Below are 113,813 nucleotides of genomic sequence, written 5' to 3'. Positions count from 1 at the left end.
CCCCGCGCGGATACCCTCGCCCATATTGGCCGGGTTGCCGAAGCTCCAGTCTTTGTCCGCACCGGCGAGATCACGGACCCGGTCGAGTACCGGCAGGTGCTGTCTGCGCCACTGCATGTCGTGGTCGAAGCCGCCGGCGGCCAGGATCACGCCGCGACGCGCGCCGATGCGCTGCGCGCGGCCGTCGCGCTCGATCACGGCGCCCGTCACGGCGCCGTCGACGTCGGTGATCAGCTCGGTCATGGGCGCGCTCAGCCACAGCGGGACGTTTTGCTGTTTGAGGGCCAGTCGCATGCGCGCGGCCAGCGACTGACCGATAGCGGCCATCCGGTCCCCGAACACCCGCGCGCGGACCATCCGCCAGATCAGCTTGACGAGCACGGCCTTACCCCGCCAGTTCTGTCGCACCTGGTAGAACAACCGAAGGTCCTTGGGCGCGAACCAGATTCCCTTGGGCGCCAGAGCCAGCGGTTGCAGCAGGTTCTGCTCTTCGTCGCCGAGCTTGCGCAGATCGATGGCCGGCACGTTGATGGTGCTGCCCAACTCGGAGCCGCCGGGCAGTTCGGGATAGTAGTCGGCGTAGCCCGGTTTCCAGACGAACTCGAACCAGGGGCTGAGCTTCTCCAGGAACTCCATCATCTCCGGTGCGGAGCGGACGTACTGGGTCAGCCGCTCGTCGCTGACCAGGCCGCCGGTGATCCGGCGCAGGTATTCCACGACACCGTCGGGGTCAGGGGTATAGCCCTGTTGGCGTTGCGACGGTGCCCCGGGCACCCAGATCCCCCCGCCCGACAGCGCGGTGGAGCCGCCGAACTGCGGTGACTTCTCCACGACCAGCGTGTCGAGGCCGAACGCGTCGGCGGCCAGCGCCGCGGTCATACCGCCACCGCCGGACCCGACGACGAGCACATCGACGGTGTGATCGAACGCCTCAGACATCGAGCACCGCCGTCCTGACCGCGAACCCGGCGATCAGATCGGGTGCGGCGCGGTAGAACCGGTGCCCGGTGCGGTAGGGCCCGTGGGCGGCCAGGGCCCCGAAGGCCGCTACCCACGTGCGGATCTCGTGCGCGGAGTGGCCGGCCTCCTTTTCGATCCAGTCGTTGGGCCAGGCGTCGACCTCGGTGAGCCGGTTGGCGTCGATCAACTCGAGAAACGCGGCGTCCCAGTCGGGGTTGAGCGGTTGCAACGGACTGTCCCCGTGGGCGAACGCGCGGGCTGCCTCCATCACCGCCACCTGCCGGGCCCGGCGCTGCTCAGGCGTCATCGGCGCACCGTAGACGATGCGTTCCAGCGCGGCCGCGGGCGCGCTCGCCAGCGTCGGAACCGGCGGGTCATGGGAAAGGCCACCGGATCCCACGATCAGCACCCGCTTACCCAGCCTCGCGAGGTGGGTGCCCACCGCGGCGCCCAGCGCGCGCACCCGACGCAGCGGCCCCAGCGGGGTGGCGACCGAGTTGATGAAGATGGGTATCACCGGCCGCGCGGTGGCGTCGCCGAACAGTTTCTGCAGCGGCTGCACGGTGCCGTGGTCGACGTCCATGCTCGCCGAGATCGCCACGTCGATCCCGGACTCCAGAACCGCTCGGGCGCAGTCGGTCGCGAGGTCAGCGGGCACGTCGAGCGGGCCGGCGTAGGTGCCGTAGTCGCCGACCCCCTGCGCGGCGGTGCCGATACAGAACGGCGGCATGGTCCGGTAGAAGAACCCGTTGTAGTGGTCGGGTGAGAAGACGACGACCAGTTGCGGGTCGTAGTCGGCGACGAACTGACGCGCACCCGCCAGCGCGGTGTCGATCTCGTCAAGGAGATCCTGCGACGGTCCCGGTAGATTCAGCAGCGGGCTGTGCGACATACAGCACAGTGCCAGTGTTGTCATGAGAACCTGAACCTCCTCCCGGTGTCAGGCAGAGGACATCGAAGAGTGATTCGCTGGTCTCGGCCGCGCGTTGGGCGATGCAGGCGGCGGCGATGCAACGGTCGGGACGCAGGAAGAGTACCGAGTCGGTGTAGGTGTCGAACCACCCCTTGAGCGCGCCGGTCTTGTCGCCGACCACCACCACGTCGGCGTCGTCGTGTCCCGGCCAGTGCAGTTGGGTCATCGGCCGCGCCTCGATGAACCTGGCGCCCAGCGCTTTCCAACGGTCGAATGCGTTGGCGCCCAGTACTGCCCGCAAATTGTTGCTCCAGCACAGCACCGCGAAGCCGGTACCGAGCACCTCGTCGAGCAGCACGTTTTGTCGATCGCGGGTGTCGACGCGCGGCTGGATGAACAGCGTGCCCGTCGGGGAGTTCTCCGATCGGTGTTCGGCGTGGAACACCGCCCCGTGCTGATAGCGCGGCATCGGCTTGAACCGCATTTCGAGCACGTAGCGTTTCAGCGTCGGCACCACCGATGCGGCATGGATGACCCGGTCGCGCAGGCCGGCCACCCGCCGGTTGGTGGGTGAGATCACCCGGCCCACCATGGTGGACAGATCGATCATCGCCCTGGCGTGCTTGCGGCGCTCGACGTCGTACGTGTCGAGCAGGGCGTCGCCGGCCTGGCCGGTCACCACCGCGGCCAGCTTCCACCCGAGGTTGGCGGAGTCGCGGATACCGCTGTTGTAGCCCTGCCCCTGCCACACCGGCATGAGGTGCGCTGCGTCGCCGGCCAGCAGCAGCCGCCCCTTGCGGAACGACGATGCGATTCGCGAATGGTGGGTGTACACCCGGTGCCGGATGATGTCGACCTGGTCGGGATGCGGAACCCGTTGTGCCAGCATCCGTCTGACGAATGCGGGGTCGTCGGCCTGCTCGTCGGTCTCGTCGGGGTGGATCATGAACTCGAAGCGGCGGATGCCGTGGGCGATGGAAATCGAGACATAGGGCCGCACCGGGTCCGCGCCCACCTCGCTGTTCGGATGGCCGAGTGGGTCGTTGGCAACGTCGACGACCAACCAGCGCGTCGAGGACGTGGTGCCGTCGAACGACACGCCCATCAGCCGGCGCGTCGCGCTGCGGCCGCCGTCGCAGCCGACCACATAACGGGCGTGCACGGCGTCCTGCCCACCGGCGAACTTCACCGTGACCCCGTCGTCGCCTTCCACACAGGTCTGCATCTGATACCCGAACCGCACATCGACGTGATCGAAACGCTCGAGTCCGCCGAACAATTCGGCATCGACCATGGGTTGCACGAAGCCGTTGCGCTTGGGCCACCCGAAACGCGCATCGGGCGGGGCCATTTCGGCGAGGAGTCGCCGCTTGGCATCGAAGAACCGCAGGATCTGGTTCGGCACCGTGTGCGGCAGGACGCGTTCGACGAGCCCGATCGACTGGAAGGTGCGCAGCGCCTCATCGTCGAGGCCGACCCCGCGCGGATAGTCGATGAGCGTGTCGCGTTCCTCCGCGACCACTGTTCGCACCCCGTGCAGCCCGAGGATGTTCGCGAGGGTCAGCCCGGACGGGCCTGCGCCGACGATGAGGACATCCACGTGTTCGGTCATCCGTGTCGCCCCAGAAGGAAGTCGAGGTGCAGGCGGTTGAAGGTCTTGGGGTCTTCGTACTGGGGCCAGTGTCCGCAACCGGGCATCAGCTCGAACCGTGCGCCGGGGATCATCGAGGCGATGCGCCGCCCCTCGGCGACGTCGGCTGTCGGATCATCACTGGTCCACACCACCATCGTCGGTGCGGTGATCGATCCGTACTCGGCAGCGCCGAGCAGGTTGCGCGCACGGATCTGTGGATCCTGCAGCGCCATAATGTCTTTCATCGCAGCAACGAAGCCGGGTTGCCGGTACACGCGCTGCCTGCTCGCGACGATGTCGTCGTAGCCCTTGGACTTGTCGGCCATCAACCATTTGATGCGCGCCTGCACGGTCTCCCAGGTCGGATTCTCCGCCGCGGCCATCGACAAGGTGATGATGCGCTTCATCACCTCGGGATCGGCTTGCGAACCGCCTGCGGTGTTGAGCACCAACTTGTCGATGCGCCCGGGGTGGTCGACCGCGGCCCTGGCCGCCACCCAGCCGCCCAGCGATTCACCGCTGAGGTGGGCACGCTCCACGCCGATCGCATCCAGGACCGCGATCAGATGCTGCACGTAGTGATGCACCTCCAGCGGATACCCGGGCTTGTCGGTGTATCCGTGCCCGAGCATGTCGATCGACCACGTCGAGAAGTGTTCGGCGTGCGCTTCGAGGTTGCGGACGTAGGCCTCGGCATGTCCGCCGGAGCCGTGCAGGAACACCACGACGGGGTTGCCGGGGTCGCCTGCGTGCAGATAACGGGTGCACACTCCCCCGGCATCGAGGTAGCCCTGCGAGAACGGGACGCCCTGAAGATCACTCCAGATGCTCTCGAACTCCGACACGCTGGTGCCTCTCTCGATGGGAAAACCGAATCCTCGGAATTTGTAAGCACTTTGCTCATTTATCGCACACCTACGTGCACTATAGTCAGAGCATCACTCTCAGGAGTGGTGATGTCAAGGGACACCCAGGAGGGGACCGCGATGGCGTCGGGTGAGGGTTCAAAAGGCGGCGGACGCCGCAAGGCGGAGCCCGGTTCCGGCGTGCCCAACGGTGCGCCCGGCTCACAGACGTTGGCCCGCGGGCTGGCCGCGCTGCAGTTGGTCGCGACGGCACGGGCGGGACTCACCGCGCAGGAGGTCGCCGACAGCATCGGGGTGCACCGCACGATCGCGTATCGGCTGCTGTCCACGCTGTCGCAGTTTCGGCTGGTGGCCAAGGGCGAGGACGGGCGTTATCGCGCGGCGGCCGCCCTCGCGGTGCTCGGGGCGTCCTTCGACAACAACGTGCGCCAACTCAGCCTGCCGACACTTCGCGCGCTGGCCGACGAACTCGGCAGCACCGTGTCGTTGCTCGTCGCCGAGGGCGATCAGCAGGTCGCGATCGCGGTGATCGTGCCGACCAACGTCTTCTACCAAATGTCCTTCCATGAGGGCAGCCGCTATCCGCTCGAGCGCGGGGCAGCGGGGATTGCGCTCCTTGCCAGCATGCCGCCGCGGCCAGGAGAACGCGACCTCGTTCCGTTGGCCCGCAAGCAGGGTTGGGTGATCACCCACGGTGAGGTGGAGCCGAACACCTACGGTCTGGCCGTTCCAGTGCGACGAGAGCCGCCGTCGCCGCCCACGTGCATCAACCTCATCTCTCATCGCGAAGATGTCGTGATCGGCGGCAAAGACGCGGTTGTCAAGGCGGCCAACGAATTATCCGCGATCCTCAGTTGAGAACCGCGGCAGCCGAAAGGAGCTACCGGTGACGGATTGGGACCATGACGTCGACGTGGTCGTTCTCGGCAGTGGCGGGGCGGGACTGACCTCGGCGCTCACTGCTGCGGTGAACGGCGCCTCGGTGGAGGTCTACGAAAAGGCGGCCACGGTCGGTGGCACCACGGCGGTTTCCGGTGGAATCCTGTGGATTCCCGCACATTCGCGCTCCGCCGACGGTGAGCTGAGCGTCGACGACGCGATGGCCTACCTGCGCGCGCAGTCGTTGGGGTTCATGGACGACGAACTGGTCGAGACGTTCGTGCGCACTGGCCCGGAAATGCTGGAGTTCGTCGAGGCCAACAGCGACCTGCGCTTCGAGATCGCCGAAGGCTTCCCGGATTACAAACCGGAGCTGCCCGGCGGTCGGCCCGGCGGCGGAAGGTCCCTGAACGCCAAACCGTTCGACTTGTCCCGCCTCGGAGAGTGGCGTGAGCGCATCACGTCGTTTCCCGCCGACTTCAGCAACGTCGGTATCGACGCCGAGACCAGGGCGCGCATCCATGCATCGCTCGATGACGACTCCGGCGACTACTGCGTGGCCGGAACCGCGTTGATCGCCGGGCTGCTGAGCGGACTGCTCGACCGCGGCGTGGTACCCCGGACCAATGCCAGGGCGGTCGAGCTCATCGCCGACCCGCTCGGCATCACCGGTGTGCGAATCACCCAGGACGGCAGAGACTTCAACGTGCGCGCCCGCCGCGGCGTCGTACTGGGCACCGGCGGATTCGAATGGGATCCGAAACTGGTCGAGGCATATCTGCGCGGCCCGATGCGCGGAGCGGTGTCCCCACCGAACAACACCGGCGACGGGCTGCGCATGGCGATGGCGCACGGGGCGGATCTGGCCAACATGGGCGAGGCCTGGTGGGTGCCGATCGTGCAGTTGCCCGGCGACACCTACGCCGGCCATCCGCGCAGCAGAAGCGTCCGGCTGGAGCGCACCCGGCCGCGCAGCATCATCGTCAACCAGGCGGGCAGAAGGTTTCTCAACGAAGCAGGCGAGTACAACTCGATGGCAGGGCCGTTTCACTACCTCGACCCGCGGCACGGTTACGCGAACGATCCCGCCTGGATCGTGTTCGACTCGCAGCATCTCAAGCGGTATGGGTTCCTCGGCGTCGAACCCGGCGGGCAGGCCCCGGACTGGTTCTCACCGTCGGCCGACCTCGCGGAGCTCGAAGCCAAGACCGGCATCGACGCCGACGGGCTGGCACGCACGCTTTCGGCGTGGAACGACGCCGTCGCTCACGAGAGCGATCCCGACTTCGGCCGTGGGTCAAGTGCTTACGACGGATACTGGGGTGACGACAAGGCGGCGACGACAGCAGGCAAGACGCTGGGTCCGCTCGACACGGCGCCCTATTACGCGGTACCGGTGTCGATCGGCGCGATGGGCACCAAGGGCGGTCCGCGTACCGACCGCGATGGCCGGGTGCTGCATGTCAGCGGCGCGGCCATCCCGGGGCTGTTCGCCGCGGGCAACGCGATGGCCGGTGCGACAGGCAAGGCGTACGGCGGTGCGGGCGGGACGATCGGCCCGGCAATGGTATTCGGTTACCGCGCGGGGCTTGCGGTTTCGACGCGCGCCCAGCCGGCGAAGTAACCACCCGTCAGGTTGGCTCACCGATGCCGTCGCCGAACAACCGCTCGGCGGCGGTGTAGGCGTCGTCGCTGCCGTCGGCGACCGATTGCGCAAGCCGGTCCAGGTCCGGATGGTTACGCAACAACGTCTGCGCCAGCGACAAGATCTGCGAGCGGGCCCGCGCGGTGCGCCGCTGATGACTGTCGGCACGGTGATGGGCTTCGATGGCCTCGACCAGATCGGTGATGCCCCCACCTTGCGTGGCAACGATTTTCAGAATAGGCACGCTGGTCTCGCCGCGGAGGTCTCGCACGGTTTGATCGGCGCCCTCGCGGTCCGCCTTGTTGATGACCACGATGTCGGCGACCTCCAACAGGCCGGCCTTCGCCGCCTGCACGGCGTCGCCGCCACCGGGATTGAGGATGACGACCGTCGGATCCGCCACAGCCGCGATCTCGATCTCTGACTGTCCGACACCCACTGTTTCCAACACGATCAGGTCGTAGGACAGCGCGGCGAGCAGCCGGATGGCCGCGGGGACGGCGGCGGCCAACCCGCCGAGGTGTCCGCGTGCCGCCACCGACCGGATGAGCACATCGGAGTCGTTGATATGAGCGGCCATTCGGATCCGGTCGCCCAGCAGGGCGCCGCCGCTGTACGGTGACGACGGATCGACGGCCAGCACCGCGACCCGCATGCCGCGCTCCCGGTACGCGCCGACGAGCACACCGACCGTCGTCGACTTGCCTGCACCCGGCGGACCGGTCACGCCGACGATGCGCGGCGCGGCGACCACGCCGAGCGCCTCGAGAACCTCTTTGCGGCGGGGGCTTTCGACCAGACTCAACAGGCGTCCGGCGGCCCGGGGAGATCCGCTGCGCGCCGAGGCAATGAGTTCGTCGATGGTCATCGCTTCGGCAGTCTACGGCGTCGGGACCTCGATCACCGTGGCCGATCCCATCCCGCCGCCCGCGCACATCGCGGCGACCCCGATACCGCCGCCGCGCCTGCGCAACTCATGCACGAGCGTGACGAGCATCCGCGCACCGGTGGCGGCCACCGGATGACCCAGTGAGCAACCGCTGCCGCTGACGTTGACGCGGTCGGGGTCGATGTCGAGCAACTTCATCGTGGCCACGCACATCGACGCGAACGCCTCGTTGATCTCGAAGACATCGACGTCGGCAAGGGAAAGCCGGGCCCGGGCAAGCGCTTTCGGAATCGCCTCCACCGGCGCGAGCCCGGTCGACGCCGGGTCGACGCCGACCGATGCCCACGACCGCACGGTGGCCAGAGCCGGCAGGCCGAGGCGATCGCTGGCGATCGCGAGCACCGCGGCACCGTCGTTGGCGCCGCAGGCGTTGCCCGCGGTGATGGAGAACCCCTCGATCTCGGGGTGCAGCGGTTTGAGCGCAGCCAGCTTCTCCAGGCTGGTGTCGCGGCGTGGATGTTCGTCGGTGTCGAACAGGCCGTGCGCAGTCTCGATGGGCACGATCTCGTGCTTGAACCGGCCTTCGTCGATCGCCGCAATCGCCTTGCGGTGCGAGCCCAGCGCCCATTCGTCCATCTCGGCGCGGCTGACACCCGCCTTGACCGCGGCGTTCCAGCCCACGGTGATCGACATGTCCATGTTCGGGGCGTCCGGCCGGTTCGGATGCGTGGGCGGAAACCAGTCGACCCAGTCCTCTCCGGCCCGGCGCGTGAACCTCGGCGATGTGGATGCGGAGTTGACGCCGCCGGCGATGACGAGTTGGTCCATGCCCGCGCGGATGCTGGCCGCCGCACCCTGCACAGCGGCCTGACCCGCCGCGCAGTGCCGGTTGACCGCGAGCCCGGGTGCCTCGGTCAGCCCCGCGGTGATCGCCGCGTGCCGGGCCACGACGCCGCCGCCGTAGAGCCCCTCGCCGAGCACCACGTCGTCGACTGGATGTGCGCCCAGCTCGCCAACCGCGGCGCCCACCACGTGCTCGGCCAGCTGGTAGGCGTCGGTGTCGCGCAGCGTGCCTTTCACCGCGGTGCCGATGGGGGTGCGCAGCGCAGAAACGATCACGGCTTCAGGCATCAAGTGTCTCCGTTTCGAGCGAGTATGAGAATGTTATTCTCTCAGTTCGAGAGTGCCAGTTGCAAGAAGGGGAACCATATGCAAATTGCAGGTAGCGCGGCGATGGTGGTCGGCGGCGCGGGTGGCCTCGGTGAGGCAACGGTTCGGCGCCTACACGGTGCGGGGGCCAAGGTCGTGGTCGCCGACCTCGCCGACGACAAGGGCAAGGCACTGGAGAAGGAACTCGGCGTGCGGTATGTGCCCACCGACGCCACCTCAGAGGACTCGGTGCTCGCCGCGATCGCCGAAGCGGAGTCGCTGGGGCCGCTGCGCATCTCGGTGGACACCCACGGCGGTCCCGCCGGCGGTGGCCGGCTGGTCGGCAAAGACGGTTCCCCGCTGGGGCTCGACGCCTTCGAAACCACCATCAAGTACTACCTGACCGCGGTGTTCAACATCATGCGGTTGAGCGCGGCGGCGATCGCCAGGACCGAACCGCTCGAGGAGGGTGCCCGCGGCGTCATCGTGAACACCGCCTCAATCGCCGGTTATGAAGGGCAGATCGGCCAGCTACCGTATGCCGCGGCCAAGGGCGGCGTCATCGGCATGACGTTGAACGCGGCCCGCGACCTGTCGCCGCTCGGTATCCGCGTCGTGACCATCGCGCCCGGAACCATCAACACGCCCGCCTACGGCCAGGCGGCCGACCAGCTGGAGCAGTACTGGGGTCCGCAGGTGCCGTTCCCCAAGCGGATGGGCCGGTCGACGGAGTACGCGCAGCTTGCGCAGAGCATCGTCGAAAACGACTACCTCAACGGCGAGATCATTCGCCTCGATGGAGCGTTGCGATTCCCACCGAAATGATCCGGCAATGACCCTGGCCGACAAGGTCGCGTTCGTCGCCGGCGCCAGCCGCGGCATCGGCGCGACGGTGGCCACTGCGCTCGCCCGGCAAGGGGCCGCCGTCGCCGTTGCCGCGCGCACCGAGCAAGAAGGCAAGGTTCCTGGCACGATTCATGCGGTCGCCGAACGGATCACGGCGGCGGGCGGATGCGCGTTGCCGGTGCAGTGCGACGTCACCAGCGAGGAGTCGGTCGAGAATGCCGTGGCGGCAACGGTTTCAGAGTTCGGCGGGATCGACGTGCTGGTCGCCAATGCCGGTGTGCTGTGGTTGGGGCCGATCGAGTCGACGCCGCTCAAGCAGTGGCAGTTGTGCCTCAACGTCAACCTGACCGGTGTCTTTCTGGTGACGAAGGCCGTCATCCCGCACGTGCGCGCCCGCGGCGGTGGTTCGCTGATCGCGATCACCACCACCGGCGTCGACATGATCGAGCACGGGTCCAACGCCTACTGGGTGTCCAAGGCCGCCGTGGAGCGGTTATATCGGGGATTGGCAACCGATCTGGCGCCGGACAACATCGCGGTGAACTGCCTGTCCCCGTCGCGGGTGGTGCTGACCGAGGGGTGGCAGGCCGGCGGCGGCGGGATGCAGGTACCGCCCGAGATGGTCGAACCGCCCGAAGCGATGGCCAACGCCGCGGTGCGACTGGCCCAGCAGGACGCCACCGGCATCACCGGCACCGTCCAGCGCTCCGAAGCCCTCACCTTCTGACCGCCGCGAGCGTGCGTGTCTGAGGCGGACACGCCGCGGAATGACGCGATTTCGCGCACGCTCACTGCGCAGGAGTTGCGGAGCAACCCTAAGTGCGCCACGAAACGCGTTGTTATCGAGCGTGCGCAAACTCGGCAGAAACTTCGGCGGGTCGGCCGCAGACACGCACGCTCGCGAAGAAAAGCGGCTAGTTGTTCTTCGCGATCAGCCCGTCGACGATCTTGTTGAAGTCGGTCGTGCCGAACGACACGTATTCGGCGAGGTTGGCGTAATCCAGCGACGCGAGCACCGACTTCTCCAGTTGCAGGTTCATCAGGCGCTTGGTGGCCTCCACGGCTTGGCGCGGAAGCTCGATCAGCTTCTTGGCGCACGCGATGGCCTCGGCCAGCGGATCCTCGACCACGTGATTGGCCATACCGAGTTCGACGGCACGCTGGGCGTTGATCCGCACACCGGTGAGCGCGAACTCCTTGGCCTGCAGCAGGCTGATCTGCGAACCCCATACGAGCGGACCGCCGTCGGCGGCGACGAGCCCGATCGAGACGTGCGGGTCGGCGAAGAACGCGCCGTCGGCGATGTAGACGACGTCGGACAGCGCCGCGAGGCTGCAGCCCAGCCCGACCGCAGGACCGTTGACCGCGGCGACCACCGGCATGCGGCAGCGCACCATGCCGATCACGATGTCGCGACCGTGTTTGATCGTCTTCTGGCGCAAGGCTTCGTCGTTGCGCAGCTCGTCGAGGTAGTTGAAGTCACCACCAGCCGAGAAGGCTCTGCCTGCGCCGGTGATCACCGCCGCGCGCGCGTCGGCATCCTCGTTGAGCGCCTCCCAGAGCCGCGCGAGCCCGACGTGTAGGGCGTCGTTGACCGCGTTCAAGTCGTCGGGCCGGTTCAGCGTGATGATGCGCAATGCACCGTCGGCTTGAACATCGATTTCGTCTGGCATGTCGTACATCAGGACCCCAATCCGAGAATGCGTTGCGCGATGATGTTCTTCTGAATCTGTGAGGTACCGCCCATGACGCTTTGCGCCCGGCTGTACATGTACGCACCGAACAGCTCCTGGTCGTCGGTGCCGACCGTCGCCAGCGCGGCGTGGCCGACGGACTGCTCGACCCAGGTCATCAGCAGCTTGTCGAGGGACCCCTGGGGTCCGTGGGTGATGCCGTCGAGCTGTTCCGACAACCGCCTGCGCACGTGCAACCGCAGCATCTCGGTCTGCACCCAGGCCCAGGACAGCTCTTCGGGCGTCGCGCCGTCGACTCGGGAGGCCAACTGGCGGACCAGCTTTCCGTACCGCGCCGAGAAGCCCAGCGTCGACGGCTCGCGCTCGTGGCTGACCACGGTCATCGCCAGTTTCCAGCCGTCCCCGGGCTCGCCCACCATCTGGTCGGCGGGCACCCGGGCGCCGTCGAAACCGACCTGACCGAATTCCTTGGTGACGCCGCTGATCATCTTCAGCGGCCGCTGCTCGATGCCCGGCTGATGCATGGAGACGATGAACGCCGAGATTCCCTTGTGCTTCGGGACGTCTCTGTCGGTGCGGGCCAGGACGAGACACCAGTCGGCGACGTCGGAGTAGCTGGTCCAGATCTTGTGCCCGGAGATCACGTACTCGTCGCCGTCGCGCAAGGCGGTGGTGGTCAGCGACGCCAGATCCGATCCCGCGCCGGGCTCCGAAAAGCCTTGGCACCACCGCTCGGTGCCGTTGATCATGCCCGGCAGAAACCGTTGCCGCAGGTCCTCGTTGCCGTGGTGGGACAGCCCCACGACGAGGTATCCCAGGCTGGGCCGCGCGGGTGCGCCGGCCTTGGCGATCTCCTCGTCGACGATGACGTCGTACACCGGCGGAAGGTCCTGTCCGCCGTACTTCTTCGGCCACGACGTCCCGAAAAAGCCGGCCCGATACAACGCCTGATGCCAGGCGCCCTGGGCGGCCCAGTACTCGTCCCCCGACGTCGGGAACCTGCCCTTCTGCTCGGTCAGCCAGTCGCGCAACCGGACGCGGAACGCGGCTTCCTCCGGTGAATCACGAAAGTCCAATGGACAGCTCCTCCAGCTTGACAGGCCACGTCTCGGTGGCGACCAGCACCCGCCGCAGGTACACGTGGGCAAGACATTCCCAGGTGTTGCCGATGCCTCCGTGCACCTGGATCGACGTCTCGCATACGGTCAGCGCCGCACGCGCACAGTAGATCTTGGCGACCCGGGCGGCCTCGACCGCCTCGGCGGCGGGCAACTCGTCGACGGCCCACGCCGCATGACGCAGCACGCTGATCGACCCCTCGATGAGCGCCAGCGCTTCGGCCAACAGGTGACCGACCGCCTGATAGGACCCGATCGTCGCACCGTACTGTTCGCGTACCTTGGCGTACTCGACAGCCAGGTTCTGCGTGCCGCGGGCCGCACCGACCAGATCCGCACACGTGACGGTGAGCGCCAACGCGCGCCAGCGGATGGCGTTCTCGTCGTCGAGGTCCGCCAGCTGCGCGGGTGACTCGACCACCCCGGCAAGCGCTTTCGTCAGGTCGACGGTACTGGCCTGCGCGCCCGCAGCCGACCATTCCCTGCCGAGGCGGCGGCTGAGGTCATCGGCCAGCACACGTCCGATGAACGGCACGTCGACCAGCCCGCGGGCGAACTCCTCGGCGACGACGGCCACCTCGACGCCGGACGCGCCGTCCGAGCGCAGCGTGCGAAAGCCGGTGGCATCCACCGCCTTTTCCAGCCGCGCACGCCGGCTGTTGTCGTCGAGGTCGGCGACCGAACCGGGACCGAGGTCGTCGGCCAGTTTGGCTGCGGCCTCGCGCAGCTGTTGCTGTTCACTTGTCAGACGGACGTCCACAGACGCTCCTTGAGCACTCGACGCAATACCTTTCCGGATGGCAACCGCGGGATCTCCGAGACGAACTCCACCCGGCTCGGCCGCTTGTACGACGCAAGAGAATTGGTGACCAACGCGATCAACTCGTCGGCGTTGACCGTGCCGCACGTTTTGACGGCCGCGATCACGGCCTCGCCGTTGGCGTGGTCGGGCACCCCGAACACCGCGCAGTCCTCGACGGCGGGGTGTCCATGTAAGACGCCCTCGATCTCGGCGGGGGCGATCTGAAAACCACGCACCTTGATCATCTCCTTGGCCCGGTCGGTGATGCGCAGCCAGCCGGCGTCGTCGAGATAGCCGACGTCGCCGGTCCGGTACCAGCCGTCCGAGAATGCCTGCGCCGTAGCCGAATCCGGAAGGTAGCCGGCCATCACCGAATCCGACCGGGCCTGGATCTCCCCGACCTCACCGGTCGCCAACAGCGCGCCGTCCTCCAGCGAGACGATGCGCACCTCGACCCCGGGTACCGGCCGCCCGACGGTGTCGAGCCGCGCACCTTCCAGCGAATTACCCGAGATGACCGGCAACTCGCTGGTTCCGTAGGCGGTTACCCAATTCACCCCGGCCTTGTCCGCGACGGCTTCGGCGACACTTGCGGTGACCGGGGTAGCGCACCACATGATGTAGCGCAGCGACGACAGATCGTAGGAGTCCAGGCGCGGATGGGCGGCCAGCGCCAGCGCGATCGGCGCGACAGCCATCTCGACGGTGATGCGATCGGATTCGATGTGCGCCAACATCGCATCGATGTCGAACCGGCGGTGCAGCCGGATCCACGCCCCGGTGTCCAGGGCCATCACGATGTTCAGCAGGCCCAAGATGTGCGACGGCGGCGTCATGATCTGCATCCGGTCGGCCGCCGACAGCCCGAGGGCGTCGCGCCAGTGCCGCACGGCGACGGCGAAACCGCCGTGGGTATGCCGCACCGCCTTGGGCATGCCGGTGGTGCCGGAGCTGAACACGAACAGCGCGTCGGATTCTGGCGCGGGTGACACAAGCGCACGTCGCTGCGGGGTGAGCGGCTCGTCGAGGTGCAACATCGGCATCAACTCGCCGAGCACCGGATGGTCGCCCACCGCGTGCGTCGGCGCCGTCAACGCCAGCGCGTGTTCGACCTCCCCGCGCCGCCATGCCGGACTGAGCAGGACCGCGGCCGCACCCAGTCCCCAGATGGCCCGCAGTGCGATGACGAACTCGGGCCGGTTGGACGACATCAGCGCGACGCGCTGCCCGGCCGCTACCCCGCGACGTTCCAGGGCCCCCGCCATTGCGGCAGCGAGATCATCGAGTTCAGGCAGGGTGTACTCGCGGTCCTCGAAAACGAGCGCGGTCGGCTCACTCACACCCTGTCCTCACTGGCCGCTGCCGAGTTCTACGATGCACTGAGAATAGCGTATCATTAAACGAGAATGATATTCTCTTTCTGTTAGAACCCATATGCCAGGAGAGGTTCGATGACGGCAGATCCGATGCCTGATCCGTCCGCCGACGGCGGCGCGGCACAGGTGACGATCGTCCTCGACCACAAAAAGGTCTCGGTCCCCCGGATGCCGAACGAGACGCTGCTGGAGAGCGCGCGCCGCGCCGGTCTGTCTCCGCCATTCTCGTGTGAAGCCGGCAACTGTGGCACATGTATGGGCAAGCTCATCGCAGGCCGCGCCACCATGCGCGTCAACGACGCCCTGGAGCCCGATGAGGTCGAAGAGGGATACATCCTGACCTGCCAAGCCGTTCCGGACACCGAGTCGGTAAGCGTCAGCTACGACGAGTGAGCCGCGGGCCGAACGGCACCACCGTGCTCGTCGACCCCTGGGGCCGGGCGGTAATCTGGTTCGTACCCATCGATGCGAATCGGGCTGCGCACCAACCGGAAATCACCCGCGGTGACCACCACCTCCGGTGTGGCCTCCAGCGCTTCGGGCAGCGTCCGGACCGCCGAAACCGGAATGCCCAGCGGACGTAGTCGCGCCTCCCAGCCCGTCGCGGTGTCGGTGGCCAGCGCGGCCGACACGACCGCCAGCACCTCGTCGCGTTTGGCTGCCCGCTCCGCCATCGTCGGGAAGCCGTCGATCCCTGCCTCCGCGCAGAAGGACCGCCAGAACGCGTCGTGGGTGATGAACAGCGCCAGGTAGCCGTCAGCTGTCAAGAACAGCTGCGCTGGAACGTAATACGAATGCGCACCCATCGGATAGCGCAGCGGCGGTGCGCCGTCGTTGAGATACGCTGACGCGCGGTAGTTCAACTGCGACAACATCACATCGCGCAGCGACACATCCACCTGACCGCCGCGCCCCGAGACGATCTGGGCCAACAGGCCCAACGCCGCGGTCAGACCGGTGGAATTGTCCGCCGACGAATAGCCGGGCAGCGTGGGTGGACCGGCCGGGTCACCGGTCATCATCGCCACCCCGGTCGCCGCCTGGATGACGTAGTCGAACGCCGGGTCGTCGCCGCCGTCCAGGCCGAAACCCGTCAGCGCCACACACACGATCCGCTCGTTGAACTGCCGCAGCGAGGCGTAGGTCAAGCCCAGCTTCTTGATCGCCGACGGCTTCATATTCACCAGCAGCGCATGTGAGCTCGCGACCAGCTCACCCAACCGCTGCCGCCCGGTCTCTGACCGCAGATCCAGCACGACGCTCTTCTTGTTGCGGTTCAGGCTGGCGAAGTAGCTGTCGGAGACCTGACGCGAGATCTCGCCACCGGGCGGCTCGATCTTGATCACCTCGGCGCCGAGATCGGCCAGTAGCATCGTCGCGTACGGACCGGCCAGCATGACGCCGACTTCCAGGATGCGGATACCGGCGAGCGGCGCCGCAGCGCTCATCGCTGCCCTCGGCTCTTCGCGCAAGCGCTCATCGCTGCCCTCGGCTCTTCGCGCAAGCGCTCATCGCTGCCCTCGGCTCTTCGCGCAAGCGCTCATCGCACAGCCTTGGCCAGTTCCGCGATCACCTCGCGCGTCCGGTATTTCGACGCGATCAGCTCGTCGCGGTTGTCCCCGATCGGCAACAACCGCACCGACAGGTCCGTGACTCCGGCGTCGGCGAACTTCTTGAAGCGCGCAAGGATGGCGTCTTCGTCGCCGGCAGCGCACAGGTCGCCGACGTCGCGCGCATCGCCGCGGTCCAACAGCCGCTGGTAGTTCGGTGACGTCTCCGCCTCGGCCAGAATCCGGTTCGCTCGATCCTTCGCCGCGTCGATCTCCGAATTCGCACACAGGCACACCGGAATTCCGGCGACGATGCGCGGCGCCGGACGACCCGCCTCCGCGGCCGCCTTGTTGATCTTCGGCGCGATGTGCTCACCGATGGCCTTCTCGTCGGCCATCCACAACACGGTCCCGTCGGCGCGCTCACCGGCGATCTGCAGCATCACCGGCCCGAGCGCGGCCACCAGCACCGGCATCGGCGACTCGGCGCCGAGCACGGTCGGGTTGTGCACGGTGAACGTGTCGTTGTCCACGTCGACGTCACCGGGCCCGGCCAGCGCGGCGTTGAGCACCTCGAGATAGTCGCGGGTGTAGGCGGCGGGCCGCTCGTAAGGGATGCCGAGCATGTCGCGCACGATCCAGTGGTGCGACGGCCCCACACCCAGCGCCAACCGGCCGCCGATCCCGGCGTGCACGGACAGCGCCTGGCGCGCCAGCGCGATCGGGTGCTGCGCCTGCAGCGGGACGACGGCCGTGCCCAACTCGATGCGCGAGGTGCGTCCGCCCATCAAGGTCACCATGGTCAGGCAGTCGAAGTCGTTGGGCACCTGGGGCATCCACGCGGTGTCCAGTCCGGCGGCCTCGGCCCACTCGATGTCGTCGAGCAACTTCTTGACCTTGCGCGCCATATCGCCGCGCTCGGCCCCGATCATCACACCGAGCCGCATCTAACCCTCTCCCCGTGACGTAGTAAATGATCCCCGGCGAGCAGGGCCCGCGGTCATTCGCTTACTCGTTCCGAGGTCAGTTTGCGCACCTCGTCGACGAGCGTGTCCAGCGCCGTCCCGGTGGGAAACACCGCAGCCGCACCGGCTTCGAGCAACTTGGGCACGTCACCCTGCGGAATGGTGCCGCCCACCACGACCGCGATGTCGCCTGCGTCGGCCGCCCGCAACGCATCGACGGTGCGCGCGGTCAGCGCCACGTGTGCGCCCGACAGGATCGAAAGGCCCACCAGTGCAACGTCTTCCTGCAGCGCGATCGAGACGATGTCCTCGATGCGCTGCCGGATCCCGGTGTAGATCACCTCGAAGCCGGCGTCACGCAGGGTGCGTGCGACGATCTTGGCGCCGCGGTCATGGCCGTCCAGACCGGGCTTGGCGACCAGGACGCGGACCGGGCTGTCCTGCGCGGAGGCCATCAGAACACCACCGGCTGCTGGAATTCGCCCCACACCGACTTGAGCGTGGACACCATTTCACCGACCGTGCAGTACGCGTTGGCACAGTCGATCAGCTTGTGCATGAGGTTGTCCTCGCCTTCCGCCGATGCCGCAAGCGCCGCTAGGGCTTCCTTCACGGCCCCGTCACTGCGTTCTGCCTTCACCTTGGCGAGCCGCTTGAGCTGCAGGTCGCGCCCTTCGGCGTCGAGTTCGTAGGTGGCGATCTCGGGTGGCGGCTCCTCGGCGACGAACTTGTTGACGCCGATAACGGGCCGGACACCCGATTCGACTTCCTGGTGGATCTTGAACGCCTCGTCGGCGATCAGACCCTGCAGGTAACCGTCCTCGATGCAGCGCACCATGCCGCCGTGCTGCTCGAGATCGCTCATGATCTCGATGATCTTCTCCTCGGTGGCGTCGGTGAGAGCCTCAACGAAGTACGAGCCGCCCAGCGGATCGGCCACCTTGGTCACCCCGGTCTCGTAGGCCAGGATCTGCTGGGTGCGCAGCGCCAGCGTCGCCGACTCCTCGCTGGGCAGCGCGAACGGCTCATCCCACGCCGCGGTGAACATCGACTGCACACCGCCCAGCACCGAGGCCATCGCCTCGTAGGCGACCCGGACCAGGTTGTTCTGCGCCTGCGGCGCGTATAGCGAGGCCCCACCCGACACGCAGCCGAAGCGGAACATCGACGCCTTGTCCGTGGTGGCGCCGTACCGCTCGCGCACAATGGTCGCCCAGCGTCGCCGTCCCGCGCGGTACTTGGCGATCTCCTCGAAGAAGTCGCCGTGGGTGTAGAAGAAGAACGAGATCTGGGCGGCGAACTTGTCGATCGTCATCCGGCCGCGCTCGACGACGGTGTCGCAGTACGTGACCCCGTCGGCCAGGGTGAACGCCATTTCCTGAACGGCGTTGGCGCCCGCGTCGCGGAAGTGCGCACCGGCCACCGAGATCGCGTTGAACCGGGGCACCTCGGCAGCGCAGAACTCGATCGTGTCGGCGATCAGCCGCAACGAGGGTTCCGGCGGCCAGATCCACGTGCCGCGCGATGCATACTCCTTGAGAATGTCGTTCTGGATGGTGCCGGTGAGCTTCTCGCGCGGCACACCCTTCTTCTCGGCGGCGGCGACATAGAACGCCAGCAGGATCGCGGCCGTGCCGTTGATCGTGAAGCTCGTGGAGATCTGGTCCAGCGGTATGCCGTCGAACAGGATCTCCGCGTCGGCCAGCGTGTCGACGGCGACGCCGACGCGACCGACCTCCTCGCCGTACTCCGGGTCATCGGAGTCATAGCCGCACTGCGTCGGCAGGTCCAGCGCCACCGAGAGCCCGGTTCCGCCCTGATCGAGCAGATAGCGGTAGCGGCGGTTGGACTCCTCGGCCGTCCCGAACCCCGAGTACTGCCGGAACGTCCACGTCTTGCCGCGGTAACCGCTCGCGAAGTTGCCGCGGGTGAACGGATAGGTGCCCGGCGCAGGCGGGTCCGCCGCCCGGTCGCCGGGTCCGTAAACGGGTTCGAGCGGGATCCCGGACGGGGTCTGTACTGGCTCGCTCATCATTGGATAACGTACTTGCAAAAAATGAGAATGCCAATACCGCAGGACGCAAACACGCACCGAACAAGGCAGATGCGCGGCGGGTGGGGACCTGCGAAGACCCCGTACACAGCGATTATGGCACTTGCGTAAAATGAGAACGTCACTACCGCTCCGATAACCTGTCCTCGTAGCATCGGGGCGGCCATCCCGAGGAGGTCCATGTCCACCTTCACCGACCGCACGCTGGTCGTATCCGGCGGCAGCCGCGGCATCGGGCTGGCCATCGCACTCGCCGCGGCCCGACGCGGGGCGAACGTGGTGTTGCTGGCCAAGACCGCCGAACCGCATCCCAAACTTCCGGGCACCGTGCACACCGCTGTCGCCGAGGTGGAGGCCGCGGGCGGCAAGGGCTCCGGGCGGGGCGGCGGGAAGGCTATCGCGGTGGTCGGTGACGTGCGCAAGGAAGAGGACGTTCAGCGCGCGGTCGACACCGCGGTCGAACGGTTCGGCGGCATCGACATCGTCGTCAACAACGCCAGCGCCATCGCCACCGAACCGACCGACCGACTCAGCGCCAAGAAGTTCGACCTGATGATGGACATCAACATCCGGGGCACGTTCCTGCTCACCAAGGCGGCGCTGCCGTACCTGACCAAATCGCCCAACGCCCACGTGGTGACGCTGGCGCCGCCGTTGAACATGAACCCGCACTGGCTTGGCGCACATCCCTCCTACACGCTGTCCAAGTACGGTATGACGCTGTTGTCGCTGGGCTGGGCCGCCGAGTACGACTCCGTCGGTTTCGCCTGCCTGTGGCCCGAGACGTATATCGCCACGGCGGCGGTGTCCAACCTGGCCGACGGCGCAGAGCTGGCTTCCCGGTCGCGCGATCCGCAGATCATGGGCGATGCGGCCGTCGAGATCCTGTCGCGGCCGCCTGCCGACGTCAACGGCCAGTGCTACGTCGATTCCGCTGTGCTCGCCGAGGCCGGCGTCACCGATCTGTCGCGCTACGGCGGCGGGGACGATCCCATCCTTGATATCTTCATCGACAAATGAGCATCTCCTTACTGCTCGAGATGGCGTCCTCGAGCGATCCCGATCGGACGGCAGTGGTGTCCGATGAACTGCGCCTGACCACAACCGAACTGAGCGAGCTCGCCGACGGGGGTGCAGGCGCGATCGCAGCATCCGGCGCGTCCCACGTCGCCTACGTCGGTACCGGCGGTCTCATGTTGCCGCTGTTGTTGTTCGCCTCCGCCAGGGCAGGCGTTGCATTCACACCGCTGAACTACCGCCTCAGCAGCGACGGGCTGCGCGAGTTGATCGACCGGTTACCCGCGCCGCTGGTGGTCGCCGACAGCGAATACCACGACGCCATCGCCGGAGCGGGTAAGCAGGTGATCGACGCCGCGGAGTTCGTCACCGCCGCCCGTGCCGCCGAACCGGCCGCGGAGTTTCCCGATCCCGACGACGTCGGCGTCGTGCTGTTCACCTCGGGGACCACGTCACGGCCCAAAGCCGTTGAGCTGACGCACAATAACCTGACCAGCTACGTCACCGGCACCGTCGAGTTCGCGTCGGCGGAACCCGATGACGCCGCGCTGATCTGCGTGCCGCCTTACCATATCGCCGGGGTGGGTGCTGCACTGTCGAACCTGTATGCGGGCCGAAAGATGGTCTACCTGCGTCAGTTCGACCCGCGGGAGTGGGTGCGGTTGGTACGTGACGAGGGAGTCACAACGGCGACGGTGGTGCCGACGATGCTCGACCGTATCGTCACGGCGCTCGAGACCGATCCGGCCGACCTTCCCACGCTGCGCAACCTGGCCTACGGCGGTTCCAAGGTGGCGCTTCCGTTGGTGCGTAAGGCACTGGACCTGCTTCCCAACGTCGGGTTCGTCAACGCATACGGTCTCACGGAAACCAGCTCGACCATCGCCGTGCTCTCCCCCGACGACCACCGCGCCGCTCTGGCAGCAGCCGACGCCGCCGTAGCGCGCCGGCTCGGCTCGGTCGGCCAACCCGTGCCGGGCATAGAGGTGCAGATCCGCGGCGAGGACGGCGACGTGCTCGGGCCCGGCGAGACGGGCGAGTTGTTCGTCCGCGGAGACCAGGTGTCGGGCCGCTACGCCGAGATCGGCTCGGTGCTCGACGCCGACGGCTGGTTCCCCACCAAGGACATCGCCATGCTCGACGAAGGCGGCTACCTGTTCATCGGCGGCCGGTCCGACGACACCATCATCCGGGGCGGGGAGAACATCTCCCCGGCCGAGATCGAAGACGTCCTCGTCGAACATCCGCTGGTGCACGAATGCGCCGTGGTGGGGCCCGAAGACCCCGAGTGGGGCCAGATCATCGTGGCGGTGGTCGTACCCGTCGTCGCTTCCGACGGACGGGCGAACCCGGACCCCGATGAGCTGCGCGAGTTCGTTCGACGACAACTGCGCGGGTCTCGCACACCGGACCGGGTCGTCTTCCGAGACGAGCTGCCCACCAACGCGACGGGCAAGGTGCTGCGTCGCGAACTGGTCGATGAACTCTCGCGAACAAGCGCGAATAGCTAAGGAGCCGAACATGATCAAGAACGGCACACGTTTGCAGAGCCAGGTCTGCGACACCCAGGTGATCGTGGTGCGCAGCGCCGACAGCCTCGACGACCTCCGCGCCGGTGGCGTCCCGATGGTGGCCCTGGACGCCGAGAAGTCATCCGACGCCGCCCTTGACCCCGCATTCGCGGATGGCAATGCGATGGGCAAGCGCTACGTCGACGACAACGGCGCCGAGGTGCTCGTCACCAAGGCGGGCAAGGGCACGCTGAGCGTGGGTACCACGCCGTTGTCTCTCAAGGAAGCCAAACCGCTCCCCGCGAGCGACTGATACCTTCCAGGTTGTGAGGCCACGCCGCCTGCTCGCCCGGTATGCGGCGGGCCTTGCGTCGGCCTATCTCCTGACGGTCGCCGAGGTCATCGCGATCGTCCTGGCGCTCAGCGGTGGCAGCGCCGCGACGACCGAAAACATCATCACCGCCGCAGTACTCATCTGCATCGGCGCGGCCACCACCGGTGTGGGAGCCGTGCTCATCGTCGCACCGTCCCTGCGCTGGCTGCGCGCGGGCCGCCGACCCACCGAAGCCGAACGGCAAACGGCTCTCAAGACATTGCGCCGCCAGTCGGCGATCACCGTGGCGCCATGGGTGCTCACCGCCGCTGTGCTGATTCCGCTGAACCTCGATGCGGGCAACGAGGTCCAGGTGGTCATCGCCTCGGCCATCCTGTTCGGCGCCGTCGCAACGCTGTGCACCGGGTTCCTGTTCACGCTACGCACGCTTCGCCCGATATTGGCCAGCGTGTCACCGGATTCCACGTCGCGGGGGCTGACAGCCCCAGGTGTGCGGGCCCGGCTGATGCTCATGTGGACGGTCTGCACGGCGCTGCCCGGCCTGGCTATCGCGCTGCTGCTGATACTGCAGTCCCGTAACTGGATCATCACAGAGAACACCGCGATCGAACTGGCGCTGTTGGTGCTGGCGCTCGTCGCGGTCGTGCTCGGTCTGCGGGCGATGATCCTGGTCTCGATGTCGATCTCAGATCCGGTCGGAGAGGTCGTCGACGCGATGGCCGAAGTCGAGCGCGGACGAATCGACCATGCGGTCGACGTCTATGAATGGTCGGAGATCGGCCGACTGCAGCGGGGGTTCAACAGCATGGTCGCCGGGCTACGCGAACGTGACCGGTTGCGGGATCTGTTCGGCCGCCACGTGGGCGAGGAAGTGGCACGCCGCGCCGTCGACGACAGCGAATCCCTTTCGGGCGACGAGCGTGAAGTCACCGTGCTGTTCGTCGATCTGGTGGAGTCGACACGACTGGCAGCGACTCGCGAACCCCACGAGGTCGCCGAGGTGCTCAACGAATTCTTCCGGATCGTCGTCGACGAGGTCGACGCGCACCAGGGGTTGATCAACAAGTTTCAGGGTGATGCGGCGCTGGCCGTCTTCGGCGCACCGCTGCGCATCGACGATCCCCCGACGGCCGGCTTGGCCACCGCGCGTTCCCTGCGAGCGCAACTGCGGCGCCTCCCCGTCGACTTCGGCATCGGCGTATCGGCAGGCTCGGTATTCGCGGGCAACATCGGCGCGGAAAACCGCTACGAGTACACGGTTGTCGGCGACGCGGTCAACGAGGCGGCCCGCTTGGCCGACCTCGCCAAGGACTACCGGAGTCGGGTGTTGAGTTCGGGGGCGGCGATCGAACGGGCAAGCCAGGAGGAGCAAAGCCGCTGGGCCACCCAATGTTCGGAAGTGCTACTGCGCGGCCGCGCCGCTCCGACACAACTATGGGCGCCGGATAGCGACGATGTCTCGGACTGATTCCGTTTCCACGACCTCCTCGATGCGGGTGGCCGCCGCGAGCTTCATCGGGACGACGGTGGAGTTCTACGACTTCCTCATCTACGGCACGGCCGCCGCGCTGGTGTTTCCGAAGCTGTTCTTTCCCGACGCCGCGCCCGCGATGGGCCTGCTGTTGTCGTTCGCGACGTTCGGCGTGGGCTTCGTCGCCCGTCCGCTCGGCGGAATCGTGTTCGGCCACTTCGGGGACCGGGTGGGCCGCAAGAAGATGCTGGTGTACTCGCTGCTGTTGATGGGCGCCGCGACGGTGTTGATGGGCCTGCTGCCGACCTATGCCCAGATCGGTGCGGCCGCGCCGATCCTGTTGACGCTGTTGCGACTTGTGCAGGGCTTCGCCGTCGGGGGCGAATGGGGCGGCGCTACCCTGATGGCCGTCGAGCACGCCAGCCCCGACCGCAAGGGTCTCTACGGTGCCTTCCCCCAGATGGGCGCACCGGCGGGCACCGCGACCGCCACCCTGGCGTTCTTCGCGGTGTCGGGTCTGCCCGACGCGCAGTTTCTCGCGTGGGGTTGGCGCATCCCGTTCCTGGCCAGCGCCGTACTGATCGCCATCGGTCTGGTGATCCGGCTTTCGGTGACGGAGAGCCCCGACTTCGATGTCCTTCGGCAACGGTCGCAGGTGTTGCCGATGCCGATCGTGCAGGCATTCCGCAAACACGGCAAACAGATTCTCCTGGTCGCGGGCGCCTACCTGTCCCAAGGGGTGTTCGCCTACATCTGCGTGGCCTACCTGGTGTCCTATGCGACGACGGTGGCCGGGATCGACCGAACGGCAGCGCTTTTCGGCGTTTCGGCAGCCGCCCTCGTCGCCATCGCGACGTATCCGATGTTCGGCGGGCTGTCCGACAGGCTCGGCCGCAAGCCGGTCTTCGTTGCCGGCGTGGTCGCGATGGGGCTGTCGATCTGGCCGGCGTTTGCGTTGATCAACACCGGCAAGCCTGCACTGTTTCTGGTCGCGCTGCTGTTGGTGTTCGGGTTCGCGATGGCCCCCGCCGCCGGAGTCACCGGATCGTTGTTCAGCCTCGCGTTCGACGCCGACGTGCGCTACAGCGGGGTTTCCATCGGCTACACGCTGTCCCAGGTGGTGGGCTCGGCTTTCGCGCCGACGGTTGCCACCGCGCTGTACGCGGCGACGCACACCAGCGACTCGATCGTCGCCTACCTGGTGGTGGTGTCGGTGATCTCCGCGGTGTCGGCGTGCTTTCTGCCCGGCGGGTGGTCGCGCGACTCACGCGACTCACACAACGGCGTCGAACTCGATGTATAGGGCGGTGGGTCCGCTCATGCCGAGCAGCGGCTTCCACGGCGCCTGCCCGACGCGCCGCACGTTCGGGATCCGTCGGGCGAGGATGGTCAGCGCCTCGGCGAGCTCACGGCGGGCCAGGTTGGCGCCGAGGCAGTAGTGCGCTCCTCCGCCGAACGTCAGAATGGCGGGCGGGTCCGTGCGGGTGATGTCGAAGCGGGTCGGGTTCCCGTAGATCGTCGGGTCACGGTTGGCGGCGTAGGTGTTGACGATGATGAAGGTGCCTGCGGGAAAGGTGTATTCGCCGATTGTGACGTCGTCGATTGCGCTGCGCACGGTGCTGCACATCGACGGGGAGTGGCGCATGGTCTCCTCGACGGCGGGCATCGCCAGTTCCGGGCGGTCCTGAAGCAACTCCCATTGATCGGGATGGTCGCAGAGCACCTGCATCGACGCGGAAAGCTGGCTTCGGGTGGTGTCGGTGCCTGCCACCAGGATGCTGAACGCCAGCATGCGCAGTTCGCCCTGATTGAGCCGGTCACCGTCGTGCTCGGCGCGGATGAGCTCGGACAGCAGGTCGTCGGTGAGCCGATTGCGCCGGTGCCCGATCATCTCGTCGATGTAGTCGTCGAACTCGCCCCACGCCGCCAAGATCACCGGCGCTTCTTCGACGAGGTCGCAATCGAAGCTGACGATCTTGAAGATGTCCTCGGCCCACCGCGAAAACTGCTGCCAATCCTCCCGTGGCGCACCGAGTAACGCGCAGATCACCGGAATCGGGTAGGGCCTGGCGATGTCAGCGACGAACTCGCACCCGCCCTTGCCCGCGACCCGGTCGATGAGCTCGTTGACCACGGCGTGGATGGTGGGTTCCATGCGCGCGGTCCCTCGCGGTGTGAAGGCCTTCGACACCAACCCGCGCAGTCGCCGGTGTTCCTCGCCGTCCATGTTCAAGATGCTGCGGGTCACCCTGTCCCACAGCGGCCCCGAGGTGATCCCGTGCGCGGACAGGTGGATGCCCTGCGGTATCCCGAACCGCGGGTCGCGAAGCACCGTCCTGGCCATCTCATACGAGATCACCTCGGGTCCAATGGGTCCCAAGGCGATCGGCGCAATCTGCTGGGCGGCTCGGAACTGCGGATAGATCTGTTGCGGCGTGGCGGTGAGGTCATAGTCCAGCGACGGAAGCCCGGCCTCGAAGACACTGGGTTTCGCGGCCCGGACCGGCATGGCTTCTCCTCCGTGCTGTGCTACGTGGCTGCACCGAGCCGCAACGGCAGTTGCGGCAGCGTGCAGGTGGCCGACGGCCACGTGATCTCGGGGGTATACCCGGGCGCCAGCTCGAAATCCGGTATCCGGCGCAGCCATTCGCTGACGACGATCTTCAGCTCCATCCGGGCCAGATGCGAACCGAGGCAGCGGTGCGGTCCCCCACCGAACCCCCAGTGCTTGTGCACCTTGCCGTCCAGGACGAGATCGTCGCCGGAGGTGGCGTCGCTGCCGTCGCGGTTGATCGCGCCCAGACACAACCGGACCTCGGCGCCGGCGGGCAGCGTCACGCCGGCGACGGTCACCGGTCGGGCCGTACGTCGGCCCATTGTCGGTGCCGGCGGCTCCAGCCGGATCATCTCCTCGACGAAGCCGTCGATATCGCTGGGCTTTTCGCGAAGTTGTGCACGCAGTTCGGGCCGTCGAGCCAGCTCGAGGATGGTGAAGCCGATGGCCGAGGTGACCGTGTCGAGCCCGGCGAGAACGAAAACCAGGGAAAGCCCGGTCGCCTCCTCATCGGTCAACGGCTCATCGCTGTGCAGCAGCTGAGACAGGATGCCGTCCTGTGGTTCGCGCCGTTGCCGGTGCACGGCCTCGGTGAGGTAGGAGAACAACTCCGCGGCCGGCGTCAGGTCGACACTGGTCGGGTCCTTGGCCAGGCTGACCGCGATGATCGCGTCCTTCCAGGCGATCAGCCGCTCCCGGTCCGCGAGCGGCAGGCCGAACAGGGTGCGGAACACCTGGGAGGGGTAGGGGGTGGCGAGGTCGGCCATGATCTCGCACTCGGCTCGGTGCGCGATGTCGTCGATGATGTCGATGGCCTGCGCCTGCAACGACGGTAGGACGGCACTCAGTTTCTGTGGGCTGAAGAACGGATGCAGGATGCGACGGTAGCGCGTGTGTTCGGGCGGGTCGAACGCCAGCGGCACCATCGGCACCGGGCTGATCATGTCGTCATAGCTGGTTTGGGACGAAAAGGTCTCGTAATCACGTAGCGCGGCAAGGATATCCTCGCGGCGGGTGAAGTAGTACGAGTCGTCGCCGTACAGAACCGGTCCGAGGTTACGAAGTTTCGCCCAGCCCGCACCGCGGTCGTGGGCCATCGGCAGATCTTCGTAGCGGACTGGCGGCGGCAGGTTGGCGGAGATGTCGGTCATGTCACGTCCGTTGCTAGGAGGGTGATTGGCAGGTTGAACACAGAGAGGTCGATTTCATCGAGATAGGAGCCTTCGCCGGCGAAGCTTTGGCGAAACCGGGTGACCGCACCGTACCGGTCGGTCACCGCTTCGGCCGCTGCGGCGTCGGGCACCCGCAGCACCACCGTATACACGCCGTCGCCGTTTGCGGCCAGAAAGTCGTTGACCGACAACGCCACCGACGCGATGGACCCCGGGATGGGGCTGATCAGCTCGAGTCCGCCGTCCCAGTCCAGTTGCACGGTCACGCCCAACTCGGTCAGCTCAGCTGCGTTGAAGCTGAAGCCGAGCTCGGTGAACATCCGGGCGACGTTGGCTTGCCGTTCGGGAGCGACGGCGAAGACTACGTGGTGCAGCCGCGAACCGCCCTCGCTCATCAGCGCACCAGACCTCGCGGTCGAACCAGGCCGAGGTCGTGATGGGTGAGCCAGCCCGGCGGGGCATCGCAGACGTCGGGGATCGTGTTGATGGCGCCCATCGCGGTCCAGTCGTAGCCCGGATGGACCATGGTGCCGTCCGGCCCGTCTACACCCTGGAGGGTCAGTTCGGTCGGCGGGTCGCCTTCGATCACGATGCGGTAGCGGGTTTTGCCCCAGTCCCACGGCGGATCCAGCTTGTCGGGGCCCGCGGTCAGATAGATGGCGTGGTAGACGATCAGCGGCTTGCCGTCGGCCCAAGCTGTCCACTCGTGGTGCTGGGCGGCCACGGTGCCGCGCGGGATGGCACCCAGTTCGTGCGGTATGTCATCGGTCGAAACAGCCGCGCGCAGATCGGCTTTCACCTCGTCGATGTGCACCCCGACGCCGTCGGCGACCATGTGCATGGATTGGGCGAAAAAAGACACGCCGAGGCCCAGAATGGTTGGTTCGGAAAGGAACTTGTCGCGGTCCTTGCCGAAGCCCATCCAGTCGATGTGGTCCAGGGGTGCGTCGGTGAGGACGTTGACGACTTCGTAGACCTGGATCCTGTCGATCCGGCTGACGACGCGGGCGAGGGTGAGCGGCAAGATGTCGCCCGCATACCCGGGGTGGATGCCACCTGCGGAAAACGACGTCCCGCCGTCCTGGCACGCGGCGCGGACCTTGTCCCCCGGCTCACGGAAATCGTCTGTGGGATAGAACAAGCCGCTCGTCGTGACGACGTTCTTTCCGGAGCGCAGGAGTCGGCACACGGTGTCGACGTCCATGATCACCGGTGTGTAGAACACGCAGTCGGCGTCCATAGCGATCATCGACTCGACGTCGTCGGTGGCGATCACCCCGGTCGGCGGGATGCCCGCGATCTCCCCGGCGTCCTTGCCGACCTTGTCCTTGTCGTGCACAAGGACTCCGACCAGATCGAAGACCGGGCACTGGGCGAAATGCCGCACCCCGACCTGGCCGACGTCGCCTGTCATCCACTGGATGACCCGGTAGGTTTTCTCAGACATTGAGGACTCCCCGCGGAAGTAGCAGTGGCAGATCGTTATACGTAGCGATGCCTGCAGGCGCCGCCACCACGGCCGGGATCGCCGTGATCGCGGGCATCGCGACGATCGACAATCCCAGCATGATGTAGTCGTCCAACGTTTCGCCGACGAAGTCGGCGGGCGGCAGGAAGCTCAGCGTGGTCCTGATCGTCGGGGTGCCGCGGACCTCGACGGTGTAGCCCATGTCCAGTTCCCAGTCCGGATCCAGTGTCTGGCCCTTGCGCCAGCGGCCGCGGATCTCGATGACCTCTTTGCCGGCCACGATTCCCTTCCAGCCGACGTCGACGCCGGCGACACAACCCCTGGCGATCGTCCAGTCGCCGGGCAGGTGTAGGTCCTCGGTGGTCTGGGCATACGCGACGTCGCAGCGCACGTCGTCGAGTTCGACACCGAGTGCGTCGGCGACCAGGCGGACACCGTCACCGAAGATGGCCGAACCCTTCTCGGTGATGGCAGGCAGGTCGGGCTGGTCGATGGGATAGCCGAAGCCCATCGGCTTTTCGGTGGCGGGCGAGTTGTAGATCGTGGTGTCGATGGCCTCGGTGACGCTCACCTTCTCCACGCGCTCCGACAGGCCGGCCGACACGATCGCGAAGAGCTGGATGAAGCCGGGGTTGACCCCGCTGCCGAAGACGGTCGATCCGCCCATTCGGCACGCGTCGAGAATGCGGTCGCGGCCCTCACCGAGGAAATGGCCGGTGATGAACTCCGAGGTGGACACGATGTTGATGCCCGCGCTCAAGATTCTGACCATCTCGTCGACGTCGGCGAACATCGGGTTATACACCACACAGTCGGGCTGGAGTGCCAGCAGCGCATCGACGTCGTCGGTGGCGGCCACGCCCAAAGCCTCGATGCCGCACAGTTCTCCGGCATCGCGGCCGACCTTGTCCTTCGACCACGCGTAGCAGCCGACGAGCTCCAACTGCGGGTTGAGCGCGACCGCACGCACGGATCTTTTGCCGACGTTGCCCGTCGTCCACTGCACGACACGGTAGGTCATGCCACGGACCGCTGCGCTGGTGCGAAAACCACGGGCACCGAACGGTACCCTCGGGTGACGGAACTTCCGTGAAAGTGCGGCTCGCGGTTCGCGTCCAGGCGCAGGTCGGACATCCGCGCCAACACCTGTTCGAGGCCGACCTGCATTTCGAGGCGGGCGAGGTTTGATCCGAGGCAGCGGTGAACGCCGGCGCCGAACCCGAGATGCCGGTTCTCTCGGCGGTCGAGGACGCACCGGTCCGCATCCGGGAACACCTGTTCGTCGCGGTTGGCCGACGCGTAGTTGACGATGACCGATTCACCGGGGCAGAACGTCTGCCCGTTCAGTTCGACCTCGTTGGCGACCGTGCGCGGAATGCCGTGGATCGACCCGCCGAAGCGGATGAACTCCTCGACCGCGCGGCCCAGGATCTCCGGTTCGGCGATGAGGCGGTCGCGCTCCTCGGGATGGGTTGCCAGGTAGTGAAACGCGAATGACATAGCGCTGGCGGTGGTTTCGAGCCCGGCCTGCACCAGCAGCATGGCGTTGGCGACCACGTCGCCGAACGGCAGCCGCTCCCCGTCGATCTCGGCCGTCAGCAGCACGTCGATCATGTCGTCGCGCGGCGGCTGGGTGGCGCGTTCGCTCACCCCGTCGTGCAGGTGTTGATACAGCCCGCCCCAGGCGGCCATCCGGGTTTCCTCGGTGTCCCCGTTGAGCGCGGCGTCGGTGAGCTCGACGCACAGCGGCACGTCTTCGATGGGCATGCCGAGGACATACTTGAAGAAGACGATTCCCGGCTGGCGCCACGCCACATCGGCGAGGTCACCGCTTCCCGCTTCGATGAAACCGTCGATCAGCCGGTCGGTCTCCTCGCGGATCTGCGGACGCAGCGCCTTCATCCGCGCGGGTGAGAAGTACGGGTTGAGCACCTTGCGGAACTTCTGCTGGCGCGGGGGATCCAGGGTGATGACCAGATCGCCCGCCAGTTGCTCGCTTGCCTCCGGTGTCGGGTTGCTGGAGAAGTGCTGCCAGTCCTGCAGGATCCGGTAGCACTCCTCGTAGCGCACCGCGACCCAGGCCCCGCCCGGGGTCGCGCTGAGAAACGGCGTATCGGTGTGGGCGAACGGCGACGTCCGCCGCATCACCGCGTAGACGTCGTAGAGGAAGCCGTTGTCGTTGAAATCCGCGTGGCGCAAGTCCCAGTTGCGCGCGTGCTGCTCGGGCGGCTTTGAACTCACTGAGCCGAATCTTCTTGCTGCTGAGCGGCCTTGCGCGCTTCGCTTTCCTCGTGGATGCGCACCAGCTCGCGGAACCCGATCCGCTCGTACTTAGGCACGGGCTGGATCCCCCACTCGTCGCGGGCGGTGTCCTTGCCCTCGGCACCTTCCGGAGGACCAAGCACCGGATACGGAACCTTGCACTCGAGGGTGTCGTCGGAGTAGCGGACCTTGAGCAGGCCGCTGCAGATCTCGGTGAGGCTCAGCGTCGGATAGCCGTACCACACCGCCATGAACGGCAACGTGAAAGCCCCCTCGATGACGAGGGCGATCAGGCAGACGAGCACCGCGCGCTTGATGTACTTGTGCATCCGCGCGTAATACGGCGTCGTGCCGGGGGGCAGATCTTCGGCGGGGTCCTTTTCGTCGGTGGCCGACGAATCCGATGGTGACGTCATGAGGTACTCCTTAGCCTGTTCAGTCGGAGAAGATTTCGCGGTTGACCGTGTGTAGGTACGGGATCGCCAGGAACGGCGTTATGTAGAAGATGTCGTAGAGCCACCACCCGATGACCGGGAACAGGACCCCGGCGTAACGGACGTCGGCGTACATCGTCATGTTGAACACGTATGCGCACCAGATCACCACGCCCATCCAGCAGGTGATGATCATCCACTGGTGGCCCCACCGCTTCATCTGCAAAAAGCCGATCGCCGCCGCGCACCGCATGGCGAACACGGTGAGGATCAGCCCTGCGACATAGGCCTTTTCGCCGGGCACCGCAGACCCACCGACCCAGGGCTCGTTGTAGTGCCAGAAGTAGGCGGCGTCGAACATGTGGCCCCAGCCGATCATCAACACCCGGTTGATCAACGTGTGGTTGGCGACCAGGTCCAGCGCCCAGCCCAGGCTGTTGAGCATGCCGTCGATCAACACCAGGTATCCGATGAGGGTCACGATCATCGGCCGGACCGACAGGCCGGCGCGGGCAGCCTGACGTTGCAGCCAGACGCCGCGCATGAAGATCGGGAACCCGATCAGGCCCGGTGCCCACATGCCCATCAGCGCGGCACCCGCGATCATCCACTTGTCGGCTCGACGTTGAGCGAGCCGGGATTCTTCGTGGTGATCCTCGAGGCTGACGGTGGCCGTAGCGCTCACAGCGACCACCATCCGCGTTCGAACGACATGTAGAGCTGGATGAGGAACATCGCCAGCAGATAGCCGTAGATGACGATCTGCAGAATGATGAGCGCCTTCTTGCGCTGCTTCTCCTTGGGATCCATGGGGATTCCTTCCTAGTGCGGGGTGCTCGAGTTGTCTGCACCGGCCAGACTGGCCACCGCCACCTCGCGCAGGCCGTCGGTGACCGCGCCATCACTGGACAACGGCGCGAGAATGCAGGCCTCGGCGGCATCCAGTTCGGTCGCGCCCGCGGCGATCAGGTGTGCGGCGGTGACCAGGACACGGGTCGAGGGCGGTTCGAAATGAAACGCCTCGTCGGCGGTGCGGATGGCGGTGGCGCACGCGACCAGCCGGCTCGCGGCCGGCAGCGGTATGCCCGTTTCGGCGACGATGACCTCGGCCTCGCGGTCGGGCGGGAGATATCTCATCGGCAGGGTGACGAACCGCTGCCGAAACGACGGCTTGAGTTCCTTGAGCGAGCTTCGGTAGGCGGGGTTGTACGAGCACACCAGCATGAACGTCTCCGGCGCTTGGACGACTTCGTCGGCCCGGTCGAGGTAGAGCGTGCGTCGGTGGTCGGTCAGCGAGTGCAGCACGGCAAGTGAGTCGTGGCGCGCTTCGACCACCTCGTCGAGGTAGCAGATCGCGCCGGCCTTGACCGCGCGGGTCAGCGGTCCGTCGGTCCACACCACGTCACCTCCGGTGACCATGAACCGGCCGACGAGATCCGAACTCGTCAGATCGTCGTGGCAGCTGATCGTGACGACCGGTCGGCGCAGCAGCACGCCCATGTGCTCGACCAACCGCGTCTTACCGCACCCGGTCGGCCCGGTGAGCATGACCGGCAGTCGCCGGTGGTACGCCTGCTCGAACAACTCGATTTCGTTGCCGTTCGAGTAGTAGGTGTCGGTGGTCATCGGCGGTTCGGGCTCCCTCAGATTGGGTGTCGGTCAGGCGGCGACGAGTTCGCGGTGGACGTGGGCAAGCACCCCGGGCAGGTCCTCCACGCGCCGGATGCGTTGGGACCGGCGGGGTCCGAAGACCTCCGGGAGCGGGTCGACGCGGGTCGGCCCGACGCCGACGTAGTACATCGAGACGCCCGCGTCGTTGGCTTCCTCGACCGCGTGCGCGGCATCGGCCCACGCGTAGCGTCCTTCGTAGCCCTCGTCGGAGATCAGCCCGTCGCCGATCACGATCAGCAGGCGACGTTCGGACGGCTGCGCCAGCAGCCGGCTGGTCAAGTGTCGCAACGGTGCTCCGAGCCTGGTGTAGCCACCGGTCGACAGGCCGAGCCGACTGGGCGGAACGAAGCGCCGATCCTCGAAGTCCTTCAGGCAGTTGACCTCGACGCGGTGCCGGGTGTTCCCGGTGAACACGAAGATGCCGTGTCGTTCCCGCGCCAGCGTCATCGCCCTCGACAGTGCGTCAGCGCAGGCCAATTCGAGCTTGAAGACCTTTCCGCCGTGCACGCCCAGCGAGGAACTGCCGTCCAGAAGCAGGGCGGTCGTGACGTCGCGGCTGGCGGGCAGCAGTTCGCGGAAGATGCGCGGTTCGATCGCCTCGCCGGTGGTGAGGTCGATGTAGTGGTTCACATACTGCTCGACGTCGAGGTCGGAGCCGTCCTCGAGGCGGCTCTTCATCGCGCGGTGGGTGTGCTCCTCGAACCACTTGCGCAGGTCGGCCGAAACCACCCCGGGTTGGCGGTTGCGGCTGGTGTGAGCGCGTTCGAGAACCGCGACGTGATCGCGCATGAAACTCTTTGTCCAGGCGTTCCATTCCGGATAGGGAATGCCGGGCCGGTGCTCCGGGGTGAGATCGAGGTCGTTGTCCTGGGGGCGGCTGGGTGGCGGCAGGTTGGGGTTGCGGACTCCCCCGTCGCCGCCGACGGGAACGGAGTACGGCCGCGGCAGCCGCTTCTGCGTCGTGGTCCACGGCATCCGGCCGAAGCTGCGCCGTAGCTTGTCCGACAGGCCCTGCGGCACCGTGTACGCCAGCGGCAGCCTGCCCACCACACCCGGGACGTCGCCGACCGGCTGGCCGTTGCGCGACAACGAGATCGCGCGTTCGAGCATCGCGTCGGCCGTCATGTCGTCGGGTAGCATCTCGAGATCGGGCAGCAATCGCCGCGCTTCTACCACCAGGCCGGGCCAGTTGGCCGCGACCCAGCCCAATGCGACGGCGGCTTCCACCAGCGTGAGCGCGCGAAGTTCGCGCGCGGTGAGTTCGTTGAGCCGGTAGTGGGCAAGCCGCTCCTTGGACGGTGAACACTGCAGCGCGACACCGCACGTCAGCGTCCTGCGGGTCCAGTCACGCGCCAGGGACGGATACGGCACCAGCACGTGATCCAATCCCGGGTTCAGGCTGAACTGGCGATGCTCACCGGTCACCAGGCGCACCCCCTCGCGGCGTTGGCCGCTCAGCGCGACAGCGGTGACGGCGCAACTGCGCTCGACGACCAGCGCATGCGCGTCGGACAGCTCGCTCATCGCTGCCCTAGAACGTGCCCAGGCTGGAGAACATCCAGTACCAGAACCAGATGACGAGCGCCGCCCCGCCCCACGCCGCGACGTAGCGCAATATCTCCCAGATCCATGCCCACACTTCGAACTCCTCGGTTGTTGTGGTGGTGTCTGCGCGAACCTGTCATCGCACTTCCAAGCCGCGCACGGCGGTCGAGACCAACTTGGCCAGCATCGTCTTGCGGGTGAGCGGGTTGTCCGTCGTGGTGAGCACTCCGTAGATGCCGAGCAGAAAGAATGTCGCGCTGTAGAAGGCGTCGACCTCCCGATGGACTTCACCGTCGCGCAGGGCACGCTCGAGTTCACCGACCAGCAAGACGATGACCGGATGGTCGGTCCATTCGTCCTTGTGTGGTCTGGACGCAGAGAAGTGCTGTGCCAGTATCTCTTTGAAAAGCACCGGGCCGAAACGGTGTTCCAGCTCGGTCACGAGTTCGACCACGGCGGTCAACGTGGTCACCAGGTCGTGCCGGTGCTGGAGGAACTCGGCGAAGTCTGTCGCGATCCGCGACTCCTCGCGGCTCTCCAGTTCCAGCAGCACATGCTCCTTGCTGGGGAAGTGGAAGAAGAAGGTGCCGTGTGCGACGCCTGCCGTCGCAGCGATCGCGTTAACGTCGGCGCCGGCCATACCCGACTTCTTGAACTCGGCGATTGCCGCGCCGAGGATTCGTTCACGCGTCTGCAGCCGTCGTGCTTCGCGCATCGACACCTTCACCGGTGATGTCATGGTCCGCTCTTTGTAGCGCAGCTACTGACTGAAGTCAATGAGTTGAGTCAGTTATGCCTTAGTCGGAGAAGATCTCCCTGTTCACCGAGTGCAAGTACGGAATCGCCAGGAACGGCGTGATGTAGAAGATGTCGTAGATCCACCAACCGACCACCGGGAGTATTACTCCGGCGTAGCGGACGTCGGCGTACATCGTCATGTTGAACACGTACACGCACCAGATCACCACACCCATCCAGCAGGTGATGATCATCCACTGGTGGCCCCACCGCTTCATCTGCAGAAAGCCGATCGCCGCGGCGATCCGCATGCAGAACACGGTGAGGATCAGCCCCACTTCGAGCGCCTTCTCCCCCGGTCCGGCCGCGCCGCCGAGCCACAACTCGTTGTAGTGCCAGAAATAGCCCGCGTCGAACATTGCACCCCAGCCGTTCAACAAGACTCGGGCCAGCAGTGTGTGGTGGGCGACCAGGTCCAAGGCCCAGCCGAACACGTTTATCGCGGCGTCGACGATGACGCAGTATCCCAGCAGCGTTACCAGCATCGGCCGGACGGACAGGCCGCCGCGTTGCGCCTTGCGCAGCAGCCACACGCCCCGCAGGAACAGCGGCAGCCCGAAGATGCCGAGCGCCGCGGTGCCGATGAGCACGCTACCCGAGATCAGCCACTTGTCGGCCTGGCGTTGCGCCTGCCGCGACAATTCCATGTGTTCGTCTAAGCCACTTGTGGTCGCGATCGTCGCAGGACGATTCACGGGCACCTCCTGAAGAACGGGTGCTACGAGCTTGTCAGTATGGCTGACTCAAGTCAACAAATTAGCGTGCTTCGATACCACGCAGTGTCCTGGCGACGTAGTCGTCGAGCATGGCGCTCTGAGTGGGCCACTTATGGGTGGTCGTCAACAATGCGTATAGACCGAGAAGGAAGAACACCGCGCTGTTCATGGGATCGACGTCGGGCGCTACCCGACCAGCTTTCTGGGCACGTTCGATCTCCCGCGCCACCCTGACGATGACCGGGTGTTCCTGGCTCTCGTCGGCAGGCCTGCTCTGCGAGAAGTGCAGGGCCAGAAAGTCCTTGAACAGGATCGCCCCGAGACGGCGCTCCAGCCCCAGCACCAGGCGAACGGCCTCTTTGAGGATCGCAGGCAGGCTGCGTTTGGACTCCGCGAACCGGCCGAGTTGCCTGGCGATGCGCTCTTCTTCACGGCGCTCCAACTCGAGCAACACGTGCTGTTTGGTCGGGAAATGGAAAAAGAACGTGCCGTGGGCGACGCCCGCCGCGGTGACGATGGCACCCACGTCCGCGTCGGCCATCCCGCCCCGCTTGAACTCGGCAATGGCCGCACCCATCAGGCGCTCTCGCGTCTGTAACCGCTTGGCCTCACGTGCTGAAGGCCTGTCCACCACCGCCATACGTTGACGATAGCAACACTTTTCTTGGCTTGACATCTGTGATTGACTGCAGTCAATTTCACGGAGGAGTCCGGATGGCTTTGGAACAGTTCAACCTCGACGGACAGGTGGCGATCGTCACCGGCGCGGGCAAGGGTGTCGGACAAGGTATTGCCAGGGTGCTGGCCGAAGCGGGCGCGACGGTGGTCGGCACGGCGCGCACCGAGTCCGACATCGTCGCGACGATCAAAGACATCGAGGATTCTGGCGGTAAAGGACTCGCCCTGGTGGCCGACGCGATCAGCCGTCCAGATGGCGAACGTGTGGTGAACACGGCGATGAATGAGTTCGGGCGCATCGACATCCTCATCAACAATGTGGGTGGTTCGACGTTCGGCTCGTTTCTCGACATCACCGACGAGGACTTCCGGCACACCTTCGACTGGTGTGTCACGTCAGCGTTCATCATGAGTCAACTCGCCGCCCGTCACATGATCGAGGCCGGACACGGCAACATTGTCAACATCTCCTCGGGATCAGCACGTTTCGGCATCCGCGCGCTTACCGCGTACTGCGTCGCGAAGGGTGGGCTCGAAGCGCTCACCCGGGCGATGGCCCAGGAGTTGGCGCCGAAGATCCGCGTCAATGCCATCGCACTCGGCTCATTCGCAACCGAGGGACTGCAAAGCGGCCTCGATATGATGCCGGGGGCACTGGACACGATGCTCTCGCTCACTCCGCTGCATCGGCTCGGCGACGTCGAGGATCTCGGTCGGCTCTGCGTCTACCTATCGACCAAGGACTGCTATGCGACCAACGCCGTCTTCCACGTCGACGGCGGAATAGACTCGAACAACCTGCCGCTGCCCATCCCCGACTACTGATCGAGGCTTGAAATGCGCAGAGTAGTCCAGTTTTCCACCGGCAACGTCGGGCAGCACTCGTTGCCCGCGCTCATCGGGCGCCCCGACCTGGAGCTCGTCGGGTTACACGCCGCCAGCCCCGACAAGATCGGCAAGGACGCAGCCGACCTGTGCGGGCTCACCGAACCGACCGGGGTCATTGCGACCGATGACATCGACGCGCTCATCGCGCTGAAACCCGATTGCGTGGTCTACACCGCGCTGGGTGAGACGCGGCCGATGGAGGTGATCGAGGAGATGGCGAAGTTCCTCGCCGCGGGCATCAACGTCGTCGGCACGTCGATGGTGTGGTTGGTGACACCGAATCAGGCCGACGACTGGCTTCGGACTCCGCTGGAGGCGGCCTGCGAGGCGGGCAATTCGTCGCTGTACGTCAACGGCATCGATCCCGGCTACTCCGGGGACACGGCGGCGCTCGCCGCCTTGAGTTTGGTCACCCGCGCGGAATCGGTCACCGTGGCGGAGGTCTTCGACTACGGCAACTACGACGATTACGAATACACGGGAACGGCAATGGGTTTCGGTGCCGCCCCCGACGATGAGCGGCCGCTGGCGTTTCAGCCCGGCGTTGTGGCGTCGATCTTCGGCGGGCTGGTGCGCAACCTCGCCCACCACCTCGGCGTCGAACTCGACGAGGTCCGCGACCGCTACGAGCCGTGGTACACCGATAAACGCATCGAATGCAAGATGATGACCGTCGAACCCGGCCGGTTGGCCGGGGTTCGCTTCGCCGCAGAAGGGGTGCGCGGCGAAGTCCCCGTCATCACGGTGGAGCACACCACCCGGCTCACCCCCGCTGCCGCACCGGACTGGGAGTACCCGCCCGTCGGCCACTCCGGCGTGCACAAGGTGATCGTCGAAGGCGAACCGCGCATCGAGGTAAGCACCCTGCTGTCACACCCGACGCTCGACGTCACCGAAGCCGGATGTGTCTCCACCGCCGCCCGTGCCGTCAACGTGATCGACTGGGTGTGCCGCGCCCCCAAGGGAATCATCGCCGTCGAGGACATTCCGCCCGCCGAGATGGTTCGGGGGCTGATGTGGTGAGCCCAGGCACCCGACGGATATGAACAGTCTCGTTCCGCCCACTGTGCGTCAGGCGCGGTGGCTGATCCTCGGCGGGATATTCGCCATCGTGCTCGGCGTGGTGCGCGGCTACACGTTCTTCGCGCACGGTGGCCTGATATTCCTCATGCTCGGTGTGGTTTTCCTCGGCATCGGTGTCGCCTCGGTTGTCGCCTCGGTGCAGCGACTGCGGCTCGGCGACCCGCCGCGTGGCGACACCGCGCGACGTTGATCAGTTGTCAGCGCCACGCGCAGGCATGGTTTCACGCCTTGGCGAGCTGCTTCTGCTCGTAGAGCCGTGCCCATTCCTTGCGCGGACGGATCGACACGTCGACGTCAGTTGCCTTGGCGCGCAAGGCACCAACCGTCGCCTCGGAGCGCGGCGTCAGCTTGAACGGATCCCAGCTGAAGAACCGGCACGAGTTCTCCCAGGTGATCTTGTTGATGTCGGAGTCCGATGCCTCCACGGCGTTGAGTTCGGCCAGCACCTGCTCGGGCGCATCGGGCCAGAAGCAGTCCGAATGCGGGTAGTCGCACTCCCACGCGATGATGTCGATGCCGATCTCGTGGCGCAGCTTCAGCGAGGTCTTGTCGGTCACGTAGCAGGCCAGCGAGTGCTCGCGGAAGACGTCGGACGGCAGCTTGTCGCCGAAGTCGCGGCGCAGCCACTTCTGGTTGGTGTAGTGGCGGTCGCTGCGGTCGAGGTAGAACGGGATCCAGCCGATACCGCCTTCGGAGAACGCGAATTTCAGGTCCGGGTAGTTGCGCATCGCCGGGCCCCACAGCAGGTCCTGGGCACACATCGCAGAGATCTGGGTCGCCAGGATGATCAGGTTGTCGATCGGGGCGTTCGGCGCCATGCTGATCGCGCCGAAGCCGGTGCCGATGTGCAGACACATCACTACGTTCTCCTCCGAGAGCGTGCGGAACACCGGGCCCCAGTAGTCGTCGTCGTGGTAGCTCGGCAGGCCCTCCAGATGCGGCAGTTCCGGCATGGTGACCGCGCGGCACCCCTTGGCGGCCACCCGGCGGATCTCGTTGCACATGCCCTCGGGCGTCCACGTCGGCAGGATCGCGATCGGGATGAACCGGTCCGGGTACGAACCGGCCCACTCGTCGATGTGCCAGTCGTTGTAGGCCGACACCATGACCAGGGTGACGTCTTCGCGCGTCATGTTGAGGTGGCGCGCGGAGAAGCCAGTGAAGGTCGGAAAGCACATCGAGGCCAGGATGCCGTTGCGGTTCATGTCCCGGACCCGCTCGTGTACGTCGTACACCCCGGGGCGCATCTCGGCGAACCCCGCCGGGTCCCGGCCCCACTCCTCGGCCGGCCACGACACCACGGCGTTCAGCCCGCTCACGCCCTGTGGGCGGCCCTGGTACATCCACTGGTCGACGCCCTTGTCGTCGGTCACGACGATCGGCGCCTCGGCCTTGTACTTCGCAGGCACGTGACGCAGGAACATGTCGGGAGGCTCCACGACGTGGTCGTCAATGCTCACCAAGATCAGGTCGTCAGGTCGCATACCTTCGCTCATAACCCCAGTAGTACCGTCTTTTGGCGTGACCGTCTCTGCGCGATCGGACAGAGTCTTGGCCGAATCGGCCAACGACACGGTGGACCCTGCCCGCCGGGTGATCGATCTGCGCCGCGGCGGCCGGGCCCTGGGCGGCAGCTACCTCTACCACGGCGACGCGCTCATCACGGGTTGGCACTCGCACGACGTGCACCAGATCGAGTACGCGGTCGGTGGCGTCGTCGAGGTGGAGACCGACTCGGCGCACTACTTGCTGCCACCGCAGCAGGCGGCGTGGATCCCCGTCGGACTGGACCACCAGGCGACGATGAACCCGGACGTGCGAACCGTCGCGGTGATGTTCGACCCGCTGTTGATTCCCGACGGCGGCGACCGCGCCCGAATCATCGCGGTTTCGCCCCTGATCCGCGAGATGATGCTCTATGCGCTGCGCTGGCCGATAGATCGCCCGCACGGCGACGACATATCGGACGGCTTCTTTCGCACCCTGGCCAACTTGGTCAGCGAAGCGCTCGATCACGAGGCGCCGCTGAGCCTGCCGACTTCCGAGCACCCGATCGTCGCAGCCGCCATGGCCTACACCAAGGAGCACCTCGACGCCGCCTCCGTCGAAGACGTCAGCCGTGCCGTGGCCGTATCTGAGCGCACACTGCGGCGATTGTTCCAAGACACGCTCGGAATGCCTTGGCGAACATACCTTTTACACGCGCGGATGCTGCGCGCCATGGCGCTCCTGGCGGCACCGGGACAGTCCGTGCAGGCGACGTCGTCGGCGGTCGGCTTCGACAGCCTGAGCTCGTTCACCCGTGCGTTCGCCCAGTTCTGCGGTGAGACACCGACGACATACCGCAAAAGAGTTGGTAGCGAACGTCTTTAGTCGCGGATCTGCCCGTCGCGCAACAGCCCGTCGACGGCGTTCTGCCAACGCTGCAGCTGGGTGGGCGTGGTGAACGGCTCAGGCAGGTGCCGCTCGATGTGCGCGCGCAGGATGAAGGTGCCCAGCGCCAGTACGAGCGGGTTCAGCATCGCCCACGTCGGATCGAGACCGGGGCGGGTCAGCCCCAACTCGGTGCGCTGTTGCCACCGGGCGGCACCCAAGGCCGCCAGCGCGTCGAACAGCTTGCGGCCCAGCGCGCTGCCGTCGGTCAGGGCTCGTCCGGCGTAATCGACGACGTCGGGGTGCTCGACGACCAACTGGGTCACCCGCTGCCCGATGTCGGAGATCGAATCACCCGGCGGTTCGGTGACCGGTTCCGACAGGGTGGCGTTCACCACGGTCATCACGTAGTCGTCGACGGCCTGGATCAGACGGGCCTTCGTCGTGAAGTGGTGCTGCACCAAACCGAGGGACACCCCGGCGGCCGCGGCCACCGTGCGCAATGACGTCATCGCGGTCCCCGTGGTGGCGAAGCTGCGCAGTGCGGCGTTCCGGATCTTCTCAACGCTCGTCAGTGCGCTCGGGCCGGCTGTCACTGTCACCGTGACAGCGTAGCAATACAGCTGTATCGTCGGTTCCGATACATGTGTATTGTCGGCTTGGCGGCCGTCTGAGCCAGCGACATCGGAAGGCCAACTGGATGCAGAACCGCGAAAGGGTCGGCCCGCTACCTCTTGGAGTGGTCTCGTTGCCGGGCAGCGCGCCAGCCGGTGGGAAGACCACCGAGGACATCCCGTTGGGCCTCTGTATCCGCGATCCGGATCGATGGACGATCACCGCCGACGAGGGAGCCAAGGCCGTCTGCCGTGCGTGCCCGCGGCGCTGGCGGTGCGCACAGCAGGCGTGTGAGACGCCGGCCGCCGAAGGGATATGGGCCGGCATCCTGATTCCGGAGTCGGGGCGCGCCCGGCGGTTCGCGCTGAGGCAACTGCGCTCGCTCGCCGAACTCAACGGCTATCCGGTGCGCCATCGCCGGGACGCGGTCGAACACTCTGCCTGACGTCCATCAACACGTTTAGAAATTTCCTGTTAGGTCAATTCCTCGGCAACTGAGTTGGATCGCCGATGGGAGTACCGATGCGCGGGCGCACCTCCGCACCTTTTGTCGACACGAAGTCCGAGGCGTGGACGGAGGCCGTCGCCACGACCGGGCTATTCCTCAACATCGCGGGCGTGATCGCGCTCGCGGTGGCGTTCGCCAGCTGGACGGTCGGGGACGGAATGCTGGCCCTGGTGTTCGGGGTGATCGCCGCGGTGAGCACCACCAGCAGCATCGTCTGCTTCGTCAGGCAGTCCGCCCCCGAACCAGACGGCGTGTCACAGACCACCTAGGGGGCGCAGCAAACTGTCGGCTGCGCCACAAGAGTGCGGGCGGGGGGACTCGAACCCCCATGTCCGAAGACAATGGAACCTAAATCCATCGCGTATCCCAATTCCGCCACGCCCGCAGGGCGGTGCCGATCGTACCTCTGCGCTCTCCGAATCTGTCGGCAGTGCCGAATAGGTTGGCGCTATCCACTGGCGATAGGGGCATCGTGCGGTCAGCCCAACAGTTCGAAGCTGCCAAGCGCTTGATGGCGGCAGGCCTAAACGATTGCGCGGTCGCGCGCCAACTCGACATACCGCGTTCGACAGTTCGAGAATGGCGGTGCTACCCGCAGGCGGCAATCGTCGACCGTTGCCGCGAGGCGATCAACATGTTCATGTCGGGTCAACGCGCCGCAGTTCGCGACTTACCCAAGAACTGCGTCGAAGTCTCGCTGTACTCGAAACACTGGCCATGCCTACTCCCCCAGCACGGTCCAGGAAAAAAGCACCACTCCACGAACCGATCCGAAGACATCATGGCGCTGTTCACCGTCGCGCTCGACAAGCTCGACATCCCCTGGACCCGGTCAAGCAAGTACATCGTGTCCATTTATCGCAAGGCGGCTACCGCGCGGCTCGACGAGTTCGTCGGTCCGAAGGCAGTCGCGGTACCGTTGAATGGTGTCCACTACACGGCGTAGCAGACCGGCGCTCATCGCGTTGGTCATCGTCGGCGCCGCCGGCTGCCTGGGCCTGGCGTGGTGGCAGTGGACCCGCTTCGAGTCCACCTCCGGTGATTTCCAGAACCTCGGCTACGCACTGCAGTGGCCGATGTTCGCCGGGTTCCTCGTCTACGCCTACTACAAGTTTGTCCGCTACGAAGAGGCACCGCCCGAGCCCGCCAGCCCGGAAACCGTCACCGAGATCCCCGCCGGGCTGCTGCCCGAACGACGCAAGCCGGCGCCTGCCTCCGACAGCGACCCCGTGTTGCGTGAGTACAACGCCTACCTCGCCGAGCTCGCAGAGAAAGACAAGGAATAGCCGACCCCATGACCGATACGCCTGCGCCCACCACACCGATCGACGCCATCCGCAAGGCGCTTCTGGGCTACCGCATCATGGCCTGGACGACCGGCGTCTGGCTGATCGCGCTGTGCTACGAGATGGTGATGAAGTACGTCTACCAGGTCGAGGGCCTGAACTGGATCGCCGTCGTCCACGGCTGGGTGTACTTCGTCTATCTGCTCTTCACCGCCAACCTCGCGGTGAAGGTGCGCTGGCCGATCGGTAAGACCGTCGGCGTGCTGCTGGCCGGCACCATCCCGCTCGTCGGCATCATCGTCGAGCAGGTGCAGACCCGCGAGATCAAGGACCGCTTCGAGTTGTAGCCGGCAACCGTTGGACTACAGCGGGGTCGACTCCACCGACCGCTGCGGGGATCAGCACGGCAAGCAGCGCGGCGAGCGCGGCCATGGCGGCGGCGATCACCAGCGCGACCCGCAGCGCACCTAGCGACGGATAGGCGTGGCCCGCGACTGAGACCGTCATCCCCGCAAGGACGGCACCTACAACGGCGCTCGAGATGGAGGTCCCCAGCGACCGCGCCAGCGCGTTGATGCCGTTGGCCGCAGCGGTTTCCGAAATCGGCACCGCGGCGTTGATCAGCGCGGGCATCGACGCGAACGCGAACCCCACCCCGATGCTGACCAGCACGTTGAACAACGACACCTGCCATGCGCTGCCGATCAGCACCAAGCCGGCCAGATACGACCCGGACACGATCAGGCTGCCGGCGATCAGCGTGAACTTCGGCCCGCGCACCGCGGCCACCCGAGACGCGATCGGCGCCGAGACCATCATCGCCAGCCCGCCCGGCGCCAGCCACAGACCGGCCTGCAACATGCTCTGCCCCAACCCGTAACCCGTTGCCGGCGGTAGTTCGAGAACCTGCGGCCCGATCAACGACATCGCAAACAGCGCGAAACCCACCGCGATCGACGCCATGTTGGTGCTCAGCACGGGGCGTCTCAACGTGGTGCGCAGGTCGACGATCGGGGCGGCGGTGCGGAACTGCCAGATCCCGAACAGGCCGAAGACCGCGATCGACGCGACGAACATCGCCACCGTCGTCGCGCTCGTCCAGCCCCAGTCCCCGCCTTTGGAGATGCCGAGCAGCAGGGTCACGAGCCCCACGCCGAGTCCGAGCGCGCCGAGCGGGTCGAACCGGTCGCTCGACGTCGGCGGTATCCGCGGAACCAGCGCCGCGAACAACACACCGGACGCAACGCCCAGCGCCGCGGCGAACCAGAACAAGGCGTGCCAGTCGAAGCGGTCGGCAATGATTGCCGACAGCGGAAGGCCCAGCGCCCCGCCAACGCCCAGCGACGAGCTCATCAGCCCCATCGCGGTTCCCACCCGGTGTGGGGGCACTGATGCGCGCAGCACGCTGATGCCCAGCGGGATGATCGGTATGCCGAAACCCTGCAGTGCGCGGCCGACGATCACCGGAAGCAACGTGCTCGTCGTCGCCGCGATCAATGAACCGATCGTCAGGATGACGGCGCAGATCAACAGGATCGGCTTGGGGCCGTACATGTCGCCGAGCCTGCCGAACACCGGGGTCGCCACCGCCGCGGTGAGCAGCGTCGCGGTGATCACCCACGACGCATTCGCGGCGTTGGTGTGCAGCAGCGCCGGCAGTTCGGGGATCAGCGGGATCACCAGCGTCTGCATCAGCGAGACGCTGATACCGGCCGCGGCCAGGACCGCGACGACGATCGCCGGGTGTCGGGTGCGCGGGCCGTCGACGTCCGAGGAAGCAAAGCGGCTGCGCACCACGGGGATGCTACCGATTAGATCGGCTATACAAAATTTGCGTAGTCAGCCCGGGTCAGGCGCCTCAGGCCTCATCCGGGCCGCGAATGTACATTTTGATCCGCGCACCGCGGCGTGTTGCGGATGAAACCGCACGCTCGCACGTCCGTCCCGACCCTCAGCCGGCCAGTTCACGCAATGCCGGCAGCAGCGCGCTCAGCGCCCGCCCGCGGTGCGACGCGGCATCCTTCTCGGCGGCGCTCAGCTCGGCGGCGGTCCTCGTCGATCCGGCAGGCAAAAACACCGGGTCGTAGCCGAAGCCGCCGTCGCCGCGCGGTTCGCGTCCGATGCGGCCGGGCCACGTGCCGCGCACGACGGTTTCTTTTTGGCCGCCGCCCGCGTCAAACACCAACGCGCACGCCGACACGAACGCCGCACCCCGCCGCTCGTCGGGCACGTCGTGCAGCTGCGCCAGCAGCAGCGCGGTGTTGGCTCGGTCCTTTTCGGCGGCATCGCCGGCCGCGCCCGACCACCGCGCCGACAACACTCCCGGCATGCCGTTGAGCGCGTCGACTTCCAGCCCGGAGTCATCGGCGACCGTCGCCAGCCCGGTGGCCCGAAACGCGTCGCGGGCCTTGGCCAAGGCGTTGCCTTCGAACGTGGCGGCGGTCTCGGGGGCTTCGTCGAACGGGGCCACGTCGTCCAGGGATAGCAGCGTCAGCCCGGACACGCCCGCAGCGTCGAGCACCCGGTGCAATTCGGCCAGCTTCTTGCGGTTGCGGCTGGCGACCAGCAGCGAGGTCAGCTTCCGAACGCCTTCTTCGGCGGGTCTTTGGGCTCCGGCAGCACACCGGGATACGGCAATTCCAGTGCCTGGCGCTGGATGTCGAAGATCTGCTCGCAGGCGGCCATCGCGGCGTCGAGCATCTTGTCCAGCGTCGAGCGCGGGAACGTCGCGCCCTCCCCGGTGCCCTGGATCTCCACGAGCGTTCCGGTGTCGGTGGCGACGACGTTCATGTCGACCTCGGCGCGGGAGTCCTCGGTGTAGGGCAGGTCGACGCGGATGCGCCCGTCGACGACGCCGACGCTGACCGCCGCGATCGCACACGACAGCGGCCGGGGGTCAGACAGCTTGCCGGCCGCGGACAGGTACGTCACCGCGTCGGCCAACGCGACGTAGGCCCCGGTGATCGCCGCGGTGCGGGTGCCCCCGTCGGCCTGCAGGACGTCGCAGTCGATCGCGATGGTGTTCTCCCCCAGCGCGGCGAGGTCGATGCACGCGCGCAGCGACCGGCCGACCAGCCGGCTGATCTCCTGGGTGCGTCCGCCGACGCGGCCCTTGACCGATTCGCGGTCCGAGCGCTCGTGGGTGGCGGCGGGAAGCATGGCGTATTCGGCGGTGAGCCAGCCCTGCCCGCTGCCTTTGCGCCAGCGCGGCACGCCCTCGGTGACGCTGGCGGTGCACATGACGCGGGTCTCGCCGAACTCCACCAGCACCGACCCGGCCGGATGTGAGGTGAAGCCGCGGGTGAGGCGCACGGGCCGCAGTTCGTCGTCGAGCCGACCGTCTTCTCGTGTGGACACGGGCCAACCCTATCGGCTCACGTGCGGGGGACGTCGAACGTCTCTCCGCACACGACCGCGTGCACCGGGCCGTGGAACTCCGCCTTGGCCTCGCTGATGACGTCCTCGCGCGCCGTCCACGGCGGAATGTGCGTCAACAACAGCTCGCCGACACCGGCCTCGGCGGCCGCCCGCCCGGCCTCGGTGCCGGACAAATGCAGCCTGGGCGGCCGGTCCGGTGAATGCGTCCAGGACGCCTCACACAGGAACACGTCGGCGCCGCGGGCCAGGTCGATGAGTTCGTCGCAGTAGCCGGTGTCACCGCTGTAGACGAACGTCGCGCCGGAGTCGTTGGTGAAGCGCATCCCGTAGGACTCGGTCGGATGGCAAACAAGTTTGGGCACCACGGTCAACGAGCCGATGCTGACCTCCTGCTCGTGCACCCAGTGCCGGACCTCGAAAACGTCGGAGAAGTCGTCGATCTCGCCGCCTTCGGGTGAGGACGCCGCGCCCAGCCGGGCCCACGTGTTCGCCGGCCCGTACAAGACGCCACGCTCCTGCGCCGGCGACGGGTGGTAGCGCCGCCAGACGAACAGTCCGGGAAGGTCCAGGCAGTGGTCGGCGTGCAGATGCGAGAGCAGCACATGCACATCGTTGGGGTCGGCGTAGCGCTGCAGCGCGCCCAGCACACCGCCGCCGAAATCGACGACCAGCGGCGGGGTGTCCGGAGCTGAAACCAGATAGCCAGAGGCTGGCGAATCAGGCCCGACGACACTGCCGGAGCAACCGAGTACGGTGATTCGCACAGCCACTAGCTTGCCATGCCCGGCAGCAGTGTGATGAAAACATCGCCCGTTTGTGCTTGATTCTTGCGCTAAATCACTTTCCCACGCCGACGTGACGTTGAACAGGTCGAACACCGTCCAGCGCCGGGCCAAGGAACCGGGCCGCGAGCGCGGTGAACGCGTCGGGATCACCGGTCGCCTCGAAGACCCGCTGCGCACCGCGCGCCGCCGGATCATCGGGGTGCGGGCGCAGCAAATCGAGTTCGGTGAGCACCCGCAGCAGGTCCTTGGCGGTCTCCTCCGCGCTGGACACCAGCGACACCTGCTCGCCCATCGCCAGCTGGATCAGACCCGACAGCATCGGGTAGTGGGTGCAGCCGAGCACCAGGGTGTCCACCTCGGCTCGTTGCAGCGGTTCCAGATAGCCTTCGGCCAGCCCGAGCACCTGGCGCCCGCTGGTCACTCCGCGCTCGACGAAGTCGACGAACCGCGGGCAGGCCACCGCGATCACCTCGGTGTCGCGCGCGGCCCCGAACGCGTCCTGATAGGCCCCCGACGCGATGGTCGCCTCGGTGCCGATGACACCGATGCGGCCGTTTCGGGTGGCGGCCACCGCGCGCCGCACCGCGGGCAGGATCACTTCGACGACGGGCACCGGCGCGTAGCGTTCCCTGGCGTCGCGCAGGCACGCCGACGACGCGGTGTTGCACGCGATCACCAATGCCTTCACGCCGCGCGCGACCAGATCGTCGCCGATCGCCAGGGCGTGCGCGCGGATCTCCGGGATGGTCAGCGGCCCGTACGGTCCGTTGCCGGTGTCACCGACATAGATGATGTCCTCGTCGGGTAGTTGGTCAATGATCGCCCGGGCCACCGTCAGCCCGCCGACCCCCGAATCGAAGATCCCGACGGGCAGGTTCGCGGCACGCGAGGATTCGGTCACGACGTCAGGTACGGCGGCGGGACCGGTCGCCGCAACGCCCGCGCCTTACGTTCGGGCCCGGACAGCAGGTAGGCGGCGATGACGCCGGCGACCGCCCCGCTCAGGTGGCCCTGCCACGAGACACCGGGGGTGCCGGGCAGCACGCCGAACAGGATGCTGCCGTACACGAGCAGCACCACGACGCCGACCACGATCTCCCAGATCTTGCGGGTGAAGAAGCCGAACACAATCAGGAATGCCAGCCAGCCGAAGATCAGCCCGGACGCGCCGATGTGGTTGGTCTCGCAGCGCACCCCGACGTACGGGCAGTGCACGCCGACGTTGCCGATCAGCCAGGTGCCGAAGCCGCCGAGAATCCACACGATCGCGGTGGCGAAGATGAACCGCGACATCCCAGCCAGCGTCATCAGGAAACCGAGCACGAGCGCGGGAATGGTGTTGGCGATCAGGTGATCCCAGTCCGAATGCAGCAGCGGCGCGAACAGGATGCCCCCCAGCCCGTCGCTTTCCAGCGGGCGGATGCCGTTGTTGTCCAGGCGATGTCCGGTCGCCACGTCGTAGGCCTCGATGACGTACAGCAGCACGACGAAGCTGATGATCGTCAGGCCGCCGACCATCCAGGCGGGCCGCTTCTTCGACGGCGCGGGTCCCGGCGTGCCGGGGTATCCACCCGTGCCCGTCATGCCCATAGCTGTCCTTCCAGCGCGTCCTCGGCCTCATCAAGGCTACCGGCGTACGCACCGGTGGACAGATACTTCCAACCGGCATCGGCGACCACGAACGCGATGTCGGCGCGCTCGCCAGCCTTGACCGCCTTGGCCCCCATACCCAGCGCAGCGTGTAGCACCGCGCCGGTCGAGATGCCGGCGAAGATCCCCTCGACCTGGACCAGTTCGCGGGTGCGCTTGACGGCGTCATAGGAGCCGACGGAGAAGCGGGTGGTCAGCACGTCGGGGTCGTAGAGCTCGGGGACGAACCCCTCGTCGATGTTGCGTAGCGCGTACACCCCTTCGCCGTAACGGGGTTCGGCGGCCACGATCTGCACGCCGGGCACCTGCTCGCGCAGATACCGGCCGGTGCCCATCAGCGTGCCCGTGGTGCCCAGCCCCGCGACGAAGTGGGTGATCTCGGGCAGGTCGGCGAGCAGTTCAGGCCCGGTGCCTTCGTAATGCGACAACGTGTTGGACTCGTTGCCGTATTGGTAGAGCATCACCCACGACGGGTTCTGTTGCGCAAGCTCTTTCGCGTGCGCCACCGCGGTGTTGGATCCGCCTTCGGCCGGCGAGGAGATGATCCGCGCGCCGTAGAGTTCGAGCAGCTGACGTCTTTCGATCGACGTGTTCTCGGGCATCACGCAGATCATCTGGTAGCCCTTGAGCAGCGCGGCCATCGCCAAGGAGATGCCGGTGTTGCCGCTCGTCGGCTCCAGGATCGTCGCGCCGGGCGCCAACTGGCCGCGGCGTTCGGCGTCTTCGATCATCCGCAGCGCGGGGCGGTCCTTGATCGACCCGGTCGGATTGCGGTCCTCTAGCTTGGCCCACAGCCGCACGTGCGGTTCGCCGTCGGGCTCGTCGTCCCAGCGAGGCGACAACCGGCGCAGGCCCACCAGCGGGGTGTTGCCGAGCGCCTCGAGCAGTGACTCGTACCGGGCCAAGATCAGCCACCCGCGACGGCGGGCAGGATGGTCACCGCGTCGCCGTCGGAGATCGAGGTGTCCAGCCCGCCTGAGAAGCGCACGTCTTCGTCGTTGACGTAGATGTTGACGAAGCGGTGCAGCTTGCCCGGATCGTTGGAGTCGACCAGGCGGTCGGAGATCCCGGCGTAGTTCGCCTCCAGGTCGTTGATCACCGCAGCCAGGGTGTCACCGGATGCGGTCACACGCTTTTCCCCACCCGTATGGGGCCGCAGGATGGTCGGGATCGAAACGGTGACGGTCATGGTTGCTCCTCATACTGCTCGACGATCTTGACGGGTTCTTCGGTGACGGCGCCGTCGACGATGCGGTAACTGCGCAGCTCGTGCTCGTCGGGGTCGCGGGTCGACACCAGCACGTAGTGGGCGTCCGGCTCGAACGCCAGCGAGACGTCGGTTCGGCTGGGATAGGCCTCGGTCGCGGTGTGCGAGTGGTAGATGACGATGGGGGCCTCGTCGGCCTCTTCCATCGCCCGCCACACCTTCAGCTGCTCCATCGAATCGAAGCGGTAGAACGTCGGTGATCGTTCGGCGTTGACCATGGCGATGAACCGCTCGGGACGATCGGCGCCTTCCGGCCCGGCGATGATCCCGCAGGCCTCGTCGGGGTGGTCGGCGCGCGCGTGCGCGACCATGGCCTCGACCAGATCAGCCCGAATCACCAGCACTGTCGTTCCCTCTCCGCGGTCCCTGTTTGTGGGCGGGTCACCCGAATGCTCCGGGCAACATGTCCCGGTACGTCGGTATTCCGGCGACCGACTCGGCCGCCAGCACCCCCACCAGCACCGCTCGGGCCAGGCAGTCCGCGGCGGCCGCCCCGATCGCGGTGATCAGCGGCGTCTCCGGTGACATCGATGCCGGGGTGGTGGGGTCCAGCGGTACCTCGACGGCACCGGTGGCCAGCGCAAACACCGTATCCCCATCCAGCGGGGTGTGACACGGCCGGATGGTGCGGGCCAGGCCGTCGTGCGCGGCGACAGCGACGCGCCGGCACCCCGCCTTGCTCAGCACCGCGTCGGTGGCGACGACGGCGATCGTGGTGTTGAGCGGGCTGAACTCCTGGTGGCGGCCGGCGTACGCCGCGATCTGGTCGGCCGGCGGCGCCACCAGCCCCAGTTCGTCGATCTGGTCGGCCAGCCACGGCAGCCCGGTCGCCGGGTCCACGACGTCCCCGGCGGAGTTGACGATCACCACCACGCCGACGGTCACACCCGACGCCAGCGTCGTCGACGCGGTACCGACGCCGCCCTTGAGGACGCCGGCCCGCGCTCCGGTGCCCGCGCCGACGGTGCCGAGGGCCACGTCGGTGCCGGCGCTCTGGGCCGCGGTGTAGCCGAACTCCGGCGTCGGCCGGCACGCCCAGCCGCCGACGGGCAGGTCGAAGACCACCGCGGCTGGCACGATCGGCACCACCCCGCCCTCCAGCGCCACCCCGCGGCCCTGTTCCTCAAGGAACCGCATCACGCCGTCGGCGGCGGCCAGGCCGAACGCGCTGCCGCCCGAGAGCACCACGGCGTCGACGTGGCGCACCGAGTTGATCGGGTCAAGCAGGTCCGTCTCGCGGGTGCCGGGTGCGCCGCCGCGCCCGTCGACGGCGCCGACGGTGCCCGGCGGCGCCAGCACGACCGTGGTGCCGCTCGCCCACCCCGACCCCAGCGTGGCGTCGGCGTCGACGCGGTGGTGTTGTCCGACAAGGATGCCGGCGACGTCGGTGATCGAACCCGTCACTGCTCTCTCTTTTCGCGATCGGCGCTCATCAACGCGATTTCCCCATGAGTCCGAGGACCAGGTACTCCTGCAGCACGGTCAGCCACTGGTACACGTCGAGGTGCCCCGCCAACGGATGGTCGGGGGCCAACTCGTCGGGCCCGCCCGAGGCGACACCGAGCATGCTGCCCAGCGCCAACCGCATGTCGTTGACGGCGGCAGCCCAGCAGTGCGCATCATCCTCGCGCAGTTCGAGTTTGCCGCCCGCCTCCGGAAGGGTTTCCAAAAGCTGCTGCGCGGCTTGGATTTTCGCGTCGATGATCTCGGGCTCGTGCAGGCTGCGCAAGGCGCGGTTGAGCGACTCGGCCGTGCCCGAGCCGGCCGGATGGTCGGTCTGGGACCGGTAGAAGTCGGGCAGCAGGCGCTTCATCGTTTCGTCCTGCGGCGGCGTCGAGTTCCCGGTGCGCATACCGGTGATCTGTTCGAGTTCGTCTGCGGGAGCAGAGGATTGACGCTCATCGAGCATGCCGATCATGGACGTGGCAAGGCTGCGCAGCAGCGCGGCCTCGTGCTGAGCCAACGCCGAGCGAAATCGCGGGCCGTCGGGAGTGTCGACCCGCTTCCATTTACGCACTGTTCTGTCAGCGGTCCTGCTGCATGGTCGCCCACAAGCCGGCGGCATGGAGCTTGGACACGTCGACCTCCATCGACTCACGGCTGCCTGCCGACACCACGGCCTTACCTTCGTTGTGCACCTGCAGCATGAGTTTGGTCGCGTGCGGCTCGCTGTAGCCGAACAACTTCTGGAAGACGTACGTCACGTAGGTCATCAGGTTGACCGGGTCGTCCCACACGATGGTCACCCACGGGACGTCGGTCGCCTCGTGCGTGGCGACGTCACGCTCCTCACGGGTTCCCGGTCGGGCCTTGGCCGGCGTAACCATGTGCTCAAGGATAGCCGGGGCATACGGACGGCTTTGACCTACTACGGTTGCGGTGTGACTGGGGCGTCCCTGGCGTTGCTCACCGACAAATACGAGTTGACGATGCTTGCTGCCGCCCTGCGTGACGGCACCGCGCACCGCCGCACCACCTTCGAGATGTTCGCCCGGCGCCTGCCCGACGGGCGCCGGTACGGCGTGGTCGCCGGAACGGCGCGGTTCGTTGATGCGTTGGCGCAGTTCACGTTCGACGACGAGGCCCTCTCGGCGCTGTCCGGGTTCTGCGATGACCAGACGCTGGCCTACCTGGCCGACTACCGATTCGGCGGCGACGTCGACGGGTACGGCGAGGGCGAACTGTACTTCCCGGGCTCACCGGTGTTGTCCGTGCACGGCACGTTCGGCGAATGCGTGGTGTTGGAAACCCTGGCGCTGTCGATCTTCAACCACGACAGCGCTATCGCGTCGGCCGCGGCGCGGATGGTGTCCGCGGCCGAGGGACGCTCGCTGATCGAGATGGGCTCGCGGCGCACCCACGAGCGAGCCGCGGTGGCCGCCGCGCGGGCGGCCTACCTCGCCGGGTTCACCGCCTCGTCCAACCTCGAGGCCCAACGCGTCTACGGCGTGCCCGCCGTCGGCACCAGCGCCCACGCGTTCACGCTGCTGTACGCCACCGACCGCGGGCCGGACGAGAAGGCGGCGTTTCACGCGCAGGTGCAGGCGCTCGGCGTGGACACCACGCTGCTGGTCGACACCTACGACATCACCACCGGGGTGGCCAACGCCGTCGAGGTGGCCGGGCCCGAACTCGGCGCGGTACGCATCGACTCCGGCGACCTCGGTGTGCTGGCGCGCCAGGTCCGCGACCAGTTGGACCGGCTGGGCGCGCGACGAACCCGCATCGTGGTCTCCGGCGACCTCGACGAGTTCGGCATCGCCTCGCTGCGCGCCGAACCCGTCGACAGCTTCGGTGTCGGTACTTCGCTGGTCACCGGCTCGGGCGCGCCCACAGCCGGCATGGTGTACAAGCTCGTCGAGGTGGACGGGATGCCGGTGGAGAAGCGCAGCAGCCGCAAGGAATCCCACGGCGGCCGTAAACAGGCGACGCGGCTCGCCAAGACCACCGGCACGATGGTCGAAGAGGTCGTGCATCTGTATGGACAGCCGCCCGCGGCCCCGCGGGGGCTGGCCGAGCGACCGCTCACCGAGACGTTGGTGCGCGACGGCCAACCAGTCGGCGACCTCGGGCTGGACACCGCGCGCGGACGGGTCCGTGCCGGCCTGAAAAGCTTGCCGTGGCACGGTCTGGCACTCTCCCGCGGCGAACCGGCGATCCCGACGCGCATGGTCGCGCGCGCAACATAGGAGGAACCACGACTTCGGAGGGTAGGAGCGAAGCGACGGGGGACCAGAGGCGGGTCACCGACCTGCTCGCCACGGCGGTCGCCTCGTTGGGCGGTAGCGAGCGCAGCGGTCAGATCGAGATGGCCCAGGCGGTGGCGCGTGCCTTCGAGACCGGTGAGCACCTCGCGGTGCAGGCCGGGACGGGCACCGGCAAATCGCTGGCCTATCTGGTGCCTGCGATCGCCCGTGCCCTCGAAATCGACGAACCGGTCGTGGTGTCGACGGCGACCATCGCGTTGCAACGCCAGCTCGTGGACCGCGACCTGCCCCGGCTGGCCGGGTCGCTGGCAGCCGCGTTGCCCCGCGCCCCGGAGTTCGCGCTGCTGAAGGGCCGCGGAAATTATCTGTGCCTGAACAAGATTCACAACGGGTCCGCCGCGGCTGAACCGGAAGACCGGCCGCAGGAGGAACTGTTCGAGCCGTTGGCGGCCAGCGCGCTCGGCCGCGACGTGCAGCGGCTGATCGCGTGGTCGTCAGAGACCGACACCGGTGATCGGGACGAGCTGACCCCGGGCGTGCCGGACCGGTCGTGGTCGCAGGTCAGCGTCTCGGCGCGGGAATGCATCGGGGTGTCGCGGTGCCCGTTCGGCACCGACTGCTTTTCCGAACGGGCCCGTGAGAAGGCCGGGCGCGCCGATGTCGTCGTCACCAACCACGCGCTGCTGGCCATCGACGCGATCTCCGATGCGGCCGTGCTGCCCGAACACCGTCTACTGGTTGTCGACGAGGCCCACGAACTGGTCGACCGGGTGACGTCGGTGGCCACCGGGGAGTTGTCGGCGACGTCGCTGGGGGTGGCGCACCGGCGGGCCGCGCGCCTCGTCGACCCCGAACTTGCGCAACGGCTGGAGGCGGCGACCGCGACGATCTCGTCGGCCATCCATGACGCCACCCCCGGCCGTATCGACGTGCTCGACGACGAGATGGCGACGTATCTGACCGCGCTGCGCGACGCCGTGCACCGGGTGCGGTCGGCGATCGACACGAGCCCCAGCGACCCGAAGGCGGCGTCGGCGCGTGCGGAGGCGGTCACGGCGTTGACCGACGTCGGCGACACCGCGTCACGCATCTTGGACTCGTTCGTCCCGGCCATTGCCGATCGCACCGACGTGGTGTGGTTGGACCACGAGGACAACCGCGGCAACGTTCGCGCCGTGTTGCGGGTGGCGCCGCTGTCGGTGGCAGGGTTGTTGCGCGTCAGGCTTTTCGAGCACGCGACGACGGTTCTCACGTCGGCGACGCTGACCATCGGCGGCACGTTCGACGCGATGGCGTCGGCATGGGGTTTGGCCGGTGAGGAGACCAAGTGGCGGGGCATCGACGTCGGGTCACCGTTCGAGCACGCGAAGTCGGGCATCCTCTACGTCGCCGCGCATCTGCCGCCGCCTGGGCACCGCGGCAGCCGGGCCGGAGCCGCGGAGTCGGCGACATTCACCAACGCCGAACAACTCGACGAGATCGCTGCGCTGGTGACCGCGGCGGGTGGTCGCACGCTGGGCCTGTTCTCGTCGATGCGGGCGGCGAAGGCGGCCGCCGAGATCATGCGGGAGCGCCTCGACACCCCGGTGCTGTGCCAGGGTGAGGACACCACGTCGGCGCTGGTCAAGCGGTTCGCCGAGGATCCCGGGACGTCGCTGTTCGGCACGTTGTCGCTGTGGCAGGGCGTCGACGTGCCCGGTCCGTCGCTGTCGCTGGTGCTCATCGACCGCATCCCGTTTCCGCGTCCCGACGACCCGTTGCTCACCGCGCGCCAACGTGCGGTGGCGGCCCGCGGCGGCAACGGGTTCATGGCCGTCGCCGCCAGCCACGCAGCGCTGCTGCTGGCCCAGGGTGCGGGCCGGTTGCTGCGCACCGTGGAGGACCGCGGCGTCGTCGCGGTGCTCGACTCGCGGATGGCCACCGCCCGCTACAGCGGCTATCTGCGCGCGTCGCTGCCACCGTTCTGGGCGACGACCGATTCCACCCGGGTTTATCAGGCGCTTCAGCGGCTGCGCGGCGACTGATCCCGTAGCGCCGAGATGGACGTTTTGGCGAAACTCACCCGCACTTTTACGCCCAAATGTCTCTTTGGGCGTATTAGGTATATCTGCATGAGGCGACGACACCTGGTGGGCGCCGTGCTCGCGGTGTCGTCCGCGGTGCTGCTCGCCGCGGCGTGCTCGACGACATTGCAGGGCACGCCCGTTTCGGTGTTCGCCGACCCGTTCCGCGTCGCCGGGATGCCTGCCACCGACGGGCCGACCGGCCTGCGGCCCGACCCCCCCGAGCCGACCCGCAAGGTCAAGGGCACCGACGGCGGCGACATCGACGAGCTGGCCCGCCAGGCCGTCAGCGACATCGAGGAGTTCTGGAACGGTGTCTACAGCGAATCGTTCGGCGGCGAGTTCCGTCGGGCGAAGGCGCTGATCTCCTGGGACGCCAACGGATTCGACAGCATCGTGTTCTGTGGCGGCGACACCTACGGCCTGGTCAACGCCGCGTTCTGCCACGACGACCGGACCATCGGGTGGGACCGCGGCGAGCTGCTGCCCGGTCTGCAGCGCAAATACGGCGACATGGGCGTCACGATGGTGCTCGCCCACGAGTACGGCCACGCCGTGCAGCGTCAGGCCAAGATGGCCGGCGACGCCACCCCGACGTTGGTCGCCGAGCAGCAAGCCGACTGTCTTGCCGGGGCGTACATGCGGTGGGTGGCCGAAGACAACTCGCCGCGCTTTTCGCTGTCCACCGGCGATGGCCTCAACAACGTGCTGGCGGCGGTGATCGCGTTTCGCGACCCGCTGATGAGCGAGGCCGATCCCGCCGCCGGGTCCGACGAGCACGGTTCGGCGTTCGAACGGCTTTCGGCGTTCCAGTTCGGTTTCACCGACGGCGCGAGTGCATGCGCGTCGATCGACATGCGCGAGATCGGTCAGCGCCGCGGCGATCTGCCCGTGCTGCTCGATGAGGACGAAACCGGCGAGTGGGAGGTCAGCGAAACGTCGGTGCGCACGATCATCGCCGCGATGGATCTCCTGTTCGAGCCGGCCAACCCGCCGGTGTTGAGCTTCGCGGGTGCCGACTGCCCCGGCACCCGCCCGAGCCCACCCGTGTCGTTCTGCCCGAGCACCAACACGATCGCCGTCGACCTCGACGGGCTGACCCGGATGGGCACCCAGGACACCACCGGCGGCGACGAGTTGGCCACCGGAGACAACTCCGCCTACTCGGTGCTGGTGTCGCGCTACATGCAGGCCGTCCAGCACGAGCACGGCGGCGTCGCGCTCGACAACGCCGAAGCGGCGCTGCGCACCGCCTGCCTGACCGGGGTGGCCACCACGAAGCTGTCCAAGTCGGTGACCACACCCGACGGGAACACCGTCGCGCTCACCGCAGGCGACGTCGACGAGGCGGTGTCGGGCATCCTCACCAACGGCCTGGTCGCCAGCGACGTCAACGGCGAGTCGGTGCCCTCGGGGTTCTCGCGGATCGACGCGTTCCGTGTCGGGGTGCTCGGCGATCAGGACCGGTGCTTCAAACGCTTCTCCTGACGCTGGCTTGCCCGCGAAATAGCATTCCAGGTCGCAAAATCACGCCGGTGACGACCCGGAATGCTATTTCGCTGGGAGCGGAGCGGGAAGCGGAGCTAGATGTTCTTGGTCACGCCGTACCAAGCGACGATCGCCTCCGAGACTTCGGTGGAACGGGTCAAAAACGCATACGAGCGGATGAACGACTCGCCGACACAGCCGTCGATCTTGACCCGGAAGTCGCTGACCATCACCCACGGCTCGGCGCCGGTGAACTCCTTCTTCGTCACCGGCACCACGTTGATCAGACCGGGTTTGAGCCCGACGGTGATACCACCGCCGAGGTTGCCGCCGAGGCCGGGCAACACCCCGAGCTCCACCGGTCCGGCGGCGTCGATTCCCAGAATCCCGAGCGACGGGTTGATGCCCGCGGTGCCGGTCAGCGAGACGCCGTTGGACGTGCTCATATCGATGCCGCAACCGATCTCGTAGCCGACCTCGAGCGTGCCGGTGGGCGCTGTGCCGTCGTCGGGACCGCTCAGCTTGCCGGTGTAGGTCCCGCCGACCACGTACTCGCGCGAGGACAGCGCGGTGGTGAGCGGAGGAATCGGGGCCTGGGTCTCATCCTTGGCGCCCAGTTCCAGCCGCCAACCGTCGGGGGCCTCCTTGACGACCGGCGGCGTGGACGCGACCGCACCGTCGTCCGGCGGCGGTAACGCGTCAGGAGGCACCGCACCTTCAGGCGGCGGTGCACCCTCCGGTGGGGGTGGGCCCGGAACCACGTCGACGACGGGTTCCACCGCCGGTTGGGCCGACGCCGGCACGCTCGCCAGGCCACCGATCAGCCCGCCGACCGCCAACACGGTGATGCCGCGCCGCAGCACATATCCAACCGTCACTGCTGAAGTCCTTCGCCACGCGTCGCGGTAAATGACGCACTGGAGGGCAACCTACCCGGGCCATCGCGGCCGCCGTACAGGTGTCCAGATATTTGTGTGGTGGTCGTGCGCCGGCACGTCAGGTCGGCATCCGCAGCACGAACCCCGCCTCAAGGGCGACCCACAGCGCACCGTCCGCGCCGATCGCCATTCCGTGTGGCTCGCTGCCCGGCGGGAGGTCGATGGTGATGATCTCGCCGTCGCCGCTGACCCTGGCGATCTGGTGCGAACCCCACAGGGTCACCCATACCCCGTCGTCGGGGTCGGCCACCACCGCGTGCGGTTTACCGGGCAGGTCGATCTCCTGGATCGCGTCACGTACGGGGATGCGGCCCAACTTCTCGGCGCGGATCTCGGTGAACCACACCGCGTCATCGTGGGTTGCCGCGATGCCCACCGGACCTGCTGCAGCAGTAGGCAGTTCGCGTACGGTCAGGCCGTCAGACGGTGACAACCGACCGATCGCATTGGCCTGGTTGAGGGTGAACCACAACGCGTTGTCGGGCCCGGTCGTGATCATCGACGGTGCGCCGCCGACCGGATGCCAGTCGGTCACCTCCCCGTCGACCGAAATCCGGCCGACCTCACCGGATGTCATCGCGGTGAACCACAACGCACCGTCGGCGCCGGCGGTGATGCCGTACGGGCCCCGGTCGTCGCCGACGTGAAAGGCGCTCAACTCCCCCGCTGTGGTGATCCGGCCGATGTGGTCATCTCCGATGCGAGTGAACCACAGCGCGCCGTCGGGGCCGGCGGTGATGATCGACGGACGGCTCTGCGGGGCAACGGGGAACACCGTGACGGCGCCCGTCGTGCTCACCCGCGCGATCGCGCCGGCTGCCACCAGCGTCACCCACAGTGCGTCGTCGGCGCCGAGGGCCAGCGCATAGGGCCCGCCGTCGACCGGGACCTTCAGCGCGCGCGTCACGCGGAGGTGACGAGGCCGAGCTCGTTGTCGCCGGCCAGCAGCGGGTGGTGCGGCAGCACCCGCACCGTGTACCCGACCGGCCCGGCGACCGGCAGCGGCGTGGTGGTCGAGAACGTCACGTTGCCACCGTCGGCGGTGCCCGTGTGCTGCATCGGGACCGTCACCGGATCCACCAGCGTGTCGCTCGCGTCGACGCGGCCCAGCACGGCCTGCACGGTCACCTCCTCGGGTCGCAGGTCGGCGAGCTGCACCTTCGCGGTCAAGGTGAGCTCAGAGCCGAGCAGCGGGGTGTCCGGCAGCCCGGAGCTGTCGACGTCGGTGATCTGAACCTTCGGCCAGGCCTCCTCGGCGCGCCCGCGGTAGGCCGCCAGGTCGCGGGCCGCGCCGAACGGTTCACCGTCGGCTCCGGGTTGCACTGTCTTGCGCACGGACTGCGCCGCGGGCGCGTAGTACTTCTCGGTGTAGTCGCGAACCATGCGCGACGCCAGCACTTTTGGCCCGAGCGCGATCAGCGTGTGCCGCACCATCTCGACCCAACGGGCGGGTACGCCGTGCTCGTCGCGGTCGTAGAACTTCGGCGCGACGGCCTGTTCGAGCAGATCGTAGAGGGCGGCCGCCTCGAGGTCATCGCGTCGACCCTCGTCGGCCAGCCCGTTGGCAGTCGGTATCTCCCAACCGTTTTCGCCGTCGTACCACTCGTCCCACCAGCCGTCGCGGATCGACAGGTTCAGCCCGCCGTTGAGCGCGCTCTTCATCCCCGACGTTCCGCACGCCTCCAGCGGCCGCAGCGGATTGTTCAGCCACACATCGCATCCCCAGTACAGCTGGCGGGCCATCGACATGTCGTAGTCGGGCAGAAACGCGATACGGTGCCGCACCTCGGGCCGGTCGGCGAACTTCACCACCTGTTGAATCAGCGCCTTGCCACCGTCGTCGGCGGGATGGGACTTACCCGCCACGATCAGCTGGATCGGCCGCTGCTCGTCGAGCAACAGCCGCTCCAGACGTTCAGGGTCGCGCAGCATCAGCGTCAGCCGCTTGTACGTCGGTACCCGCCTGGCGAATCCGATGGTCAGCGCGTTGGGGTCGAACGCTGTTGCGATCCAACCCAATTCAGCATCGGCGGCGCCGCGCTCGGTCCACGACCGGCGCAGCCGCGCGCGCACGTCTTCGACCAGCTGTCTGCGCAGCTGTGAGCGGATCCACCAGATGTGCCCGGCGTCGACCTGGTGCAGCCGCTGCCACACCTCGGGCTCCCACACCGCGGGCTCCCCACGCGAGTTGGCACCGATCATTTCGCGACCCAGTTCCAGCCACTCCCGCGCCGCCCACGTCGGTGCGTGCACACCGTTGGTGATCGAGCCGATCGGCACCTCGCTGGGGTCGAACCCCGCCCACAACTCGTTGAACATGTGGCGGCTGACCTTGCCGTGCAACAGCGATACGCCGTTGGCCCGCTGCGCCAATCGCAGACCCATGTGCGCCATGTTGAACTTCGACGGATCGTCTTCCGCGCCGAACGCGATGATGCGGTCCAGCGGAACCCCGGGCAGAAGTCGCGAGGCGGCATCCGGCGACCCGTCCGGCCGCGGCTCGTCGGCGCCGCCGAAATAACGCCGGACCATCTCCACCGGGAACCGGTCGATGCCCGCGGGCACCGGCGTGTGGGTGGTGAACACCGTGGAGGACCGCACCACCGTCACCGCGGTGTCGAAGTCCAGCCCGGCGTCGATGAGCTCGCGGATGCGCTCGACACCGAGGAACCCGGCGTGTCCCTCGTTCATGTGGAACACCTCCGGGGCGGCCCGGCCCTCCAGTTCGATGAACGCCCGGATTGCGCGCACGCCGCCGATGCCGGCCAGGATCTCCTGTTTGATCCGGTGTTCCTGGTCGCCGCCGTAGAGCCGGTCGGTCACCCCGCGCAGGCCGTGGGCATTTTCGGGAATATCGGAATCCAACAGCAGCAACGGAATTCGGCCCACCTGGGCGACCCAGACCCGGGCGCGCAGCTGGTTGCCCTCGGGTATCGCCAGGTCGACGAGTACGGGACGGCCGCTGCCGTCGGTGAGCTGTCGAAGCGGAAGGCCCTGCGGATCCAGCGACGGGTAGCTCTCGTGCTGCCAGCCGTCGGCGGTCAGCGACTGGCGGAAGTACCCCGAGCGGTACAACAGGCCGACCGCGATCAGCGGCAGGCCCAGGTCGGAGGCGGACTTGAGGTGGTCGCCGGCCAGGATGCCCAGGCCGCCGGAGTAGTTGGGCAGCACCTCGGCGACGCCGAACTCCATCGAAAAGTAGGCGATCCCGTTGGGCAGTTCGGCGCCGCGTTCGATCTGTTGCTGATACCACAGCGGGCGGGTCAAATATTCGTCGAGATCGGCCACGAGCGCGTCGAGGCGACCCAGAAACGATTCGTCGACGGCCAATTCGTCGAGGCGCTTCGGGCTGACCTGGCCCAGCAGCGCCACCGGGTCGCAACCGACCTGCCGCCACAGCTCCTCGTCGATGGCGGCGAACAGATCCTGCGTGGGCTTGTCCCACGTCCAGCGCAGGTTGATCGACAGCCGTTCGAGCGCGGCCATCCGATCGGGAAGGTGGGCGCGCACGGTGAACCGTCTCAGGGCTTTCACGCGAGTCAACCTTACTGATCTTTCCCGCTGGTGCAGTCTTCGAACCCCGATCGCTTCGGCGCGGGGGGTTGGGCCGCGCATTACGGTGGGTATAGGGCGGCCAGGAAGTTCTCGAGGCTCTGCACGACGACGACCAGACCTGGCGGTGCCGAGGACGCAACGTCCACGAATGTAAGGAGTGGTAGGGGTGACCGGTCGGATCGCAATCGACGACGTCGCACCTGTCATTTCCGGTGGTCGCTACCCGGCCAAGGCCGTGGTCGGCGAAATCGTGCCGGTGACGGCGACGGTGTGGCGCGAGGGCCACGACGCCGTCGCTGCCACGCTGGTCGTGCGCTACCACGGCACGGCCTATCCCAAGCTCGTCAGCGACCCGCCCGGCCTGGAACGGACCGCCGAACCCGTGCCCATCGAGGAAGTCGTCACCCCGGCCTCGCGCATCAAACCGCAGCTGCTGCCCATGTCGACTGGTCCGACCCCGGATGTGTTCCACGGGCAGTTCACCCCCGACGCGGTCGGCCTGTGGACGTTCCGGGTCGACGGCTGGGGTGATCCCATCGCGACGTGGCACAAGAACGTCACCGCCAAGCTGGATGCCGGCCAGAGCGAGGCCGAGCTGTCCAACGACCTGTTGGTCGGTGCCGGATTGCTAGAGCGCGCCGCCGCCGGAGTGCCGAGGCAGTCGCGTTTCCCGCTGATCGACGCGGCCGCCCGGCTGCGCGAACCGGGTGATCCGTTCACCCGCGCGGGCGCGGCGCTGTCCCCGGAGGTGACCGAGCTGCTGGCGCGTTATCCGCTGCGCGAACTGGTGACCCGCGGCAGCCGGTACGGCGTGTGGGTCGACCGCCCGCTGGCGAGGTTCAGCGCCTGGTATGAGATGTTTCCGCGGTCGACGGGCGGGTGGGACGCCAGCGGCAACCCCGTGCACGGCACGTTCGCCACGGCGACCAAGGCGCTGGCGCGCATCGCGCGGATGGGTTTTGACGTGGTGTACCTGCCGCCGATCCATCCGATCGGCAAGGTGCACCGCAAGGGCCCCAACAACAGCGTGACCGCAGCACCCAACGACGTCGGCTCCCCGTGGGCGATCGGCAGCGACGAGGGCGGGCACGACGCGGTCCATCCGAAGCTGGGCACCATCGAGGATTTTGACGATTTCGTCGCCGCCGCCCGCGATGAGGGCATGGAGGTAGCGCTGGATCTGGCCTTGCAGACCGCACCCGATCACCCTTGGGCGCGTGAGCATCCCGAGTGGTTCACCGTGTTGCCCGACGGCACCATCGCCTACGCGGAGAACCCGCCGAAGAAGTACCAGGACATCTACCCGCTCAATTTCGACAACGATCCCGCCGGGCTGTACCAGGAAGTTCTACGCGTGGTGCGGTTCTGGATCTCCCACGGCGTCAAGGTGTTCCGGGTCGACAACCCGCACACCAAACCGCCGGACTTCTGGGCCTGGCTGATCGGCGAGGTGAAGAACAGCGATCCCGACGTGCTGTTTTTGTCCGAGGCGTTCACCCGTCCGGCCCGGTTGTACGGGCTGGCCAAACTCGGTTTCACCCAGTCCTACACGTACTTCACCTGGCGCACCGCGAAGTGGGAGCTGATCGAGTTCGGCCGGCAGATCGCGGAACATGCCGACTATGCGCGGCCCAACCTGTTCGTCAACACCCCCGACATCCTGCATGAGAGCCTGCAACACGGCGGGCCCGGCATGTTCGCGATCCGGGCGGTGCTGGCGTCGACGATGAGCCCCTCGTGGGGGGTGTACTCGGGCTACGAACTGTTCGAACACCGGCCCGTGCGCGAAGGCAGCGAGGAGTACCTGCACTCCGAGAAGTACGAGTTGCGTCCGCGCGACTTCGACGCCGCCTTGGCCGACGAGGTGTCGTTGGAGCCGTTTTTGACCCAGCTCAACGAGATTCGGCGGGTCCACCCGGCATTACATCAGCTGCGCACCATCAGGTTCCATCATCCCGACAACGACGCGCTGCTCGCGTACAGCAAGTTCGATCCGGCGACCGGCGACCAGGTGCTCGTGGTGGTGACGCTCAACCCGTTCGGCCCCGAAGAGGCCACCTTGTGGCTCGACATGGCCGCTTTGGGCATGGAACCGCACGACCGGTTCTGGGTGCGCGACGAGATCACCGGCGAGGAATACCAATGGGGCCAAGCCAATTACGTCCGTATCGATCCGGCCAGGGCCGTGGCGCACGTGCTGAACATGCCGCAGGTCGCGCCGGAGCATCGACTGAACCTGCTGCGTAGGGAGTGAACACAATGACGCAGACCAATCCGCGGACCAGCCCGCATTTGCGGCCGCACACCGCCGACCTCAACCGGCTGCTGGCCGGTGAACACCATGATCCGCATTCGGTTCTGGGCGCCCACGAGTACGGCGACCACACCGTCATCCGGGCCTACCGGCCGCACGCGCTGGAGGTGGCCGCGCTGATCGGGGGTGAACGATATGCGTTCACCCATATCGAGGCCGGGCTGTTCGCGGTCGCGTTGCCGTTCACCGACCTGGTCGACTACCGCCTCGAGGTGAGCTATGCCGGCGGCGACGGCAAGGTTCACCGGCACGTCGTCGCCGACGCGTACCGGTTCCTGCCCACCCTCGGCGAAATCGACCTGCACCTGTTCGCCGAGGGCCGCCACGAGCGGCTCTGGGAGGTGCTGGGTGCGCACCCGCGCCGATTCACCACGGCCGACGGTGCGGTCGACGGCGTCTCCTTTGCGGTGTGGGCACCGAACGCCAAGGGCGTCAGCCTGATCGGCGATTTCAACCACTGGGACGGCACCGAAGCCCAACTGCGGGTGCTGGGCTCCACCGGGGTGTGGGAGCTGTTCTGGCCAGGTTTCGAGGTCGGCGGCCTGTACAAGTTCCGGATACACGGCGCCGACGGTTCGATCAGCGACCGTGCCGATCCGATGGCGTTCGCCACCGAGGTGCCGCCCCAGACGGCGTCGAAGGTGACGCACAGCGAGTATCGGTGGGCCGACGACGAGTGGATGACCCGGCGGGCCGAGCAGAACCCGGTCTTCGAGCCGATGAGCACCTACGAAGTGCACCTCATGTCGTGGCGGCCGGGGCTGACATACCGCGAACTGGCCGACCAACTCACCGAATACGTGGTGTCCCAGGGCTTCACGCATGTCGAGCTGATGCCGGTGGCCGAACATCCGTTCGGTGGTTCGTGGGGCTACCAGGTGACCTCGTACTATGCGCCGACGTCACGGCTCGGCACACCCGACGAGTTCCGCCACCTCGTCGACACCCTCCACCAGGCCGGCATCGGAGTGATCATGGACTGGGTGCCCGCCCACTTCCCCAAGGACGCGTGGGCGCTGGGCCGGTTCGACGGTACTGCGCTCTACGAGCACTCCGATCCGCGGCGCGGCGAGCAACTCGACTGGGGCACATATGTGTTCGACTTCGGCCGCGCCGAAGTGCGCAACTTCCTGGTCGCCAACGCGCTGTACTGGTGCCACGAGTTCCACATCGACGGCCTGCGCGTCGACGCGGTCGCATCCATGCTGTACCTGGATTACTCACGCCCCGAAGGCGGCTGGACGCCCAACATCTACGGCGGCCGGGAGAACCTCGAAGCGGTGCAGTTCCTGCAGGAGATGAACGCGACCCTGCACAAGTCCGCCCCCGGCATCGTGACCGTCGCGGAAGAGTCGACATCGTGGCCGGGCGTCACCCGGGCGACAAACCTTGGCGGTCTTGGCTTCTCGATGAAGTGGAACATGGGCTGGATGAACGACACCCTGGAGTTCATCAAGCGTGACCCGATCCACCGCAGCTATCACCACCACGAGATCACGTTCTCGATGCTGTATGCGTTCAGCGAGAACTACGTGCTGCCGATCAGCCACGACGAGGTGGTGCACGGCAAGGGCACGCTGTGGGGCCGGATGCCAGGCAACGATCACGTCAAGGCGGCGGGGCTGCGCGGCCTGCTGGCCTACCAGTGGGCGCATCCGGGCAAACAACTGTTGTTCATGGGCCAGGATTTCGGTCAGCGCGCCGAGTGGTCGGAAGAACGCGGGGTCGACTGGTATCAGCTCGACGAGAACAGCTACTCGACCGGTATTCAGCGCATGGTGCAGGACATGAACGCCATCTACGCCAGCAGGCGGGCGCTGTGGTCGCGCGACACCAGCCCGGAGGGCTACTCCTGGATCGACGCCAACGACTCGGCCAACAACGTGCTGAGCTTCCTGCGCTACGGCGACGACGGCTCCGTGATGGCCTGCGTCTTCAACTTCTCCGGCGCCGAGCACACCCGCTACCGGCTGGGCCTGCCGCACACCGGCACGTGGCGCGAGGTGCTCAACACCGACGCTGACATCTACAACGGCGCGGGTATCGGCAACTACGGTGCGGTCGAGGCGACCGACGAGCCGTGGCACGGCCGGCCCGCCTCGGCGGTCATGGTGCTACCGCCGCTGGCCGCCCTGTGGTTCGAGCCCGCCTGACTTTTCGCCCCTGTGGCCGGCCGAGTGTGCAGTCAGATCGTAGTTTCGGCCGGATCCGGGCGAATTGTCGATCTGGTCGCACACTAGACCCGCTAACTCAGTACAGCGCGTTGGCGAGCTTGCGCCGGCCCGCGATCACCTCGGGATCGGCGGGGTCGAAGAGCTCGAACAGCTCGACGAGGCGCGTGCGCACCTTGGCGCGGTCGTCGCCGGCCGTCCGCTGGACCAAACCGACCAGCCGGTCGAAGGCCGCGCCGACGTTCTGTTGCAGGATCTCGACGTCGGCGGCCGCGAAGGCCAACTCGATATCGTCCGGTTGGGCGTCGGCGGCGACGACCGCGCCGGGTGCGCGCGCCGTCGCACGCTGAAGGAAGCCGATCTGGCGCACCGCGCCCTTGGCCTCGGCGTGCCCGGGGTTGGCGTCCAGGATCGCCTGATAGGCCTTGCCCGCCGCGTCGAAGTCGCCCGCGTCCAAGTGGGCCCGTGCCTGCGCGAGCTCCGGGTCGACCTGCTCGGGTTGGTCGGGATCACCGTCGCCGGGCAGCTTGCCGGCGACCGCGTTCAGCAGCGAATCGATCCACTGGCGTAGCTGCTCGGGTGGCTGCACGCCCTGGAAACTCGACAGGGGTTGGCCGGCGCCCAGCGCCACCACCGTGGGGATGGCCTGCACACCGAACATCTGCGCCACGCGCGGTACGACGTCGACGTTGACCGTGGCCAGCGACCACGTACCGCCGTCGGCGGCCGCGAGACTGGCCAGCGCATCACCGAGTTGGATGCTGGCGTCGCTGCGTGGCGACCACAGCAGTACGACGACGGGTACCTGGCTGGACCGAACCAGCACTTCGGCTTCGAGGTTGGCCTCGGTGATCTCCACACCACCGGACGGGGCTGCCGCACCGCCGTCGCCAGCCGACGCCCGCTGCTTGAGCGCCGACAGGTCAACCGCACCGGCCATCGAGGCCGCAACTGAAGGTCGGGGACGAGTCACGCTACAAGTCTGTCACGTCGATTCGGGTGCGGTCAGGCCCGGTTGCGCAACCGGCCCGATGGGCGCGCCGACGCTGATTCGGCCGGTGCGATCGGCCCATATGAGGAAGATCACACTGCACATCGGCCCGATGCTGGACAGCAGCGCCAGCAACCAGGTCCCGTACGTCCACTTGAACGTCAGCCCGGCCAGTACGCCGACCGCGACGAACGCCACGAAGATGGCCCCGTGCGCCGGCCCGAAGACCTTCACCCCGATCTCCGTCCGGGGCGTGCCGAGATACTTGAAGTACATCCCGACCAGCAGTCCGGCCCAGCTCACCGCCTCGAGCAGGGCGACGAACCGGAACCATCGAGCGACGGATCGAGGGTCGAAGGCGCGCGTCATGGCCGCCATTGTGCCGGAAACCCGCAGGAAATACTACGCAGCGTCGTAGGCGGCTATCCGGCGCGCAGAACCAGCGCGTCGCCCTGCCCGCCGGCGCCGCACAGTGCGGCCACGGCGTAACCGGAACCGCGTCGCGCCAGCTCGAGAGCCGCGTGCAGGGTGATCCGCGCCCCCGACATACCGATCGGATGCCCGATCGCGATCGCGCCGCCGTTGACGTTAACCTTGTCCAGGTCCACGCCGAGTTCCTTGGCCGAGGCCAGCGACACCGCGGAGAACGCCTCGTTGATCTCGATGACGTCGAGTTGATCGACGGAAATGCCCTCGCGGGCGATCGCCTTCTTGATCGCGTTCGCCGGCTGCGACTGCAGCGTGGAATCGGGGCCCGCGACCACACCGTGGGCGCCGATCTCGACCAGCCAGGTGAGGCCCATCTCGACGGCCTTGTCCTTGTTCATCACCACGACCGCTGCGGCGCCGTCGGAGATCTGCGACGCGGACCCGGCGGTGATGGTGCCGTCCTTGCGGAACGCGGGCTTCAGACCCGCCAACGACTCGGCCGTGGTGTTGGCCCGGATGCCCTCGTCCTCGGCGAACTCGATCGGGTCACCCTTGCGCTGCGGAATCTGTACGGGCACCACCTCGTCGGCGTAGACACCGTCTTTCCATGCCGCAGCGGCCTTTTGGTGTGAGCGCGCAGCGAACTCGTCCTGCTCGGCACGAGTGAACTGGTCGACGTCGTTGCGCTGCTCGGTAAGCGCGCCCATCGGTTGGTCGGTGAACACGTCGTGCAGGCCGTCGTAGGCCATGTGGTCCAACGCCGTGACGTCGCCGTACTTGTAGCCCGCGCGGCTGTTCATCAGCAGGTGCGGCGCCTGCGTCATCGACTCCTGTCCCCCGGCGACCACCACGTCGAACTCCCCGGCCCGGATCAGCTGATCGGCCAATGCGATCGCATCGATCCCGGACAGGCACATCTTGTTGATGGTCAGCGAGGGCACATCCCAGCCGATGCCCCCGGCGATCGCGGCCTGCCGGGCCGGCATCTGCCCGGCACCCGCGGTGAGCACCTGGCCCATGATCACGTATTCGACCGCGGAGGCCGGAATCTTGGCCTTCTCCAGCGCACCGGCGATCGCAATACCGCCGAGGTCGCTGCCGGAAAAGTCCTTCAGCGAACCCATGAGCTTGCCTACCGGAGTGCGCGCCCCAGCAACAATCACCGACGTAGTCATTTGAATCCTCTCGGCACGGGGTACACACATATGTGGCCCATGACACATTCCGCAATCATCTGTCTCAAGGTTACCGTTACGTTATGACCACCGAACAGGTTGATGCCCGTCCGGCCCTCGCGAGTGCGCTGGTGACCGCCATCGACCATGTCGGGATCGCGGTGCCCGATCTGGACGCCGCCATCAAGTGGTACCACGACCACCTGGGAATGATCGTTCTGCACGAGGAGATCAACGAGGACCAGGGCGTGCGCGAAGCCATGCTGTCCGTGCGGGGCGCCCCCGTCGGCAGCGCACAGATCCAGCTGATGGCTCCGCTCGACGAGACCTCGACCATCGCGAAGTTCCTCGACAAGCGCGGCCCCGGGCTGCAGCAGATGGCATATCGGGTCAGCGACCTCGACGCACTTTCCGAGCGGCTGCGCGCCGACGGTGTGCGGCTGATCTATGACGCGCCCCGACGCGGGACCGCGAATTCCCGGATCAACTTCATCCATCCCAAGGATGCCGGCGGGGTGCTCGTCGAGCTGGTCGAGCCCGCCGGGGACGACTAAGACCACTTGCGCGTCGGGCCGCGCGTATCCCGGTGCGTCCAGCACGGCGTATGCCAATGCCTGCGGTCATCGACGGCCTGCTCGCCACCGTCAGCCGGAAAAACCACCAAATGTGCTGTGCCGACGTGGATTTCATGGTCACACCCCGGACAACGGTAGATCTTCGTGGCACGTGAGCCGGGGACCGGGCGAACTTCGTATTCATAGCCGTCCGGGCCCACCTCGATGCGGCGCGGTGACGGCACAGGCGGTGCCGGTCGCCGTCGTGCAGGCCTGCCGCGCCGAGGCATCAGAATAGCCGGAACTCGTCGCTGTCCATGCCGCGCATCTGATCGTAATCCAAGGTCACACAACGGATCCCGCGGTCGGTTGCCAACGTGCGCGCCTGCGGCTTGATCTGTTGGGCGGCGAACACGCCTGCTACCGGCGCGATCAGAGTGTCGCGGTTGAGCAGTTCCAGGTAACGCGTGAGTTGTTCGACCCCGTCGATCTCACCGCGACGTTTGATCTCCACGGCCACCGATGCGCCGTTCTCGTCCCGACACAACAGGTCGACGGGCCCGATCGCGGTCATGTACTCGCGGCGCACCAGCGTGTAGCCGGCGCCGAGCAGTTCGACGTGTTCGGCCAACAGTTCCTGCAGATGAGCCTCCACACCGTCCTTCACCAGCCCCGGATCCACCCCGAGTTCGTGGCTGGAGTCGTGCTCGATCTCCTCGACCGTGATGCGCAACTGCTCGCCGGCCTTGTTCTCCACCACCCAGACCGGCGCCGGCCCGTCGAGGTGCTCGGTCAGCCGGCAGGGCGGGCTCATCCAGTTCAGCGGTTTGTAGGCACGGTCGTCGGCGTGCACGCTCACCGACCCGTCGGCCTTGATCAGCAGCAGGCGGCGAGCCGAGGGCAGGTGTGCCGTGAGCCGTCCGAGGTAGTCGACGGTGCACTGGGCGATGACGAGACGCACCCGAACCACATTAAGGGGCGGGCCGGGCAATTTAGGCTAGGGCTGGATGAACAACAAGAAGAGCACCTTCGCACGCCGACTGGGGCGTATAGCTGAAGCCCTCACGCGGCAGAGCGGACGGTTACCCGACGGCCCAGAGTACGGGTCCTGGCTGCTCGGCAAGTCTTCGGAGAACCAGGTACGTCGCCGGGTGCGCATCCAGATCATCCTCACGGTCTTCATCCTGCTCACCAACATCCTTGGCATCGGCGTGGGAATCTTGATGGTGGCGGTGGCCATTCCGGTGCCCAGCATCTTCAGCGACGCGCCAGCGTGGCTGACGTGGGCAGTGGCGCCGGCGTACATGGGCCTGGCCCTGATCATCGGCACGTACTGGATCACTGTGCGCATTGTCCGCTCGCTGCGCTGGGCTATCGAAGAGGATTCCCCGACCCGCACCGATCAACGCAACGTCTTCTTCGCGCCCTGGCGAGTGGCCAAGATGCTGCTGCTGCTGTGGGGTGTGGGCACCGTGCTGCTGACGACGTTGTACGGGCTCTACGACACCGCGTTCATCCCGCGTTTTCTGTTCGCCGTCAGTTTCAGCGGCATCGTCGTGGCCACCGCCTGCTACCTGATCACCGAGTTCGCGCTGCGTCCCGTTGCCGCCCAGGCCCTGGAAGCGGGCAAGCCGCCGCGGCGGTTGGCGCACGGGATCATGGGCCGGACGTTGACGGTCTGGCTGCTGGGCTCCGGTGTGCCGGTGCTGGGCATTCTGCTTCTTGCGGTGTTCACCTTGTCACTGCGCAACCTCACCGCCACCCAGTTTGCCGTGGCGACGATGATTTTGTCGATCGTGGCGCTGGTCTTCGGCCTGATCCTGATCTGGTTGCTGTCCTGGCTGACCGCCACGCCCGTGCGGGTGGTGCGTTCGGCGCTGCAGCATGTCGAGCGAGGCGATCTGGACTGCAACCTGGTGGTTTTCGACGGTACCGAGCTCGGTGAATTGCAGCGCGGCTTCAATAGGATGGTCAGTGGGCTGCGCGAGCGGGAACGGCTGCGCGACCTGTTCGGCCGCCACGTCGGGCGCGATGTTGCCGCGGCCGCCGAAAAAGAGCACACCAAGCTCGGCGGCGAGGAACGCCACGTTGCGGTGATCTTCGTCGACATCATCGGTTCCACACATTTGGTCACACGGCTGCCGGCGACCGAGGTCGTCGACCTGCTGAATCGGTTCTTCGCGGTGGTCGTCGAGGAAGTCGACCGCCATCACGGGTTCGTCAACAAGTTCGAGGGTGACGGGGCGCTCGCGGTGTTCGGCGCTCCCAACCATCTGCCCTGCCCAGAAGACGCGGCGTTGGCCGCCGGGCGTGTCATCGCGCGACGCATCCGTGAAGAGACGCCCGAGTTCGACGCGGGCGTCGGCATTGCGTCGGGTGAAGCAGTCGCGGGCAATGTCGGTGCCCGAGAGCGGTTCGAGTACACCGTCATCGGCGAACCCGTCAACGAAGCGGCCCGGCTGTGCGAACTGGCCAAGACCCAGTCCTGTCACGTGCTGGCGTCGTCGACGACGGTTCACAACGCCTCCGAAAGTGAAAGGGCGTATTGGACGTTCGGTGACACCGTGACACTGCGGGGGCACGACGAGCCGACCCGGCTGGCGCTACCCGTCTGAGTCCTGTGGGGCGGGAATACTTTGGCGTGCGGCCCTCAGCGCGTCGTCGAGCGTGCTGAATACGATCGCCTGGGCCCCGTCCACCCGGGGCACCTGCAGCGTGTCGTCGGGATCGACCAGGTAACCCTGTTTGCCTGCCGCCGTGAGTGATTCACGCATACCGGCGAGCATGCCTCGGGCTGTGTCGTCGATGTCGTCGACGCGTGACACCTCCATGATCGCAATGTCGAACTCATTGTATTCGCCCTCGATGGTGCGCAGCACCTGCTCGGCTCCGGCGAACAACAAATCACCGTGCAGTTCGTACACCCGAACACCGGGTCGGGCGTCGTAGGCCGCACGGATGGTCGAGCGTGATTCGCGCGTGACCGACAGAAAGTGCAACCCCAGGCTCACGGACATGCTGCGGCAGACCTCCACGCCGCGCACGCTGTTTCCCTTGGCGTCCAGAAGCGGTGAATAGACACCGATTCCGAGTTGCCCGGGCAACACTGCGGTGATGCCGCCACCGACACCGCTTTTGGCGGGCATGCCAACCGCGCTGACCCAGTCCCCCGCCGCGTCGTACATCCCGCAGGTCACCATCACGCTCAGCGTGCGCTGCACCACTGCAGCGCTGGTAACCCGACGTCCCGACCGCGGTTCGACTCCGCCGCGGGCGAGGGTGGCGGCCATCCTGGCCAGGTCGGTGCTCGTGACCTTGATGGAACACTGACGGAAGTAGACGTCAAGAATCTCATCGGGATCGTCGTCGAGCACGCCGAAACTCTGCAACATGTAGGCGATCGCACGGTTTCGGCTGCCGGTGGCCTTCTCGGAGGCGTAGACGTCATGGTCGACGCTGAGATCGCGGCCGGCAAAGGCCGAATAGAACTCATGGATCTGGGCGAACCGGTCGTCGGCGCTGACACCGGGAATCAACGAAACCGCGGCGATCGCACCGGCATTGATCATCGGATTCTTCGGCCTGTTGGTGGTTTCGTCGACGCTGATCTCGTTGAACGCCTCCCCCGAGGGCTCCACGCCGATCTTGGCGTCCACGGCGTATTGGCCGATGCGGTCGAGGGCGAGCGCATACGTAAACGGCTTGGACACCGACTGGATGGTGAATTCGGCTGTGCAGTCGCCGGATTCGTAGATGTAGCCGTCGGCAAGAGACAACGACAGGCCCAGCGCGCCGGGGTCCGCCCGGGCCAGTTCGGGGATGTAATCGGCCAGCGCCCCGTCGGTGTTGGTGAGGTGTTCGGTGCGAATCTGGTCCAGGTAGCGCTGCACCAGTTCCGCCATGGCGAAATCCTACCGGCGACGCGGTTGCGCGGTGATCGTCGCGATCACAGGCCCAGCTCGGTGAGCCCTGCGTGGTCGGCGGGGCGCGGTCCGCTCCTGTCCCAGTGAAACAGCCGGTCGGCCTCGGTGATGGCGACGTCGTTGATGCTGGCGTGACGTGTCCTCATCAGCCCGGTGGCCTCGAACTCCCAGTTCTCGTTGCCGTAAGCGCGGAACCACTGGCCGGCGTCGTCGTGGTACTCGTAAGCGAACCGGACGGCGATGCGGTTGTCGCCGAACGCCCAAATTTCCTTGATGAGCCGGTAATCGAGTTCGTTCGCCCACTTGGTGGTGAGAAAGTCGATGATCTGCGCTCGCCCCTGCACGAACGTCGACCGGTTACGCCACCAGCTGTCAGGGGTGTAACCCTGCGCGACGCGTTCGGGATTTCGGGTGTTCCAGAGATCTTCGGCGACGCGCACCTTCGCGGTGGCAGTGTCCAGGGTGAACGGTGGCACCAGGGGCGTGGTCGGCGTCATGGTTTCCTCACTTTCCTGAAGACGTATCGGCCGCGCCCGAACGCATTTGCATCACATCCCGGTAGAGATAGGTGATACTGCGCGTCACGTTAATTAGACTCGAGCTCATGGCCGCATCTATCGACCATAGAGGTCTACTGCAGATCGAGGACTGCCTCGACGTCGAGGGCAACGTCGTCCTGCCGCCCGGGGTGACGCTGGTGTCGCTCATCGACCGCAACATCGCCAACGTCGGTGACGCTGTCGCCTACCGGTACCTGGACTACACCGGATCGGCAGAAGGCCGCCCCGTCGAGTTGACCTGGGCGCAGTTGGGCGGTCGGATCAGGGCGATCGGCGCCGCCGTGCAGCGCGTCGCGTCGCCGGGTGACCGGGTGGCGATCCTGGCCCCACAGGGTCTCGATTACGTCGCCGGGTTCTACGCTGCGGTCAAGGCCGGCATGATCGCGGTGCCGTTGTTCGCCCCCGAACTGCAAGGTCACGCCGCACGTTTGGACACCGCCCTGCGCGATGCCCGACCAGCGGTGATCCTCACGACGCGCGCGGCGGCCGGCGCCGTCGAGGCGTTCCTTGCCCAGCACACGTTTTCGCCCCGACCCGCACTCATCGTCGTCGACGAGGTACCCGATTCGGCGAGCGAGGCGTTCATCCCGGTCGACCTGGATGTCGATGACGTGTCACATCTGCAGTACACCTCCGGATCGACGCGGCCCCCGGTCGGCGTCGAGATCACGCACCGGGCGGTCGGGACGAACCTGATCCAGATGATCCTGTCGATCGACCTGTTGGACCGGAACACTCATGGGGTCAGTTGGCTGCCGCTCTATCACGACATGGGCTTGTCGATGATCGGCTTTCCGGCCGTGTACGGCGGTCATTCGACGCTGCTGGCGCCAACGGCGTTCCTGCGTCGACCAGAGCGCTGGATCCGTGCGCTTTCCGACGAGTCACGGCGCGGCCGGGTCGTCACCGCGGCGCCGAACTTCGCCTACGAGTACACCGCGCAGCGCGGCCTGCCCACACCAGGCGAGCACGTCGACCTGCGCAACGTCGTGATGATCGTCGGCTCGGAACCGGTCAGCATGGATGCGATCACGACGTTCAGCGCCGCGTTCGCGCCGTACGGGTTACCCACGACGGCGATCAAACCCTCCTACGGCATCGCGGAGGCGACCCTGTTCGTGTCGACCATCGCGCCCACCGCCGAACCGACCGTCGTGCACCTCGATCGCATGCAACTGGCCGAAGGGCGCGCGGTGCGCACAGCCGCCGATGCGAAAGACGCGCTGCCGCAAGTGTCGTGCGGTCAGGTCGCGCGCAGCCAGTGGGCGGTGATCGTCGACCCCGACAGCCACGCCGAGGTCGCCGACGGCCGGGTCGGTGAGATCTGGTTGCACGGCGACAACGTCGCGCGGCGGTACTGGGCTCGCCCGGAGGAATCCCGGCAGACGTTCGACGCCACGCTGCGGTCGCGGCTGGCGGCGGGCAGCCACGCCGACGGTGCACCCGGCGCCGCCGCATGGATGCGCACCGGTGATCTCGGGGCGTATCTGGACGGGGAGCTCTACGTCACCGGTCGCCGCGCGGATCTGGTGGTCGTCGACGGGCACCAACACTATCCGCACGACATCGAGAACACGGTGGCTGAGGCCTCGGCGATGGTGCGGCGGGGATACGTGGCGGCATTCACCGTGCGCGACGACGACCTGGTGGTCATCGCCGAACGCGCATCCGGTACCCGCCGTGCCGATCCGGCGGCGGCGATCGCGGCGATCCGTACGGCCGTCGCCGATGTGCACGGCCTTTCGGTGGCCGACGTCCGGTTGGTGCCTGCCGGTTCGATCCCGCGGACCACCAGCGGCAAGCTGGCCCGGCGCGCATGCCGCGCCGAGTACCTGCGCGGTGAGATCCGCGAATAAGCCGTTTCTACCGCGGCTTAGCTGCTGCTGCTGCCGCCGCCCACCTCGGCGGGTAAGGGCGGCGGGAGCGGCGTCGTGGGTGTCGGGGTCGCGGCCGGGGCTTGCGGCGACGCGCCCGGGTTGCCCGCGGGTGCCGAACCGTGGAAGTCGACCATGGCCTCCTCGCGGATCACGCGATTGCCCGAGGTGATGGTCAACGCGTCCGCGGTCACCGTGTAGGTGATGCCGTCGTTCTCGGCGGTGAAGCCGCCGTCGTCAGCGGGCGAGGCCGGCGCGATCAACTTGGCGCCGTCGCGCACCCGCACCCCGCGGTACTCATACTCGCCGTCCGCGGACTCGCAGATCGCCACACGTGAGCTCGCGGTGCGGCCGAACACCACCACGCTGCTCGGCGCGGCACAGCGCGCGGTGGAGTCGACGTAGCCGCGACTGTCGGATGTGGGTGCGGCGGCTGCTACCGGCAATCCGATAACGAGCAGCGCGGTGCCCGCCGTCGCGGCGGCAAACAAGCGGAATGCGGACGGCCCATGTATAGACATCGCCTCCACCAGACCACGGTTGGGGCGGTGGGGCGAGCGCGGCCTTCGAAATTGACGAGATCGTTAGGACTTTGATACCTGCGGGCTATGACCACGCGAAGACGGGTTGTTCGAGCGTGTCGACGGGGTCGCTGCGGCCTTCCAGCCCCAGCCATCGCAACTGCAACAGCACCGCGCCCGTGGGTGCGTGGATCAGATCGTTGCCAAGGGGTATCTGCACGACCGGGCGGGGGCTTTCCGGGATGCTGACGAAGCGCGGCGAATCGTCGCGCTGAAGCTGGTGCAGGCCGACCCGATAGACCGCCACCACCTCCTCGGGCGAGGGACGCAGGTCGAGCCGTCCGCCACCCCAGACCACGACCGGTGTGATGATGTAGCCCGACCGCGTCGGATAGTCGTCGAGGATGCCCAGCACGGTCGAGTCGGGCAGCCGGACACCGACCTCTTCGTCGAGTTCGCGTAACGCGGCATCGACCACGGTTTCGCCCGGGTCCAGGCGGCCGCCGGGCAACGCCCATTGCGCGGCGTGAGTAGACAATCGCGATGCCCTGCGGCACAACAAGAATGCGGCGCCGCCCGAGACGTTGACCATCCGGCCGTCGAGGCCGGCTTCGGGCATCGGTCGTCCGTCGATCCAGTCGTCGACAGGCGCTGGGTCCACCCGGTCCTCACCGAGCGCGGAGTCGACCAGAACCACGGCGACCGCGGCGCGCCGCTTGTCGGGGTCGGCCGCGGTGCGGCGGCGGTGACCGCCCAACCGCTCCCGAATCTGTTCGCGCAGGGCGTCGTCGTAGCTGATCGTCACGGCTCGACTCTAAGCCAGCCGCTCGTCGAGTCACTCGACATGCGGGCCCCTTTCACCCTTCCCAGCTCGGATTTCCGCGCGCAGGCGTCGACCGGATCAAAGCACCACGACCTGCCGCAGCGCCCGGTACGAATGTGACTGCGGGCCCTCCCCACGACGATGTCGGTTTTCCGCCAGTCATGTCGGTGGGAGCGTGTAATTGTGGTAGTCATGTACGACGATTTCGACCGCTGCTACCGAGCCGTGCAGTCCAAGGACGCCCGGTTCGACGGCTGGTTCGTCACCGCCGTGCTGACCACGAAGATCTATTGCCGTCCGAGTTGCCCCGTCCGGCCTCCGTATGCCCGCAATATGCGGTTCTACCCGACGGCGGCCGCCGCGCAGAAGGCCGGCTTTCGGCCATGTAAGCGGTGCCGCCCGGATGCATCACCGGGTTCTCCGGAATGGAATGTGCGCGGTGACGTGGTCGCGCGCGCCATGCGACTGATCGCCGACGGCACCGTCGACCGCGAGGGTGTGACCGGCCTGGCCGGGCGCCTCGGCTACACCACCCGGCAACTCGAACGCCTGCTGCAGGCCGAGGTCGGCGCCAACCCGTTGGCGCTGGCCAGGGCGCAGCGCACCCAAACTGCGCGGGTCCTCATCGAAACCACCGAACTGCCCTTCAGCGACGTCGCATTTGCCGCCGGCTTCTCCAGCATCCGCCAGTTCAACGACACCGTCCGCACCGTCTGCGATATGGCACCGACCGTGTTGCGCCAACGCGCACGGGCACGGTTCGGACAAGCCGACGGCGGCTCCGGAGAGCTTTCGCTGCGGTTACCGGTGCGCACCCCGTTCGCATACGAGGGGTTGTTCGGCCACTTGGCCGCCAGCGCGGTACCCGGTGTCGAAGAGGTGCGCGACGGCGCTTACCGGCGGACGCTGCGGCTGCCCAACGGCAACGGAATCGTCAGCCTTACACCGCAACCCGATCATGTCCGGTGCCGCGTCACCCTCGACGACTTCCGTGATCTCGCCACCGCGATCGCCCGGTGCCGCCGGTTGCTGGATCTGGATGCCGATCCGGAGGCGGTCGTCGACGCGCTGAGCGCAGACGCTGATCTGAGCGTGCTCGTCGCGAAGGCGCCGGGGCAGCGGATTCCCCGAACGGTCGACGAACAGGAACTGGCGCTGCGGGTGGTGCTGGGCCAGCAGGTGTCCATCAAAGCCGCACGCACCCACGCCGGCCGGCTGGCCTGCGCCTACGGCCAACCCATCACCGACGCCGGCGGTGCGCTGACCCACGTCTTCCCGGCGATCGAGCAGCTCGCTGACATCGACCGGGTGCATCTTGCCTTCCCCGAGGCGCGGCAACGGACCTTGATCGTGCTGATCCGCGCGATCGCCGAGGGTGACGTGGTGCTCGATGCCGGATGCGACTGGAACAGCACCCGTGCGCAGCTACGCGCATTGCCCGGCATCGGCGACTGGACCGCCGAGGTGATCGCCATGCGCGGGCTCGGCGATCCCGACGCCTTCCCGGTCAGCGACCTGGGCGTGCGGCTCGCCGCCGAACAACTCGGATTACCGACCGATCGGCGAGCCCTCGCCGAACGCAGTGCACGTTGGCGACCTTGGCGTTCTTACGCCACGCAGCACCTGTGGACAGCCCTCGAACACGCGGTCAATGAGTGGCCGCCGAAGGAGAAGAAGTGATGGAAACCCTGCAATTCCGTTGCGTCGACAGCCCGGTCGGCCCGCTGACGCTGGCCGGCAAGGAGGGTCGACTGATGCATCTGCGAATGGTCGATCAAACGTATGAGCCGAGCCGCGACAACTGGGAGCCCGACGACACGGCCTTCCCCGAGGCCGTCGAGCAGCTCGAAGCCTATTTCGCCGGCGACCGAAGGGATTTCGATCTGGTGCTCGACCTGGCAGGCACGGCATTCCAGCGCCGGGTCTGGGAGGCGCTGTTGACGATCCCGTACGGCGAAACCCGCTCCTACGGTGAGATCGCCCGGCAGATCGGATCACCTGGCGCATTCCGCGCCGTCGGCTTGGCCAACGGACACAATCCAATTGGCATCATCGTGCCGTGTCACCGGGTGATCGGATCGAACGGCAGCCTCACCGGATACGGCGGCGGGATTGACCGCAAGAAACTGTTGCTGGAACTGGAAAAGAGCAGGGTCTCCCCGTTGCAGACATTGTTCGACTAGTAGGTTACGGCCGCACAAATGCCTGTGCCCCCCAACAGAATTGGGGGGCACAGGGCTTAATTTGTGTTCGGCGGTGTCCTACTTTTCCGCCCGTGGTGGGCAGTATCATTGGCGCTGGCAGGCTTAGCTTCCGGGTTCGGGATGGGTCCGGGCGTTTCCCTGTCGCTATGGACCGCCGTAACTTTATTCACTTGTTGTAGTGATGAAACTGTGTTTTTGGTGGTGGGGTGTTTTTGGTGTTTGTGGTGTGGTTGCGAGGTTGTGGGTAAGTTTTCGGCCGGTTAGTGCCAGTTCCCTGCGCCCATTGCTGGGTGTGTAGGTCTGGTCTATTGATCCCGTGTTCTGCGGGGGGCCTTATCCCACTTGATGGGTGAGAAGCCTGGTCTTGGAGGGGTTTCCCGCTTAGATGCTTTCAGCGGTTATCCTGTCCGAACGTGGCTATCCAGCGGTGCCCCTGGTGGGACAACTGGTGGACCAGAGGTTCGTCCGTCCCGGTCCTCTCGTACTAGGGACAGGTTTCCTCAAGCTTCTGACGCGCGCGGCGGATAGAGACCGAACTGTCTCACGACGTTCTAAACCCAGCTCGCGTGCCGCTTTAATGGGCGAACAGCCCAACCCTTGGGACCTGCTCCAGCCCCAGGATGCGACGAGCCGACATCGAGGTGCCAAACCATCCCGTCGATATGGACTCTTGGGGAAGATCAGCCTGTTATCCCCGGGGTACCTTTTATCCGTTGAGCGACACCCCTTCCACTCGGGGGTGCCGGATCACTAGTCCCGACTTTCGTCCCTGCTTGACATGTTCGTCTCGCAGTCAAGCTCCCTTGTGCACTTACACTCAACACCTGATTGCCGTCCAGGTTGAGGGAACCTTTGGGCGCCTCCGTTACTTTTTAGGAGGCAACCGCCCCAGTTAAACTACCCGCCAGGCACTGTCCCTGAACCGGATAGACGGTTCGAGGTTAGAGGCCCAATACGATCAGAGTGGTATTTCAACAACGACTCCACAATCACTGGCGTGACTGCTTCATAGTCTCCCACCTATCCTACACAAACCGTATCGAGCACCAATACCAAGTTGTAGTGAAGGTCCCGGGGTCTTTTCGTCCTGCCGCGCGTAACGAGCATCTTTACTCGTAATGCAATTTCGCCGAGTCTATGGTTGAGACAGCTGAGAAGTCGTTACGCCATTCGTGCAGGTCGGAACTTACCCGACAAGGAATTTCGCTACCTTAGGATGGTTATAGTTACCACCGCCGTTTACTGGGGCTTAAATTCTCCGCTTCACCCCCGGAAGGGGTTGACGGGTCCTCTTAACCTTCCAGCACCGGGCAGGCGTCAGTCCGTATACATCGTCTTGCGACTTCGCACGGACCTGTGTTTTTAGTAAACAGTCGCTTCTCACTGGTTTGTGCCACCCCTTCCCGCTGCCCACCGCGAGGGTGTTGACGGTAATGGGGTCCCCCTTCTCCCGAAGTTACGGGGGCATTTTGCCGAGTTCCTTAACCATAGTTCACTCGTACGCCTTGGTATTCTCTACCTGACCACCTGTGTTGGTTTGGGGTACGGGCCGTGTATGGACTCGCTAGAGGCTTTTCTCGACAGCATAGGATCACCGAATTCGCCTCACTCGGCTATGCATCACCTCTCAGGATATGTGAAACCCGGATTTGCCTAGGTTTCTCCCTACAGGTTTGCCCCAGTATTACCACTGACTGGTACGGCTGCCTTCCTGCGTCACCCCATCGCTTGACTACTACCCACACGGGTCCCACGCAGCCGGTGACCCCCGCACCCCGAAGGGATTGGTCGGCCACCTTTTGGGTGGTTAGCAGTATGGATTCATCAGGGACGCTCATACACGGGTACGGGAATATCAACCCGTTGTCCATCGACTACGCCTGTCGGCCTCGCCTTAGGTCCCGACTCACCCTGGGCGGACTGGCCTGGCCCAGGAACCCTTGGTCTTCCGGCGGGCAAGGTTCTCACTTGCCTTATCGCTACTCATGCCTGCATTCTCACTCCCACACCCTCCACCACTAGATCACTCTGTGGCTTCACCGGATGCAGGACGCTCCCCTACCCAACACCACCACAACGGTGATGCTGCCGCGGCTTCGGCGGTGTGCTTGAGCCCCGCTACATTATCGGCGCACAATCACTTGACCAGTGAGCTATTACGCACTCTTTCAAGGGTGGCTGCTTCTAAGCCAACCTCCTGGTTGTCTTCGCGACTGCACATCCTTTTCCACTTAGCACACGCTTAGGGGCCTTAGCCGGCGATCTGGGCTGTTTCCCTCTCGACGTACGGAGCTTATCCCCCGCCGTCTCACTGCCACACTCTTGCTTGTCGGCATTCGGAGTTTGGCTGACGTCAGTAACCTAGTAGGGCCCATCGGCCATCCAGTAGCTCTACCTCCAACAAGAAACATGTGACGCTGCACCTAAATGCATTTCGGGGAGAACCAGCTATCACGGAGTTTGATTGGCCTTTCACCCCTACCCACAACTCATCCCCTCAGTCTTCAACCTAAGTGGGTTCGGGCCTCCACGCGGTCTTACCCGCGCTTCACCCTGGCCATGGGTAGATCACTCCGCTTCGGGTCCAGAACACACCACTACACCACACACTATTGTGTGGATACGCCCTATTCAGACTCGCTTTCGCTGCGGCTACCCCACCCGGGTTAACCTCGCGACATGTCCCTGACTCGCAGGCTCATTCTTCAAAAGGCACGCCATCACCCCACAACAAAGTCGAGGGCTCTGACGGATTGTAGGCACACGGTTTCAGGTACTCTTTCACTCCCCTCCCGGGGTACTTTTCACCATTCCCTCACGGTACTAATCCGCTATCGGTCACTAGGAAGTATTCAGGCTTACCGGGTGGTCCCGGCAGATTCACAGCAGATTCCACGGGCCCGCTGCTACTCGGGGATCCTGCGACAGCAGGCAGCATGTTTTCGTCGACGGGGCTCTCACCCTCTACGGCAGACCATCCCAGGCCACTTGAACTAACACACTGCTTTATCACTGCTGCTGTTCACGGCGGTAAACAGAACACAGACCCCACAACACCGCATGCACAACCCCCGCCGGGTATCACATACACACGGTTTAGCCATCCTCCGCTTTCGCTCGCCACTACTCACGGAATCACATGTTGTTTTCTCTTCCTACGGGTACTGAGATGTTTCACTTCCCCGCGTTCCCCCCCAACGCCTATACATTCAGCGCTGGGTGACACGACATCACTCGTGCCGGGTTTCCCCATTCGGACATCCTCGGATCCACGCTCGGTTGGCAGCTCCCCGAGGCATAACGCAGCCTCCCACGTCCTTCATCGGCTCCTAGTGCCAAGGCATCCACCATGCGCCCTTAAACACTTACACACAAAACAGTTAAAAATTCTCGGAAGAATCAAAAATTGCATTACCCAACAAAAGAACCCCACCAGGGCCCTTCTGCCAGATACTCGCAACCACTATCCACAAATCAAACACCACACCCCACCACCAAAGACGGGGCGACAACCAACTCCCTACCCCCGGTTTCCCACAACGGGACAAAGAGATAGCGGGCCTGTTGCCTCAAAGCCCAATAGTGTGTCTGGCAATCCATCACCGGCTCGATCACTCGAAACCCGTACCGGCTCAACGTTTGTCGTGCACCAGACCCCCACCCACTACAGGTGAAGGCCATCCAACGAATCGCCTGAAGTCACCGAACTCCCACACGATGTGGGCGGGCTCAGGTCTCGTGGTGCTCCTTAGAAAGGAGGTGATCCAGCCGCACCTTCCGGTACGGCTACCTTGTTACGACTTCGTCCCAATCGCCGATCCCACCTTCGACGGCTCCCTCCCACAAGGGGTTAGGCCACCGGCTTCGGGTGTTACCGACTTTCATGACGTGACGGGCGGTGTGTACAAGGCCCGGGAACGTATTCACCGCAGCGTTGCTGATCTGCGATTACTAGCGACTCCGACTTCACGGGGTCGAGTTGCAGACCCCGATCCGAACTGAGACCGGCTTTGAAAGGATTCGCTCCACCTCACGGCATCGCAGCCCTTTGTACCGGCCATTGTAGCATGTGTGAAGCCCTGGACATAAGGGGCATGATGACTTGACGTCATCCCCACCTTCCTCCGAGTTGACCCCGGCAGTCTCTCACGAGTCCCCGCCATAACGCGCTGGCAACATGAGACAAGGGTTGCGCTCGTTGCGGGACTTAACCCAACATCTCACGACACGAGCTGACGACAGCCATGCACCACCTGCACACAGGCCACAAGGGAACGCCTATCTCTAGACGCGTCCTGTGCATGTCAAACCCAGGTAAGGTTCTTCGCGTTGCATCGAATTAATCCACATGCTCCGCCGCTTGTGCGGCCCCCGTCAATTCCTTTGAGTTTTAGCCTTGCGGCCGTACTCCCCAGGCGGGGTACTTAATGCGTTAGCTACGGCACGGATCCCAAGGAAGGAAACCCACACCTAGTACCCACCGTTTACGGCGTGGACTACCAGGGTATCTAATCCTGTTCGCTCCCCACGCTTTCGCTCCTCAGCGTCAGTTACTGCCCAGAGACCCGCCTTCGCCACCGGTGTTCCTCCTGATATCTGCGCATTCCACCGCTACACCAGGAATTCCAGTCTCCCCTGCAGTACTCCAGTCTGCCCGTATCGCCCGCACGCCCACAATTGAGTTGTGAGTTTTCACGGACAACGCGACAAACCACCTACGAGCTCTTTACGCCCAGTAATTCCGGACAACGCTCGCACCCTACGTATTACCGCGGCTGCTGGCACGTAGTTGGCCGGTGCTTCTTCTGTACCTACCGTCACTTACGCTTCGTCGGTACTGAAAGGGGTTTACAACCCGAAGGCCGTCATCCCCCACGCGGCGTCGCTGCATCAGGCTTGCGCCCATTGTGCAATATTCCCCACTGCTGCCTCCCGTAGGAGTCTGGGCCGTATCTCAGTCCCAGTGTGGCCGGACACCCTCTCAGGCCGGCTACCCGTCGTCGCCTTGGTAGGCCATCACCCCACCAACAAGCTGATAGGCCGCGGGCCCATCCCACACCGCAAAAGCTTTCCACCACAAGACATGCATCCCATGGTCCTATTCGGTATTAGACCCAGTTTCCCAGGCTTATCCCAAAGTGCAGGGCAGATCACCCACGTGTTACTCACCCGTTCGCCACTCGAGCACCCCCGAAAGGGCCTTTCCGTTCGACTTGCATGTGTTAAGCACGCCGCCAGCGTTCGTCCTGAGCCAGGATCAAACTCTCCAAACAAAAAACAGTCCAGAGACAATCTGGCAAAACAAAAACCACACCCCAAACGGGAAAAGAGGCGCGGCAAAAAAACAACAACAAACAAAAACCACCAAACACACTATTGAGTTCTCAAACAACACACCCGCACTGCAGGCAACCCTGCCACTATACTCCACGTGGACAGAGACGTCAAACCGCGTCCGCCAGCCGGTTTGGCTGGGGCCGTTGGCTTCTGACTAAAGACTACCCCGTCCGTCAGCCACGTCCAACGCGGCCTCCCAAACAGCTGATTGCGCAGCTCAGGGCGGTGCGCTCAGGCGACGCGCTCGATCTCGGCGCCCAGGCTCTTGAGGTTCTCCACGAACAGCGGATAGCCCCGGTCGATGTGAAAGACGTCGTGCACTTCGGTGTCTCCGTCGGCGACCAGGCCTGCCAGCACCAGGCCGGCGCCGGCGCGGATGTCCGACGACCACACGGGGGCGCTGGAGAGCTGCGGGATGCCGCGCACCACGGCGTGGTGTCCGTCGGTGCGGGCGTCGGCGCCGAGCCGGACCATCTCCTCGACGAATCGGAAGCGGGCCTCGAACACGTTCTCGGTGATCATCGAGGTGCCGTCGGCGATGGAGGCCAGCGCGATGGCCATCGGCTGCAGATCGGTCGGGAAACCGGGAAACGGCAGGGTGGCGACGTTGACCGCCTTGGGCCGCTCGTACTGGACCACCCGGAAGCCGTTGTCGTCTTGCGTGACGGTCGCACCGGCGTCATGCAGTTTGTGCAGGACCAACTGGAGATGCTGCGGATCGACGCCGACCACGGAGATGTCGCCGCGGGTCATCGCAGCGGCGATGCCCCAGGTCGCAGCAACGATGCGGTCACCGATCACCCGGTGTTCGGTCGGGTACAACCGGTCCACGCCGGTGATCTTCATCGTCGGGGTACCCGCCCCCGAGATCTGAGCTCCCATCTGGTTGAGCATCGTGCAGAGATCGACGACGTCGGGCTCACGTGCAGCGTTGTGAATCGTCGTCACGCCCTCGGCGACCACCGCCGCCATCAGGATGTTCTCCGTGGCGCCGACCGATGGGAACTCCAGCTGGATCTCCGCACCGCGCAGATGGTCTGCCTCGGCGACCACGCAGCCGTGTTCGATGTTGCACCGCGCACCGAGTTGCCGAAGCCCGGCCTGGTGCATATCCAGGGGCCGCGACCCGATCGCGTCGCCGCCGGGCAACGCCACCCTGGCCCGCTTGCACCGCCCGACCAAGGGCCCGAGGACACACACCGAGGCGCGGAACTGGCGAACCGCGGCAAAATCCGCGTCGTACTTGAGCTCCTCGGGCGAGGTGACCCGCACGACGTCAGAATCGAGTTCGACCGTCGCCCCCAGGCCCCGCAACACTTCGGCCATCAGCGGCACGTCCAGGATGTCCGGGCAGTTCGTGATCGTGCTGGTCCCCTCCGCAAGGAGCGAGGCCGCCATCAGCTTCAAAACGCTGTTCTTGGCCCCCCCGACGGCAACTTCGCCCGATAACCGGTTTCCGCCGGTCACCACGAAACGCTCGCTCACGCGGGCCAGTGTAAACAGCGCCCGCAGGCGGTGTCAGTCGCCGTGCCCGTCCCTTCCGGTACGGTTTCGGCATGGGCGTTCATCTGACCCGCATATACACGCGCACGGGCGATGACGGAACCACCGGGCTGAGCGATTTCAGCAGGGTGTCCAAGAACGACGCCCGCCTCGAGGCGTACGCCGACTGCGACGAGGCCAATGCCGCCATCGGTGTGGCAATCGCGTTGGGTCACCCCGATGCACAGATCCTCAAGGTGCTCAGGCTGATTCAGAACGACCTCTTCGATGCCGGCGCGGATCTGTCGACGCCCGTGGTCGAGAACCCGAAATATCCACCGCTGCGAGTTGCGCAGAGCTACATCGACCGGCTCGAAGGCTGGTGCGACGAGTTCAACGAAGGGCTGTCGGCGCTCAATTCGTTTATTCTGCCGGGCGGCACGGCGCTGTCGGCGCTGCTGCATGTGGCCCGCACCGTGGTTCGCCGGGCCGAGCGCTCCGCATGGAAAGCCGTGGAGCTACACGGGGAGGCGGTCAGCGTGCTTCCGGCGAGATACCTCAACCGGCTGTCGGATCTGCTGTTCATTCTGTCGCGGGTCGCCAACCCGGACGGCGACGTGCTGTGGCAGCCGGGCGGATGAGCGCTTGCGCGAAGACCAAAGGCCCGGGGCACAACGGATTAGCGGGCGCGCCGACGCGCGCGAGGCGACGGCCGTGACTCCACCCAAGACAAGAACGCGGTCAATGCCCCCCGGTCCAGGGCGATCTCATAACTTCGCCGGCGTTCCGGGCTGACGTCGCGGACCTCCAACACCACGATTTCATGCGTCATGATGTCGAACTCGTCGCCGCGGGGTCCGCGCCGCGACACGATCTCCAGGCCCCGACGACTCAACCGCCGATCCGGCCACCACCGCAGGCTGGACAACCGGTAGAACCCGGCTTCTCCGCCGCGGTAACGCATTACGCCGTGCCGCCAGCCGTGCCCGCCGACGGCGGGCACATCACGGAGAATCGCCGCGGTGCCGCCCACCTGCCGCAGCTTCCACAGCCGGTAACTCAGTGCGACGACAACCGCGAGCAGCACACCAACCAGCGCGACCATGATCCACATGGACGCGCTCATCAGCGGGCCCGCTAGTCGATCTGACCCAGGGCGCGGAGCCTAGCTCGTCCCTTTGCCGCGGTTACTGGATCGTCGGAATCGGCGTCCTGGCGTGCGGTGTCGGAGTCGATCTCGGACTCGAGTGCGGCCGACTCGGCGAGAATGATCACGCCGTCGTCGGTGACCGACATGAAACCGCCGTCGACCGCGATCCGCAGATCCTCTTCGCCTTCCCGCTCGACTCGCACGACCGCGTCGTCGACGAGCTGAGCCACCAACGGGATGTGGCGGGGCAGGATCCCGATCTCACCGGCGGTGGTGCGGGTGAACACAAAAGTGGCCTTGCCCGACCAGATCTCCCGTTCGACGGCGACGATGTCGACGTCTATCTCCGCCATGGCTACTGCGCCTTATCGGCGTCGTCGCCCTTGCCGTTGCCGTTGCCCTCGCTGGAGACCGGCGCACCATCGCCACTCGTGTCTTCCAGCTTGGCGCCAAGGCTTTCGGCCTTCTTCGCGAGATCGTCGAGGCCGCCGATGAGGAAGAACGCCTGCTCCGGCAGATGGTCGAAGTCGCCCTTGGTCAGCTTGTCGAACGCCTCGATCGTCTCCTTCAGCGGAACCGTCGAACCCGGCTGGCCGGTGAACTGCTCGGCGGCCATCATGTTCTGGGACAGGAAGCGCTCGATACGGCGGGCGCGTTGCACCAGCTGCTTGTCCTCCTCGGCCAGCTCGTCGATACCGAGAATCGCGATGATGTCCTGGAGGTCCTTGTAGCGCTGCAGGATCCGAATGACTTCCTGCGCCACCCGGTAGTGCTCGTCACCGACCACGCTCGGGTCGAGGATCGTCGAGCTGGACGCCAGCGGATCCACCGCCGGGAAGATGCCCTTGGAGAACACCGAGCGGCTCAACTCCGTGGTGGCGTCGAGGTGCGCGAACGTCGTCGCGGGCGCCGGGTCGGTGTAGTCGTCGGCGGGCACGTACACGGCCTGCATCGAGGTGATCGAGTGGCCGCGGGTGGAGGTAATTCGCTCCTGCAGCTCACCCATCTCGTCGGCCAGCGTCGGCTGGTAGCCGACCGCGGAGGGCATGCGGCCCAGCAGCGTCGACACCTCGGAACCGGCCTGGGTGAACCGGAAGATGTTGTCGATGAACAGAAGCACGTCCTGGCCCTGCTCGTCGCGGAAGAACTCCGCCATGGTCAGCGCCGACAGCGCCACCCGCATACGGGTGCCCGGCGGCTCGTCCATCTGGCCGAACACCAGCGCGGTGTCCTTGAGCACGTTGGCGTCAGCGAGCTCGACCCAGAGGTCGTTGCCCTCACGGGTGCGCTCCCCCACCCCGGCGAACACCGAGGTACCGCCGAAGTTACGGGCGATGCGGTTGATCATCTCCTGGATCAACACCGTCTTGCCCACGCCGGCACCGCCGAACAGCGCGATCTTGCCGCCACGCACGTAGGGCGTCAGCAGGTCGACGACCTTCAGGCCCGTCTCCAGCATTTCGGTCCTGGGCTCAAGCTGGTCGAAGGCCGGCGGCTTGCGGTGGATGGACCACTTCTCGAAGTCCTTGCCGTAGCCGGGATCGTCGAGGCAGTCGCCGAGCGCGTTGAACACGTGCCCCTTGACGCCGTCGCCGACGGGGACCGAGATCGACGCGCCGGTGTCGGTGACCTCGACCCCGCGCACCAGACCGTCGGTGGGCTGCATCGAGATGCAGCGCACCAGGTTGTCGCCGAGGTGCTGGGCGACCTCCAGCGTCAGCGTCTTCGCCAGGTCGGTGTAGACGATTTCGGCGTGCAACGCGTTGAACAGTTCGGGAACGGCGCCGCGTGGGAACTCGACGTCGACGACCGGGCCGGTGACACGCACGACCCGTCCGTTGGTGTCGGCACCGGCCTTGTTCGTCTCGCGTTCGGCGGTAGCAGTCATATCTGGTTTCGCTTCCTCTGCGTGCTAACTCTTGGCGTCGGCCAACGCGTTTGCGCCACCGACGATCTCGCTGATTTCCTGGGTGATCTGCGCCTGGCGTTCACGGTTGGCCTGCAACGTCAGATCCGTGATGAGCTCGTCGGCGTTGTCGGTCGCCGACTTCATCGCCCGCCTGCGTGACGCCGACTCCGATGCCGCCGCCTCGAGTAGCGCGGCGAAGATGCGGGTGGAGACGTACCGCGGCAGCAGCGCCGAGAACAACGTCTCGGCGTCGGGCTCGAACGAGAACAGCGTGTGCAAGCCGGTGTCCTCGTCGCTGTACTCGACCTCCATCGGTGCGATGCGACGCGCGATGGCCGACTGCGACAGCATCGACCGGAACTCGGTGAACACGATGTGCAGTTCGTCGACCCCGAGGATGTCGTCCGCTCCGGGATTGTCGCCTTCGTCGTCGACGCCGGCCATGAACGCGCCGACCAGTGTGGACGCGATTTCCTGTGCGTTCTCGTACTCGGGACGCTCCGAGAAACCAGTCCAGGCCTCGTTCACATCCCAGTTACGGAAGCTGTAGTAGCCGAGCGCTTTGCGGCCCACCACGTACAGGACGGGTTCCTTGCCCTCTTCGCGGAGCAGGGCGAACAACTCCTCGGACCGGCGAAGCACGTTGGCGTTGTATGCGCCGCAGAGTCCGCGGTCGGAGGACACCACCAACACGCCTGCCCGCCGCGGCTTTTCGCGAGCGACCAGCAACGGATGGTCCAGCGCGCTGGCGCTGGCCAGTTCGGTGAGCATGTTGGTGATCTCGCGGTCGTATGGCCTAGCCGCTTCGACTCGGGCCTGTGCCTTGGCGATCCGCGACGTGGCGATCAGCTCCTGGGCTTTGGTGATCTTCTTGATCGAGCCCGCGGAGCGGATCCTGCCGCGCAGTTCGCGCAGTGTTGCTGCCATTGGATTACTGGACCCTTCAGTCCTACTTCTTCTTCGGTGCGGGCTTGCGGACCTTCACCGATTCCTTTTCGACGTCTTCTTCATCCATGGCCTCGACGTGCTCGTCGGGCACCACGGAGCTGCCGTCGGTGGTCGCGAAGCCCTTCTTGAACTCGTTGACCGCGTTGGCGAGCTTTTCTTCCGTCTCCTCGGAGAGCTTGGTCGTCTCCCGGATGTCCTTGAGGATCGCCTCGTGTGAGGCCTTCACGTGCTCGAGGAACTCCTGCTCGAACTTCTGGACATCCTCGATCGGCACCGAGTCCAGGTGGCCGCGGGTACCGAGGAAGATGGCGACGACCTGCTCCTCAACCGGCATCGGGCTGTTCTGCGGCTGCTTGAGCAACTCGACGAGCCGCGCACCGCGGTCCAGCTGAGCCTTCGAGGTTTCGTCGAGGTCGGAGGCGAAGGCCGCGAACGACTCGAGTTCGCGGTACTGCGACAGATCCAGACGCAGACTTCCTGCTACTTCCTTCATTGCCTTGATCTGAGCGGCGCCACCGACGCGCGACACCGACACACCGACGTTGATGGCCGGTCGCACGCCCTGGTTGAACAGGTCGGTCTCCAGGAAGCACTGACCGTCGGTGATCGAGATGACGTTGGTCGGAATGTAGGCCGAGATGTCGTTGGCCTTGGTCTCGATGATCGGCAGCCCGGTGAGTGAACCGCCGCCGAGTTCGTCGGACAGCTTGGCGCAGCGCTCCAGCAGCCGCGAGTGCAGGTAGAACACGTCACCGGGGTACGCCTCGCGACCGGGCGGCCGACGCAGCAGCAGTGAGATCGCGCGGTATGCCTCGGCCTGCTTGGTCAGGTCGTCGAACACGATCAGCACATGCTTGCCGTCGTACATCCAGTGCTGGGCGATGGTCGAACCCGTGTAGGGCGCAAGCCATTTGAACCCGGCAGAGTCGGAAGCCGGCGCGGCGACGATGGTGGTGTAGTCCATCGCGCCGCCCTCTTCGAGGGTGCGACGCACGCTGGCGATCGTGGTGCCCTTCTGGCCGATGGCCACATACACGCAGCGGACCTGCTTGCTCGGATCGCCGGTCTCCCAGTTCTGCCGCTGGTTGAGGATGGTGTCCACGCACACCGCGGTCTTACCGGTCTTGCGGTCACCGATGATCAGCTGACGCTGCCCGCGACCGATCGGGGTCTGCGAGTCGATGGCCTTGATGCCCGTCTGCAGAGGCTCGCTCACGCTTTGGCGTTGCACCACCGAAGGCGCCTGCAGTTCCAGTGCGCGCCGCTCGGTGGTCTCGATGTCGCCGCGGCCGTCGATCGGCTGACCCAGTGGGTTGACGACGCGACCCAGGAAGCCGTCACCAACCGGCACAGACAGCACGTTGCCGGTGCGCTTCACCGGCTGGCCTTCTTGGATCTGCTCGAAGTCACCGAGGATGACGGCGCCGATGCTGTGTTCGTCCAGGTTGAGCGCAACGCCCAACACGCCGCCGGGGAACTCCAGCAGCTCCTGGGTCATGACGGACGGCAGTCCCTCGACGTGGGCGATACCGTCGCCGGCGTCGATGACCGTACCGATCTCTTCACGCTCGGTTTCGGCCTCGAACCCGGCGACATACTCCTCGATCGCACCTTGGATCTCATTCGCTGAGATCGTCAACTCTGCCATGGCTTTTCGTCTTCCTTTTTCCTGGGTCTAGGGGTGTTCTCGGGTCAGTCGGGCAAGTGGTTCTCGGCCGCCGCCAGCTTCGACGCCAACGATCCGTCGATCACCTCGTCGCCGACTGCGATGGTCAAGCCACCGATCAGCGCCGGGTTCACATCGAGCTGAAGCGACACCGGATGGGCGTAGATGCGGGTGAGGAGCTCGGTGAGCCGCTCGCGCTGGGCGTCGGTGAGTTCGGCGGCAGCACGGACATGCGCCACCACCTCACCGCGCCGGGACACTGCGAGGTTCGCCAGATCGCGGACCACTTCGTCGGCTCGCTCACCGTGCAGCAGTTCGACCGTCTGACGCAGCAGATCAGCGGTGTTCTTGCTGGCCCGGCCACGAAGCACGTTGTTGAGCAGTTTGATCCGCCCGTCAGCCGGTGTGGTGTATTCGCTCAACAGGTTGATCAGCCGTGGCTCGGCCTCCAACACGCGGCTGACCCGGAAGAGTTGGTCTTCCACGTCGTCGATCTGGTCTTCGCGTTCGGCCCGCACCAGCAACGCCAGCCTGGCGATGTGCTGCAAACCGTGGGCCAGGTCGGAGGTGGACGACCAGCGCTGTGACACAGCGGCTTTGACGACATCAAGCGCGGCATCGGACACCTTGCCGGACAGGAGCCGCTCGGCCAACGCGGTCTTGAGACCGGAGTCGCTGGACGGATCGGACAGGTGGCGTGCGAGTACGGTTTCTGCGCGTAGCAGCTTGACCACCGACACCAGATCGTCGGCCAGGCCGGTCAGCGCGTTCGCGTCGCTGCCCGCGATCGTTTCATCGAACCGCTCGACCACCGCGGTGATCGACTCCCGGCTCGCCGCACGCAGTTTGGCCGTTGCGGCTTCGGTGAAGACCGTGCTGGACGGCGCCATTTCGTCGAGCTCGTCGAGGAAGCGGTCGACCGTTGCGGACTGCTCGGATGCGTCGGAGACGAAATCGCGCACCAGGTCGCCGGCCCGGTGCACGGATTCGGCGCCGAGGCTTTGACGCAGCTCACGGATCAGCTGTTGGCGTAGCAACTGAATCTGTTGACCACCTTGGGTCTTGATCCGCTCGAGTTCGACGTCGGCCTGGATACGCAGCTGCTCGGCGATCTTCTCGGCGTCGTGGCGCGCCTCCTCGATCACCTTCGCGGCTTCGGTCTTGGCCTCTTCCAACGCCTTGGCGTGTTCTGAATCGGCGTCGGCGACCTTCTTCTCCGCCTCGGCGTGCTCGGCGAGTTGGGTACGCACGTTCTCCTGCTGCTGCTGCATCATCCCGCGCACCAGCGGCACGACCCACTTGGTGAGCACGAAGACGATGACCGCAAAGCCGATCAGCTGTCCGATGAACGTCGACACTGGTTACCGTCCTTGACCCGTCGTGGCCGGCACCGTGCGCGTGGTCACGTCGACCCCGAGCACACGGCTGGCCAGGCTTGCCGCCAACGTCTCCACTGACGTCTGCAGTTCGGCGGTCAGACCGCGGGACTGCTCGGTGAGTTCGGTGTTGGCTTGCTGGAGCAACGCCGAGACTTCGGCGTTGGCACGACCGCGCGCATCCTCGACGATCTGGCGGCCCTCGGCGCGGGCCTCGTCGCGGATATCGGTCGCTTCCCGGCGGGCCTCACCCATCACCTTGCGGTAATCGGCATCGGCAGCAGCGCGTAGTTGCGTCGCGCGCCGATTGTCTTCGATCGTCTTGGCCACCATGGCTTCGCGCTCGTGAAGCACCTTGCTGATCGGCGGCACAACCCATTTGCCGATCACGCCGAGCACGACCAGGAAGAGGATCAGCACGAAGAAGAAGGTGCCGTTGGGCAGCAGGAAGTTGCCGCCGCCTTCCTCTGCCGCCAAAACGGTAGTGCTGAGGTCTACCATGGCGTCGATTAGGCGACCGGGGTGGCGAACACGAACAGCGCCATGAAGGCCAGGTTGATGAAGTACATGGCCTCCACCAGACCGACCGTGATGAAGAACGGTACGAACAGCCTGCCTTGCGCCTCCGGCTGCCGCGCTACGCCGTTCACCAGGGCACTGCCGACGACACCGTCACCGATAGCAGCACCGATAGCGCCGCCGCCCAAGAGAAGACCGCCGCCAATGAGTGCGCCGGCAGCGATAGTGGGATCCATTCCTTTTATCCTCCTTGATAACTGGTAGCGGTCCTACCAGATTGTGGGTCGAGCGTTTGCGGGTTAGTGGTGTTCGTCTTCGAGCTCCATGGACTGACCGAAATACAAGATCGTCAGCAGCGCGAAGATGAACGCCTGGATGGCACCGATGAACAGTTCGAAAGACTTCCACAGCGCGTTGGGCGCCCACATGATGTAGGCGGGGAACAACGCGATGATCGTGACCATGATGCCGCCGGCGAACACGTTGCCGAAAAGTCGGAGTGACAACGAGATCGGCTTGGCGATCTCTTCGACGAGGTTGATCGGCGCCAGGAAGGCGACATGTCCCTTGAGCAGCCGCAGCGGGTGGCCGACGATGCCGCGGCGCCAGAAGCCCGCTGCGTGATAGCAGATGAACACGAACAAGCCGAGCGCCAGCACGAAGTTGATGTCCGCGGCGGCGGGCTTGAGTACCTCATGGATGCCGGTCTCGTTGGAGTACTGCCACGGGAACACCGACATCCAGTTGGCGATGAGGATGTAGACGAACAGCGTCACCGCCAGCGGCAGCACGAACGGAGCGATGCGCATACCGATCGCGGACTCGATCTGGTTACGCGCCTGGATCGTGATGCCCTCCCAGAACAGCTGCACCCCACTGGGAACACCGCTCGAGGTCACTTTGGCGCGAAGGTAGAACGCCAACGCCAGCACGATCACCGCGGCGATGGTCGCCGACAGCATCGTGTCGGTGTTCACCGTCAGCCCGAACCAGTTGGCGGTGGTGTGCGTGCCGACGTGGATTCCGGAGTCGGCGGCCAGGATGGTTACCGGGGCCGACCCGTCGGCGACATCGATTCCTGTCATTGCTGTGTGGGTTCCCCTTCGAATCCGGCTGTATCAGTCGGGCTACCCGCGCGCAGTTTCTTCGCCACAGGCAGCGCGGTCGTGAAGACAAGCAGCAGCTGGAACAGGGCCATGCCGAAGACGACGCCGAGACCAGCGGGTCGGAAGATAAAGGCGATGGTCAACCCGACGATGGTCAAGATCATCAGGCGGGTCGCGGAATTCAGCGCCATCTTGCTTTTCAGCGGATTCGGCTGAGACGTGATGTTGGTGACCGACCGTCGCACCAGGACGGCGTTCAACAGCCCAAGCGCCAGGCCGATTCCGAAGAACACCCCGACCATCACATGGCCGAGCAGCGCGGCCGCCAGCGTGCCGAGCCCGGCGAGGACGACACAGATCAGCGCCAGCCGCAACGGGCGGAACGCCACCGAAGGAAACACCAACGGCGCGTCGTGCGCTGGCGTCGTCACTGATTCACCTCAATCCCGCGGTCAAAAAGAAGTTGCCGAATGATCCAACATCCCAGTGCTGGCGCCATGAGCGTATCGGAGGGCGTCAGGCGTACTGGAATCACCCAAGCGGCAGCTCCCTATGTCGGTCGTGATACCGGTCCGCTCGGCCGTGAACCGAGGCGGTCCGGGGCCGGCAACCCGCGAGGTTTTTCGGGTTCTATTTGCACCCTAACACATGGTCGCAGGCCTAAAACGGGACCTACTACTTCCCGTCGTACACCTCGGCGAACTGGCCGTTCCGGCGCCGCAGAAGTGGGATCACCGTCGCGACGATGGCGACCAGAATGGCAGCCAGCATGACCACCCCGCTATAGCGCGGATCGAAGAAGATCGTGCTCGCCGCACCCAGGGCGACGATGCCCACCCAGAGGTAGATCAGCAGCACGACCCGGCGGTGCGAATGGCCGATCTGCAGCAGCCGGTGATGCAGGTGCATCTTGTCCGGGCTGAAGGGGCTGCGGCCGGCGCGGGTGCGGCGCACGATCGCCAGCAGCATGTCCAACGCGGGTACGAACAACACCGCCACCACCAGCAGGAACGGTGACAGCAGCGCGAACACGTCACGCGCCCCGTATGCGGTCTGCGAGATCGGGCCGGCCGCCGTGGTCGACGCCGCCGCGAGCATCAGGCCGATCAACATCGAACCGGAGTCGCCCATGAAGATCTTGGCCGGGTGAAAGTTGTGGGGCAGGAAGCCCAGACAGGCGCCGGCGAGCACCACCGAGATGACCGCAGGCGGATAGAACAGCACGTCGCCGCCGTGATCACGTAACAGCCCGATCGAGAAGATGCAGATGGCCGACGCGGTGATCAGCCCGAGCCCGGCGGCCAGCCCGTCGAGCCCGTCGACGAAGTTCATCGCGTTGACGATCGCCACCGTCAGGGCGAGCGTGAGCAGGATCGACGACACCTGATCGAGCACGATGGTGCCGACCCCGCCGATCGGGATGTAGAGCACGCTCCACGCGACACCCATGGTGACCAACACGCTGGCCGCGGTGATCTGCCCGGCGAACTTCGTCAGCGCGTCCAGCCCCCAGCGGTCGTCGATCAGGCCGATGGCCATGATCAGCCCCCCGGCGACGACCACCGCGGGCATCCCCGACGAATACACGAAGCCCCGCGTCAACGCCGGAAGCTGCGACGCCAACAGCACGGCGGCGACCACCCCGACATACATCGCCAGCCCACCCATCCGCGGGGTCGGCTGCAGGTGCACGTCACGCTCGCGCGGATAGGCCACCGCGCCGAACCGCCGGGCCAGCACCCGCACCCAGCCGGTCGCGAAGTAGGTGATGATCGCCGCGGTGAGCCCGACAAGGGCGAGTTCGCGAAGCGGGACGCCGGCGCCGCGCTCGTTGAGCGCAAGCACGGTATCCGCCGCGTAGCCCATCGATGCACCGTATGCCACGTTGCCTCAGCTCATTCCGTCAGCGTCGACGGTTCCACATCGAGGACTTTCGCGACGTCCTCCACCGTCACCGGCCCCTGGCGCAGCACGCGCGGGTGCGCTGCGGTGAGGTCGACGATTGTCGACGCCGCCTGCTGCGCGGACGGCCCGGCATCGAGGTAGACCTCGACGCGATCGCCGAGTTGGTCGCGCGCCTGCTCGACCGTCACGGCGGCGGGCCGACCCGAGGTGTTCGCGCTCGACACCGCCATCGGCCCGACCTCGCGCAGCAGTTCGATGGCCACCGGGTGCAGCGGCATGCGCAGCATGACGGTGCCGTGGGCGTCGCCGAGATCCCACTGCAGCGACGGCGCTTGGCGCACCACCAGGCTCAGTGCCCCCGGCCAGAACGCACGGATGAGCTCACGTGCGGTGTGCGGAACGTTGTAGACCAGCCCCTCGATCGTGTGCCACGAGCCGACCAGCACGGGGACGGGCATGTCGCGTCCGCGACCCTTGGCCGCCAGCAGCGCGGCGACGGCGTCGTTGTCGAAGGCGTCGGCGCCGATGCCGTACACCGTGTCGGTGGGCATCACGATCAGCTGACCGCCCTTCAAAGCGCTGATGGCCGAGGCGATTCCGGTCGCACGTTGGGCGGCATCGGTGCAGTCGAACAGCTGCGTCATGCTCTGACCTCGTCCTGGCTGCTGTTGCGGGTTGCGGTGACGAACCGGGGCCGGCCGGCCAGGTCGCGCCGACCGGTGACCTCGGCGAATTGTCCGGTCCTGCGGAACGCGTCGACGGTGCGCACCGATGTGGTGTCGTCATGTTCGACCGCGCACCGGCCACCGTCGCGCAGCCACCGGCCTGCGAGGCCGACGATCGCGTCGATGACGGCCATGCCATCGGGCCCACCGAACAGCGCGTGCGCTGGATCATGTTCGGCCACTTCGGGTTCCAGCGCCGCTCCCTCGGGGATGTACGGCGGGTTGGCAACGACGAGATCGACGTGCCCGTCGAGTTCGGGCAGCAGCCCGGGCTCGGTCACGTCGGCGTGGATCAGTTCGACGTCGGTGCCTGCCAGGTTTCGGCGGGCGTAGTCGAGCGCGGTCTCGGAGTCGTCGACGGCGATGACGCGCGCGTCGGGCACGGTCTTGGCCAGGGCAAGCGCCAGGGCACCGGAGCCGGTACACAGGTCGACGACGACAGGTGGCTGTGACAACGGTTGCGCGACGGCCCATTCCAGCAGCGACTCGGTTTCGGGTCTGGGGATGAACACGCCGGGGCCGACGGAGACGGTGACGGGTCCGAACGCCGCGCTGCCGGTGATGTGCTGCAGCGGCACCCGATCGGCGCGGCGCGCGACGAGCCCGTGGTAGCGGTCGACGAAGGCCGCGTCGGGCCGGGTGAGCGCGAGGCGTCCGCGGTCGGTGCCCGCGGCGTGGGCGGCGAGCAGTTCGGCGTCGGCCCGCGGCGATGCGACCCCGGCCTCGGCGAGCGCCGCCTCCGCGGCGTCGATCACCTGGCGCAGCCTCATGTCGCCGCGAGCCTGGCTTGTTTGTCGGCGGCGGCCAGCGCGTCGAACAACGGGTCGAGGTCGCCGTCGAGGACCTGGTCGAGGTTGTGCGCCTTGAAGTTGATCCGGTGATCGGCGATCCGGTTCTCGGGGAAGTTGTAGGTGCGGATGCGCTCGCTGCGGTCGACGGTGCGGATCTGGCTGGCGCGGTCCGCCGACGCGTCGGCCTGGGCCTGCTCTTCGGCCAGGGCCTTCAACCGCGCGGCGAGGACCTGCAGCGCGCGCGCCTTGTTCTGCAGCTGCGAGCGTTCGTTCTGGCAGGTGACGACGATGCCGGTGGGAAGGTGGGTGATGCGTACCGCGGAGTCGGTGGTGTTGACACCCTGGCCGCCCTTGCCCGACGACCGGTAGACGTCGATACGCAGATCGGACTCGTCGATCTGGATTTCTTCGATCTCTTCGGGCTCGGGATACACCAGCACGCCCGCCGCCGAGGTGTGCACGCGGCCCTGTGATTCGGTGACGGGTACCCGCTGCACCCGGTGCACGCCGCCCTCGAACTTCATTCGCGACCACACGCCGTCGGCCGCCTCACCCTTGCTCCGGATGGACAGCGTGGCGTCCTTGTAGCCGCCGAGGTCGGAGAAGGTCTCGTCGAGCACGGTTACGCTCCAGCCGCGCCGCTCGGCGTACCGGATGTACATGCGGGCCAGGTCGGCGGCGAACAGCGCGGACTCCTCGCCGCCTTCGCCGGATTTGACCTCCAGCACGATGTCGTCGGGGTCGTGCGGGTCGCGGGGGGCCAGCAGGTCGGTCAGGTGGTTGTCGAGTTCGGTGACCGTGGCGGACAGTTCGTCGACTTCGGCGGCGAACGACGGGTCGTCGGTGGCGAGTTCGCGGGCCGCCTCGAGGTCGCCGCGGGCGGCCTCCAACTTGCGGTAGGTCGCCACAATCGGTGATAGCTGGGCAAACCGCCGGCCGACCTTGCGGGCCTGGGCCGCATCGGAGTGCAGTGCAGGGTCGGACAGCTGGCGTTCGAGGTCGGCGTGCTCGGCCAGCACGGCATCGATCGCCGTCCCGTTGTCCGTCACGTCGACGTCCTTCCCTGAAACACAGACCGGCGCCCGGCCTGGCCGCCGGGGCGGCAAGAGCGGGCGCCGGAAAGGCAGCTACTTGTCGGCTGAAGTGTTCTCGCCGGTCTTGCGCTTGCCGTAGCGCTTCTCGAAGCGGGCGACGCGGCCGCCGCTGTCGAGGATCTTCTGCTTGCCGGTGTAGAACGGGTGGCACTGCGAGCAGACCTCGACGTGGATCTGCCCGGTCTTCTTGGTGCTACGCGTGGTGAACGTGTTGCCACAGCCGCAGTGCACCGTGGTCTCGACGTAGTCAGGGTGAATACCCGTTTTCATGGCTTCCTCTTCGATCGTGGCCCGGGTCGCCCCTTCATGGATTCAATGAAGGTGGATGGCGTGAACCGGAGCCGAGGGTCGACGGTCCATTATGCCAGCTTGACCGCCAGCAGCCTAAACGCCTGCCCGGCCCTCGCTATTCCGCCGGGTAGGGACGGAACTTGCCGCCGTCGCGCCGCCACAGCGTGCGCCCCCCGGGGTCGGTGCCGCGCGCGATCAGCTCGCGCTTGAGGATCTTGTTCGTCGCGGTGCTCGGCAGGTCGTCGGCGATCCAGACGTAGCGCGGCCACGCCTTCGGCGACAGGTCGCTCTGGGCGGCCAGGAACTCCTCGAACACCTCCGGGGTGAGTTCGGCGCCGTCCTGCAGCACGACCGCGGCCATCACCTGGTCGCCGACCAGCTCGTCGGGCACCGGGTAGACCGCGACACGGTTGATGGGCGCCAGCCGCAGCAGGATGCGCTCGATCGGGGCGGTGGTCATGTTCTCGCCGTCCACGCGCATCCAGTCGGCGGTGCGGCCTGCGAGGTAGATCCAGCCCTCGGCGTCGCGGTAGGCCAGGTCTCCTGACCAGTACATGCCGTGTCGGGTGCGCTCGGCGTTGGCGGCTTCGTCGTTGTAGTAGCCCGAGAAGAAGCCGGTGCCCGAGGTGTTCACCAGTTCACCGATGGCCTCGTCGGCGTTGAGCAACGCGCCGTTGCCGTCGAACACCGCGGGCGGGCACTCTGTGACGGTGTCGCTGTTGTAGATGGCCACACCGGGAAACCCTTTGCCGACAGATCCTTTCGGTGTGTCGGGTGTGCGGGTGATGATCACGGCGTTCTCGGTGGAACCGAACCCGTCATCGACGGTCACGCCGAACCGCCGCCCGAATTCCTCGATGTCGCGGTCGGTTGCTTCGTTTCCGAACGCCACGCGCAGCGGGTTGTCGATGTCGTCGGGCCGCTGCGGAGTCGCCAGCACATAGGCCAGCGGCTTGCCGACGTAGTTCATGTAGGTGGCGCCGTGACGGCGGATGTCGGCCAGGAAACGTGACGCCGAGAACTTCGCGGGCACCATCGCCGCCCCGGCCACCAGGGCCGGCGCCCAGCCGCCGACCACGGCGTTGGAATGAAACAGCGGCATCGACAGGTAGCAGGTGTCTTGGGCGGTCAGGCCGAACTTGTCGACCAACGCGGTTCCCGCGAACAGCACCATGGCGTTGGCCACCTGCACGGCTTTGGGGTTACCGCTGGTGCCTGACGTGAAGATCATCATGAACGTGTCGTCGGGGGCGGCGTCGCGCTTGGGAGTCAAGGGCGGCGCGGACGCGCGCAGCTGCGCCCACCGGGCGTCGGCGGTGTCGAAGACGGTGACCCCCGGCAGGTCCAGGCCGTCGAGCAGATGCCGGTGCTCGGTGTCGGTGAGCAGGAACTGGCATTCGACCTTGGCGATGTCACGCGCGAGCGCCTCGCCACGGCGGGTGGTGTTGATTCCGCAGAGCACGTAGCCGCCCAGCGCCGCGGCGGCCAGTGCGGTCAGCATCTCCGGGGTATTGCCGAGCAGCACCCCGACGTGCAACGGACGGTCGGGGTCCGCCGAGCCGATCAGCGCGGCGGCCTGTGCGCTGGCGTCGGCCACATGTTCGCGCCACGTCCACGTCCGGTCGTCGTGCTTCACCGCGACGGTGTCCTGTTGGGCGCGCTCCCGAAGCAGCTGCTGGAGTGTGTCCGCCATGGTCACCTCTCGACAGTGAACAGATTTTGAATTGTGTCTACCATGTCACAATGCGGTGAGTGCCCCAGCAGGGACGCAAACGACGAGAGGGCGACCGGTGACGAGCAGCCCCGCGACCAAGAACGTCCGCGATCGGTTGATCGATGCGGCGGAAGTCTGTCTGCGCGCCAAGGGTATTCGGGCGACCACGGTGTCCGAGGTGGCTGAAGTCGCCGGGATATCACGGGGTTGGTTATACCGGCATTTCCCCGATAAAGTCACGCTGTTGGGTGCGGCGATCGTCCGGCTCAACGATGCCTACTGGTCAGAGGCACACGCGGTGCTCGAACAGGTCGAGGGGCTGGACCGTCAGATTGTGGCCGGAATCCGGCACGGCCGCAGCGCCTATGACGACCCCGGCGCCCTGTTGATGAAGCTGCGCATCGAGGAACCCGACGAGTTCGCCGCGTGTGCCGGCGCCGGTGTGCAGGGGCTGGTGCCGGACCTGGCCGAGTTCTGGTCGCGTTATCTGATCGCTGCCCGTGACAGCGGCGAGATCCACGCCGACGTCGACGTCGCCGAAGCGTCGGAATGGATTGCCCGGGTGTTGATTTCGCTGGCCACCGTGCCCGGAGACACGCTGGACCCCGGCGACGACGACGCGGTGTTGACGCACGTGCGTCGCTACGTCATGCCCGGGTTGCGGGTCGACCCCGCGTCCGTGTGATTTCGGTGTAGTTGGTCGCGCTGAGCGTGACGAACTACACCGAAATCGCTCACTCGGAGTCGGCGCCCGGGGCGGTCTTGGAGACCTGGACCAGGAACTCGTAGTTGGTCTTGGTCTTGCGCAGCTGGCTCATCAACAGGTCGATGGCCTGATGCGGGTCAAGGCCGCTCAACACGCGACGCAGCTTGTGCACGACGGCGAACTCGTCGGGACCGAGCAGCAGCTCGTCCTTGCGGGTGCCCGACGGGTTCACGTCGACGGCCGGGAAGACCCGGCGCTCGGCGATCTTGCGGTCCAGCTTGAGCTCGGCGTTGCCGGTGCCCTTGAACTCCTCGAAGATGACCGTGTCACCGGTGGAGCCGGTCTCGACCATCGCGGTGGCGATGATCGTCAGCGAGCCGCCCTCTTCGATGTTGCGGGCCGCGCCCAGGAACCGCTTCGGCGGATACAGCGCGGTCGAGTCGACACCACCGGACAGGATGCGGCCCGATGCCGGTGACGCGTTGTTGTACGCGCGGCCCAGTCGGGTGATCGAGTCCAGCAGCACGACGACGTCCTTGCCCTGCTCGACCAGGCGCTTGGCGCGCTCGATCGCGAGCTCGGCGGCCTGGGTGTGGTCTGAGGGCGGACGGTCGAAGGTCGAGGCGATCACCTCGCCCTTGACCGAGCGCTGCATGTCGGTGACCTCTTCCGGACGCTCGTCGACGAGCACCACCATCAGGTGGCATTCCGGGTTGTTCTGCGTGATCGCGTTCGCGATGTCCTGCAGGATCGTGGTCTTACCGGCCTTCGGGGGCGACACGATCAGTGCGCGCTGCCCTTTGCCGATCGGCATGATCAGGTCGATGACACGCGTGGTCAGCCGGTCGGGTGTGGTCTCCAGCCGCAGCCGCTGGTTCGGGTACAGCGGCGTGAGCTTGTTGAACTCCGGCCGCTTCTTGGCCTCGTCGACGGGCTTGCCGTTGACGGTGTCCAGCCGCACCAGCGGGTTGAACTTCTGCCGCGGATTTTGACCGCCGCCTTCACCTTCTTTGGGCACGCGCACCGCACCAGTGACCGCGTCGCCGCGGCGCAGGCCGTTCTTGCGCACCATGTTCATCGAGACGTAGACGTCGTTGGGGCCGGCGAGGTAGCCGGAGGTCCGGACGAACGCGTAGTTGTCCAGCACGTCGAGGATGCCCGCGACGGGCTGCACGACGTCGTCCTCACGGAGCTCGGTATCGCCGCCTCCGTCGCCGCCACCGCGCTCGCGGCGCCGGCGGTCCCGGAACCGGCGGCCCCGGCGGCCGCCCCGGCCGTCGCCGTCGTCGTCGGCATTGGAGCCGCCGCGGTTCTGCTGGCCGCCCTGCTGATCGCCGTCGGACCTGTCGTCGGACTTGGAGTCCGACCTGGTGTCCTGGTTGGCCTTGTTGTCCGACTTGGTGTTTTGCTTGGTGTCCTGCTTGGTGTCCTGACCGCTCTGCTCGGAGCCCGAAGGTGCACCAGCACCACGGTTGGCGCTGCGACGTTCGCGACGCTGACGCGTCGACTGCTCGTTGTCATCGCCGGAGCCGGCGTTGTCGGCCTTCTCCGCGGGCTTGTCGGCCGTCTTGTCAGCGGCCTTGTCGGGGGCCTTCTCGGTGGCTGGGGCGTCGGCGGTGGCCGGCGCCTCTTTGGCTTTGGCGGCCGGGGCGGCATCGCCGCCCGCTCGGCCGTTGGACTCGCCGCGGCGATCGCGGATCGCGGCGACGAGTTCGCTCTTCCGCATTCCCGACGCGCCGTCGATGCCGATCTCCTTGGCCAACGCGCGCAGCTCCGGCAGCACCATGCTGGACAGCGAGGCGCTGCGGTTGCCAGATGCAACACCGGCGGCTGGCGCCGCCTCCGCGGCGGACGCGCTGGCGGGCGCATCGACTGCCGCAGGGTTGTCTGAAGTCACGGTGTTCGGCGGCGCAGCGTCCTCGCTACTGCCACCAGCCGTGATGAGGTCCGTTTCAGTCACGGATGTCCTTTCTCTCCCTCGCCGTTCGAGTCATGCGGGGATTGGGTTGCGCTCAGCTGATCCGCTAAACGCTTGGGCGCCACCATTGCGTGTGCAACGGCGATTGCCGGGATTCGCCGGTATGCGACGAACCGTCAGCCCACGGGTAAATCACGGGGAAAATGAGTGGTGTCCTAGTGTCGGCGCAGGCAGAGACGCTGCGATTGCTGGACAAAAGCGAGAATAACGCGCATCGGGGCTGGAAGCAAGAAAGACACGTGTGGCTGATGTTGCAACTTAGCTCCGAACGGCCACGCCCGACGTCCAACGGACGCCGTCGCCTACAGCCATTTCACTGACGGTGAACCCGGTAGCGGCGCCTAATTCCAGGGCTTCTGCCGGCAATTCTGACTGCGTGCTCAGCGCCAGAACCGAAGGTCCAGCCCCGGAAAGCACCGCTGCCACCCCACAACGCCGCAGCGTTTGCAGGTATTCCGCGGATGCCGGCATGGCGGCGGCGCGCTGCGGTTGATGCAAGACGTCCTCGGTCGCGGTCAGCAGCAGGTCGGGCCGCTCGGTGAGCGCGACCACGAGCAGCGCGGCGCGGCTGACGTTGAACCGGGCGTCGGTGTGGTCGATCCGGTCGGGCAGCAGGACACGGGTTTCGGCGGTCGACGAGCGCTGCTGAGGAATCGCGGTGAACAGGCGGATGTCGTGGTGCAGCCGCAGCGGCACGGCGGCATAGCGCGGCGCGGGCCCGTCGTCCTCGGTCCAGGAGACCACCCCACCGCCGAGCACCGCAGCCGACGCGTTGTCGGGATGGCCCTCGAACTCCGAGGACAGTTGAACCAGCTGGTGTTCGGTCAGCGGTGTCGAACCTGCTTGGCTGACAAGGCCGTTGACGGCGGCCAGCCCGCCCACGACCGCGGCCGCAGACGAGCCCAGCCCGCGAGAGTGCGGAATGTCGTTGCGGCACCGCACGATCATGCCTGGAATCGTGACTCCGGCAGCCTGCAGACCGCGTTCGATCGCCCGCACCACCAAATGCGACGCGTCCAGCGGCACCTGGCCAGAACCTTCGCCCTCGACTTCGACGGTGAGCCCGGATGGGACTGTCTCCACAACGATCTCGTCGTACAGACCGAGCGCGACACCGAGGCTGTCGAAACCGGGGCCGAGGTTGGCACTGGACGCGGCGACCACGGCAGTGGCCGTCAACCCGGCCGGCAGCATCGGCATCACTGGAGCCTCACCTACTAGACCAGGCCGAGCTTCTCGGCCACGGCGACGGGCTCGACGGGAAGGGGTGTGACAGTCGGCATTCCCCTCAGGGCGGTGTCGGGGTCCTTGAGTCCATTACCGGTGACGGTGCACACCACCGTGGCGCCCTTGGCCACCCAGCCGTCCTCGATGGACTTGAGCAGGCCGGCAATGCTGGCCGCCGATGCGGGCTCGACGAAGACGCCTTCAGCGCGCGCCACCAGGTGATAGGCCGACAGAATCTCTTCGTCGGTGGCGGCCAGGAAGCGGCCCCCGGACTGTTCCTGGGCCTCGACCGCGGTGGTCCACGACGCGGGCGAGCCGATCCGGATCGCGGTGGCGATGGTCTCGGGGTTGCTCACCGGCGCGCCGTGCACCAGCGGGGCAGCACCGGCGGCCTGGGTGCCCAGCATCCGAGGCAACCGGTCCGCCAGGCCGTCGCGGTGGTATTCGGTGTAGCCCTTCCAGTACGCGGTGATGTTCCCGGCGTTGCCGACCGGCAGCGCGTGCACGTCGGGCGCGGTTCCCAGCGCGTCGACGATCTCGAACGCCGCGGTCTTCTGGCCCTCGATGCGGAACGGGTTGACGGAGTTGACCAGCGAGACGGTCGGGAAGTCGGCGGTGAGCTTGCGCGCCAGCTCCAGGCAGTCGTCGAAGTTGCCGTCGATCTGGATGATCTTCGCGCCGTGCATGACGGCCTGGGCGAGTTTGCCCATGGCGATCTTGCCCTGCGGAACCAGCACGGCGCAGGTGATGCCCGCGCGCGCGGCATAGGCCGCGGCCGACGCGGAGGTGTTGCCGGTGGACGCGCACAGCACGGCCTGTTGTCCGCGGGCCACCGCCTCGGTGACGGCCATCGTCATGCCGCGGTCCTTGAACGAGCCGGTCGGGTTGAGCCCCTCGACCTTGAGATGCACGGTGCAGCCGGTGTATTCAGACAGCCGCGGCGCCGGCAGCAGCGGGGTGCCGCCCTCGCGCAGCGTGATCGGGGTCCAGCTGTCCTCTACCGGAAGCCGGTCCCGGTAGGCGGCGATCAGCCCCGGCCAGGGCTGATGCACGGCCGTGGGCGATGCGCTACTCATTGGTGGTTCCTTCCATGCGGAGCACGCTGTTGATGCTCTGCACCACGTCGAGCTCGGCGAGCGCGGCGACGGTCTCCGACAGCGCCGCGTCGGTGGCCTGGTGGGTGACGACGACGATGCGGGCGCCGCACCGCTGACCACCTTCGTCGACCATCCCCTCCTGGCGGACCTCGGCGATGCTCACCTCCCGCTTGGCGAATTCCGCTGCCACCGCGGACAACACGCCTGGCAGGTCGGCGACGTTCATGTTGACGTAGTAACGGGTCGGGATGAAGCCGATCGGCGAGATCGGCAACTTGGCGTACTTGGATTCTCGGGGTCCGCGCCCGCCCTGTACGCGGTTGCGCGCGGCCATCACCAGATCACCCATTACCGCCGAGGCGGTGGGCGCCCCGCCTGCACCCTGGCCGTAGAACATCAGCTGACCGGCGGCCTCGGCCTCCACGAACACGGCGTTGAAGGCGCCGTTAACGGTGGCCAGCGGATGATCCAACGGCACCAGAGCGGGATAAACCCGGGCCGAAACCCGTTGTAGGCCTTCATCAGAGGTCAGCCGCTCGCAGATCGCCAGGAGTTTGATCGTGCAGCCGAGCGCGCGGGCCGACGCGAAGTCGGCCGGGGTGACCTTGGTGATGCCTTCGCGGTACACGTCGTCGGCGGTGACCCGGGTGTGGAAGGCGATCGAGGCGAGGATCGCGGCCTTGGCGGCCGCGTCATAGCCCTCGACGTCGGCGGTCGGGTCGGCTTCGGCGTAACCCAGCGCGCTGGCATCGGCCAGGGCGCTGTGGTAATCGGCGCCCGTGCTGCCCATCTCGGACAGGATGTAGTTGGTGGTGCCGTTGACGATGCCAGCCACCCGCAGCACGGTGTCACCGGCCAGCGACTGGGTCAGCGGACGGATGACCGGGATGGCGCCTGCCACCGCGGCCTCGAAATACAGGTCGACGTGGGCGTGCTCGGCCGCTTGGGCGAGTTCACCGGTCGACACGGCCATCAGCGCCTTGTTGGCGGTGACCACCGACTTGCGTTGTTCCAGCGCGGACAGGATGGCCTTGCGTGCGGGCTCGACCGGTCCCATCAACTCGACGACGATGTCGACGTCGTCACGGGAGACGAGTTCTTCGATGTTGTCGGTGAGCATGTCGACGGGCACACCGCGATCGTCGGCCACCCGCCGGACCCCGACGCCGCGCAGCACCAGCGGAGCACCGATGCGGGCGGCCAGATCCTCGGCGCTGTCCTCGATGATGCGGACGACTTGGCTCCCGACGTTGCCCAGCCCGAGCACCGCTACCCCGACGGGTTTGTGCTGCCTGGTCATCGTTTACCTCACTTCCAGACTCAGTAAGTCGTCGACCGTCTCCCGGCGCAGGATCAGGCGGGCCCGCCCGTCGCGCACGGCCACCACGGCGGGGCGACCGATCAGGTTGTATCGGCTCGACATCGAATAGCAATATGCGCCGGTGGCCGCCACCCCCAGCAGGTCGCCGGGCTCGATGTCGTCGGGCACCCACGTATCGCGTACCACGATATCGCCGCTCTCGCAGTGCTTTCCGACGATTCGACCGAGCGCAGGCGATGTGTCGCTGACCCGGGACACCAGCCGGGCGTCGTATTCGGCGTCGTATAGAGACGTGCGGATGTTGTCGCTCATCCCGCCGTCGACGCTGACGTAGCGGCGGTATCTGTCGGATGAGACGGCGACATCCTTGACGGTGCCGACGCGATACAGCGTGATGGTGCCGGGGCCGGCGATCGCGCGGCCGGGTTCGACGACGAGCCGGGGTGTCGGCAGCCCGACGGCCGCTGACTCGTCGCGGACGATGGCGCTGAGCTTGGCGGCGAGTTCGGCCACCGGCGGCGGGTCGTCATGCGGTAGATACGAGATACCCAGTCCCCCACCGAGGTCGACGGTGGACATCTGCGACGTCTTGTCGACACCGAATTCGGCGACCACGTCCCGCAGCAGCCCGATGACGCGGTGGGCAGCGAGCTCGAAGCCTGCGACGTCGAAGATCTGGGATCCGATGTGGCTGTGCAGGCCGACCAGTCGCAGATGGTCGGCGGCGAAGACCTTGCGCACGGCCTGCATCGCGGCCCCAGCTGCCAACGACAGGCCGAACTTCTGGTCTTCGTGTGCGGTGGAGATGAATTCGTGGGTGTGGGCTTCGACGCCGACGGTGACGCGCACCAGGACGTCTTGCACCACACCTGCGGCGCGGGCGATCTCATCGAGGCGCTCGATCTCGATCATCGAGTCCACGACTACGTGTCCAACCCCGGCCTTGACGGCAGCAGTCAGCTCGTCGACCGATTTGTTGTTGCCGTGCAACGCGATTCGTTCGGCAGGGAATCCGGCGTGCAGCGCGACGGCGAGTTCACCGCCGCTGGCGACGTCGAGCGCGAGACCTTCCTCGTCGACCCAGCGGGCGATTTCGGTGCACAAGAACGCCTTGGCGGCGTAGCGCACGTTGTCTCCCCCGCCGAAGGCCGCAGCGATCTCGCGGCAGCGGGACCGGAAGTCGTCCTCGTCGATCACGAAAACCGGAGTGCCGAACTCGGCGGCGATGTCGGTGACCGGCACGCCCGCAATCGACACCACGCCGTCGTCGCCGCGAACAGCGTTGCGCGGCCACACATTCGGCGCGAGCATCAGCACTTCGTCCAGGGACTGCGGGCGGGGCGGGGTGCCGCCGTGGTGCACCTCTTCGGCGTGCCGGGGTCCGGCGGGGTGGGCGATCACATGCGCTCCGGTGCGGTGACGCCGAGGATGCCCAGGCCGTTGGCGATGACCTGACGGGTGGCCTGGCACAGCGCCAACCGGGCGCTGTGCAACTCGTTGGGCGCTTCGTCGCCTTGAGGCAGGACGCGGCAGGAGTCGTAGAACCGGTGGTAGTCGCCGGCGAGGTCCTCGAGGTAGCGCGACACCCGATGCGGTTCACGCAGGGCCGAGGCGGTTTTCAGCACACGCGGGAACTCGCCGATGTTGCGGATCAGCGTGCCTTCCTTGTCATGGGTCAGCAGCTGCAGGTTCGAGGTGTCGGCGGCGACCCCGAGGTCGGCGGCGTTGCGCGCCAGCGCCGAGAGCCGCGCGTGCGCGTATTGCACGTAGTAGACCGGGTTTTCGTTCGAGGCCGAGGACCACAGCTCGAGGTCGATGTCGATCGGGCTGTCCACCGAGGAGCGGATCAGCGAGTAGCGGGCGGCGTCGACGCCGATGGCCTCGACCAGGTCGTCAAGGGTGATCACCGTGCCAGCCCGCTTGCTCATCCGCACCGGCTGACCCTCGCGGACCAGGTTGACCATCTGCCCGATGAGCACCTCGACGGTGGTGGGGTCGTCACCGAGGGCCGCGGCGACCGCCTTGAGCCGGGCGATGTAGCCGTGGTGGTCGGCGCCGAGCATGTAGATGCACAGGTCGAATCCGCGCTCGCGCTTGTCGAGGTAGTAGGCGATGTCGGCGGCGATGTACGCAGGGACGCCGTCGCTCTTGATGATGACGCGGTCCTTGTCGTCGCCGAAGTCGGTGGTGCGCAGCCAGACTGCGCCGTCCTTTTCGTAGACGGTGCCCGCGTCGCGAAGCCTGGCGATGGCGTGGTCGACCCGCCCGGAGGTGTGCATCGAATCTTCGTGGGTGTAGACGTCGAAGTCCGTGCCGAAGTCGTGCAGCGACTGTTTGATGTGGCTGAACATCAGGTCGACGCCGATCGCCCGGAACGTCTCGCGCATCCGGTCGTCGGGCAGGGTCAGCGCCTCGGGGTCTTTGGCGAGCACCTGTGCGGCGATGTCTTTGATGTAGTCGCCCGCGTAGCCGTCGTCGGGGGTGGGCTCACCCTTGGCGGCCGCGATCAACGAGCTGGTGAACCGGTCGATCTGGGCACCGTGGTCGTTGAAGTAATACTCGCGGGTGACGTGGGCACCCTGGGTGGACAACAGCCGGCCCAGCGTGTCGCCGACGGCGGCCCAGCGGGTGCCGCCGATATGGATCGGCCCGGTGGGGTTGGCCGAGACGAACTCGAGGTTGATCCGCTGCCCGGTGAGCGCGTCGGAGTGGCCGTAGCCGGCCCCGGCGGCCAGGACGTTGTCGATGATGGCGTTCTGAGCGGAGGCCTCCAGGCGCAGGTTGACGAACCCGGGCCCGGCGACGTCGGCAGCGGCGATGCCGTCGCGCGCGGCTAGGGCGGTGGCCAGCCAATCGGCCAGCTCACGCGGGTTGACGCCGACCTTCTTGCCGAGCTGCAGGGCAAGGTTGGTGGCGTAGTCGCCGTGGTCGGGGTTTCGCGGGCGCTCGACGGTGACGGTGGCCGGCAGCGCCGAGGCGTCCAGCCCGCGCTCGGCCAGCACCGCGGCGGTGGTGGTCTTGAGCAGCTCGGCGAGGTCAGCGGGGGTCACGAGGGTCCATCCTATGGTCTGGGGTGGTCAGCCCCCGAATCCGTTTCCCGTCCCACCGATGCGTTAGGCTGTGCGGGCCCAATCGGTGCAGCTTTTCGAGTGCGCCCCCGTAGCTCAGGGGATAGAGCGTCTGCCTCCGGAGCAGAAGGCCGCAGGTTCGAATCCTGCCGGGGGCACTCCTCAAAACCGCAGTTCAGCCCCGCAGTACACCGACAACCCTCGTAGCGGACGAACAGCTCAGTTCGACCCCGCATCGGTGAGGATCTCGACCAGCGCAGGCCCGGGGTGGCTGAGCGCTTCTGCGATAGCGGAGTTCAGCTCGGCCGGGCTGGCGACCTGTTTCCCGTACGCCCCGCAGTCTCGGGCAAACGCGGCGAAATCCGGATTATGCAGCGAGGTCTGCCACACCTGATATTCGGAACTGCGCTGCTCCTGGGTGATTTTGCCCAGTTCACCGTTGTTGAGCAGGATGTGAGTGATGTTCATGTCGTACTTGACTGCCGTGGTGAACTCGGCGAGGTACTGACCGAAGCCGCCGTCACCCGTGACGGCGATGATGGGACGGTCGGGTGCGGCAGCCCATGCTCCCATCGCAGCGGGGAACCCGAACCCGATCGAGCCCAGATAGCCCGACATCAACACCGACTGATGGTCTTTGGTCTCGAAGTAGCGCCCGAACGAATAGGCATGGTTGCCCACGTCGACGGCGAGCACGGCGTGGGCCGGAGCGAGGCCGCTGAGTTCGGCGAAGACCGTCGCGGCAGCGACCCGACCATCGGGGCGCTTGGCGGCGCGGCGGGCTTTCTCGCTGCGCCACACTGCCCACCGCTCGGCGACTTCCGGACGTTGGTCGACCAGCCCGGGATGCGTGCGCAGCCGCTGCGTAAGAACGGACGCCGTCACCCCCACATCGCCGAGCACCGGCACCGCCACCGGGTCGAAGCGCCCCAGCGCCATCGGGTCGGTGTCGACCTGCACAACGGGCTTGTACGGCGAGATGCCCGTGTGATTCGAGAACGACGCGCCGAACACCACCAGCAGGTCGGCCTTGTTCATCATCCAGGATGCGACCGGGGTGCCCGACCTGCCCAGCGCGCCGCAGGCCAACGGATGCTCGTCGGAGAGCTGGCCCTTGGCTTTGAAGGTCGTCAACACCGGTGCCTGCAGACGCTCGGCGAACGCCACGATGGCCGGCATGTCGAATTTCGCACCCGCGCCGACGATGATCACCGGGCGAGTCGCCGCTGCGATGCGGTCGAGCGCCTGCTCCAGCGCCGTCTCCGGCGGCGCGACCCGCAGATCGGGCATCCGGCCCTCGGGCCCCGACGATCGTTGATCAGGGTCCTCGATGATCTGAACTTCGTCGGGCACGACCAGGTGGGCGACCCCGCGTTCGAGAATGGCGTGTTTGAGCGCCAGGGTCATCAGCTCGGCGTGTTCGGAGCCCGCGCGCACCATCTCCGAGTAGACGGCGACATCGGCGAACGCCGCCAACAGGTCGATATCTTGAAACGCCCCTTTGCCGGCCACCGCGGAATCGACATTGCCGGACAATGCCAGCACCGGCGCCCGGTCGGCCTTGGCGTCATAGAGCCCGGTCAGCAGGTTCGTCGAGCCCGGGCCCGCGATGCCGAAGCAGACCGCGGGACGGCCGGTGAGCTTTCCGTAGGCGGCCGCCGCGAACGCCGCCGCCCCCTCATGGCGGATGCCGAAATACCGTAACTTGCCTGAGCTTTCCGCGCGGTGCATGGCCTCGGCGATGCCGAGATTGGAGTGACCGACCATCCCGAAAACCGTGTCGACACCCCAATTGGTCATGGTCTCGACCAAGACATCGCTGACGGTCCGCTTCGCGGGCGCAGCAGGCGGGGCGCCGACGTAGATTCCGTCCTCACGCACCTGCACCGGATAGGTCGCGACATCGAAGTCTGGTCCGCCGGCGGCTTGGCCGGTGAACGGGTCGAAGTCGAAACCATGCCAGGGACAACGGATCTTGTCGTTCTCGAGGGTTCCCTGTCCGAGTGGGCCGCTTTGATGCGGGCAGCGGTTGTCGATAGCGCCGTAGCGTCCATGCAACTTGGTCAACGCCACCGTCTTGAGTCCGACGGGGCACGCCGCTACCTGACCTTCGTCGAGCTCGCCGGGCTCGGCGGCTTTGTGCCAGTCGAGTTTCTGACTGGCCGTACCGGTGTCGTCGTCAACAGTCACAGTGGCGTCACTCCTGCGTAGGGGACTCCACTGAGGTAGGCGAAGTCGCGGTCGAACGTCGTCAGATCGTCGAGGGTGAAATCGGCAAGCCGCCGGTGCCCGCACGCCCGGGCCAGCACCA

General features: G+C 66.5%; 110 protein-coding genes, 2 tRNA genes and 3 rRNA genes (2 of these 115 running past the window's edge). 32 read left to right on the top strand and 83 right to left on the bottom strand.

Translation table 11 applies throughout. The annotated features are described in order from the left end of the window. The 4 genes in view from K3U96_RS07985 to K3U96_RS07970 are tightly spaced (each overlapping or abutting the next) and all read right to left on the bottom strand, a layout consistent with a single transcriptional unit that may run on beyond the window. Nucleotides 1-939: the 5' portion of an FAD-binding protein gene (locus K3U96_RS07985; RefSeq protein ID WP_220692632.1), read on the bottom strand. Its footprint begins 837 nt before the window's first position; only the first 939 of its 1,776 coding nucleotides appear in the window; the start codon lies at nt 937-939; its stop codon lies off the left edge, out of view. Beyond that, entirely contained in the window at nt 932-1,876 is a 945-nt protein-coding gene (locus K3U96_RS07980; RefSeq protein WP_220692631.1) for a 3-carboxyethylcatechol 2,3-dioxygenase, read from the bottom strand. Before K3U96_RS07980 ends, K3U96_RS07985 begins: the two co-directional genes overlap by 8 nt. Continuing rightward, nucleotides 1,800-3,485 (bottom strand): bifunctional 3-(3-hydroxy-phenyl)propionate/3-hydroxycinnamic acid hydroxylase, encoded by a 1,686-nt coding sequence (locus K3U96_RS07975; RefSeq protein ID WP_220692630.1) that lies wholly within the window; start codon nt 3,483-3,485, stop codon nt 1,800-1,802. Before K3U96_RS07975 ends, K3U96_RS07980 begins: the two co-directional genes overlap by 77 nt. Next, the gene (locus K3U96_RS07970; protein ID WP_220692629.1) at nt 3,482-4,351 is read right to left on the bottom strand and encodes an alpha/beta fold hydrolase; all 870 of its coding nucleotides are present in this window, start codon (nt 4,349-4,351) and stop codon (nt 3,482-3,484) included. Before K3U96_RS07970 ends, K3U96_RS07975 begins: the two co-directional genes overlap by 4 nt. Before the next feature lie 141 nt (nt 4,352-4,492). On the opposite strand from K3U96_RS07970, the gene K3U96_RS07965 reads away from it, so the two are divergent. Then, on the top strand, nt 4,493-5,230 hold the full coding sequence (locus K3U96_RS07965; RefSeq protein WP_069407530.1) for an IclR family transcriptional regulator: 738 nt from the start codon (nt 4,493-4,495) through the stop codon (nt 5,228-5,230). Between the two features lie 28 nt (nt 5,231-5,258). After that, on the top strand, nt 5,259-6,875 hold the full coding sequence (locus tag K3U96_RS07960) for an FAD-dependent oxidoreductase (RefSeq protein WP_220692628.1): 1,617 nt from the start codon (nt 5,259-5,261) through the stop codon (nt 6,873-6,875). A 7-nt stretch (nt 6,876-6,882) separates the two neighbouring features. Here K3U96_RS07960 and K3U96_RS07955 read toward each other — a convergent pair whose 3' ends face one another. Beyond that, nucleotides 6,883-7,764, bottom strand: a complete 882-nt coding sequence (locus K3U96_RS07955; protein ID WP_220692627.1) for an ArgK/MeaB family GTPase — start codon at nt 7,762-7,764, stop codon at nt 6,883-6,885. A gap of 12 nt (nt 7,765-7,776) precedes the next feature. After that, nucleotides 7,777-8,916, bottom strand: coding sequence for a thiolase family protein (locus K3U96_RS07950; RefSeq protein ID WP_220692626.1), 1,140 nt, complete (start codon nt 8,914-8,916; stop codon nt 7,777-7,779). Nucleotides 8,917-8,994: 78 nt separating this feature from the next. On the opposite strand from K3U96_RS07950, the gene K3U96_RS07945 reads away from it, so the two are divergent. Further along, nucleotides 8,995-9,759: an SDR family NAD(P)-dependent oxidoreductase gene (locus tag K3U96_RS07945; RefSeq protein WP_069407534.1), complete on the top strand. Its 765-nt coding sequence runs from the start codon at nt 8,995-8,997 to the stop codon at nt 9,757-9,759. A gap of 7 nt (nt 9,760-9,766) precedes the next feature. Next, on the top strand, nt 9,767-10,507 hold the full coding sequence (locus tag K3U96_RS07940) for an SDR family NAD(P)-dependent oxidoreductase (RefSeq protein ID WP_220692625.1): 741 nt from the start codon (nt 9,767-9,769) through the stop codon (nt 10,505-10,507). Nucleotides 10,508-10,694: 187 nt separating this feature from the next. Here the strand turns inward: K3U96_RS07940 and K3U96_RS07935 are convergent, their stop codons facing one another. Genes K3U96_RS07935 through K3U96_RS07920 form a run of 4 tightly spaced genes read right to left on the bottom strand, consistent with a single transcriptional unit; the run spans nt 10,695 to nt 14,734 of the window. Further along, nucleotides 10,695-11,462, bottom strand: coding sequence for an enoyl-CoA hydratase/isomerase family protein (locus K3U96_RS07935; protein WP_220692624.1), 768 nt, complete (start codon nt 11,460-11,462; stop codon nt 10,695-10,697). Continuing rightward, nucleotides 11,462-12,550 carry an acyl-CoA dehydrogenase family protein gene (locus K3U96_RS07930; RefSeq protein ID WP_220692623.1) on the bottom strand — a complete coding sequence of 363 codons (1,089 nt, stop codon included), beginning with the start codon at nt 12,548-12,550 and terminating at the stop codon, nt 11,462-11,464. The genes K3U96_RS07935 and K3U96_RS07930 overlap by 1 nt, the downstream gene beginning before the upstream one ends. Then, nucleotides 12,537-13,352 (bottom strand): acyl-CoA dehydrogenase family protein, encoded by an 816-nt coding sequence (locus tag K3U96_RS07925; RefSeq protein ID WP_220692622.1) that lies wholly within the window; start codon nt 13,350-13,352, stop codon nt 12,537-12,539. Before K3U96_RS07925 ends, K3U96_RS07930 begins: the two co-directional genes overlap by 14 nt. Beyond that, the gene (locus K3U96_RS07920; protein WP_220692621.1) at nt 13,337-14,734 is read right to left on the bottom strand and encodes a class I adenylate-forming enzyme family protein; all 1,398 of its coding nucleotides are present in this window, start codon (nt 14,732-14,734) and stop codon (nt 13,337-13,339) included. The genes K3U96_RS07925 and K3U96_RS07920 overlap by 16 nt, the downstream gene beginning before the upstream one ends. 111 nt (nt 14,735-14,845) lie before the next feature. Between K3U96_RS07920 and K3U96_RS07915 the strand changes: the two genes are divergently transcribed. Continuing rightward, nucleotides 14,846-15,163 carry a 2Fe-2S iron-sulfur cluster-binding protein gene (locus K3U96_RS07915; RefSeq protein WP_069406748.1) on the top strand — a complete coding sequence of 106 codons (318 nt, stop codon included), beginning with the start codon at nt 14,846-14,848 and terminating at the stop codon, nt 15,161-15,163. On the opposite strand, the gene K3U96_RS07910 is transcribed toward K3U96_RS07915, so the two are convergent. The 4 genes from K3U96_RS07910 to K3U96_RS07895 all read right to left on the bottom strand — a co-directional run bounded on the left by K3U96_RS07910 (nt 15,151) and on the right by K3U96_RS07895 (nt 19,317). Then, a complete protein-coding gene (locus K3U96_RS07910; RefSeq protein ID WP_069406747.1) occupies nt 15,151-16,218 on the bottom strand; it encodes a CaiB/BaiF CoA transferase family protein in 1,068 nt (355 codons plus the stop codon). The genes K3U96_RS07915 and K3U96_RS07910 overlap by 13 nt on opposite strands. A gap of 92 nt (nt 16,219-16,310) precedes the next feature. Further along, the gene (locus K3U96_RS07905; protein WP_220692620.1) at nt 16,311-17,267 is read right to left on the bottom strand and encodes an LLM class F420-dependent oxidoreductase; all 957 of its coding nucleotides are present in this window, start codon (nt 17,265-17,267) and stop codon (nt 16,311-16,313) included. A 53-nt stretch (nt 17,268-17,320) separates the two neighbouring features. After that, the gene (locus K3U96_RS07900) at nt 17,321-17,740 is read right to left on the bottom strand and encodes a cobalamin B12-binding domain-containing protein (RefSeq protein WP_069406745.1); all 420 of its coding nucleotides are present in this window, start codon (nt 17,738-17,740) and stop codon (nt 17,321-17,323) included. Further along, nucleotides 17,740-19,317 carry a methylmalonyl-CoA mutase family protein gene (locus K3U96_RS07895; protein ID WP_069406744.1) on the bottom strand — a complete coding sequence of 526 codons (1,578 nt, stop codon included), beginning with the start codon at nt 19,315-19,317 and terminating at the stop codon, nt 17,740-17,742. The genes K3U96_RS07900 and K3U96_RS07895 overlap by 1 nt, the downstream gene beginning before the upstream one ends. A gap of 201 nt (nt 19,318-19,518) precedes the next feature. Here K3U96_RS07895 and K3U96_RS07890 point away from each other — a divergent pair, with 201 nt between their 5' ends. Genes K3U96_RS07890 through K3U96_RS07870 form a run of 5 tightly spaced genes read left to right on the top strand, consistent with a single transcriptional unit; the run spans nt 19,519 to nt 24,974 of the window. Continuing rightward, on the top strand, nt 19,519-20,358 hold the full coding sequence (locus K3U96_RS07890) for an SDR family oxidoreductase (RefSeq protein ID WP_220692619.1): 840 nt from the start codon (nt 19,519-19,521) through the stop codon (nt 20,356-20,358). Next, a complete protein-coding gene (locus tag K3U96_RS07885) occupies nt 20,355-21,866 on the top strand; it encodes a class I adenylate-forming enzyme family protein (RefSeq protein WP_220692618.1) in 1,512 nt (503 codons plus the stop codon). The genes K3U96_RS07890 and K3U96_RS07885 overlap by 4 nt, the downstream gene beginning before the upstream one ends. A 10-nt stretch (nt 21,867-21,876) precedes the next feature. Next, a complete protein-coding gene (locus K3U96_RS07880; protein WP_069406740.1) occupies nt 21,877-22,179 on the top strand; it encodes a hypothetical protein in 303 nt (100 codons plus the stop codon). 13 nt (nt 22,180-22,192) lie between these two features. Beyond that, on the top strand, nt 22,193-23,668 hold the full coding sequence (locus K3U96_RS07875; protein ID WP_220692617.1) for an adenylate/guanylate cyclase domain-containing protein: 1,476 nt from the start codon (nt 22,193-22,195) through the stop codon (nt 23,666-23,668). After that, a complete protein-coding gene (locus K3U96_RS07870; protein WP_220692616.1) occupies nt 23,655-24,974 on the top strand; it encodes an MFS transporter in 1,320 nt (439 codons plus the stop codon). The genes K3U96_RS07875 and K3U96_RS07870 overlap by 14 nt, the downstream gene beginning before the upstream one ends. Here the strand turns inward: K3U96_RS07870 and K3U96_RS07865 are convergent. From K3U96_RS07865 to K3U96_RS07805, 14 genes are all read right to left on the bottom strand, one after another. Continuing rightward, nucleotides 24,945-26,180, bottom strand: a complete 1,236-nt coding sequence (locus K3U96_RS07865; RefSeq protein WP_220692615.1) for a cytochrome P450 — start codon at nt 26,178-26,180, stop codon at nt 24,945-24,947. The two genes, K3U96_RS07870 and K3U96_RS07865, sit on opposite strands and share 30 nt — an antisense overlap. A gap of 20 nt (nt 26,181-26,200) precedes the next feature. Then, nucleotides 26,201-27,376, bottom strand: a complete 1,176-nt coding sequence (locus tag K3U96_RS07860; RefSeq protein WP_220692614.1) for a cytochrome P450 — start codon at nt 27,374-27,376, stop codon at nt 26,201-26,203. After that, nucleotides 27,373-27,792: a VOC family protein gene (locus K3U96_RS07855; protein WP_220692613.1), complete on the bottom strand. Its 420-nt coding sequence runs from the start codon at nt 27,790-27,792 to the stop codon at nt 27,373-27,375. Before K3U96_RS07855 ends, K3U96_RS07860 begins: the two co-directional genes overlap by 4 nt. Beyond that, nucleotides 27,792-28,844 (bottom strand): NAD(P)H-dependent amine dehydrogenase family protein, encoded by a 1,053-nt coding sequence (locus tag K3U96_RS07850; RefSeq protein WP_220692612.1) that lies wholly within the window; start codon nt 28,842-28,844, stop codon nt 27,792-27,794. The genes K3U96_RS07855 and K3U96_RS07850 overlap by 1 nt, the downstream gene beginning before the upstream one ends. Continuing rightward, nucleotides 28,837-29,886, bottom strand: coding sequence for an NAD(P)H-dependent amine dehydrogenase family protein (locus K3U96_RS07845; RefSeq protein ID WP_069406734.1), 1,050 nt, complete (start codon nt 29,884-29,886; stop codon nt 28,837-28,839). Before K3U96_RS07845 ends, K3U96_RS07850 begins: the two co-directional genes overlap by 8 nt. Further along, a complete protein-coding gene (locus tag K3U96_RS07840; protein ID WP_220692611.1) occupies nt 29,883-31,106 on the bottom strand; it encodes a cytochrome P450 in 1,224 nt (407 codons plus the stop codon). Before K3U96_RS07840 ends, K3U96_RS07845 begins: the two co-directional genes overlap by 4 nt. Continuing rightward, nucleotides 31,103-31,543 (bottom strand): hypothetical protein, encoded by a 441-nt coding sequence (locus K3U96_RS07835; protein ID WP_220692610.1) that lies wholly within the window; start codon nt 31,541-31,543, stop codon nt 31,103-31,105. The genes K3U96_RS07840 and K3U96_RS07835 overlap by 4 nt, the downstream gene beginning before the upstream one ends. Nucleotides 31,544-31,562: 19 nt before the next feature. Continuing rightward, a complete protein-coding gene (locus K3U96_RS07830) occupies nt 31,563-32,258 on the bottom strand; it encodes a hypothetical protein (protein WP_220692609.1) in 696 nt (231 codons plus the stop codon). Continuing rightward, entirely contained in the window at nt 32,243-32,371 is a 129-nt protein-coding gene (locus K3U96_RS27050) for a hypothetical protein (RefSeq protein ID WP_268875954.1), read from the bottom strand. Before K3U96_RS27050 ends, K3U96_RS07830 begins: the two co-directional genes overlap by 16 nt. 12 nt (nt 32,372-32,383) lie before the next feature. Continuing rightward, nucleotides 32,384-33,187, bottom strand: a complete 804-nt coding sequence (locus K3U96_RS07825; RefSeq protein ID WP_069407070.1) for a CbbQ/NirQ/NorQ/GpvN family protein — start codon at nt 33,185-33,187, stop codon at nt 32,384-32,386. A gap of 33 nt (nt 33,188-33,220) precedes the next feature. Next, nucleotides 33,221-34,756 carry a nitric oxide reductase activation protein NorD gene (locus K3U96_RS07820; RefSeq protein ID WP_220692608.1) on the bottom strand — a complete coding sequence of 512 codons (1,536 nt, stop codon included), beginning with the start codon at nt 34,754-34,756 and terminating at the stop codon, nt 33,221-33,223. 157 nt (nt 34,757-34,913) lie between these two features. After that, on the bottom strand, nt 34,914-35,516 hold the full coding sequence (locus tag K3U96_RS07815) for a TetR/AcrR family transcriptional regulator (RefSeq protein ID WP_220692607.1): 603 nt from the start codon (nt 35,514-35,516) through the stop codon (nt 34,914-34,916). Between the two features lie 58 nt (nt 35,517-35,574). Beyond that, nucleotides 35,575-36,222 carry a hypothetical protein gene (locus tag K3U96_RS07810; protein WP_110917413.1) on the bottom strand — a complete coding sequence of 216 codons (648 nt, stop codon included), beginning with the start codon at nt 36,220-36,222 and terminating at the stop codon, nt 35,575-35,577. 109 nt (nt 36,223-36,331) lie between these two features. Continuing rightward, nucleotides 36,332-36,931: a TetR/AcrR family transcriptional regulator gene (locus tag K3U96_RS07805; protein ID WP_220692606.1), complete on the bottom strand. Its 600-nt coding sequence runs from the start codon at nt 36,929-36,931 to the stop codon at nt 36,332-36,334. Between the two features lie 74 nt (nt 36,932-37,005). On the opposite strand from K3U96_RS07805, the gene K3U96_RS07800 reads away from it, so the two are divergent. Genes K3U96_RS07800 through K3U96_RS07790 form a run of 3 tightly spaced genes read left to right on the top strand, consistent with a single transcriptional unit; the run spans nt 37,006 to nt 39,130 of the window. Beyond that, on the top strand, nt 37,006-37,794 hold the full coding sequence (locus tag K3U96_RS07800) for an SDR family NAD(P)-dependent oxidoreductase (RefSeq protein WP_220692605.1): 789 nt from the start codon (nt 37,006-37,008) through the stop codon (nt 37,792-37,794). A 12-nt stretch (nt 37,795-37,806) separates the two neighbouring features. Beyond that, entirely contained in the window at nt 37,807-38,880 is a 1,074-nt protein-coding gene (locus K3U96_RS07795; protein WP_069407076.1) for an NAD(P)H-dependent amine dehydrogenase family protein, read from the top strand. Between the two features lie 19 nt (nt 38,881-38,899). Further along, complete coding sequence (locus K3U96_RS07790) at nt 38,900-39,130, top strand: hypothetical protein (protein ID WP_069407077.1); 231 nt, start codon at nt 38,900-38,902, stop codon at nt 39,128-39,130. Nucleotides 39,131-39,161: 31 nt separating this feature from the next. Here the strand turns inward: K3U96_RS07790 and K3U96_RS07785 are convergent, their stop codons facing one another. Continuing rightward, nucleotides 39,162-40,424: an amidohydrolase family protein gene (locus K3U96_RS07785; protein ID WP_069407083.1), complete on the bottom strand. Its 1,263-nt coding sequence runs from the start codon at nt 40,422-40,424 to the stop codon at nt 39,162-39,164. A 37-nt stretch (nt 40,425-40,461) separates the two neighbouring features. Here K3U96_RS07785 and K3U96_RS07780 point away from each other — a divergent pair, with 37 nt between their 5' ends. After that, nucleotides 40,462-41,313, top strand: a complete 852-nt coding sequence (locus K3U96_RS07780; protein WP_220692604.1) for an AraC family transcriptional regulator — start codon at nt 40,462-40,464, stop codon at nt 41,311-41,313. On the opposite strand, the gene K3U96_RS07775 is transcribed toward K3U96_RS07780, so the two are convergent. Then, nucleotides 41,310-41,915 (bottom strand): TetR/AcrR family transcriptional regulator, encoded by a 606-nt coding sequence (locus K3U96_RS07775; protein ID WP_230982398.1) that lies wholly within the window; start codon nt 41,913-41,915, stop codon nt 41,310-41,312. The two genes, K3U96_RS07780 and K3U96_RS07775, sit on opposite strands and share 4 nt — an antisense overlap. Before the next feature lie 98 nt (nt 41,916-42,013). On the opposite strand from K3U96_RS07775, the gene K3U96_RS07770 reads away from it, so the two are divergent. Both K3U96_RS07770 and K3U96_RS07765 read left to right on the top strand, forming a co-directional pair. Continuing rightward, nucleotides 42,014-42,373 (top strand): WhiB family transcriptional regulator, encoded by a 360-nt coding sequence (locus K3U96_RS07770; protein WP_220692603.1) that lies wholly within the window; start codon nt 42,014-42,016, stop codon nt 42,371-42,373. Nucleotides 42,374-42,450: 77 nt separating this feature from the next. Then, nucleotides 42,451-42,705, top strand: a complete 255-nt coding sequence (locus K3U96_RS07765) for a hypothetical protein (RefSeq protein ID WP_220692602.1) — start codon at nt 42,451-42,453, stop codon at nt 42,703-42,705. Between the two features lie 34 nt (nt 42,706-42,739). On the opposite strand, the gene K3U96_RS07760 is transcribed toward K3U96_RS07765, so the two are convergent. Continuing rightward, a tRNA-Leu gene (locus K3U96_RS07760) sits at nt 42,740-42,821 on the bottom strand. Between the two features lie 84 nt (nt 42,822-42,905). Here K3U96_RS07760 and K3U96_RS07755 point away from each other — a divergent pair. From K3U96_RS07755 to K3U96_RS07745, 3 genes are read left to right on the top strand one after another with little or no spacing between them, the layout of a single operon-like run. Then, nucleotides 42,906-43,382 (top strand): hypothetical protein, encoded by a 477-nt coding sequence (locus tag K3U96_RS07755; RefSeq protein WP_220693442.1) that lies wholly within the window; start codon nt 42,906-42,908, stop codon nt 43,380-43,382. Further along, nucleotides 43,363-43,722, top strand: coding sequence for a hypothetical protein (locus K3U96_RS07750; RefSeq protein ID WP_220692601.1), 360 nt, complete (start codon nt 43,363-43,365; stop codon nt 43,720-43,722). The genes K3U96_RS07755 and K3U96_RS07750 overlap by 20 nt, the downstream gene beginning before the upstream one ends. An 8-nt stretch (nt 43,723-43,730) precedes the next feature. Continuing rightward, a complete protein-coding gene (locus K3U96_RS07745; protein WP_220692600.1) occupies nt 43,731-44,069 on the top strand; it encodes a DUF3817 domain-containing protein in 339 nt (112 codons plus the stop codon). On the opposite strand, the gene K3U96_RS07740 is transcribed toward K3U96_RS07745, so the two are convergent. The 12 genes from K3U96_RS07740 to clpS all read right to left on the bottom strand — a co-directional run bounded on the left by K3U96_RS07740 (nt 44,047) and on the right by clpS (nt 53,129). Continuing rightward, nucleotides 44,047-45,516 (bottom strand): MFS transporter, encoded by a 1,470-nt coding sequence (locus K3U96_RS07740; protein ID WP_268928474.1) that lies wholly within the window; start codon nt 45,514-45,516, stop codon nt 44,047-44,049. The two genes, K3U96_RS07745 and K3U96_RS07740, sit on opposite strands and share 23 nt — an antisense overlap. A 157-nt stretch (nt 45,517-45,673) precedes the next feature. After that, nucleotides 45,674-46,300 (bottom strand): RdgB/HAM1 family non-canonical purine NTP pyrophosphatase, encoded by a 627-nt coding sequence (rdgB, locus tag K3U96_RS07735; protein ID WP_220693440.1) that lies wholly within the window; start codon nt 46,298-46,300, stop codon nt 45,674-45,676. Continuing rightward, on the bottom strand, nt 46,297-47,079 hold the full coding sequence (gene rph / locus K3U96_RS07730) for a ribonuclease PH (protein ID WP_220692599.1): 783 nt from the start codon (nt 47,077-47,079) through the stop codon (nt 46,297-46,299). The genes rdgB and rph overlap by 4 nt, the downstream gene beginning before the upstream one ends. A 17-nt stretch (nt 47,080-47,096) precedes the next feature. Then, nucleotides 47,097-47,870 carry a cyclic nucleotide-degrading phosphodiesterase gene (locus tag K3U96_RS07725; RefSeq protein ID WP_220692598.1) on the bottom strand — a complete coding sequence of 258 codons (774 nt, stop codon included), beginning with the start codon at nt 47,868-47,870 and terminating at the stop codon, nt 47,097-47,099. Between the two features lie 67 nt (nt 47,871-47,937). Next, a complete protein-coding gene (gene murI, locus K3U96_RS07720; RefSeq protein WP_069405739.1) occupies nt 47,938-48,786 on the bottom strand; it encodes a glutamate racemase in 849 nt (282 codons plus the stop codon). Further along, nucleotides 48,783-49,475, bottom strand: coding sequence for a rhomboid family intramembrane serine protease (locus tag K3U96_RS07715; protein ID WP_220692597.1), 693 nt, complete (start codon nt 49,473-49,475; stop codon nt 48,783-48,785). Before K3U96_RS07715 ends, murI begins: the two co-directional genes overlap by 4 nt. Next, nucleotides 49,466-50,440, bottom strand: coding sequence for a cysteine synthase (locus tag K3U96_RS07710; protein ID WP_069405741.1), 975 nt, complete (start codon nt 50,438-50,440; stop codon nt 49,466-49,468). The genes K3U96_RS07715 and K3U96_RS07710 overlap by 10 nt, the downstream gene beginning before the upstream one ends. Nucleotides 50,441-50,442: 2 nt before the next feature. Then, complete coding sequence (locus K3U96_RS07705; protein ID WP_069405742.1) at nt 50,443-50,724, bottom strand: MoaD/ThiS family protein; 282 nt, start codon at nt 50,722-50,724, stop codon at nt 50,443-50,445. After that, entirely contained in the window at nt 50,721-51,146 is a 426-nt protein-coding gene (locus tag K3U96_RS07700; protein ID WP_220692596.1) for a M67 family metallopeptidase, read from the bottom strand. The genes K3U96_RS07705 and K3U96_RS07700 overlap by 4 nt, the downstream gene beginning before the upstream one ends. A gap of 37 nt (nt 51,147-51,183) precedes the next feature. Further along, on the bottom strand, nt 51,184-52,206 hold the full coding sequence (locus tag K3U96_RS07695) for a P1 family peptidase (RefSeq protein WP_220692595.1): 1,023 nt from the start codon (nt 52,204-52,206) through the stop codon (nt 51,184-51,186). Nucleotides 52,207-52,234: 28 nt separating this feature from the next. Next, complete coding sequence (aosR, locus tag K3U96_RS07690) at nt 52,235-52,819, bottom strand: oxidative stress transcriptional regulator AosR (protein ID WP_069405745.1); 585 nt, start codon at nt 52,817-52,819, stop codon at nt 52,235-52,237. 7 nt (nt 52,820-52,826) lie between these two features. Beyond that, nucleotides 52,827-53,129 (bottom strand): ATP-dependent Clp protease adapter ClpS, encoded by a 303-nt coding sequence (gene clpS, locus K3U96_RS07685; RefSeq protein ID WP_069405746.1) that lies wholly within the window; start codon nt 53,127-53,129, stop codon nt 52,827-52,829. Nucleotides 53,130-53,183: 54 nt separating this feature from the next. On the opposite strand from clpS, the gene K3U96_RS07680 reads away from it, so the two are divergent. The 3 genes from K3U96_RS07680 to K3U96_RS07670 all read left to right on the top strand — a co-directional run bounded on the left by K3U96_RS07680 (nt 53,184) and on the right by K3U96_RS07670 (nt 58,060). After that, the gene (locus K3U96_RS07680; RefSeq protein ID WP_220692594.1) at nt 53,184-54,491 is read left to right on the top strand and encodes a nicotinate phosphoribosyltransferase; all 1,308 of its coding nucleotides are present in this window, start codon (nt 53,184-53,186) and stop codon (nt 54,489-54,491) included. 86 nt (nt 54,492-54,577) lie between these two features. Next, nucleotides 54,578-56,533 (top strand): ATP-dependent DNA helicase, encoded by a 1,956-nt coding sequence (locus tag K3U96_RS07675; RefSeq protein ID WP_372514916.1) that lies wholly within the window; start codon nt 54,578-54,580, stop codon nt 56,531-56,533. Nucleotides 56,534-56,620: 87 nt separating this feature from the next. Further along, on the top strand, nt 56,621-58,060 hold the full coding sequence (locus K3U96_RS07670; protein WP_220692593.1) for a neutral zinc metallopeptidase: 1,440 nt from the start codon (nt 56,621-56,623) through the stop codon (nt 58,058-58,060). Nucleotides 58,061-58,155: 95 nt separating this feature from the next. Here the strand turns inward: K3U96_RS07670 and K3U96_RS07665 are convergent, their stop codons facing one another. The 3 genes from K3U96_RS07665 to K3U96_RS07655 all read right to left on the bottom strand — a co-directional run bounded on the left by K3U96_RS07665 (nt 58,156) and on the right by K3U96_RS07655 (nt 62,532). Further along, nucleotides 58,156-58,938, bottom strand: a complete 783-nt coding sequence (locus tag K3U96_RS07665; RefSeq protein ID WP_230982397.1) for an MspA family porin — start codon at nt 58,936-58,938, stop codon at nt 58,156-58,158. A gap of 118 nt (nt 58,939-59,056) precedes the next feature. Beyond that, nucleotides 59,057-59,905 carry a virginiamycin B lyase family protein gene (locus K3U96_RS07660; RefSeq protein WP_220692592.1) on the bottom strand — a complete coding sequence of 283 codons (849 nt, stop codon included), beginning with the start codon at nt 59,903-59,905 and terminating at the stop codon, nt 59,057-59,059. Continuing rightward, nucleotides 59,902-62,532: a glycosyltransferase family 1 protein gene (locus K3U96_RS07655; protein ID WP_220692591.1), complete on the bottom strand. Its 2,631-nt coding sequence runs from the start codon at nt 62,530-62,532 to the stop codon at nt 59,902-59,904. Before K3U96_RS07655 ends, K3U96_RS07660 begins: the two co-directional genes overlap by 4 nt. Nucleotides 62,533-62,719: 187 nt before the next feature. Between K3U96_RS07655 and K3U96_RS07650 the strand changes: the two genes are divergently transcribed. Both K3U96_RS07650 and glgB read left to right on the top strand, forming a co-directional pair. Beyond that, entirely contained in the window at nt 62,720-64,807 is a 2,088-nt protein-coding gene (locus K3U96_RS07650) for an alpha-1,4-glucan--maltose-1-phosphate maltosyltransferase (protein ID WP_220692590.1), read from the top strand. A 5-nt stretch (nt 64,808-64,812) separates the two neighbouring features. After that, on the top strand, nt 64,813-67,020 hold the full coding sequence (gene glgB / locus K3U96_RS07645) for a 1,4-alpha-glucan branching protein GlgB (protein ID WP_220692589.1): 2,208 nt from the start codon (nt 64,813-64,815) through the stop codon (nt 67,018-67,020). Between the two features lie 97 nt (nt 67,021-67,117). Here the strand turns inward: glgB and K3U96_RS07640 are convergent, their stop codons facing one another. From K3U96_RS07640 to K3U96_RS07630, 3 genes are read right to left on the bottom strand one after another with little or no spacing between them, the layout of a single operon-like run. Beyond that, on the bottom strand, nt 67,118-68,011 hold the full coding sequence (locus K3U96_RS07640) for a tetratricopeptide repeat protein (RefSeq protein WP_220692588.1): 894 nt from the start codon (nt 68,009-68,011) through the stop codon (nt 67,118-67,120). Between the two features lie 12 nt (nt 68,012-68,023). Next, entirely contained in the window at nt 68,024-68,407 is a 384-nt protein-coding gene (locus tag K3U96_RS07635; RefSeq protein WP_220692587.1) for a DUF3817 domain-containing protein, read from the bottom strand. Nucleotides 68,408-68,451: 44 nt separating this feature from the next. Then, nucleotides 68,452-69,633 (bottom strand): acetyl-CoA C-acetyltransferase, encoded by a 1,182-nt coding sequence (locus K3U96_RS07630; protein ID WP_069405754.1) that lies wholly within the window; start codon nt 69,631-69,633, stop codon nt 68,452-68,454. An 83-nt stretch (nt 69,634-69,716) separates the two neighbouring features. Here K3U96_RS07630 and mce point away from each other — a divergent pair, with 83 nt between their 5' ends. After that, nucleotides 69,717-70,187 (top strand): methylmalonyl-CoA epimerase, encoded by a 471-nt coding sequence (gene mce, locus K3U96_RS07625; RefSeq protein WP_069405755.1) that lies wholly within the window; start codon nt 69,717-69,719, stop codon nt 70,185-70,187. Here mce and K3U96_RS26865 read toward each other — a convergent pair. After that, entirely contained in the window at nt 70,184-70,477 is a 294-nt protein-coding gene (locus K3U96_RS26865; protein ID WP_230982396.1) for an Rv1322 family protein, read from the bottom strand. The two genes, mce and K3U96_RS26865, sit on opposite strands and share 4 nt — an antisense overlap. Next, nucleotides 70,477-71,148 carry an endonuclease NucS gene (nucS, locus tag K3U96_RS07620; RefSeq protein ID WP_220692586.1) on the bottom strand — a complete coding sequence of 224 codons (672 nt, stop codon included), beginning with the start codon at nt 71,146-71,148 and terminating at the stop codon, nt 70,477-70,479. The genes K3U96_RS26865 and nucS overlap by 1 nt, the downstream gene beginning before the upstream one ends. 46 nt (nt 71,149-71,194) lie before the next feature. On the opposite strand from nucS, the gene K3U96_RS07615 reads away from it, so the two are divergent. Further along, the gene (locus K3U96_RS07615) at nt 71,195-72,802 is read left to right on the top strand and encodes an adenylate/guanylate cyclase domain-containing protein (protein ID WP_220692585.1); all 1,608 of its coding nucleotides are present in this window, start codon (nt 71,195-71,197) and stop codon (nt 72,800-72,802) included. Here K3U96_RS07615 and glsA read toward each other — a convergent pair. Together glsA and K3U96_RS07605 are read right to left on the bottom strand one after the other, a co-directional pair. Then, nucleotides 72,791-74,089 (bottom strand): glutaminase A, encoded by a 1,299-nt coding sequence (glsA, locus tag K3U96_RS07610; protein WP_220692584.1) that lies wholly within the window; start codon nt 74,087-74,089, stop codon nt 72,791-72,793. The genes K3U96_RS07615 and glsA overlap by 12 nt on opposite strands. 44 nt (nt 74,090-74,133) lie before the next feature. Further along, nucleotides 74,134-74,607 carry a nuclear transport factor 2 family protein gene (locus K3U96_RS07605; protein ID WP_069405700.1) on the bottom strand — a complete coding sequence of 158 codons (474 nt, stop codon included), beginning with the start codon at nt 74,605-74,607 and terminating at the stop codon, nt 74,134-74,136. A gap of 107 nt (nt 74,608-74,714) precedes the next feature. Between K3U96_RS07605 and K3U96_RS07600 the strand changes: the two genes are divergently transcribed. Next, entirely contained in the window at nt 74,715-76,526 is a 1,812-nt protein-coding gene (locus K3U96_RS07600) for a fatty acyl-AMP ligase (RefSeq protein WP_220692583.1), read from the top strand. A gap of 17 nt (nt 76,527-76,543) precedes the next feature. On the opposite strand, the gene K3U96_RS07595 is transcribed toward K3U96_RS07600, so the two are convergent. Both K3U96_RS07595 and K3U96_RS07590 read right to left on the bottom strand, forming a co-directional pair. Next, complete coding sequence (locus K3U96_RS07595) at nt 76,544-77,065, bottom strand: hypothetical protein (RefSeq protein WP_220692582.1); 522 nt, start codon at nt 77,063-77,065, stop codon at nt 76,544-76,546. 85 nt (nt 77,066-77,150) lie between these two features. Further along, a complete protein-coding gene (locus K3U96_RS07590; protein WP_220692581.1) occupies nt 77,151-77,870 on the bottom strand; it encodes an NUDIX hydrolase in 720 nt (239 codons plus the stop codon). Between the two features lie 210 nt (nt 77,871-78,080). On the opposite strand from K3U96_RS07590, the gene K3U96_RS07585 reads away from it, so the two are divergent. Then, nucleotides 78,081-79,568 carry a DNA-3-methyladenine glycosylase 2 family protein gene (locus K3U96_RS07585; protein ID WP_220692580.1) on the top strand — a complete coding sequence of 496 codons (1,488 nt, stop codon included), beginning with the start codon at nt 78,081-78,083 and terminating at the stop codon, nt 79,566-79,568. After that, a complete protein-coding gene (locus K3U96_RS07580; RefSeq protein ID WP_220692579.1) occupies nt 79,568-80,071 on the top strand; it encodes a methylated-DNA--[protein]-cysteine S-methyltransferase in 504 nt (167 codons plus the stop codon). Before K3U96_RS07585 ends, K3U96_RS07580 begins: the two co-directional genes overlap by 1 nt. A gap of 65 nt (nt 80,072-80,136) precedes the next feature. Here the strand turns inward: K3U96_RS07580 and rrf are convergent. The 4 genes from rrf to murA form a co-directional block, all read right to left on the bottom strand. Beyond that, nucleotides 80,137-80,251, bottom strand: a 5S ribosomal RNA gene (gene rrf, locus K3U96_RS07575). An 81-nt stretch (nt 80,252-80,332) separates the two neighbouring features. After that, nucleotides 80,333-83,463, bottom strand: a 23S ribosomal RNA gene (locus K3U96_RS07570). 381 nt (nt 83,464-83,844) lie between these two features. Then, nucleotides 83,845-85,365 (bottom strand): 16S ribosomal RNA (locus K3U96_RS07565). The 16S, 23S and 5S rRNA genes sit together here, the layout of an rRNA operon. Nucleotides 85,366-85,660: 295 nt before the next feature. After that, the gene (gene murA, locus K3U96_RS07560) at nt 85,661-86,914 is read right to left on the bottom strand and encodes a UDP-N-acetylglucosamine 1-carboxyvinyltransferase (protein ID WP_220692578.1); all 1,254 of its coding nucleotides are present in this window, start codon (nt 86,912-86,914) and stop codon (nt 85,661-85,663) included. 71 nt (nt 86,915-86,985) lie between these two features. Here murA and K3U96_RS07555 point away from each other — a divergent pair, with 71 nt between their 5' ends. Then, nucleotides 86,986-87,552 carry a cob(I)yrinic acid a,c-diamide adenosyltransferase gene (locus K3U96_RS07555; RefSeq protein WP_069407346.1) on the top strand — a complete coding sequence of 189 codons (567 nt, stop codon included), beginning with the start codon at nt 86,986-86,988 and terminating at the stop codon, nt 87,550-87,552. A 38-nt stretch (nt 87,553-87,590) separates the two neighbouring features. On the opposite strand, the gene K3U96_RS07550 is transcribed toward K3U96_RS07555, so the two are convergent. From K3U96_RS07550 to fadD1, 16 genes are all read right to left on the bottom strand, one after another. Further along, nucleotides 87,591-88,037 (bottom strand): DUF2550 domain-containing protein, encoded by a 447-nt coding sequence (locus K3U96_RS07550; protein WP_069407334.1) that lies wholly within the window; start codon nt 88,035-88,037, stop codon nt 87,591-87,593. An 11-nt stretch (nt 88,038-88,048) separates the two neighbouring features. Next, entirely contained in the window at nt 88,049-88,414 is a 366-nt protein-coding gene (locus K3U96_RS07545; protein ID WP_069407335.1) for a F0F1 ATP synthase subunit epsilon, read from the bottom strand. A 2-nt stretch (nt 88,415-88,416) separates the two neighbouring features. Continuing rightward, nucleotides 88,417-89,949, bottom strand: coding sequence for a F0F1 ATP synthase subunit beta (gene atpD / locus K3U96_RS07540; RefSeq protein WP_220692577.1), 1,533 nt, complete (start codon nt 89,947-89,949; stop codon nt 88,417-88,419). 24 nt (nt 89,950-89,973) lie between these two features. Beyond that, a complete protein-coding gene (locus K3U96_RS07535) occupies nt 89,974-90,897 on the bottom strand; it encodes a F0F1 ATP synthase subunit gamma (protein ID WP_069407337.1) in 924 nt (307 codons plus the stop codon). 22 nt (nt 90,898-90,919) lie between these two features. After that, nucleotides 90,920-92,566, bottom strand: coding sequence for a F0F1 ATP synthase subunit alpha (gene atpA / locus K3U96_RS07530; protein WP_069407338.1), 1,647 nt, complete (start codon nt 92,564-92,566; stop codon nt 90,920-90,922). Nucleotides 92,567-92,610: 44 nt separating this feature from the next. Then, nucleotides 92,611-93,942 (bottom strand): F0F1 ATP synthase subunit B/delta, encoded by a 1,332-nt coding sequence (locus K3U96_RS07525; protein ID WP_220692576.1) that lies wholly within the window; start codon nt 93,940-93,942, stop codon nt 92,611-92,613. Nucleotides 93,943-93,945: 3 nt separating this feature from the next. Continuing rightward, nucleotides 93,946-94,461: a F0F1 ATP synthase subunit B gene (locus K3U96_RS07520; RefSeq protein ID WP_069407340.1), complete on the bottom strand. Its 516-nt coding sequence runs from the start codon at nt 94,459-94,461 to the stop codon at nt 93,946-93,948. A gap of 8 nt (nt 94,462-94,469) precedes the next feature. Beyond that, nucleotides 94,470-94,715 (bottom strand): F0F1 ATP synthase subunit C, encoded by a 246-nt coding sequence (locus K3U96_RS07515; protein ID WP_069407341.1) that lies wholly within the window; start codon nt 94,713-94,715, stop codon nt 94,470-94,472. Nucleotides 94,716-94,778: 63 nt separating this feature from the next. After that, the gene (gene atpB / locus K3U96_RS07510) at nt 94,779-95,564 is read right to left on the bottom strand and encodes a F0F1 ATP synthase subunit A (protein WP_069407342.1); all 786 of its coding nucleotides are present in this window, start codon (nt 95,562-95,564) and stop codon (nt 94,779-94,781) included. After that, a complete protein-coding gene (locus K3U96_RS07505; RefSeq protein WP_069407343.1) occupies nt 95,561-96,016 on the bottom strand; it encodes an ATP synthase subunit I in 456 nt (151 codons plus the stop codon). Before K3U96_RS07505 ends, atpB begins: the two co-directional genes overlap by 4 nt. Nucleotides 96,017-96,260: 244 nt before the next feature. Further along, entirely contained in the window at nt 96,261-97,451 is a 1,191-nt protein-coding gene (locus K3U96_RS07500) for a glycosyltransferase family 4 protein (RefSeq protein WP_069407347.1), read from the bottom strand. 29 nt (nt 97,452-97,480) lie between these two features. Continuing rightward, on the bottom strand, nt 97,481-98,134 hold the full coding sequence (locus tag K3U96_RS07495; protein WP_069407344.1) for an L-threonylcarbamoyladenylate synthase: 654 nt from the start codon (nt 98,132-98,134) through the stop codon (nt 97,481-97,483). Beyond that, nucleotides 98,131-98,985 carry a peptide chain release factor N(5)-glutamine methyltransferase gene (gene prmC, locus K3U96_RS07490; RefSeq protein ID WP_220692575.1) on the bottom strand — a complete coding sequence of 285 codons (855 nt, stop codon included), beginning with the start codon at nt 98,983-98,985 and terminating at the stop codon, nt 98,131-98,133. Before prmC ends, K3U96_RS07495 begins: the two co-directional genes overlap by 4 nt. Continuing rightward, a complete protein-coding gene (gene prfA / locus K3U96_RS07485) occupies nt 98,982-100,055 on the bottom strand; it encodes a peptide chain release factor 1 (protein WP_220692574.1) in 1,074 nt (357 codons plus the stop codon). Before prfA ends, prmC begins: the two co-directional genes overlap by 4 nt. A gap of 78 nt (nt 100,056-100,133) precedes the next feature. After that, on the bottom strand, nt 100,134-100,370 hold the full coding sequence (rpmE, locus tag K3U96_RS07480; protein WP_220692573.1) for a 50S ribosomal protein L31: 237 nt from the start codon (nt 100,368-100,370) through the stop codon (nt 100,134-100,136). A 136-nt stretch (nt 100,371-100,506) separates the two neighbouring features. Then, nucleotides 100,507-102,084: a fatty-acid--CoA ligase FadD1 gene (gene fadD1, locus K3U96_RS07475; RefSeq protein WP_220692572.1), complete on the bottom strand. Its 1,578-nt coding sequence runs from the start codon at nt 102,082-102,084 to the stop codon at nt 100,507-100,509. Nucleotides 102,085-102,181: 97 nt separating this feature from the next. Here fadD1 and K3U96_RS07470 point away from each other — a divergent pair, with 97 nt between their 5' ends. Beyond that, nucleotides 102,182-102,790 carry a TetR/AcrR family transcriptional regulator gene (locus K3U96_RS07470; RefSeq protein WP_220692571.1) on the top strand — a complete coding sequence of 203 codons (609 nt, stop codon included), beginning with the start codon at nt 102,182-102,184 and terminating at the stop codon, nt 102,788-102,790. A 49-nt stretch (nt 102,791-102,839) separates the two neighbouring features. Here K3U96_RS07470 and rho read toward each other — a convergent pair whose 3' ends face one another. The 6 genes from rho to argS all read right to left on the bottom strand — a co-directional run bounded on the left by rho (nt 102,840) and on the right by argS (nt 111,484). Continuing rightward, nucleotides 102,840-104,771, bottom strand: a complete 1,932-nt coding sequence (gene rho / locus K3U96_RS07465) for a transcription termination factor Rho (protein ID WP_220692570.1) — start codon at nt 104,769-104,771, stop codon at nt 102,840-102,842. 276 nt (nt 104,772-105,047) lie between these two features. Further along, nucleotides 105,048-105,989 (bottom strand): homoserine kinase, encoded by a 942-nt coding sequence (thrB, locus tag K3U96_RS07460; RefSeq protein WP_275085137.1) that lies wholly within the window; start codon nt 105,987-105,989, stop codon nt 105,048-105,050. Nucleotides 105,990-106,006: 17 nt separating this feature from the next. Further along, nucleotides 106,007-107,092, bottom strand: a complete 1,086-nt coding sequence (gene thrC / locus K3U96_RS07455) for a threonine synthase (protein ID WP_069407256.1) — start codon at nt 107,090-107,092, stop codon at nt 106,007-106,009. Further along, nucleotides 107,085-108,413: a homoserine dehydrogenase gene (locus tag K3U96_RS07450; RefSeq protein ID WP_069407255.1), complete on the bottom strand. Its 1,329-nt coding sequence runs from the start codon at nt 108,411-108,413 to the stop codon at nt 107,085-107,087. Before K3U96_RS07450 ends, thrC begins: the two co-directional genes overlap by 8 nt. A 3-nt stretch (nt 108,414-108,416) precedes the next feature. Further along, nucleotides 108,417-109,835, bottom strand: a complete 1,419-nt coding sequence (lysA, locus tag K3U96_RS07445) for a diaminopimelate decarboxylase (RefSeq protein WP_069407254.1) — start codon at nt 109,833-109,835, stop codon at nt 108,417-108,419. After that, on the bottom strand, nt 109,832-111,484 hold the full coding sequence (gene argS, locus K3U96_RS07440; protein ID WP_220692568.1) for an arginine--tRNA ligase: 1,653 nt from the start codon (nt 111,482-111,484) through the stop codon (nt 109,832-109,834). The genes lysA and argS overlap by 4 nt, the downstream gene beginning before the upstream one ends. 103 nt (nt 111,485-111,587) lie before the next feature. Between argS and K3U96_RS07435 the strand changes: the two genes are divergently transcribed. Continuing rightward, nucleotides 111,588-111,660: transfer RNA gene (locus K3U96_RS07435), tRNA-Arg, on the top strand. A gap of 61 nt (nt 111,661-111,721) precedes the next feature. On the opposite strand, the gene K3U96_RS07430 is transcribed toward K3U96_RS07435, so the two are convergent. After that, nucleotides 111,722-113,692, bottom strand: coding sequence for a thiamine pyrophosphate-dependent enzyme (locus K3U96_RS07430; protein WP_220692567.1), 1,971 nt, complete (start codon nt 113,690-113,692; stop codon nt 111,722-111,724). Further along, nucleotides 113,689-113,813, bottom strand: partial view of a glutamate synthase-related protein gene (locus tag K3U96_RS07425; RefSeq protein WP_230982395.1) — the end only. Its footprint extends 1,477 nt past the window's final position; the window shows 125 of its 1,602 coding nt (coding positions 1,478-1,602); its start codon lies off the right edge, out of view; it ends in the stop codon at nt 113,689-113,691. The genes K3U96_RS07430 and K3U96_RS07425 overlap by 4 nt, the downstream gene beginning before the upstream one ends.

Origin of the sequence: Mycolicibacterium holsaticum DSM 44478 = JCM 12374 (assembly GCF_019645835.1) — a bacterium.
Classification (GTDB): Bacteria; Actinomycetota; Actinomycetes; order Mycobacteriales; family Mycobacteriaceae; genus Mycobacterium; species Mycobacterium holsaticum.
Note: the sequence above shows the minus strand (reverse complement) of the source record. Positions and strands in the feature narration are given on the sequence as shown.

Excerpts from the sequence above, each read along its gene's own strand:
- K3U96_RS07980 (WP_220692631.1), bottom strand. The coding sequence starts at position 1,876 with ATGACAACACTGGCACTGTGCTGTATGTCGCACAGCCCGCTGCTGAAT.
- K3U96_RS07975 (WP_220692630.1), bottom strand. The coding sequence starts at position 3,485 with ATGACCGAACACGTGGATGTCCTCATCGTCGGCGCAGGCCCGTCCGGG.
- K3U96_RS07965 (WP_069407530.1), top strand. The coding sequence starts at position 4,493 with ATGGCGTCGGGTGAGGGTTCAAAAGGCGGCGGACGCCGCAAGGCGGAG.
- K3U96_RS07955 (WP_220692627.1), bottom strand. The coding sequence starts at position 7,764 with ATGACCATCGACGAACTCATTGCCTCGGCGCGCAGCGGATCTCCCCGG.
- K3U96_RS07950 (WP_220692626.1), bottom strand. The coding sequence starts at position 8,916 with ATGCCTGAAGCCGTGATCGTTTCTGCGCTGCGCACCCCCATCGGCACC.
- K3U96_RS07945 (WP_069407534.1), top strand. The coding sequence starts at position 8,995 with ATGCAAATTGCAGGTAGCGCGGCGATGGTGGTCGGCGGCGCGGGTGGC.
- K3U96_RS07940 (WP_220692625.1), top strand. The coding sequence starts at position 9,767 with ATGACCCTGGCCGACAAGGTCGCGTTCGTCGCCGGCGCCAGCCGCGGC.
- K3U96_RS07935 (WP_220692624.1), bottom strand. The coding sequence starts at position 11,462 with ATGTACGACATGCCAGACGAAATCGATGTTCAAGCCGACGGTGCATTG.
- K3U96_RS07915 (WP_069406748.1), top strand. The coding sequence starts at position 14,846 with ATGACGGCAGATCCGATGCCTGATCCGTCCGCCGACGGCGGCGCGGCA.
- K3U96_RS07910 (WP_069406747.1), bottom strand. The coding sequence starts at position 16,218 with ATGAGCGCTGCGGCGCCGCTCGCCGGTATCCGCATCCTGGAAGTCGGC.
- K3U96_RS07905 (WP_220692620.1), bottom strand. The coding sequence starts at position 17,267 with ATGCGGCTCGGTGTGATGATCGGGGCCGAGCGCGGCGATATGGCGCGC.
- K3U96_RS07900 (WP_069406745.1), bottom strand. The coding sequence starts at position 17,740 with ATGGCCTCCGCGCAGGACAGCCCGGTCCGCGTCCTGGTCGCCAAGCCC.
- K3U96_RS07895 (WP_069406744.1), bottom strand. The coding sequence starts at position 19,317 with ATGAGCGAGCCAGTACAGACCCCGTCCGGGATCCCGCTCGAACCCGTT.
- K3U96_RS07890 (WP_220692619.1), top strand. The coding sequence starts at position 19,519 with ATGTCCACCTTCACCGACCGCACGCTGGTCGTATCCGGCGGCAGCCGC.
- K3U96_RS07885 (WP_220692618.1), top strand. The coding sequence starts at position 20,355 with ATGAGCATCTCCTTACTGCTCGAGATGGCGTCCTCGAGCGATCCCGAT.
- K3U96_RS07880 (WP_069406740.1), top strand. The coding sequence starts at position 21,877 with ATGATCAAGAACGGCACACGTTTGCAGAGCCAGGTCTGCGACACCCAG.
- K3U96_RS07870 (WP_220692616.1), top strand. The coding sequence starts at position 23,655 with ATGTCTCGGACTGATTCCGTTTCCACGACCTCCTCGATGCGGGTGGCC.
- K3U96_RS07865 (WP_220692615.1), bottom strand. The coding sequence starts at position 26,180 with ATGCCGGTCCGGGCCGCGAAACCCAGTGTCTTCGAGGCCGGGCTTCCG.
- K3U96_RS07860 (WP_220692614.1), bottom strand. The coding sequence starts at position 27,376 with ATGACCGACATCTCCGCCAACCTGCCGCCGCCAGTCCGCTACGAAGAT.
- K3U96_RS07855 (WP_220692613.1), bottom strand. The coding sequence starts at position 27,792 with ATGAGCGAGGGCGGTTCGCGGCTGCACCACGTAGTCTTCGCCGTCGCT.
- K3U96_RS07850 (WP_220692612.1), bottom strand. The coding sequence starts at position 28,844 with ATGTCTGAGAAAACCTACCGGGTCATCCAGTGGATGACAGGCGACGTC.
- K3U96_RS07845 (WP_069406734.1), bottom strand. The coding sequence starts at position 29,886 with ATGACCTACCGTGTCGTGCAGTGGACGACGGGCAACGTCGGCAAAAGA.
- K3U96_RS07835 (WP_220692610.1), bottom strand. The coding sequence starts at position 31,543 with ATGACGTCACCATCGGATTCGTCGGCCACCGACGAAAAGGACCCCGCC.
- K3U96_RS07830 (WP_220692609.1), bottom strand. The coding sequence starts at position 32,258 with ATGGTGGTCGCTGTGAGCGCTACGGCCACCGTCAGCCTCGAGGATCAC.
- K3U96_RS27050 (WP_268875954.1), bottom strand. The coding sequence starts at position 32,371 with ATGGATCCCAAGGAGAAGCAGCGCAAGAAGGCGCTCATCATTCTGCAG.
- K3U96_RS07825 (WP_069407070.1), bottom strand. The coding sequence starts at position 33,187 with ATGACCACCGACACCTACTACTCGAACGGCAACGAAATCGAGTTGTTC.
- K3U96_RS07820 (WP_220692608.1), bottom strand. The coding sequence starts at position 34,756 with ATGAGCGAGCTGTCCGACGCGCATGCGCTGGTCGTCGAGCGCAGTTGC.
- K3U96_RS07815 (WP_220692607.1), bottom strand. The coding sequence starts at position 35,516 with ATGACATCACCGGTGAAGGTGTCGATGCGCGAAGCACGACGGCTGCAG.
- K3U96_RS07810 (WP_110917413.1), bottom strand. The coding sequence starts at position 36,222 with ATGGAATTGTCGCGGCAGGCGCAACGCCAGGCCGACAAGTGGCTGATC.
- K3U96_RS07805 (WP_220692606.1), bottom strand. The coding sequence starts at position 36,931 with ATGGCGGTGGTGGACAGGCCTTCAGCACGTGAGGCCAAGCGGTTACAG.
- K3U96_RS07800 (WP_220692605.1), top strand. The coding sequence starts at position 37,006 with ATGGCTTTGGAACAGTTCAACCTCGACGGACAGGTGGCGATCGTCACC.
- K3U96_RS07795 (WP_069407076.1), top strand. The coding sequence starts at position 37,807 with ATGCGCAGAGTAGTCCAGTTTTCCACCGGCAACGTCGGGCAGCACTCG.
- K3U96_RS07790 (WP_069407077.1), top strand. The coding sequence starts at position 38,900 with ATGAACAGTCTCGTTCCGCCCACTGTGCGTCAGGCGCGGTGGCTGATC.
- K3U96_RS07785 (WP_069407083.1), bottom strand. The coding sequence starts at position 40,424 with ATGCGACCTGACGACCTGATCTTGGTGAGCATTGACGACCACGTCGTG.
- K3U96_RS07770 (WP_220692603.1), top strand. The coding sequence starts at position 42,014 with ATGCAGAACCGCGAAAGGGTCGGCCCGCTACCTCTTGGAGTGGTCTCG.
- K3U96_RS07765 (WP_220692602.1), top strand. The coding sequence starts at position 42,451 with ATGCGCGGGCGCACCTCCGCACCTTTTGTCGACACGAAGTCCGAGGCG.
- K3U96_RS07745 (WP_220692600.1), top strand. The coding sequence starts at position 43,731 with ATGACCGATACGCCTGCGCCCACCACACCGATCGACGCCATCCGCAAG.
- K3U96_RS07715 (WP_220692597.1), bottom strand. The coding sequence starts at position 49,475 with ATGGGCATGACGGGCACGGGTGGATACCCCGGCACGCCGGGACCCGCG.
- K3U96_RS07705 (WP_069405742.1), bottom strand. The coding sequence starts at position 50,724 with ATGACCGTCACCGTTTCGATCCCGACCATCCTGCGGCCCCATACGGGT.
- clpS (WP_069405746.1), bottom strand. The coding sequence starts at position 53,129 with ATGGTTACGCCGGCCAAGGCCCGACCGGGAACCCGTGAGGAGCGTGAC.
- K3U96_RS07670 (WP_220692593.1), top strand. The coding sequence starts at position 56,621 with ATGAGGCGACGACACCTGGTGGGCGCCGTGCTCGCGGTGTCGTCCGCG.
- glgB (WP_220692589.1), top strand. The coding sequence starts at position 64,813 with ATGACGCAGACCAATCCGCGGACCAGCCCGCATTTGCGGCCGCACACC.
- K3U96_RS07635 (WP_220692587.1), bottom strand. The coding sequence starts at position 68,407 with ATGGCGGCCATGACGCGCGCCTTCGACCCTCGATCCGTCGCTCGATGG.
- K3U96_RS07630 (WP_069405754.1), bottom strand. The coding sequence starts at position 69,633 with ATGACTACGTCGGTGATTGTTGCTGGGGCGCGCACTCCGGTAGGCAAG.
- mce (WP_069405755.1), top strand. The coding sequence starts at position 69,717 with ATGACCACCGAACAGGTTGATGCCCGTCCGGCCCTCGCGAGTGCGCTG.
- K3U96_RS26865 (WP_230982396.1), bottom strand. The coding sequence starts at position 70,477 with ATGCCTCGGCGCGGCAGGCCTGCACGACGGCGACCGGCACCGCCTGTG.
- K3U96_RS07615 (WP_220692585.1), top strand. The coding sequence starts at position 71,195 with ATGAACAACAAGAAGAGCACCTTCGCACGCCGACTGGGGCGTATAGCT.
- glsA (WP_220692584.1), bottom strand. The coding sequence starts at position 74,089 with ATGGCGGAACTGGTGCAGCGCTACCTGGACCAGATTCGCACCGAACAC.
- K3U96_RS07605 (WP_069405700.1), bottom strand. The coding sequence starts at position 74,607 with ATGACGCCGACCACGCCCCTGGTGCCACCGTTCACCCTGGACACTGCC.
- K3U96_RS07600 (WP_220692583.1), top strand. The coding sequence starts at position 74,715 with ATGGCCGCATCTATCGACCATAGAGGTCTACTGCAGATCGAGGACTGC.
- K3U96_RS07595 (WP_220692582.1), bottom strand. The coding sequence starts at position 77,065 with ATGTCTATACATGGGCCGTCCGCATTCCGCTTGTTTGCCGCCGCGACG.
- K3U96_RS07585 (WP_220692580.1), top strand. The coding sequence starts at position 78,081 with ATGTACGACGATTTCGACCGCTGCTACCGAGCCGTGCAGTCCAAGGAC.
- K3U96_RS07580 (WP_220692579.1), top strand. The coding sequence starts at position 79,568 with ATGGAAACCCTGCAATTCCGTTGCGTCGACAGCCCGGTCGGCCCGCTG.
- K3U96_RS07555 (WP_069407346.1), top strand. The coding sequence starts at position 86,986 with ATGGGCGTTCATCTGACCCGCATATACACGCGCACGGGCGATGACGGA.
- K3U96_RS07550 (WP_069407334.1), bottom strand. The coding sequence starts at position 88,037 with ATGAGCGCGTCCATGTGGATCATGGTCGCGCTGGTTGGTGTGCTGCTC.
- K3U96_RS07545 (WP_069407335.1), bottom strand. The coding sequence starts at position 88,414 with ATGGCGGAGATAGACGTCGACATCGTCGCCGTCGAACGGGAGATCTGG.
- atpD (WP_220692577.1), bottom strand. The coding sequence starts at position 89,949 with ATGACTGCTACCGCCGAACGCGAGACGAACAAGGCCGGTGCCGACACC.
- K3U96_RS07535 (WP_069407337.1), bottom strand. The coding sequence starts at position 90,897 with ATGGCAGCAACACTGCGCGAACTGCGCGGCAGGATCCGCTCCGCGGGC.
- atpA (WP_069407338.1), bottom strand. The coding sequence starts at position 92,566 with ATGGCAGAGTTGACGATCTCAGCGAATGAGATCCAAGGTGCGATCGAG.
- K3U96_RS07520 (WP_069407340.1), bottom strand. The coding sequence starts at position 94,461 with ATGGTAGACCTCAGCACTACCGTTTTGGCGGCAGAGGAAGGCGGCGGC.
- K3U96_RS07515 (WP_069407341.1), bottom strand. The coding sequence starts at position 94,715 with ATGGATCCCACTATCGCTGCCGGCGCACTCATTGGCGGCGGTCTTCTC.
- atpB (WP_069407342.1), bottom strand. The coding sequence starts at position 95,564 with ATGACAGGAATCGATGTCGCCGACGGGTCGGCCCCGGTAACCATCCTG.
- K3U96_RS07500 (WP_069407347.1), bottom strand. The coding sequence starts at position 97,451 with ATGGGCTACGCGGCGGATACCGTGCTTGCGCTCAACGAGCGCGGCGCC.
- K3U96_RS07495 (WP_069407344.1), bottom strand. The coding sequence starts at position 98,134 with ATGACGCAGCTGTTCGACTGCACCGATGCCGCCCAACGTGCGACCGGA.
- prmC (WP_220692575.1), bottom strand. The coding sequence starts at position 98,985 with ATGAGGCTGCGCCAGGTGATCGACGCCGCGGAGGCGGCGCTCGCCGAG.
- rpmE (WP_220692573.1), bottom strand. The coding sequence starts at position 100,370 with ATGAAAACGGGTATTCACCCTGACTACGTCGAGACCACGGTGCACTGC.
- fadD1 (WP_220692572.1), bottom strand. The coding sequence starts at position 102,084 with ATGGCGGACACACTCCAGCAGCTGCTTCGGGAGCGCGCCCAACAGGAC.
- thrB (WP_275085137.1), bottom strand. The coding sequence starts at position 105,989 with ATGCCGATGCTGCCGGCCGGGTTGACGGCCACTGCCGTGGTCGCCGCG.
- thrC (WP_069407256.1), bottom strand. The coding sequence starts at position 107,092 with ATGAGTAGCGCATCGCCCACGGCCGTGCATCAGCCCTGGCCGGGGCTG.
- K3U96_RS07450 (WP_069407255.1), bottom strand. The coding sequence starts at position 108,413 with ATGACCAGGCAGCACAAACCCGTCGGGGTAGCGGTGCTCGGGCTGGGC.